Raw genomic sequence first — 115,343 nt, 5'->3', positions numbered from 1 at the left:
GGTTTCCCCAGTGAGGCGCAGAGGGTGTCAATGGTATTGAAGCCCATCCTGACGGCATGGAGGATTTCCTTTTCCTCCGCAGTGGGAGGCAGCGGAGGTGCAGCGGCGGAAAGGGAGGATGGGGAAAAAAGGGGCAGACCCTGTTCCGGGGCGGTCCATTTCATGTCATGCAGGATGTCGGAGGCTCCGGCGGCCAGCGTGGCTCCGTCCCGGATGAGGGCGTGGCAGCCGTCGGAGGAATGCCGGTCAACCGGGCCGGGAATGCAGAAGACCTCCCGTCCCTGTTCCCCTGCCGTCCGCGCCGTGATCAGGGCTCCGCTGCGTCCGGAGGCTTCCACCACCAGCGTCGCGCGGCTCCAGCCGCTCACGATGCGGTTGCGCATGGGAAAGGTGGTGCGGGAGGGGGGCAGCTCCATCGGGAATTCGGAGACTACCGCTCCATGGCCGTCCGCAATGCGCTGCGCCAGGTTTCTGTTTTCCCATGGATACAGCTTGCTGAGGCCCGCTCCGATGACGGCGACGGTGCGTCCTCCCGCATCCAGGGCTCCCGTATGGGCCTCCGTATCCACGCCGCGCGCCAGTCCGGAAATGACGGTTACCCCGGCCTCCGCCAGGTCATGAGAGACGGTTCTGGCGCATAGCCTGCCGTAGTGGGTGGCCATGCGTGAACCGACGACGGCGATGGAGCGTTCGGAATCCCCCGCGGTCCAGGATCCCCAGGAATAAAGGACGATGGGCGCGTCCGTCAGCTCGCGCAGGGCGGCGGGATAGGAGGCGTCAAAGACCGTGGTGACCGTGGCCCCCGCCTTATCCGCCAGTTCCAGCTCCCGGTACGGATTGACGATGCTCCGCCAGGATGAGATGTGGCGAGCCAGCTGTGCCCCGATGCCGGGAATATCCATCAGCATGGAGGCCGGAGCTTCCAGAACCAGTTCCGGAGAGGCGAATACCTGCATGAGGCGCATGACCCTGACAGGGCCCAGCCCCGGTATCAGGTTCAGGGTTATGGCGGCTTCCCGGGGCGTCATGAATAAGGGGTCAGTTCCTGGTAAACGTCCAAATGGGCCTGAATCATATCCTCCATCTTGTAAGGGGAGGGTATGTGACGGGGCAGGGGAGGGGGCTGGGCGTACCAGCGGGAAAGCAGGGCAGCCATGGATGAGGTGTCCCCCACGGCGATGTTTCCTTCCGGCAGGAAGGCGTCCAGTTGTTCCTTGACTCCGCCGTGGGCGTACCCGGCAACGGGTCTGCCCAGGGCGAGCGCCTCAAGGGTTGATTTGCCGAAGGCCTCCGGGCTTTTGGTCAGGGAAAGAGTGACGGAACAGGTGGAAATGATGTCCCGCAGGTCCTGGCGGTGGCCGGTCCAGGTGAAGGCGTGGGAGACGCCGGCCCGCTCAATTTCCCGGAGGACTTCGTTTTTATATTCTTCCTTTCCCTTTTTGGTCTCTCCCACGATGACGGCGTGGGCCGGAATTCCCCGTTCCAGAAGCTGTCTTACAATGGGAATCAGGTCCAGCTGCCCTTTCAGGCGCGTGATGCGGCCTGGCAGGCACAGGGTGAATTTTCCCTTGAGCTCGGGATAGGACATATGCCAGCCCGTGAGCCATTCCCGGGAAGGGGAGTAGTCCGGGTGGTGCTGGTCCGGGGAAATGGCATTGGGGATGATTCTGATATGGTCCTCGGGAGTGGACGGATAATGGGTGAGGATGTAGTCCCGGATGCAGTTGGAAACGGCAATCACCCGTTCCCCCCGGCTCATGATGGCGGAGTACCGGTTGACGGAGTAAAAGCCGTGCACGCTGGTGACGAGGCCGGGCCTGTCTTCCGGCGGCAGTTTTTTCCATGCCAGGTAGCCTACCCAGGCGGGAACGCGGGAATGAAGATGCAGGATGTCCGGCCTGACGGCCTGGAGCAGGGCGCGGAGGGCGCCGATGCGGAAGAAGGTGGCGAGGCTTTTTTTGCCGATCGGCATCAGGATGTGGCGGGAGCCTTCCTTTTCCAGCCGGGGAATCAGGCGTCCGCCGCCGGAGACGACGATGTTTTCCACGCCCCGGGCGGAAAGGCCGCTGCCCAGTTCCATGACGACTTGTTCCACGCCTCCGGATTCCATGGAGGGGACGAGATGCACTATTTTCATAAAGCGTGGAGTTGGGGAAAGAATCTGGTGAGGATGTAGTCTGCGGCGCGGTCCGCCTCCAGAAGGGGGGCTCCGGGCGCTGCCAGGCGGAAGCCCTGCTTTTTCCAGTCCCGGTATCCGGTGACCAAGCCTTCCTTTTCCAGCATTTCCAGGCCGGACAGGATGCGGGATTTACGGTTGCCGTGGCGGCGGGGGACAGCCAGGACGCCTACGGGCGCCCCCGCGCCCAGCGCTTCATATACCATGGAGACGCTGTCCTGGCTGACCCAGGTGGCGGAGGCGTGCGCCAGATGCCGCGCTACCCACCCCGGCTGCGTTTCCTCCACTGGAACGACGGTGATCTCCGGAACGGCCGTCTGGATTTTCTCTGCAAAGCCCGTCGGCGTCCGGCGCGAGGTGGTCAGCACGATGTTGCCGGGGGTGTTGATGCTGATGTCCGAGAGCTGGTTGAGCATGGCTTCGTCATCCCAGTCAAAATCCTTGCTGGGACCTCCGATGAGGATCAGGGTGATGTCCTTCGGGATGGAGGGATCAGGCCTCATGGGGTGAAGCGCTCCATGGGTGGGAAAGATGCCCGTATCCGTATAGTCGCGCCCGGGGCGCAAGTCATGGCGGGGAATGAGGCAGAGGTCAAAAAAGGTGCAGGGAAGCGTGGGCTTCATGCAGAGGACAGCCCGGGTCTTGAAATGATGGCGGGCGCAGATGAGCGGGATGTGCGTGGCGTGTCCGGCGGAGATGAACAGGTCCGGCTGCGGCGTGTCGCTGCCGGAGACGACCTTCCGGATTTTCCCCAGAAGGGAAAGTCCCTGCAGGTCCACCGTTTCCACGGCCCCCCCTGCTTTGGCAATCAGAGCCTGCGCCAGTCCCAGGGACTGGTTGAGATGGCCCTGTTTCCCATCGCTCAGAATCCGGATGTTCATATAGGTCTATTATGAAGCGGCGGCAGGGTGCAGGCAATCCAATTTCCACCGGATTGAAGAAAATTCTTGGTGGAAGGGGCGCTCTTGTCCATGATGCGGGCGTGCTGACGCCGGATCCCGCTGTTATTAAAGATTCCCTGTGCGCCGTGTCCCGGCAGCTTGGGTTTTCCGGCTGCCGGGTGGCCCGTGCGGGAAGGAGCCCGCATGCGGAAAAATTGTTCCAATGGCTGGAACGGGGCTGGCACGCCGGGATGGAATGGATGGCGCGTTCTCCGGAGCGGAGGGCGGACCCTGCGGAGGTGCTTTCCGGCTGCCGTTCCGTCATCTGCCTGTCCTATGACTATGACAGCCCCGCCATGCGTCCGGAGGGGGAGGGAAGCATCTGCCTTTACGCCCACGGAAGGGACTACCACGGAATTCTGGAAGAGAAGCTGGCGGATTTGCAGGAACTGCTTTCCATTTACGGCGGCGAGCAAAAGGGATATGTGGACGCCGGACCCGTCATGGAACGGGACCACGCGGAAGCGTGCGGCCTGGGATGGCGCGGAAGAAGCGGCCTGATCGTTCGCAGGAAGGGAGGCTCGCGCTTTTTCATCGCCACCCTGCTGACCACGCTGGAGCTGGAGCCGGACACTCCGGTCTCCCACGGGTGCGGAAGCTGCCGGCGCTGTGCGGACCTGTGCCCGACGGGCGCAATCATGGAAAACGGCCAGGTGGATGCCGGACGCTGCCTTTCCTACTGGACGATTGAACACCGGGGCTCCATTCCGGAGGAAATACGCCCCCTGGTAGGGACACGGCTGTACGGGTGCGACACCTGCGTGACGGTCTGCCCCTGGAACGGGAAGCCCCTGCCGGAGGCGGATGAACGGTTCCGCATGTCCCGCCTGCTGGCCTCCATTCCGCTGCGCGATCTGCTTGCCCTGGATGCCGGCGGCTTTGCGGACCTGTTCCGGAATTCCCCCCTGAAAAGAATCAAGAGGGAGGGGCTGCTGCGCAACGGCTGCATTGTGCTGGGGAATGCGGGAACTCCGGATGACATTGATTTTCTGAAGGCGCTTTCCGGAGAGTCCTCCCTCGTGGCGGAGCATGCTTCCTGGGCGGTGGAACGCATCCTGCGCCGCCACGGGCGGCATGCATGTTCAAGCGGCGCAAGAGATTAAAAATAGAAAAAATGACGTTTTGCTCTTGTCAAAACCTCAATTTATGGTATCCATCTTGCCCCAAGCAATAGCTCTGCGCGAGGCAGAGAAAAATAACAGCTAGCAAATCCAATCCATTATGGCACGCCTTTTCGGTACAGAAATACCCAACGAGAAGCGCATCGAGGCTTCCCTTCCGTATATTTACGGAATCGGGCACTCGACTTCTAAGAGAATCCTGGAACAAGCAGGCATCAATCCCGACATCCGTACGGGACAGCTTACCGACGAACAACTCACGAAGATTGTTCAAGTGATCACCACTGACGGAATCCTGATTGAAGGTGACCTTCGTCGTGAAAAGCAATCCATTCTCAAGCGTCTGACCTCCATCAACTGCTATCGCGGTCAGCGCCACCGCCGCGGCCTTCCGGTCCGTGGCCAGCGTACCCGCACGAATGCCCGCACCCGTAAAGGCAAGAAGAAGACCGTTGGCGCGCAGGCCAAGAAGAAGTAATCCGCCAACCTGAATTTTACTATATAGCTTTACTATGGCTAGCGAAGAAATCACCAACGAAACCGCCGAAAAGCCCGTGGAAGCGGCAGCTCCCGCTCCCGCTGCTGAAACTCCGGCCGCCGCTGTTTCCGCTCCTGAAGAAGTCAAGAAGCCCGAACCCCGCAAGGACATTTTTGCGGAACTCGGTCTGGGCGGCGATGATGACAAGCCCAAAATCCTGAAGGCCAAGGGCAGCAAGAACGTTTCCTCCGGCGTGGTTCATGTTTCCTCCACGTTCAACAACACCGTCGTGACCGTCACCGACCAGCGCGGCAACGTGATCGGCTGGTCCTCCGCCGGCAAGATGGGCTTCAAGGGCTCCCGCAAGAGCACGGCTTACGCCGGCCAGGTGGTTTGCCAGGACGCCTGCCGCCAGGCCATGGGCCACGGTCTGCGTGAAGTGGAAGTGCGTGTGAAGGGACCGGGTTCCGGTCGTGAATCCGCCGTGCGTGCCGTGCAGACGATCGGTATTGAAATCACCTCCATCAAGGACGTGACTCCCATTCCCCACAACGGCTGCCGTCCCCCGAAGGCCCGCCGCGTCTAATTGAATCCTTTTACCTATAGATCAAATATATCATGGCTCGTTATACCGGTCCCCGCGATAAAGTGTCCCGCCGTTTTGGCGTTGCTCTTTTCGGTTCCACCAAGGCTCTTGAAAAGCGCCCCTTCCCCCCCGGCCAGCATGGCATGCGCGCCGGCCGCAAGAAGAAGTCCGACTACGGCGTGATGCTTGCTGAAAAGCAGAAGCTGCGTTTCCAGTACGGTGTGCTTGAAGGCCAGTTCCGCAAGTATTATGCAGAAGCCGCCCGCCGCCGCGGCATTACCGGCGACATCCTGCTTCAGCTCCTTGAACTCCGTCTGGACAATGTTGTGTACCGTCTCGGTTTCAGCAACACCCGCGCCGGCGCCCGTCAGCTCGTTTCCCACGGCCATATCACCGTGAACGGCAAAAAGACGAACGTTGCGTCCTACTCCTGCCGCCCTGGCGATGTGATCGCCGTCGGTGGAAAGGCCTCCTCCCAGCAGCTGGCTACCCGTTTCCTTGACCTGACCCAGGCCACCGTGGTTCCGGATTGGCTGGAATGCGACCGTGACAAGCTCACGGGCAAGATTGCTCGCGTACCTTCCAAGGAAGAGATTGCTCCCATCGTCAACGAGCAGCTCATCGTGGAATTCTACTCCCGTTAATCTTATTTCCTTCTGGATTTGCTTCAAAACCCCGGTTGCCTTTTGGCGGCCGGGGTTTTGGGCGTTTAAGGGAAGAGGATGGAGAGTTGAGGGTTGAGAGTTGAGGGTTGAGAGTATAGGATGGGGGTATGACGGATGATTTGAGCGGAAGGGGAGTGGCCCTTTTTGATATGGATGGAACGCTGCTGCCCTGGGATACGCAATACGTTTTTTCCTGTTTTGTGCTGAGGCTCCATCCATGGCGGCGCCTGCTGGTGCTTCTTTTCCTGGCCTGCATTCCTCTTTATGTTCTGAGGATATGGGATGAAAACCGGATGAAGAGGGCCTATCTCATTTATTTGTGGGGACTCCCCGCAGAAACGGTGCGGGAGTATGGAAGGAAATTCGGCTCTCTGGCACAGGAATGGATTTATCCGGAACTGAAGGAACGGCTGGAGGAGCACCGGAAGAAGGGGGATCTGTGCCTCATGGTTTCCGCCTCCCCAACCTTTTACGCGGAACCTCTGGGTGAGCTGCTGGGATTTGACGGCGTTCTGGGAACGGACGTGCTTCTGGACGGCCGCATGCCGGCGATGCCGGAATTGCCGAACGGCAACAACAAGGGACAGATAAAGGTGGAGCACCTGCGCGAGCGGAAGGTGCTGCCGGAGCACGGCGTTCTGAATAATGCCGCCGCCTACAGCGACAGTGGCGCGGATATGCCCATGCTGCTTTCCTGCGGGCGAAGGGTCCTGGTGAATCCTTCTCCTTCCCTGAAGGAAGACGAACGCCTGGCCGGGGCGGAATGCCTGTATCCTGCCCGGCCATGGAGAGGAAAGCTTGGCAAGATCTGGAAGATTGCTCTTTTTGTCATGGGGATGGTAAATATAAATGTTAGAAAATCAACGATTAGCTAACTGTGGGGGAGAAAAGGCTTTACATTTGTGACGGAAATGTTTCACTTTCCTTAACAAGGGGGAAAAGATACTTTTCTTTCCTTGTTAGCAAATCAACAATTAATACCCTAACCAAGTAATAGTCATGCAAACCAAGAACATCATCAGTGTTGCGGCAGCTGTGGCATCCTTTGCCGGCGCTGCTCTTGCGGGCACTCCCGTCAAGATTGTTGCTCCGACTCCGGTTCCCACTCCCGTGGCGACTGTCAGCCCGCTGTCCGGCGATATCTACGCCGGTTATGCCTCCAATTACACCAGCCGCGGCATCGTGGCTTCCCACGCCTTGGTGGGAGGGGATAGCGTTATCCCTGCCGGTGTAAATCTGAATTACAAGCTGAGCGACGCCAACTCCATTGTGGGTGCCGCTTCCTACACCTCCCTGACCTCCGGTCACGAGCTGCTTGGCATGAAAGATATTGCTTTCCACAATGAAACCAATTTCAACCTTGGCTGGAAGAACCAGGACGGTTTGCTGAAGAACCTGTCCACCACCCTCGGCTGGAATCTGATTCATGGCGGTCTGCTCGGCAACTTTGCCAAGTATGATTACAGCAACCTCCTTGCAAACGGCGTCGTTGGCCAGCGTCATGCCCACTCCGTGGCTCAGGAATTCTATCTGAACCTGAACTATGACCTGTGCAGCAACTGGTTCGCCGGTGTGACCACTAGCTATGGCTTCCAGGGAATGACCGGATGGTGGTTCCAGCCGTATGTGGGCTGGAAGGCTTCCATCTGCCCCGCCACGGACATCGTGATCACGGGCGGCATGTCTGCCACTGCCGGCTACTTCGACAGCAAGTCCGCTTTCATGTCCAACGGCGCGCAAGCCTGGTGGGTGAAGGCTGAACTGCCTGTCAAGCTGGGCGTGAAGAATCTGGCCGTGGTTCCCTTCGTCAGCTTCAACTGGGCCGGCAACGGCGCCTTGAAGGCTAACAAGGGCGTGGACGCAGGTTCCAAGCCTTACAAGAACTTCGGCGTGGTGGCTGGCGCCAACCTCGTCTATTCCTTCTAAGCCGTCCGGCTTACGATTGAATCATGTTTCAAGAGCGGCGGAGCAATCCGCCGCTCTTTTTCTTTCATGTTCCGGATGGAGGAAGGAGAAATTGCCGATTAAGGCGGGGACTAAGATCCGGCCATTGTTCCTGTTCCGGCCGGTGATGGCTTAGGAAAAGCCGTCACGGATATGGCTGCTGCTGCACTGGCTGGAAAATTTGGGGCAGCGGCAGGGCCGGATTTTTTTATTCCTTGCAGGATGAGCGGCTTGCGGAGGAATTGACTTTCCGGGGTAAAGGAGAATTGCTCCGCTCCTTTTTTGCTTGTTGCCAGAGGCAGTATTTTTATTCAGAATGCCGCGGAACAGGAGTTCCAAGTTTATGAGTTTTTCCTTTTTTTCTGCTCTTGGGGCGGTTCTGGCCGTTTCCATTTCAATTTCCCTGGCGGAGTCACGCATTCCGGATGTTCCTTCCGATCCGCCTCTGAGACCCGTGAGCGGCAGCTTGAAGGCGGGCTATTCCACGAATTACGAATTCCGCGGCCTGATTCCCGGCGGCTGTAATCCCACGGCTCCCTTGCGTCTGGACTGGAGAAGCGACCTGAATGACCGGTATTCCCTGATTCTGGCGTTGAAGGAGGAGATTTTCCTGGGGCATCCGGCGGTTGACATGGAGAATGAGACAATGGCTGATCTTGGGCTTCAAAGGAAGTTCGGGAAGGCCACTTACGCCGCATTATCCTTCCGTGCGAATGACGGCGGTTTGGCGGGGTTTGCCTCCGAACATTTGTTCGGCAACGGTGGGACAACGTATGAAACGGCGCTGATTCTGCGCCATGATCTGGGCTTCCTGCCCGGTTTTTATGCGCAGGGAAGCGCCGCTTATTCCTTTTACGGCATTACGGGCTGGTGGTTTGACATGTGCACCGGGTCGGATTTCCGGATGACGGAGAACCTTTACATGGGTTTCAAGTTCGGCGCGGTGCTGAGTTCCTCCTACTGGCCTTCCGGCAGCAACGGCTGGCAGTCCCTGTACGTCAGGGTGACGGCGAATTACCGTTTGTTCGGGAATATTTTTGTGGAGCCGTTTGTGGGGCTGCACTGGCTCGGCAAGGGAGCCCACGGGGTGAACCGGGTGTATGGGAGAACGCTGGTGAAGGGCAATAGCTGGGTGACGGGCGTCAGCCTGGTTTATAGCTTCTGACCAGTTGGAGGTGTTTCCCCCTCCTGCGGGGAGAGGTCCGCACGCATGCGGACCATGTCAATGCACTGCACGCCGTTGTCCCAGACGGGTTCCGGGTAGTTGTCCGTAAAGTGGTTTTTGACGACGCCTGAAATCCGGAAGCCACAGCTTTCATACAGGGCCATTGGGCCCGGGGAGGCATCGCACGTTCCCAGTTCCGCATATCTTGCCCCCTTGTTCCTGATGATGTGCAGGGCGTGCAGCACCAGAGCGGTTCCGCAACCGTGCCTTCTGTATTCAGGGGCTACGGAACAGTTCATGATTTCCCATGTGTCTTCCCCCGTTTGCCGGATGACGATAGCTCCGGCGGCAGCTCCGCGGCTCCGTGCGACGTAAAGTTCGCCGTGGGCCAGATGGTCCGCTACCTGCCGTTCGTCCGGATCGGCATCCAGCAGAAGTTTCCTGAGAGGAGGGGGCGGAGGCCACACGGCTGTTTCCTGCGCCACATGGAAGGCAGGGGCCATCATTCCGCGCGCATGAAGATGATGGAGTCCGCCAGCAGTTCCCCTTGCAGGCTGTCCCCCTGGATGACGACGGGCTGGCCGGAGGTGATAAGCCCTTTTTCCTTCAGCAGGTTCAGAGCGGTGGAGATCATGCGGGCCGGGTCTTTCAGGAAGGGGGATTCAAAGGCGGTCACGTCGCGTGCCAGCGCGAGCTGCCGGACGACAACGGGGTCATTGCTGAAGGCGAAGATGGGGGCCCGTTCCGGCCTGAGGACGGCTGCCTGCGTGGCGGCCAGGCCGCGGCGGGTGAAGATGACCATGCAGGCGTTTTCCACGGAGTCCGCCAGGGAGATGGCTGCCTTGGTGGCTTTCTGCCTGTCTCCGTTCAGGATGGCGGAGGCGGCAAAGTTAAGGTTGCCGGAGCGCTCCATGCGGTGCGCGATGGAGTCCAGGACCTCCACGCAGCGCACGGGATAATGGCCTACGGAGGTTTCTCCGGAGAGCATGACGGCGTCCGCCTGTTCAAAGATGGCGTTGGAAACGTCCGTGACTTCCGCACGGGTGGGGGTGGGCTGCGTGATCATGGATTCCAGCATGTGCGTGGCGACGATGCAGCGGCGCCCCAGCCTGTGGCAGTGGCGAATAATGCGGCGCTGGATGATGGGAAGTTCCTCAATGCTGACTTCGATGCCCAGATCGCCGCGCGCGACCATGATGACGTCTGCGGCCAGGATGATGTCGTCAATGTGGCGGATGGCCTGCTGGTCCTCGATTTTGGCGACAATCTGGGCCCTTCCTCCAAGGTTGTCGATATGCTCCCGGAGCTGGGCGATGTGGGCGGCGTCCCGGACGAAGGACATGGCTACGTAGTCCGTCTCGCATTCCACGGCTACGGCCAGGTCCGCCAGGTCTTTTTCCGTCAGGGCGGGGAGCCGCAGCGCCACGCCGGGGAGGTTGATGTGGCGGCGGGAGCCGAATACTCCTTCCGTGAGCACCTTGCAGATGAGCCTGTCCGGGCGCACTTCCTCAATGCGCATGAGAATGCCTCCGTTGTCCACCACCATCGTATGGCCTACCTGGACGTCCTGCAGGAGCCCGTCATAGTTCACCGTGGTGGAGAAGGGGAGTTCCGGCTTGGCCGTGCTCAGGCGGATTTCCAGCGTGTCCCCTTTTTTCAGATGGTAGGGTTCGGGCAGGTCCCCGGTGCGGATGGACGGCCCCTGGAGGTCAAAGAGAATGGCTATGTTCGCCTGCAGCTCCGCGGCTTTCCGGCGGATGCGGAAGACGACTTCCCGGACCCAGTCGTGTTTGGAGTGGCTCATGTTGAGCCGGAAAACGTTGGCTCCGGCTTCAATAAGCTGGCCCAGCATGTCGGAAGTGTCTGTTGCTGGTCCAATGGTGCAGATGATTTTGGTGGCGCGGGGCCGGGAAGGTGTGCTCATGGTCTTTGTCAGTGCCCATACTGTATCCTACGGGACGTTCAAATGAAGTTTTTTGTGGTACATGGCAGGATTGTTGCATGTCACGGAGCGGATGCGGGAGCATACTGGCGGCATGAAGCAGATCAGGGTTGAATTGATCAACACCGGGACGGAAATTTTACTGGGGAGCATTGTGAATACGAATGCCGCGTGGCTGGGCAACAGGCTGTTTGAGGCCGGATTCCGTGTGGAGAGGGAGACCGTGGTTCCCGACGGCTATGCCATTAACGAGGCCATGAGGGAGAGCGCCCGGCGGGCGGATATCGTGATTGTGAGCGGAGGCCTGGGACCGACGAGCGACGATGTGACCAGAGAAGCCCTGTGCGACGTGTGCGGCGTGGACATGCACCGTGACGAGCAGGTGGCGGAGAGGTTGAAGAGCTATTTTGAACGCAGGGGAATTTCCATTGCGGAATGCAATTTCAAACAGGCCATGGTTCCGGACGGTGCCGCGGTGCTGGAGAATTCCAACGGCACGGCGCCCGGCCTGGTGATGCCTGCCAGCGGTTCCCTTCCCATGTTCATCCTGCTGCCCGGACCTCCGTCGGAGTTGAAGCCGATGGTGGAGCAGTCAGTGATGCCGCTTCTGGAAGATCTGGCGGATGAGGATATTCCGCATCTGCGCGTTTTCCGGCTGGTAGGAATCGGGGAGAGCGACCTTCAGGAGCTGGTGGATGATTCCCTGCACCAGGTGGAGGGACTGGAGGTGGCGTATTGCGCGCGCATCGGAGAGGTGGATGTGCGCCTGGTGGGCAGTGAAGTGGCGCTGAAACAGGGGGAGGCGCGCCTGCGCATCCTGGCAGGAGCGTATGTGCTGACTCCCGCGGGAGTATCCCTGGAGAAGGCGGTGGTGCTCCATCTGGCGGAACAGGGGTTGAAGGTGGCGACGGCGGAGAGCTGCACCGGCGGCCTGATTGCCAAGAGGATTACGGATGTGCCGGGTTCCTCCGGCGTTTTTGAGTTCGGCTGGGTGACTTACGCTGACCGGGCAAAGACGAAGATGCTGGGGGTGCCGGAGGATATCCTGAAGCTTCACGGAGCGGTAAGCGAACCCGTGGTGAAAGCGATGGCGGAGGGGGCCCTGGACCGTTCCGGTGCCGATGTGGCGGTTGCCGTCAGCGGCATTGCGGGGCCGGGAGGCGGCACGCCGGAAAAACCTGTGGGTACCGTATGGCTCGCCTGGGCTTTCCGGGGGGGAGAGACGCGGACGGAGATGATGCTTTATCCGAGGGACCGAGGGTCTTTCCGGCAGATGGTTTCCCAGAAGGCCCTGGCGGGGCTTCTGGACGCCAGAAGAAGGGAGCAGGTTACGGAATGAGGAACCATACGGGGAGCACTCTGGCTTCATGTAGCCCGCTGATGAATTCAAAGATGCCGATGAACCAGATGAACCACAGCGCGTCCACGATGTTGTGCGTGAAGGTGGCAGGATTGACGGAGTAGGTTGCGGGCGGCGGCTTCAGCCGCGATAGGGAGGGAATGAAGGAGGGGACGCTCCGGCAGTAGTTCCGGTAGGCGTCTCCGAAGAGGGAGATGAGCCGTTCCTGTTCCTTCCTGATGACGGACGGGTAGTAAATGCCGAAGGCCAATGCCGTCAGCAGGGGGATCGTGAAGGTTTCCGTGGCGCACGCTACGCCTATGCCGCCGATGAAGCTGAAGAAGTAAAGCGGGTTGCGGCACATGGAGTACGGCCCTTCAATGACAAGGACGTTGTTTTTATAACCAGCAATGTAGAGGGAGCACCAGATGCGCCCGAAGGCGCCTATGCCGGCCATGAAACAGGCCAGGAGCATGAGGCTTTCTTCTATGAGCGGGGACATTTCCCACCGGGATTCCCCAAAGAGCAGGGCGCAGCCGATAGCCAGGCCGAAGAGGAGTGAGATGAGTGTGCGGAAGCGCTCGTTGAGTGATTTTGCGTGGGCTTGCATAATGCTGAATAAAGGGTAATGGAAAGATGTTACGGCCTCCGGCAATGGCGTGAAGATGTTTTCCGTGACGTTTCCGTCACCCGCCCGGCGAATGCAAAAGAGGCTGTACGCATTAGCGTACAGCCTCTTGAAGAAAAAATGGGATTCCGGAAATCAGGCGCGCCTGCGGCGCAGCATCAGAGCTGCCAGCCCCAGCAGGCTGAGGGTAGCCGTGGCGGGTTCCGGCACGGCGCCCGCTACTACGTATTGCACCTTGACGTCTCCGTTTTCCGTGTAGAGGTAGTATTGGCCCTGATAGTCCGCTGCATTTCCTTCCATGAGGCCGGAGGCCTTGGTCAGCGCGCTGCCGTCTTCAGCGGTAAAGTCCCCCAGGGAGATGGAACCGCCGTCAAAACCGGCGGAGGTGACCAGCGTACGGGTAACGAACTGGAATTCTCCCACAGTCAGGTCCGTGGATGTGGTGGCCAGCAGTCCGGAGACGGAGAAGCTGGACGCGCCCCATATTTTCTGGTTGACGTTCATGATGCCTCCAATACCGAAGACAAGCCGTGCGCCATTGCCGCCGGGATCAATGCCGCAGACGGTGAGGTTGAGGGTTCCGTCAAGGGTGATGTCACTGCTTTTGAAGTCCACTTGCCCGAGGTTGAGAGTGGAACCGGAGCCGACCGTTACATTCCCCGTATAGCGGGTGCCGCCGACGGTAACGTTGCTGTTGCCCGTAACGGTGATGCCGCCGCCGTCGGAGGTGTCCACCATGGCGCCGTTGACGTTGACGGTTCCGGCATTGTTGAAGATGACATCCGGGCCCTGGCCGTTGCCGCGGCTGGGAATGCCGTTGCTCCAGTTGCCCGCGTTGCCCAGTTCATAGGTGTTGCCTTCCGTAGGTCCGGCCCCACCGGTCCATTCCGTGACCATGCTGGCGGCATGGGCGCAAACGCACAATCCGCAGAGCAGGGCGGCGATAGATAAGGTTTTTTTCATATTAAAACAGAAATGACTTGATAAATAAGCCCAGAAGAGACGCTGGCGCTACAATGAGGCTACCGGATTTACAATCCGTTACGGATTATAAACGGAAAAATGTCCATCTCCCCGCAAGAAGCACCGCATGCCTTGCGGCAATTGAAATACGTGTGCCCGTCAGGACGTACCGGCTTCCAGGAAAGAGAGTTCGCTAACGCTCCCTTTCAAATTCAGATGCCGCAGATGTCTGCGGCACTCCTCGCCGGAGTTCGGCAACTCCGGACGGTTCCCCATTTTATGTAAACAGCTCCCGATAGGCGAAGGAATGCCGTCGCAAGTTCTTTTCCCTTAGAATCACAGCTTGACTCCGGATTGTAAATCCGCAGAAAATTGAAGCGCGGAAGGGATTCATTAGTTTTCCTGGTCGTATTCATCCGCTTCACGGGTGGAGAAGCGCATGAGCTCCGCTTCAAAGTGGAGCGGCACGTCCCCGGTGGGGCCATTGCGGTTTTTGGCCACGTGGAGGTTGGCCCGTCCGGCCATCTGCTGGCGTTTTTCCTCATCTTCCGCATAGTAGGCGGAGCGGTAGAGCAGGCCGATCATATCGGCATCCTGTTCGATGGAGCCGGATTCACGCAGGTCGGAAATGCGAGGGACGCCCAGGCTGGCGCCCGTCCGGCTTTCCGGGCCGCGGTTGAGCTGGGCCAGGACGATGACGGGTACCTTGAGTTCCTTGGCCAAAGCCTTGAGTCCGGAGGAGATTTCCGCGACTTCTCGTTCACGGCTGTTAACTGCCTGCTTGGAGTGGGAACGCATAAGTTGCAGATAGTCCACGCCGATGGCGGCTAACCCTCCCTGATCCCTCATAACTCGGCGAGCCTTGGCCCGGAGTTCGTTGATGGAGATGGCAGCCGTATCGTCAATGACGAGTTGAGATGCACCTACTTCCTTGACCGCTTGCTTGAAATGTTTCATTTCCAACTGTGTCAAATTGCCGCGCTTGATAATTTCCGCACGCCGCACGCCGGAACGGGCAAAGAGAAGGCGTTCTACAATTTGGACCGCGGGCATTTCACAGGAGAAGAGCAGGGTGGGCTTTTTTTCATTGAGGGCAATGTGTTCTATGATATTGAGCAGGAATGAAGTTTTCCCCATGGAGGGGCGTGCTGCTATAATGAACATGTCTCCCGGTTTGAGTCCGTTACTTTTTTTATCCAGTTCTTCAAAGCCCGTGGTTAGCCCCTGGATCTGTCCCTTGCTGGCGATGAATTTTTCAAAGTTGGTGACAGCCTGCTTGAGGACATTAGCCAAGCTTTGTTCATCTTTGGCGCTAGTATAGCGCTCTCGTATCTGAAAGATGTTAGTTTCTACGGAATCCAGTAATTCTGGCACATCTTCTGGATTGTCAAAAGCTTGCGTAGTAGATTGTGTGGCGATCTTGATGATGGAGCGCAGAATAAATTTATCCTTCAGGATATTGAGATAATGCTCAAAGTAGGCCCCCGTGGTGGTAAAAGTGTAGATTTCCGCCAAGCCTGCACTTCCTCCCACAGCTTCCAACTGGTGCATGTCTTCCAGGGTTTGGGTAATGGAGACGATGTCAATGGGTTGGTTTTTGTTGTAGCGGGTTTGAAAGAGATTCCAGAGTAGTTGATGAGCCGGCAGATAGAAATAGTCTTCCGTTATGCCGATGGTGATGCACTGGCCTATGTAGGTAGCAGGATCCATGGTCATGAGGGCAAGTACGCCTTTTTCTGGCCCTGGTGCCTGGGGAATATCTCGGACGTCCAGTGCCATAGCTTTGCGTGGAGCCTTGGTCATTTCCAAAGGGGAGTTAGCGTTATTGGTATCCGTGGTGTCCATGACGATGCTAGTAGAAGGAGGTAACCGGCAGAAAAGAAATAGCACAATGGAGGGGGCCGGGCAAATACTAACCATGGGTTAGCAAATTCGGTTCAGAGAGGCGTGTTGCCTACTTATTGTTATTTTCCCGTTCCTTCCTCAGTCTCAACTGGCCGCAGGCGGCGTTGATGTCATGGCCTTTTTCATACCGCATGGTAACGGGGATGCGCGCCTTGTGGATGGCGTCCCGGAAGGCGCGGCAGCGGCTCTCCGCAGGGCGTTGCCACGGGAGCCCCTCCACAGTATTGTATGGAATGAGGTTGACCTTGGCGTGCAGGCGCTTGGCGATCCGGACGAGATGGGATGCGTCGTTCAGGGAGTCGTTCACGTCCCGGATGAGAATGTATTCCAGCGTGGGCATCTGGTTCTTGTCCTTCCCCCATTCCTCCAACGCGGGAATGAGCTGGGAGAGGGGCCATTTTTTGTTGACCGGCATGATCTGGTCGCGCACCTCGTCCGTGGCTCCGTGCAGGGAGACGGCCAGACGGATTTGCCTGGGATAGGCGGCCAGTTTTTTCAGGCCGGGAACGAAGCCTGACGTGGAGATGGTGATGTGGCGCGCGCCTATTTCCAGCCCGCGGTGGGAGGTGATGATTTCCAGGGCGTCCTCCAGGTTGTCGAAGTTGGAGAGCGGTTCCCCCATGCCCATGAAGACGAGGTTGTTGACCCGTTTTCCGGCGATGGCTTCCGCAGAGAGGATTTGCCCGATGATTTCCCCGGTCGTGAGGTTGCGTTTGAGGCCCAGCAGGCCGGAGGCGCAGAATTTGCAGCCGAAGGCGCAGCCCACCTGGGAGGAAACGCAGAGGGTGATGCGGTCCGCCTGTTCCCCGTTTTCCGCAGCGGCGGCGGGAATGATGACGGATTCCACCAGACTGCCGTCTTCCATTCTGGTCAGGAATTTCCGTGTGGTGTCCGCAGAGCCGTGGATTTCCACGATTTCCGGTGTGTGGAAACGGAAGTTTTCCGAAAGCAGGTTTCTGAGCGCCGGGGGAAGGTTGGTCATCGCGTCAAAGGAGGTGACGCGTTTGCGCCATATCCAGTCCAGGACCTGCTGGGCACGGAATTTGGTGTGGCCGCGTTCCGTCAGGAAGGCGAGCAGCTTTTCCTCCGTCTGGGCAGTAATGAGGGGAAGAGAGGGCATGGGGTTGAACGGACCCGTTACAGCAGGGAATCCACGTAGCGGTCCCGGTTGAAGGGTTCAAAGTCTTCAGCTCCTTCCCCGGTTCCCAGAAAGGCAGGGGAGATGTGCATTTCATCCATGATGGCTACGGCCACGCCGCCTTTTCCGGAGCCATCCATCTTGGTGATGATGACGGAGTCCAGGGGAGTGGCCTTGTGGAATTCCCTGGCCTGGGCCAGGGCGTTCGCGCCCGTGGTGGCGTCCACCACCAGCAGGGTGCGATGGGGGGCCGCTGCATCCTGCTTGGCGAGGGTGCGGCGGATTTTGGAGAGTTCCTCCATAAGGTTGTGGCGCGTGTGCAGACGCCCCGCGGTATCGCAGATAAGGTATTGGAAGCCTTCCCGGATGGCCTGAGTGTGAGCCTCATAGCAAACGGAGGCCGGGTCCTGGTTGGGCGCTCCCTTGTAGATGGGAATTCCCAGCTTGTCCGCCCAGCTCTGGAGCTGTTCCACGGCGGCGGCACGGAAGGTGTCCGCCGCGGCCAGGAGAACGCGGGAGCCCTGTTTTTGCAGCAGGTGGCCCAGTTTGGCGGCGGAGGTGGTTTTTCCCGTGCCGTTGACGCCTACGACCAGAATGACCAGCGGCTTTCCCTCCGGAGGAGCGGGCAGGGACGGAGCGGTAGCAGGAAAGGCCTGGCAGAGGACTTCACGGGTGGCTTCCACCAGGTTTTCCGCATCCAGTCCCTTGCTTTCCCTCAGTTGGTCCGCAATGTTCATGGCGCGCCGGATGCCGATGTCCGCAGTAACCAGGTCCGCTTCCAGTTCATCCCAGTCTATCCGGGAACCGCGGGAGAATTTGGTGAAGAGTTTTTTAAAGAATCCAGCCATGGTACAGGGTAGTGGTTACGCCGGGCGTTCCGTTTTTGAGATGCCGGCCAGCACGCCGTTGACGAAGCGGGGGGATTCCGCGGAGGAGAAGCGTTCCGCCAGGCGGATGGCTTCCGAGATGACGATGGGGGCGGCCAGGTCTTTGCGGTGAAGGAGTTCGTAGGCGCCCAGGCGCAGGATGGCGCGGTCAATGGCGCTGACGCGTTCCGGAGAGTAGTTTTCCAGGGTGCCGTTGATGGCGGCGTCCAGTTCGTCCCGGCGGCGCAGAATGTCTTCCCCCAGGGCTTTGGCTTCACGGTAGAGTTCATCCGCATCCTTTCCGGCTTCCACCACTTTTTTCATTTCCGCCAGGGAGGGGCGGCCGTCCGGGTGGATGAGGCAGTTGATGCGGTCGTTGATTTCCTGGAGCTTGTTGCAGGAGGAAACAAGGGGAGCCCAGATGCCGTTGTAGGCAGGAAAGTCCTTGAGGGCATCCAGCAGGCGGCGGCGCATCTGCATCAGGGTGGTGTTGAGTTCCTGCGCGGCGTCACAGGCGGCGGAAAGCGCGCCTTTGTCATTGGAGGGGTCTTCGTACAGGGTTTTTTTCAGTTGGAGCAGGGAGGCGTTGAATTCCCCTTCCTTGACCAGCAGGTCTTGGAGCAGGTCGCGGACGGGCAGGGTGAGGGGGTCGTGCTGAAGCTTGTCCGCCGTTTCCCGCGCACGGGTGACGAAGAGTCGCAGCTTGTCCGGATAGTCCCGGGTCAGGTGGCCGGAGACGGCCTTGGCCCTGAGCTTGCAGTAGTCCCCGCGGAAGGGTTCCATCAGGATGTCCCAGATGCCTTCGTCCTGTTCCTGCTCCGCTTCCGGAGTCTGGGAGGTGGCGTAGAGGTATTGGAGGGCTGCTTGTCTGATTTGGTTGCGTGAGAGCATGGCGGTAGAGAAGAGAGAGGGAGGATGTGCCTTATTGCCGGGAGAGGGAGTTGAGGAAGAGTTCCGCCATGCGGGCTGCGGTGCGGGCCGCTTCCCGGCCGCGGTTGAGCTGGGAGGCGATGCAGCGGGCAAAGGCCTGCTTTTCATCGTTCAGGAGAAGGACTTCATGAATGACGGGCGTGGTGAATTCCAGCGCGAGCCGCATCAGGGCCTGCGTGATGGTGGACCCGATGAGGTCCGCGTGGTCCGTGCTGCCGCGCAGGATGACTCCCAGGGCCACCACGGCGTCCGGGCGTTTTTCCGGAGAGCGGGAGAGGACGGATTTGATGGTGACCGGGATTTCAAAGGCTCCCGGTACGCGGATGATTTCCAGCCGGACTGCGGGGAGCACGGCTTCCAGTTCTTCCGAGCAGTTGTCTACCAGGGCCTGGGTGTATTGCTCATTGTATTCCGAGGCGACGATGCAGATTTTGGCGCGCGTGCCCGTGGCGCGCTGGCGGCGTGGAAGTTCCGTGGACATGGAGGGATGGGATGGAGTGGGAGTTTACAGGATGTGGCCCAGCTTGCATTTTTTGGTAGCCAGGTATTTGCTGTTTTGTTCGTTGGGGGGGATGACGAGGGGAACCTGTTCCGTGATTTTAATGCCGAAGCCTTCCAGCCCCACGATTTTCCGGGGGTTGTTGGTGAGCAGGCGCAATTGGTCCGCTCCCAGGTCATGCAGAATCTGGGCGCCGATGCCGTAGTCGCGAAGGTCGTCCGGGTAGCCGAGCTTGAGGTTGGCTTCCACAGTGTCCAGCCCCTGTTCCTGGAGCTTGTAGGCCTTGAGTTTTGCCGCCAGGCCGATGCCGCGGCCTTCCTGGCGCAGGTAGAGGAGCACGCCGCCTTCCTGCGCAATGCGGCGCATGGCGGTGTGGAGCTGGCTGCCGCAGTCGCACCGGCGGGAGCCGAAGACGTCCCCCGTAAGGCATTCGCTGTGCACGCGCACCAGCGTGGGCTTGTCCGGGGAGATTTCCCCGTGCACCAGGGCCAGGTGAAGGGCTCCGTCCAGATGGGATTCATAGAGGTGGCAAATGAAGTCGCCGTAGTCCGTGGGCATCTTGACGGTTTCCACCAGGCGTATCTGCTTTTCCTTGGCCCGGCGGTATTCGATAAGCTGGGCCACGGTGCAGGCTTTCAGGCCATGTTTTTTCTGGAAGCCGCCCAGGTCGCCGGTGCGGGCCATGGTGCCGTCTTCCTTCATGATTTCACAGCAGACGCCGGCAGGCTGGAGGCCCGCCATGCGCACGAGGTCGATGGTGGCTTCCGTATGGCCGGCGCGGCGCAGCACCCCGCCGGGAACGGCTCGGAGAGGGAAGGTATGGCCTGGCTGCACAAAGTCATTGACGGTGGCCTTGGGGTCCGCCAGCGTGCGGATGGTCAGGGCGCGTTCCGCGGCGCTGATGCCCGTGGTGATGTCATGGGCCGCATCCACGGAGACGGTGAAGGCGGTGGACATGTTTTCCCGGTTGACGGAGGTCATGAGCGGGAGCTGGAGGGCGTCCGCCCGTTCCGGGGAAAGCGGGGCGCAGACGAGGCCCCTGGCGTGGGTGACCATGAAGTTGATGGCTTCCGTCGTAGCGAATTCGGCGGCAATGATGAGGTCAGCCTCGTTTTCACGACCGGGGTCGTCCGTAACGATGATCATCCGTCCCTGCCGTATTTCTTCCACGGCTTCGTCAACGGTGCAGAATTGAAGTTGGTTGTCCATAAAGGGGATGAAAGGAGAGGAGGTTATTTTTGCTTTTTGGCCCAGGAGTCCTTAAGGGCCACGGTGCGGTTGAAGACGGCGCGTTTGCCTGGTAAATGGTCCCTGCGGTCCGCCACAAAGTAGCCGAGGCGTTCAAACTGGCAGCGGAATTCAGGTTCCGCTTCAGCCAGGGATGGTTCCAGCTTGGCGTTCGTGATGACGGTCAGGGAGCCGGGATTCATGACGGAGAGGAAGCCTTCTTCCGCGGCATCCGGGTTTTCTTCCGTGAAGAGGCGGTCGTAGATGCGGATTTCACCGTCCACGGCGTCCCTGGTGCTTACCCAGTGGATGGCCGCCCGGCACTGGATTCCTTCCGGAGGGTTGGAGCCGATGGTGCCGGGGATATGCTCGCAGAAGATTTCCGTGATGTTTCCGTCCGCATCCTGCCGGTAGTCCGTACAGGTGATGCAGTAGCCGCCGCGGAGGCGCACTGTGCGGCCGGGAGCCAGTCGGAAGTATTTCTTGGGCGGGTCCAGCATGAAGTCGTCCTGTTCAATCCAGACTTCCCGGGTGATGGGAAGACGGCGGGTTCCTTCCTCCGGTTTTTCCGGATTGTTCAGCACTTCCGCCATTTCCTCCGCGCCTTCCGGCAGAGTGGTGATGGTTACCTTGAGGGGATTGAGCACGGCCATGCGGCGCGGAGCGTTGGCGTTCAGGTCTTCCCTTACGCTGTATTCCAGCAGGGCCACGTCCGTGAAGCCGTTGAATTTGGTGATGCCTATGGTCTGGCAGAAGTTGCGGATGGCGGCGGGCGTGTAGCCGCGGCGGCGCATGCCGGAGACGGTGGGCATCCGGGGGTCGTCCCAGCCGCTGACGTGCCCTTCCTGCACCAGCTGGAGCAGCTTGCGCTTGCTCATGACGGTGTAGGTGAGGTTGAGGCGGGCGAATTCCGTCTGGCGCGGGCGTGCCGGCACGGGGCAGTTTTCAATCACCCAGTCGTACAGGGGACGGTGGTTTTCAAATTCCAGCGTGCAGAGGGAGTGGGTGATGTGCTCGTAGGCATCCTCCAGCGGGTGGGCGAAGTCGTACATGGGATAGATGCACCATGTGCCGCCCGTGTTGTGGTGTTCCGCGAACATGATGCGGTACAGCACGGGGTCCCTCATGTTCATGTTGCTGGAGGCCATGTCTATTTTGGCGCGCAGAATGGCTTTTCCTTCCGGGATTTCCCCGTTTTTCATGGCCTGAAAGCGTGCCAGGTTTTCTTCCACGGAACGGTTCCGGTATGGGGATTCCTGGCCGGGCACGTTCACGTTGCCGCGCTGGGCGCGTATTTCCTCCACCGTCTGTTCGTCCACGTAGGCCAGTCCCTTGTTGATGAGGGCGACGGCGCATTCGTAAAAGAAATCGAACATGTTGCTGGCAAAAAAGAGATTGTCCCCCCAGTCGAAGCCCAGCCAGCGGATGTCTTCCTGGATGCTGTCCACATATTCCTGGTCTTCCTTGCTGGGGTTGGTGTCGTCAAAGCGCAGGTGGCAGCGCGCGCCCGGAAATTCCTGGGCGATACCGAAATTGAGGCAGATGGATTTGGCATGTCCGATATGGAGGTAACCATTGGGTTCCGGGGGGAAGCGGGTTACCGGTGCCTGATGCTTGCCGGAGGCAAGGTCATCAGAAATCATATCGCGGATGAAATCTCGGCGTTCGGCAGGCTGCAATGACATGGCGAAAATTCTACTACCAAATTTCCTTCTCTGCAAGCGTGTTCACTCGGAATGACATGGGGAGGAATACGGCGGATAAAGAGAGTTTTTTATCTTTTCCCGGAAGGCCCCGGTTATAAAATTTAAATAATTTATATATAGGAATGTTTGGGAATGTGGATTTCTGATGAAGGTTGGCTAAAAAATCCCCAGTCTTTTACTAGGAAAAAATGTTGTCGGCCGCTTCGTCTTGTGTTCAAGGTTCTGAGGAATGGTTGTCAGTTATAGAATATTTTAAATGTAAGATACCTAGGTTAAATTTAAAGTTCAGGAAAAAAGAGGTGGAACGGGATGGTTCGGGAAAGCGGCTGAACTGGAGTTCAATGGGACATCCTTGAAAATTTATGCAGAATAACCGGCGAAAGGAAAGTTTGAAAGACAGGTATTGCAAAAGAATCAAAAACGTGCATATTGAACTCCGGTGAATCTGAATTGTCCACAGTGCAAACGACATATCAATGTTCCTTCCGCTGCGGAGGGTTCCATGGTGAATTGCAGCAAATGCGGCCATGAGTTTCTTTGCGACAGGGAAAAGCTGATCCCCAAGAAGCCTTTTGCCAGGGCGAAGAAGGCCGTTACCGTGCATACCCCCAAAGACCGCCGGGAGGCCATTCAGAGCGCCTTGATGGAAACGGGGCTGATTCAACTGATGTGCCTTTGCGCCTCCCTGGTCATCGCCGCCGGCTGCGTCTGGCTTTTTTACAATGCCTCTTCCGAGATGGACGGGACCTTTTTTCTTTCCATGCTGCAGCAGCCCCAGCAAAAGGCGTTCGCCCTGTTTTTCGCCTGTCTTGCGGGGGGCTTGATGGCCTGCGCCGGACGCAGGCACAAGATTGTTTTCATTTTGCTGGGCTTTCTGGTGGCGGGGGGCATTGCCTCCCTGCCTTTCGTGTATCCGGTCAAACTGAATCCCTCCCTGCTCGGCGGGAAGGAAGCGGTCGCCCAGGCTGAGGAGGAGGAAGGCGTCTCCGGCTTTACCAGCATGAGCCTGGAACAACTGGCCGAACAGAACGCTTCCGTTCAGAATTACGGGGAAGGGGATTTGAAGCCCCTGTTTGCCGCCATTGACCGGAAAGAGGCCCAGGGTGTTCTGGGCGTGTGGGTGGTCGGGGTGAATGCGGCCAACCGGGACATGGTGAAGGCGTATTTGAAGAGGATGGCCCAGTCTGAGGACGAGCCGATTTTTTATGACCGCAAAGGCACGGGCGGCGGCTTGTTCGTTATTACTCCTACTCCCATCACATTTAAGGAGTTTGTGGACGTGGCGGCCAAGATGGGGAACGTGACTTTGCAGGACAAGGAGCGTTTCTTTGTGGAAGTGGTTCTGAACCGGGACAAGTTTGAAGCGCGCCCGGCTTCCGCCGCGTTGCAGGATGAACGCCACCAGTATTTCGTACTGGCCAATTTGAAGGAATTGTCCTGTCTGGACATCCGGCGCGTGATTGCCGCGGCAAAGCGCCTGGCTTCCGTGAAGCCGGACAAGATGCGCCATGAAGTTTCCGCCAAGCTGGTGGAGCTTCTCCGGGAGCCGTGGGGGCGTGATGCGGAGTATGTGACCGCTTTGGCTTCCGCCCTCGTCGTGTGGGCGGAGCCGGATAACGCGGAGGCGCAGCGCGTGGTTTACTATGTGGCTACGGAGTTGAAGAAGGCGGACTGCGAGATTCCTGCCTCTCTGGTCAGGTTTTTGCTGCACGGTCCGGAGAAGAAGAGCTTTGCGCTGCTTCTGGATGAATGGAAAAAGGATCCCCAGAAGTGGGAGGACGAGTGCAAGGCCGTCGGTCCAACCGGGGAAGCCGACATTATCCGGCTGATGAACGAGTCGGACGATTTTGTGCTGAAACGTTCCGCCGCCCGTATTCTTGGGGAAATCGGTTCGGAGACTTCCCTGTCCGCGCTCAAGGCTTTCACCCATGACGCCGACAACGAATTGCGCCTGTGCGCGGAGCTGTCCGTAAACCTGATTGAAAAGCGGCTGGGGATAGATTCTTCCGCGAAGAACCCCCAGTAGGGACGGCATCCGTTTCCGGAAGAGGGCGGGAGGTTTTTTATGCCCGGTCTGATTGGGACGCGTCGCACCGCTCTTTTTTTCAGCTGAATGGTTCACGGGGCCGGAGGGAAGGCGCCCGCGTTTTTTTCTTTTGCGGCTGTTTTTTCATGAAGATGCGGGGAAAATGGCAGGAGGTGTTTTTGGAGTCATTTTAAACGATCTTCCTTTTCTGCACGGCTTCCTAGTTGTTTCTTTTGTGATATTTTTACCATTTGGGCGCATTTGAGGGGAGGAAAGTTGTTTTTGTCCCGGAAGCGTCTCTTTTTTGGTTGCGGAGAAAAGCCAATTTACTAGAATGCAACGACCATGACAGACCAAGAAAACATGAAGGCCGCCGTTCCGGATGCGGCCAGGCGATACATGCGCTACCTCCTCATCATGGCCGGTTTGGGCGGCCTGCTCTACGGTGTGGACGTCGGCGTGATTGCTGCGGCGCTCCCCTACATTGAGCAGACGGCTGGTTTCAATCCCTCCCAGCTTTCCCAGGTGGTGGCGGCCGTGCTGTTCGGCAGCGTGCTTTCTTCCTTGTTTGCCGGGTATCTGGCGGACAAGTTGGGACGCAAGGCGCTGATTACCGTAGCCGCCGCCCTGTTCACGGTGAGTATTCCCGTGATCTGCCTGTCCCAGGAAGTGTTCGGCATCATGCTGCTGGGCCGTATTCTCCAGGGCGCCAGCGCCGGTATTGTAGGCGTGGTGGTTCCCCTGTACCTGGCTGAGTGTTTGAGCGCGGAATCCCGTGGCAAAGGGACTGGGATGTTCCAGTTCCTGCTGACGGTGGGCCTCGTGTTCGCCGCCGTAGTCGGTCTGCTTGCCGCCAGTTATGTGGGCGGCGTGGAAAATTCCGGCGCGAGCGAGGAAACGCTGACTTCCGCCAAGATTTTTGCGTGGCAGGCCATTTTCTGGGTTTGCGCCGTTCCCGGCCTTTTCCTGTTTTTCGGTTCCTTCCGTTTGAGCGAATCCCCCCGCTACCTGTTCCGCCGCGGCCGCAAGGATGAAGCCATGGCCGTGCTGGTGCGCAGTTATGGAGATGTGCGCGCCAAGGAGGTGTTTGATGAAATGGTCCACATTGAAGAGGAAGAGAAGCAGAAGGCTGAAGAGCTTAAGAAGCAGAGTTCTTCCGGTGAATCCCTTCTTCAGCGCAAGTATGTGTATCCCTTTGTTCTGGCGGTCCTCGTCCTGGCGTTTACGCAGGCCACGGGTATCAACTCCGTGCTGAATTACTCTGTGAAAGTGTTCCAGCAGGCCGGCCTGGAAGGCACCACCGCCAACTGGGCGGACTTCACCATCAAGGTGGTGAACTGCTTGATGACCATCGTCGCCATGATCCTGGTGGACCGCAAGGGCCGCAAGTTCCTGCTCAAGATCGGCACTGCCGGCATTGTGGTGGGTCTGCTCGGCACCGGGTTCCTGTTCAATAATGTGGAAAAAGCCCGCAAGGACGTGACCACGGACGTGGCCGCCCTGCTGGCCGCCCAGAGCCCTTCCGTCCAGAAGGAGTTTGACCAGGGCAAGGACGTAGGCTCCATCCGCACGCTGCAGCTGGAACGCACGCCCGATTCCCCCTTCGTCAAGAACCTGCTTGCCAAGAACGGCATGGGCGACAAGGACATCAACAGGATGCAGCTCATCATCACCTATGACCAGCCGGAAGCCAATCCCGCCTGGTACCAGTTCCTGATGGGTTCTTCCACCCAGCTTTCCGTGGTGGAATTTTCCGAGCTGACCAAGGATGCCAAGGATATCAAGAAGGAAGAGGACAAGGCTTCCCTGGCCGTGATCAAGGCCGTTCCGGATTCCACCAACAAGATGGTGGTGAACGGCAAGGACGGCTATGCCATGAAGCCCGTTTCCATCCTGAAGGCGGAACTGGGCGAGAAGCCGGATACCTCCATGGGCTGGGGCGTGACCGCCTTCTTCATCATCTTCATCGCGTTTTATGCCACCGGCCCCGGCGTGTGCGTCTGGCTGGCCCTGTCCGAACTGATGCCCGCCCGCATCCGTTCCAACGGCATGGCGATTGCGCTGCTGATCAACCAGCTTGTTTCCACGATCATTGCCGGTTCCTTCCTTCCGTGGGTGGGAAGCTGCGGCTATTCCGGCGTGTTCTTTACGCTGGGCGGCATTACGGTGCTGTACTTCATTACGGTGACCTTCTTCCTGCCTGAAACCAAGGGCCGTTCCCTGGAGGAAATCGAAGGCTACTTCACAACAGGCAAGATGCCGGAAGATCTCAAGATGATCGGTGAAGGCATTGAAGCGGAAGAATAATCTTCCCTCCTGGGGTTTTCAAAGCCGCCTCCCCGTCCGGGGGGGCGGCTTTTTCATGTTCCGCCAGAGGAAAATGTTTGCTCCATGGCTCCGGAAACCTGGCTGTTCCGGGCTTCCGGCATTTCCGGAAGGAGCATGCCGGGCGTGTTTAAAGACCGGAAGAGGCGGCTTGCGTAAAGTCTCTTTTGTACGGGAGAGGTCCGGGGATGAATCCTGGAACGGGCAGGCCAAGGCTCTGCTGCGGCTCGCTTGAAAGACCCGTGGCGGACGGGAACGGCCAGACCCCTTTTTCCGCTTTCACTGGAAAGGAAGATGGCGTTACTCGGTACGCGGTGCTTTTTTCTGTTTGGCCTGCCAGTCTTTAATGGCTTCCGCAATGGGGGGATACCCGTTTTTCATGTGGAAGTCATAGGCGGTCTGGCCGTCATCGTTGCGAAGGGCGGGATTGGCGCCGTTGTCCATGAGGCAAACGGCTATCTCAGGAGAGTTGCAGGCCATCAGCGGCGTCAGGCCGTCCACGTCCGGCTGGTTGGGGTCCGCTCCCGCCTTGATGAGAAGTTCAATGAGGGGGATGAGGCGTTCCGCCGGTTTTTCCTTGGTGCAGACCAGATGCAGGGGGGACTGCTTGCTTTCAAAGAAGCGTTCGTTGACGTCGCAGCCTGCCTTGATGAGCCGTTCGTAAATGGCAGGGGAAAGGCTGAGGAAGCCGACTCCGCGCGCCTGGGCGTTTAACCTGCGCTTGAGGTCCGGAGAACCGGCGTCCAGCAGGGCCAGGGCTATTTTTTCCTGTCCCGGATCAGAGTCATTGAGGGCGGCGGAGTACATGAACGGGGTGACGCCCCACGGTCCCGGCTGGTCCGGGTCGGCCCCGTGCTTGAGCAGGGACTGCACCAGCGGCAGCCTGTCTTCCGCCGTGGAGTTCATGTAAAGGCCCGAGAGGCAGGCCCAGGTGAGGGGGGTGTCTCCCGGTTCCTTAGTGCCGTCATGCATGAAGATGGATTGGGCGTTGACGGGAGCGCCCGCTTCTATCATCCGGATGGCCAGTTGATTCAATCCCAGGGCAATGCAGAGGTGCAGGGGCGTGTTGCGGTCCGGAGCCTGAAGCATGAGGTTGCCAGTCTCCCGGAATTGCTCCAGCATCCGGTAGCACTGGAGGATGGAGTGGAATTCCTGTTGAGCCTCTCCGGCGAACATGATTTCCAGGGGCCAGGAGTCGTGCAGGAAGCGGAGGGTAAGTCCCAGCAGCTTTTCATTTGCCGCTTGGATTTCCTGTTTTTCCGCTTCCGTGAGCTGGATCGTCCTTTCCTCCGCATCCGCCAGGGGGGCGGCTGCGACGGCTGCTGCGGACAGAAGCAGCATGGACCCTGTCATTTGTCTCATGGCATCCTTATAGGGGAAGGAAAGTGGCCTGTCACTTCAAATAAGGGGCATTATCCCAGTTTGGAGAGGCTGACATGGACTGCTTCCACCGTACGGTCAATGTCTTCTTCCGTATGGGCCGTAGAGATGAAGCCCGTTTCATACGGGGAGGGGGCAAAGTAGACGCCCTGTTCCAGCATGTTCCAGAAGAAGGGTTTGAAGAGTTCCTTGGAGGCTTTTTGCGCGGAGTCCAGGTCATAGACTTCCTGCTCCGTGAAGAAGAGGCAGAACATGGAGCCTGCGCGGTGGAAGGTGTAGTTTTTTCCGTGTTTCCGGAGAGCTTCCCTGATGCCTTCCTCCAGGCGTGCGCCGAGCTGTTCCAGGCGGTCGTAGGCGTTTCCGTCCAGGAGCTCCCGGAGCTGGGCAAGGCCCGCCGCCATGGCGACGGGGTTGCCGGAGAGGGTGCCCGCCTGGTACACGGGGCCGATCGGGGAGAGGCAGTCCATGATTTCCGCACGGCCTCCAAAGGCCCCCACGGGGAGGCCGCCGCCGATGACCTTCCCCATGCAGGTGAGGTCCGGCGTGATGCCGTGAAGCTGCTGCACGCCGCCGGGCGCGACGCGGAAGCCCGTCATGACTTCGTCAAAGATGAGCAGGGAATCGTGCCGGAGCGTGATTTCCCGCAGAAAATGGAGAAAATCGTTCTGCGGGAAGTAAAGCCCTGCGTTGGCCGGGAAGGGCTCCAGGATGACGGCCGCAATGTCGTTCCCGTGGAGCTCAAAGGCTTTTTTCACCGCTTCCCGGTCGTTGTAGGGCACCGTAATGGTGAGCTGGGTCATTTCCCTGGGTACGCCTGCGCTGTCCGGTTCTCCGAAGGTGAGCGCCCCGGAGCCCGCCGCCACCAGCAGGGAGTCCACATGGCCGTGGTAGCAGCCGATGAATTTGATGATTTTGCGGCGTCCGGTGTAGCCGCGCGCCAGCCTGATGGCGGACATGGTCGCTTCCGTTCCGGAGTTGACCATGCGCACTTTTTCCACGGAGGGCACCATGCCCGTAATCATTTCCGCCATGTCCACCTCCGCCGGCGCGGGGATGCCATAGCCCAGCCCCCTGTCCACGGCGGCATGGACGGCGTTCAGAACGGTCTGCGGAGCGTGGCCCAGAATGGCCGGGCCCCAGGTGCCGATGTAGTCAATGAGCTGGCGTCCGTCCGCGTCAGTGATGTAGGCTCCCTTGGCGGATTGGACAAAGAAAGGGTCGCCGTCCACGTTGCGGAAGGCTCTGACGGGGGAGTTGACGCCGCCGGGGATGACGGCGCGCGCGCGGGAGAAGAGCTGGGCGGATTGATTCATGTGCTGAGGGAAGCAAAAAGGGCAAACCTTGAGAAAGGGTTGCCCTCATTGAAATGGGTTCTATTCCCGAACCAATACTGATTTAAGCTTCAGGAGCGGAAGCGGGAGCTTCAGCGGTTTCGGGAGCGGCTTCTTCGCTCTTGTTGCTGTAACGCCATTTTACCTTGTTGCGCTTGCTGGCGGAACGGGCCTTGCGGCGGCGTTCGTCCATCGGGGTTTCAAAGGCGCGGCGGCGGCGCATTTCATCCAGAATGCCTTCAACATCCAGTTTTGTTTTGAGGCGCTTAAGAGCGCGGTCGATAGGTTCACCTTTTCTTACGGTAACTTCACGCATGATTTGTTTTCCTTTTTCTATTCGTCCGGGAACGGGAGACAATACGTAGTGCTTTCCTGCTTACAGGTCAAGATTTTTATCATGGCTGACCCATTTTTTGCCTCTGAAAGAAGGGTTCCGGCGCCCGGGGCGGAGGGGACAGCCTGTCTTGCGCCGTTTTCCGGCTCCGGAACGGGCTTCAACTGTCCTTGCCTTACGGTATGGGGCATGGTAGAAAGGAACGTCTCCCATGAATCGGCTGCATACATTGATTGACGGATTTCCCCGCGTGCGGATTCTCTGCATCGGTGACGTAATGCTGGACAAGTTTCTGTACGGGAGCGTCAGCCGGATTTCCCCGGAGGCTCCGGTTCCCATCATGAAGATGGACCGGGAGACGCGCATGCTGGGCGGCGCGGGCAACGTGGTGACCAACCTGTGCGCACTGGGATGCCGCACCACCTTCGTCAGCGTGGTGGGGAATGACGGCCATGGACGGCAGGTAAGGCGTTTTCTGGAAGAGACGTGCTGCGTTCCGGAGCTGGTGGAGTGCGAAGGGTATGAGACGACCGTGAAGGTCCGTTTTGTGGCGGGGAAGCACCATTTGCTGAGGGCGGACCAGGAACAGCCGCTGCGGATGGTTCCGGAGCTGGCCTCCCGTTTTCTGGAACGGGTGGACGCCTGCCTGCCGGAGGCCGACCTTGTTCTTTTGTCCGATTACGGGAAAGGGCTGTTTGACGGGCAGACAACCCCTGACGTGATCGCCCGGTGCTGTGCGGCGGGCAAGTCCGTGATTGTGGATCCGAAGGGTTCGGATTACTCCCGTTACAAGGGGGCCACGCTGGTGAAGCCCAATATGAAGGAGTTCCAGGAGGCGACCGGGGTGACGCTGAATCCTTCCGCGACAGGCTGGGAAAGGGATGCCATCGCAGGGGCGCAACGGCTGTTTTCCGAGTTCGGCATTGAGAATTTGCTCGTCACCCTGAGCGAGCACGGCATGATTTTCATTCCTTCCTCCAATCCTTCCGATTTTGTCTGCATTCCCACGGAGGCCCGTGAGGTTTTTGACGTGTCCGGAGCGGGGGATACCTCCCTCGCCAGCCTGGGCGCGGCGCTGGCGGCCGGAGCTACGGTGCCGGAGGCCCTGGTGGTGTCCAACGTGGCCGCCGGAATCGTGGTGGGCAAGTTCGGAACGGCCAGCGTGACCGGAGCGGAGCTGAAGAAGGCGCTGGAGGAGAAGGCCCTCAAGGCATCCTCCTGGCATCACCGGAACAATATTCTGACGCCGGAAGCCGCGGCGGAGCTGGCGGAGCGTTTCCGACGGGAGAAGAAGGTGGTGGGGTTTACAAACGGTTGTTTTGACCTGCTGCACCTGGGGCACCTGCATTCCTTCATGAAGGCGCGGGAAGCGTGCGACGTGCTTTTCGTGGGGCTGAATACGGACGCCTCCATCAAGCGGTTGAAGGGAGAGGACAGGCCGATCAATAATGAGGAGATGCGTTCCCTGCTGCTGGCCTCCCTGGATTTTATCGATTACGTGGTGCCGTTTGACGAGGATACGGCGCTGCCGTTGATTGAGAAGTTGCGCCCGGACGTGATCGCCAAGGAGGGCTATCCTCTGGAACGCTGGCCGGAAGGGCAGTACGTCACATCTTACGGGGGACAGGCTCTTGAGCTTCCCCGCCTGGAGGGCTTTTCCTCCACCAATATCATCAACCGCATGAAGAACAGTCCGGAATGAGCGAGTACATCAGGAATCAGATTTTAGGAATAGCGGATAATTTCAAGGCTCTGGCCGCCATGGCCGGAGAGATTGAACAGGTCGCCCGCGTCTGCGCGGATACCCTCAAGGCCGGGAACAAGATCATGTTCTGCGGCAACGGAGGCTCCGCCGCGGATTCCCAGCACCTGGCCGCCGAGCTGGTGGGCCGCTACAAGCTGAACCGTCCCGCCATGAATGCGCTGGCCCTGACGGTGGATACCTCCATCCTGACCGCCGTAGGGAATGATTACGGGTATGAAACGGTCTTTTCCAGGCAATTGCAGGGATTAGGCCGTTCCGGTGACCTGTTGGTGGGGCTTTCCACGAGTGGCAATAGCCAGAACATCGTCCTGGCGATGGAGCTGGCGCGCCGCATGGGCGTCAGGACCGTGGCCCTGACGGGCCAGGGCGGCGGGGAGATGAAAACCGTGGCGGATTTCTGCATTGCCGTTCCTTCCGATGCCACGAACAATATCCAGGAGATGCACATTGCCGTGGGCCATCTGGTCTGCGAGCTGGTTGAGCAGGAAATGTATGGCAGCTAAGGCTCTGTTTCTGGACCGGGACGGCGTGGTCAATGTGGACGGCGGCTACGTGCACCGCATTGAGGATTTTCAGCTGGTTCCCGGTATTCTGGACCTTTGCCGCCGGGCGAAGGAGAAGGGGTATCTGGTGCTGGTGGTGACCAACCAGTCCGGCATAGGCCGCGGCATGTTTACGGAAGGGGATTTCACCCGGCTGACGGAGCATATGAAAGGCGCGTTCAGCGCCGCCGGAGCGGAGATAGCGGATGTGTTCCACTGTCCCAGCGTGGATGACGGCCATCCTGACCGGAAGCCGAATCCCGGCCTGTTTTTGAAAGCCGCCGCCGCCCATGGACTGGATATGGCGGCTTGCGTGTCCGTGGGTGACCGGGAGCGAGACATTCGCGCTGCGCTTGCCGCCGGAGTGGGGCGGAATTTCCTTTTTTCCGCGGAAGATGTCCCGACTCTCGCCACAGCCCGTGTGGAGGCGTTGGAAGAAGTAGCGGCGTGGCTGTAAGCTTGGGAGTGATTGCTCAGGACTGCCCTGTCAGCCCTCCCCGTGTTCCGGCCGCCGGGATGTAATGATGGATGTTCCTGCTTCAAAAAGAAAGCTTTACAAGGGAATGAATATTTCTTATCTATCCAATAGGATGAAACCCTTGCTACCCCTGTTATTGATTGCGTTGTTTCCTGGCCTGTGCGCCGCTGCCAAAACCGCAGAGCCGGCCATGCCCGAGCGGCTGGAAAAAAGAGAAGCGGCCACCCGCATTACCTATCAGGGCGGAGACGGCTCCAGCTTTGAGAAGGCCGTCGTGATTGCCGGAGCGAAAAGTTCGATGGATGGCGTTCCTGCCGAACGGAAATGGCTCAAGAAGAAGTACGGAAATTACGAAAAGCTCAAGCAGGCGCTCGTCAAGGAAGGAGGCAAGTATTATGACCTGGTCACGATCAGGACGAAAAAAGGCAAGGAGCTGGTCGTCTATTTCGATATTTCCGGATTCTTCAATCGTGAAGAATAGGGGAGGCCGTTCTTTTGCAACTCTTGATGGCGTGCCGTCCCCGGCTGTCTGCCCGGTCGTTCCCGTGTTTTAGCACATTCCCGCTTTTCCCGTCCCGGGAGCTGCTCCTCCAGCGGCGGCCGTCGCGATGTGGAACCGGGCATGAAGGAGGGAAACGGAGAGCCGGGTTGGGAATCCGGCGGTGTTTGCGGGAACAACCGGATTCCTGAATGACTTATCCCCGGAAGAGGCAACTTCCCGAATGGGGCGAAGTAATTTGACATACGGGGAGCGCCCTGTTAGAAGTGGGGCGATTGGTCCGTAGTTTCGTGGACTTGTCCTGTACAGGCTTTTTACTTTTGCACATATGAACTTGATTTCCTTCCGATCCATGATGGCGGTTACGGCGCTGGGAGCCGGCCTTGCCCTTCCGGTGTTCGCCCAGTCCTCTTCTCCGGCCTCTTCCTCCGCGCCTGCGGCCTCCCGCGCCAAAAAAACGGCCAAGATGCCGGTGTATCCCATCCCGCAGAAGATGACCAGGAGCGGCGGTTCCGTGACGGTTCCGGCCCTGAAGCTGTCGGGAGCGCGGGACGAACCTACCGTGAATGCGCTGAAGAGCATGTTTTCCATCGCTCCGAACGGGCTGCCCGTGCAGATGTCCATCATCAAGGGAAGCAAAAAGGCCGCCGGGAATGTTCCGCAGAAGGCCGGGGCTTATTCCCTGAGCGTCACGCAGCAGGGCATCCGGATGACGGGCTATGACGACGAAGGCCTGTTTTACGCGGCCCAGACGCTGCTTCAACTGGCGGAGAAGACTCCTTCCGGCGTAACGGTGCCTGTGGTGGAGGTTCTGGACTGGCCGGACGTTCCCTTCCGCGGCACCATTGAAGGCTTTTACGGCCTGCCCTGGGGGCAGGAAGGACGCATCAGCCAGTTCAAGTTTTACGGGAAGTACAAGATGAATACTTACATCTACGGCCCGAAGGACGACGTGTTCCACGGTTTTTCCAAGCGTTGGCGCGAGCCGTATCCCGCGGACATGGCGAAGGACCTGAAAGAGCTGGTGAAGGTCGCGAAGCAGAACAAGGTGAATTTTGTCTGGGCGGTGCACCCCGGAGCGGACATTCACTGGGGGGAGGCGGACCGGAAAGCCGCCGTGAAGAAGTTTGAGATGATGTATGACCTGGGGTTCCGCTCCTTTGCCGTGTTTTTTGACGATATCGGCGGGGAGGGCGCCAAACCGGAAGGCCAGGTGGAGTTCCTGAATTACCTGAACAAGGAGTTTATCCACAAGAAGCCAGACGTGACTCCGCTGATCGTGTGCCCCACGGCGTATTCCGGCGGAGGTGGCCGCTACCACGAGGTGATGGGGGAACATCTGGACAAGGACATCGGCATCATGTGGACCGGGTCCAGCATCGTGAGCGATATCCGGACCCCGGCCTTGAAGGGGATCAACAAGTATTTGCAGCGGCCGGCGTTCATCTGGTGGAATTTCCCGGTGACGGATTACGTGCGCCACGCCCTGTTCCTGGGGCGCACCTATGGCGTGGATGCGGACGCGATGCCGTTCATGCAGGGGTTTGCTTCCAATCCGATGGACAAGCCGGAGGCCTCCAAGATTTCCCTGTTCAGCGTGGCTAACATGACCTGGAATGCCAAGGCCTATGATTCCGACAAGACATGGAAGGACAGCATCCGGATTTTGTTCCCCGGCTGTGCCTCCGCCATGCAGACGTTTGCCGACCATAACAGCGACGGGGGGCCCAGCGGGCACAATTACCGCAAGGAGGAGTCCGTAGAGATTGCCCCCGTGGTGGAGCAGGTGCTGGAATTGTGCCGCCGCGGCGCCAAGGTGTCTGAAAGCAAGGCGTTTGACCGCCTGAAGGCCGAGTTTGCGAAGATGGCCCAGGCTCCGGACATGATCCGGGCGAAATCGAACAATCCCGCTTTCGTCGCAGAGGTAGAGCCGTGGCTCATCCAGTTCGAGTCCCTGGGCAAAGCTGGAATGAACAGCATGCAGATGATTGAGGCCACGGAGGCGGGAAATGCCTCCGGAGCGCTGAATTACGCCATGGAGGCCGCCTGCCTGCTTGCCGAGATGCAGCGTTACAGCAAGGAGATCAGCAAGGCCATCAACAAGCACGTGACGGAGGTGACCAAGAAAAATTCCCCGTGGCAGACCGCCGTCAAGCCGTCCGAACTGGTGATGGCCCCTGCCGTGCGGGAGCTGCTGGACATGGGGTCCACCCCCGTGCTTTCCCGTGTGAGCGGACAGGCCGTTGGCCGTGTGAAGCCTTATGTTTCCACCAAGTCCAAGGGAGGGATCGAGAAGATGCTGGATGACGATCCCGAGTCCTTCTATTATTGCAAGGAGGTCCAGAAGAAGGGCGACTTTTTCGGCGTGGACCTGGGCGCTCCGCGGGAGATACGCACCGTTTCCATCGTGATGGGCCGCAATGATTCCGATACGGATGCCGTGAACAAGGGCCAGCTTGAGGTATCCATGGACGGGCAGTCCTGGTCGCCCCTGATGCCGGAGTCCAGCGGGCTTCGCGTGGAGTACCAGGGAAATGGCAAGAAGGGCCGTTTTGTACGCTACCGTGCTACGGCGCAGGGTGTTCCGGGCGGGAAGTCCGACGTGTGGACGGCCATCCGGGATTTCAAGGTGAATGCCCCCGCCGCTCCTTCCGTGCTGACGGACGCTCCGGCGTTCAAGACTGCTGTGGTTGAAGCCGGGGACAAGGATATTTCCCTGAAGCGCATCATGGAGGTGCATCCCCTGCCGCCGAAGAAGTCCCTGGGGCTTCAAATTCCGGCGGGAGCATCCGTGGAGTCCGCCTCCGTCAATTTGAAGACGCCGGACATGAAGTGGGCCAAATTGTACATTTCCATGGACGGAAAGTCCTGGACGGAGGTTCCGTTGAAGGCGGACGGTTCTGCGGAGATTGGCGGCGTGATCAAAGGCATCAGGCTGTTGAACGCCGGATCCTCCCCACAGGAGGTGACCCTGGAAGAGTTCAAGCTGAATCTTGCCAACAAGGGAGGAAAGTCTGTCGACAACGGAGCCGCCGGGGATTTCAACCTGGCTACGTTCCTCCCGGTGGAGCTGTCTCCGGAGAAGGTGGAGATTCCCTGTGATTCCCCCCGTGCGAATTCCGCCATTGTCCTGTCCGACGGTAAGGAAGCTTCCGTGCTGGCCTGCGGGGCCGACGGACGGTGGGTTCCCGTGGGCAATTTGGCCAAGGGCAGGAAGGTGAATACGTTCAGCCTGAAGTCCGTCAAGAAGCCGGTGAAGGCCCTTGGCCTGACCGGGAAGAAGGGAAGCTCCGTGAATATTTTTGAAGTGATCTGGAAGTAACGGGTTCCGCCGGGGGCTGCCGCATGCGGCAGTCTTCCGCGGGGCGATGCCCGTTGACCCTGGGGCGGCTGTTTCCTCCATGGAATGGCCGCCCCGGCTTTTTTCAGTTCCTGGTTTGCCGGGAGGCGCGTTTTTCCGCCAGGTGCATGCAGCCGAGGACGAGGGCGATGATGACCAGCGGACCCAGGATGTCCGCATACCCCACCATGCCCGTGTTCACAGGGGCCACGCAGAGCAGAAACCACCAGCCCAGGGCCAGCAGGCGGAGCAGGGGCGGAGCTCCGTTGCCGGAGAGGAAGACGTAGATGACGAGGGCCCATAGCTGCGGGAAACGGGGCAGCGTGACCAGCCATTCCCGGTGGTCCCCGCCGGGCCAGACAAGCGTGCCGTAGGGGCCGGCTGCGGGGAGGTCGCCCCACATGGCTCCCGCGGGAAGCGCCAGGTTCATCAGCAGGTTCAGGAGCAGTCCCGCATAAACGGCGATCATCAGGGCCCTCCATTGGGCGCCCGTACGCACCGCCAGGAACAGGAAAGCGGGCACCAGCAGGAAAGGCGTCAGTTCCAGCGCTCCCATCCAGGCGGGGAGGACGGTGCCTATTTCAGCGTAGCGGTCCGCGCCCTGCGGAACGGCGGAAAGAAGAGCCCAGTACAGGAGCATCAGGAGAATGCAGCGGTACCTGGCGCCCCGGCCCACCGGGCGTTCCTCATCCGGAGGAAGGCCCAGCCATGCTCCGGAATGGGGCTGGTTGGAGGGGTACTGCATGGCGGGTTGGGAATGGAGCCTTTTGTAACGGGAATAGGCGGCTTTGTCAATAAAGCCCGGTTCAGGTCCGGAACCGGGATTGTTTTTCAACAAAATGGGCATTCCTGCTGTCCACATTGTGACAAAGTTGTTGCCATCGGATTCTTGCCGCGGGCGGCTTCTTCTGCTAGTCGGTGCCTGAAAGGGCGCGGAAAAATGGCTGTGCCCCAGTAACTCATTCCTTTTGATTATGTCCCATTCCAGATTCCTGACGATTTTACCGGCCCTGTTTTTCTGCCTGCTGGCTGTTTCCTGCGGAAAGAAGGAGAAGGATGATCCGAACGTCATTGAATTGAACTTCGGCCATTTTCCCAACGTGACGCATGTGCAGGGCCTGGTGGCACACCATTTTTCCCGGCAGGGGAAGGGGTGGTTTGAGGAACGGCTCAAGGAGGCCACCGGAAAGGACGTCAGGATCAACTGGTACGTGTACAATGCGGGGCCCAGCGCCATGGAGGCCGTGTTTGCCCGCTCCATTGAACTGGCTTACGTGGGACCAAGCCCGGCCATCAATGCGTTTGTGCGTTCCCGCGGGGATGATATCAGGATGATTGCCGGGGCCGTGGAAGGAGGCGCCGCCCTGGTGGTTCCGGAGGATTCCACCCTGAAGGAGCCTGCTGATTTCCGCGGCAAGGTGATCGCCACTCCCCAGCTGGGGAATACGCAGGATGTTTCCGCCCGCGCCTGGTTTTCCCGCGGCGGCCTGCACGTGACGCAGCGCGGCGGGGACGTGACGATTCTGCCCACCCCCAATCCGGAGCAGCTCAGCCTGTTCCGGCAGGGCAAGCTGGACGGCGTGTGGACGGTGGAGCCGTGGGTGAGCCGCCTGGTGATGACGGCGGGGGGAAAGGTGCTGGTGGACGAGAAGGAGTCCATCGCCACCGTGCTGGTATGCGGAGCGGATTTCCTCAAGGAGAAGCCGGAGGTGGCGAAGGCCCTGGTGCAGGCGCATGAAGAGCTGAATGAATGGATAAGGCAGCATCCGGAGGAGGCCCGGGCGATCGTGGTCAAGGAACTGGAGGAGCTGACCCATTCCAGGATAGACCCGGCGTTGATTGCGGAGGCCTGGAAGAGCATCGTCATGAAGGACAGGATTTCCATTCCCAAGCTCCAGCAGTTTGTGCGGGACGCCCATGAGGCCGGTTTCATGAAAGAGGTTCCGGACGTGGGCGGCCTGGTGGTGCCGGAGGCGGCGGAGGAACAGTTGACCATGGTGAAGGAGGCTGCCGGAAGATGATTGTGGGTGAAGAACATTGCGGCCCCGGAGGGTGCAAGCTCCGCATTGCCGGAGTGAGCAAGGTGTTTGACGGGCGGCGCGGAAAGGTGGTGGCGCTGGAGGGCATCAATTTGAATATCAGGGGCGGCGAGTTCGTCTGCCTGGTGGGGGCCAGCGGCTGCGGAAAGACTTCCCTGCTGAATATCATCGCCGGGCTGGAATTTCCCACTTCCGGGGTGGTTGAGCTGGACGGGGTTCCCGTGACGGGGCCCGGACGGGACCGCACCGTGATGTTCCAGGAGTCCGCCCTGTTTCCGTGGCTGGACGTGATGGGGAACGTAATGTTCGGCCTGAAGCTGACGCCCGGCCTGACGCGGGGGGACCGGCTCGCCATTGCGGAGAAGAATCTGGAGCTGGTAGGGCTGAAGGAATGCGCGCATTCCCATATTCATGAACTTTCCGGTGGGATGAAGCAGCGCGTGGCGCTTGCCCGCGCCCTGGCTACCAGCCCCCGCATCCTGCTGATGGACGAACCTTTTGCCGCCCTGGACGCCATGACCCGCGAACAGCTTTACCAGGATATTCAGGATATCCATTTCCGTTGCGGCATGACGATCATTTTCGTCACGCACAATATGCGCGAGGCCGTGTGCCTGGGGGACCGCGTGGTGCTGTTTACTCCGCATCCGGGCCGGGTCTGTGAGGAGTATTTCGTGGACCTCCCCCATCCCAGGGATATCAACAGCCGCGATCTGGCGCAGTTGTCATCCCGCATCACCCGTGATTTGAAAGGAGCCATGGCATGAACAGGAACAAATGGTCCAAGTGGGGAGCCCATGCCTGCTCGCTCGTGTTTTTCATTCTCGTGATCTGGTTGTGGCAGTATTTGAGCGACCAGAAGGTCTGGAAGCCCTATTTGTTTCCCTCTCCGCTGGAGGTGTGGGAGTATTTATGCTCCTCCTTCCTGGACGGATCTCTGGAGGAAGCTTCATGGATTACTGTGAAGAGGCTGGTGATGGGGTATGGAATAGGCCTGGTGATGGGGATTCCCCTGGGCATGCTGTGTTCCCGCTTCCAGCTCATGCAGAATACCCTGGGCCTCGTTTCCCTGGGGTTCCAGGCCCTCCCGAGCGTATGCTGGGTTCCGCTGGCTACCCTGTGGTTCGGCCAGACGGAGGGGGCCATGCTGTTCGTGGTGATCATGGGGACGCTGTGGTCCGTGATTCTGGCGACGGCCAACGGCATGAGGAACGTTCCGCCCATTTATGCCCGCGCAGCGCGCACCATGGGCGCTGGCCCCATTTATTGCCTGATTCACGTGACGTTGCCTGCCTCCGCCCCGTTTGTGGTGAGCGGGATGAAGCAGGGCTGGGCCTTTGCGTGGCGTTCCCTGATGGCGGCGGAAATTTTCGTTCCCATCCTGACCGGCTTCGGCCTGGGCCAGCTTCTGCACTTTGGCCGGGAGTTGAACGCGATGAACCAGGTGGTGGGCATCATGTTCGTGATCGTGGTGATCGGCCTGCTGTCTGACAAGATTCTGTTTTCCCCGCTGGAACGGTTCCTGCACCGCCGCTGGGGGACGGGGCAGGCCTGAGGGCTGCGCCTTGCAGACACAGATGAGCTGGTTGCGTCCGGCGAGGGGAAAGCCCGTTACTTGCCGGGGGATTCCAGGTTCCTTTTAAGAGCGTGGACTTCCTTGATGAGGGCCGGGAGCTTTTTGAGCGCGGCGTACTGGCGGCTGGCGTCCTTGAACGGAGATGCCGGGAAACCCCAGTAGGCGACGTTTTCCGGGATGTCCGAGATGACTCCCGTTTTGGCTCCCAGAACGGATTTCGAGCCGATTTTAAGGTGTCCGGAGATGCCGACCTGGGCGGCGATGGTTGCATAGTCGCCGACTTGGGTGCTGCCGGCGATTCCGGATTGGGCGACAATCACGCAATGCTTGCCGACGACGACGTTGTGGCCGAGCTGGATGAGGTTGTCTATCTTGGTGCCTTCCCCCACGATGGTGCGGCCGAACCTGGCACGGTCAATGGTGGTGTTGGCTCCTACGTCCACGTCGTCCCCCAGCTCCACGATGCCCACCTGGTCAATGCCCACGTAACGGCCGTTGTCTCCCATCAGGAAGCCGAAGCCGTCGGAACCGATGACGGCCCCCGGCTGGATGGTCACCCGGCTGCCGAGCTTGCAGCGTTCCCGGATGATGACATGGGCGTGCAGGCGGCAGTTTTCCCCTATCGTGACGCCGTCCCCGATGTCGCAGCCGTTGCCGATGTCCGTGCCGTCGCCAATTACGCAATGGGCGCCGATGCAGGTATAGGCGCCCACATGGATTTTGTCCGGATTGAAGGTGGCCGTGGGGTCGATAATGGCTGTGGGATGGATGCCGGGCGTGAACCGGTAGGCGGAAGCCATGAAGTATTTCACCAGGGCGTTGAATGCCATGGAAGGATTGTCCACTTCCACAAAGGCGACGTTTTCCGGGTACGCGGGCAGGGCCGGAGGCACCAGGACGATTCCGGCAGAGGTGTGAAGAAAGTCTTCGAAGTATTTCTCGTTGCCGAGGAAGGAGGCTTCCTCATGAGATGCGTCGAGAAGGGAAGCGACCCCGAACACAGTCAGTTCGGGGTCGCCAGAAAGGATTTTCCCTCCGGTGAGGGCGGCCACGGCTTCAAGTGTAAGCTTCATGGGAGTATGATTCCGCCTTCCCGGGGGTAATGTCAAGGGTTAGTTGGCCGGAGCCGCGGGAGCGGCAGGAACGGCCGGGGTCTTTTTCTTGGTGGGGTCAAAGCCCTTGGGAGCGTCCTTGTTGAGTTCCTTCATCACGGAGGGGGTGATGTCCATGCTGGGCTTCGTGTACACGAAGACCTGGTTGGAACGGAGAGCCTGGGCGCTCTTGTCCAGAATGAGGTCATAGTTGCCCTTGGTGGCGATGCCTTCCGTGATCTTGGTGATTTCACCCATGATCTTGGTGGAGCGCACCTTCATCTGTTCCTGAAGGGACTTGAGCTGGCGTTCCACGAAGCCGCGGCGTTCCTGTTCCAGCGCGATGACTTCCTGACGCTTGATCTGGGCTTTCTGTTCCAGCTCCTTCTTGTCCTTTTCATTCAGCATGGGATCCTGAAGCTGTTTGACCATGTCGTTGAAGTCGGCTTCCATCTTCTTGATGGTTTCCGCGCGGGTGTTGTTGGTTTCCTGCACGGTCTGGGCAGCCTTGTCTACTTCTGCCTGGGCTTCATGGGTCTTATAGTAGTCGGCGAAGAGTTTCTGCACGTCCACCGTTGCTACTTTAAGTTCGGCGTTGGCAGTGGCGCTTAATGCCATTGCAGCTGATACACATAATGCTGTTTTGAAGAATCTCATAATTTTTAGCGTCTTCTGACTTTGCCAGTTTACATGTGGAACGGCATGCGTCAACCTTCTAGCTATATTTCAGGATTGAACTTTTGTCATCATGGGGCCACTTTAGGCGCATGCAAACATTTTCCACCAAGGCCCAGTTGAAGGCGGCCCTTCTCAAGCATCACCGCAAGCATGACCACGTGGTTCTCGTTCCCACGATGGGAGCGCTTCACGACGGGCACCGCGCCCTGCTGGAACAGGCCCGCAAGCTGGCGGGAGAAGACGGCGTGGTGGTGGCCAGCATTTTCGTCAATCCCATCCAGTTCAACAATTCCTCCGACCTCCAGACCTATCCCCGCACCCCTGAAAAGGATTTGGAGGTGTGCGAGGGAGCGGGCGTGGATTACGTGTTTTCCCCCTCCCCGGAGGAGATGTATTCCGGGGAGCGCAGCATTACCGTGGAGGAGAGCTTTTTATCCGCTACGCTGTGCGGGGCGTCCCGCCCCGGACATTTTTCCGGCGTCTGCACGGTGCTTGCCAAGTTGTTCAACCTGGTGCAGCCCACGGACGCCATTTTCGGCAAGAAGGATTACCAGCAGCTGGCGATTATCCGCCGCATGGTGCGTGACCTGGATTTCCCGGTGCACATCCACGGGGCGGAGATTGTGAGGCATGGGAACGGCCTGGCCTATTCCTCCCGGAACGCCCGGCTGACGGCGGAACAGAAAGAGCAGGCCGTGGTGATACGGAAGGCCATGCTTCAGGCCAGGGACGAGTTCCGGGCCGGAACGGATGTCCGGACGGTGAAGGAACATGCCGCCGCCATGATTGGGGCCGTGCCCGGCACGCGCATCGATTATCTGGAGATTGTGGATGCGGAGACGATGCAGCCGCTGGAGGAGAACCGGAATCCGGCCCTGATGGCCGCCGCCGTCTATTTTGGCGACGTGCGTCTTATTGACAATATAGAACTTTAATCCGGCACGGATTCCCTTATACTGCGCCCGTGATTACCGCCGCCAACCTCCACCGCAGCTATTCCATCGGCAAGAAATCCATTGAGATCCTGCACGGGGTGGACCTGCACATTGCCGCCGGGGAGAAGGTGTTCCTGTGCGGTCCCAGCGGAGCCGGCAAGACCACGCTGATGTACACGCTGGCCGGGCTGGAGACGCCCCAGGAGGGAAAGGTGACGATTGACGGCACGGATATTTACGCCTTGTCCGCTACGGCGCGGTCCGTGTTCCGGAACCGGAACATGGGATTCATTTTCCAGAATTACCTGCTGATGCCGGAGCTGACGGCGCTGGAAAACGCGTGCCTGGCTTCCTCCATAGGAAGGAGGCCGCGCGTGGAGTACGTGACGGAGCTGATGGCGCGCGTGGGCCTGTCCCACCGCCTGAACCATCTGCCCAGCGAGCTGAGCGGCGGGGAGCAGCAGCGCGTGGCGATCGCCCGCGCCCTGGCGAATGACGCCCCGATTATTTTTGCAGATGAACCTACCGGGAACCTGGACCGGAAGAACGGCGCGGAGGTGCTGGACCTTTTGTTCGGCCTGGCGGACGAATCCCGCAAGACGCTGGTAATCGTGACGCATGACGAACACCTGGCCCGCCGGGGGGACCGCATCATCACGATCATGGACGGGCAGGCGGTCTGAGGCCGTCCGGTCCTGCGAGTTTTTTATCTCTCCTTTTATTTGCCGTCCGCCGCCAAATGCAGGACGGCCTGGTGCACGCCCCGGACCACTTGGGCCATGCGGCGGTAGTCCAGCGTTTCCGGCAGGTCTCCGGGCTGATGGTAGTTCGGGTTCCGGAAGAAGGAAGTGTCCGTAATCATGACGGCGGGCAGGTCTTTGGCCCAGAAGTTGCGGTGGTCGGAGAAGTCCATGCACATGCCCTTGATTTCCGGCAGGTTCAGGCGGACGGTAGGCAGGAAGGACTGCATGTTTTTCTGGACTGTCCGCGCCAGCCTGACGCTGTCCCAGTTGCCGACGATGGCGATGAAGTCCCCCTTGTCCGGGTACAGGGCGCCCATGCCCGCGGCGGGGTAGGACTGGCTGTTTTCCCTGTCCGAGAAGTAGCCGATCATTTCCAGGCAGATCATGGCTTTCACGCCTATCTGCTCCGTATAAAGTTTTTGGGCGTGCTGCGCGCTGCCCATCTGTTCCGTGCCGAAGTAGGGCGGTTCCTCGTTGGCATACGCGATGAGTTCAATGGTGTCATGGGGGGAGATGCCCTTGAGCATGCGTCCCAGGGCCAGCAGTCCGGCTACGCCGCTGGCGTTGTCGTCCGCTCCGGGGGTGCTTCCGCAGGTGTCGTAATGAGCGCCGACGATGACCCTTTTGGCGGATTTGCCGGGGAAAACGGCGCTGACGTTGACGAAGGTGCGCTTGTCCGCCGTGAAAGGCTGGTACGTGACCGCGGCTCCCGATTCCGACAGGGACCGGGCGATGTATTGGACCGCCCTGGCCTGGTTCTTTTCATAACCCGCCGGGCGCGGGTGGCAGGTTTTGGCCAGGTAGAGGACGTCCTTTTTCAGTTCCTGCTCCAGCCCCGGGCGGACGGCCGCGGCGGGAGCGCCGCCGGCCGCGGGGGTGGTGCAGTGGGAAATGATGCAGCCCGTGGAGACGGTGAGGATGGCCAGGGCGGAAAACAGAGAGAGATAAACCCGGAGCTTCATGCTCCCTTTATATCAATCTATGTCTGGCGTGACAATTTCAATGTGAGAGGTCTAATATGGAGTATTCCTGCATGTTTTTCTCAGCAAATCATAAATCGCCGTTTTTTACCGGTGAGGCGGCAAGAGAGATAACACCGGACCCCTGAATACAGCCTGTATTTTATATGGAAAAGGGAGCAATCTACTCTTTTTAGGATTAGGAAAGAGTTGCTGAATGTCCGGCGAAACTGAAGTTTACTGGAGCGGTGAGATTAACGGGCCTCACTAGGATGGTCATTTGAACGTTCCGGTTGAATTGACAATGTTGTTGTTCACTGAAGGAATAACCTTGGGAAAATCGATCGTCATCACTTCCATAAGCATCAATCTTATTTTCCGGATCAAAGATAAGATGTTTGCCTTGTTTATTCTTTGTCAGGAGAACGGCATGCCGTTCATCGCCACTTGCGTTGGAGGCGGTAACGATCACACTTGGGTAACCTAACTGAGCCCAAAGAATATGCAGTAAAATGCACCGTTCCCTGCAAAAGGCGATTCTGCGTTCAAACAAAGTCATCAAAGGGACAATAGGGTTTATTCGATAATATTCCGTTCGTTCCTGTTGCTTGGATTCTACCTCTTCTCCCTGGAGAGGTCGTCCGAAGGTGGTGACGAAATTCCAGATGTCCGCAAAGTCTTCGGAGAGTGCCTGAATACGTGGATAGTTTTCCAGTTTCGTATTTTGAAGAATTCCGTTAATGAGCGCTGTTTCACTTCCATTAGTGTATTCATTATTAAGGAACTGTACGTTTTGTAAATTCATTGTTTTGATTATGTAATGTTTACTGTTTTTATGATTTGGATTTTCTGCTGCATAGGTATCTTCCCAGAGCAGTTTTCCGGTGTTCCGGGTTCGCGCAGAATGGCACACCTGAATTTCCACTATAGGTTTTCGCGCTGATATTGCCTTCTTGCTTTTCCCGAGAGTGCATTACTTTTGCCGAAAACATCAGACTTCAATCGGAACTTCTCATCTAGAGGGAATCGTCCGATTTTCAGGTTTTCCGTTCGTGGTTGCTTCATCCGGCACAAAAACTGAAGGGAAAGGATCGGTATTGCAATCATGCGGGTTGTTGTGTAGCTTGTTGCGCATGTGGGACTGGATTATGATCAAGGATGCGCTCCGGGCGATCGTTGAAATTTTCATCCTGTGGGTATTCCTGTACCAGATTTACCGCGCTTTCCATGCAACGCGCGGCGCGCGCATCATGGTGGGGCTGTTCGCCTGTTTCCTGGCCTTGGTGGTGCTGGCCTTTTTCTTCCAGTTGAACGTGATTTCATGGATCCTGACGCGCATTTTCGCCCCCGGCCTGGCGCTGGCGCTGGTGGTGATTTTCCAGCCGGAGCTGCGTGTGGGGCTGGCGAAGCTGGGCAGCCATCCGTTCTTCTCCTCCTTCGCCAAGCTTCAGCGGGTTGACTTTCTGGACAATTTCTGCAAGGCGGTGAGCAAGCTTTCCAACCAGCGGTTCGGCGCCCTGTTCGCTTTTGAGCGTAGCATCAGCATGAAGCCCATTGAGGATTCCGGCGTGAAGCTGGACGCCATTTTTTCTCCGGAACTGGCTCTGACGATTTTCCATACCAAGACCGCCCTGCACGACGGAGGCGTGGTGATTTCCGGCGACCGCATTTCCGCGGCGGCCTGCGTGTTCCCGGTTTCCCAGAAGGAGATGAGCGACCGTACCCTGGGGCTGCGCCACCGGGCGGGCGTGGGCATGTCCGAGGAGAGCGACTGCGTGGTGGTGGTGGTGTCCGAGGAAACGGGGGCGATTGCCCTGGCCGTGGGGGGCAAGCTGGAACGCAACCTGACGCCGGAACAGTTGAAGGGCCGCCTTGAAGAGCTATTGAATATTTCTCCTTCCAATGAAAAAACTGCTATTGCTTAACTGGCCGGCCAAGCTGTTCTGCCTGGTGCTGGCTGTGATCATCTGGTCTTTTATCAATCACTGGGTGACCACGAACGACGGCGTGCCCTCCCGTGGGCAGCTTGAGGAGATTAGAAGATCCCATCCCTGAAGATTTACCGTTATGAGGAATTTCATTGTTACCGGAACCGATACGGAAGTCGGTAAGACTTATGTGAGCTGCCTGATCGTCAAGGCCCTGAGAGAAGCGGGCATCAATGCCGCCGGGTTCAAGCCCGTGGCCTGCGGAGACAGGCAGGATGCCCGTCTTCTGCGCGAGGCAGGACCGGCGGGGCTGACGCTGGACGAGCTGAATCCCGTTTTCCTGAAGAACGCCACCTGCCCTTATGTGGCGGCCCGGCTGGAGAATACGCAGGTGGATGAAGGAGCCATCCGCCGCGCCTATGACGCCCTGGCCGCCGCGCATGAATGCGTGCTGGTGGAAGGTGTGGGGGGATGGGAAGTCCCGATAGGCCCCGGCCGGAATTTCAGCGACGTGGCCGCGGATTTCAAGCTGCCCGTGCTGCTGGTGATCGGCAACAAGCTGGGGGCCATCAATCATGCCCTGCTGACGCTGAATGCGGTCAAGGCGCGCGGCCTGGAATGCCTGGGCATTGTGTTTAATAACGTGAAGGATGAATGGGATACAGCCTGCGTGACGAACAGGAGCATGGTGGAGGAGTTTTCCGACGCGCCCATTCTCGGCGAGCTGATCCATGGGCAGGATTCCATGGACATTGACGCCTTGATGGAACGCTTGCGCTGAGCACGGTAGCAGTTTGACGGATGGAAGAAGATGGGGGGAAGAAGCTTTTTCCTCCCCGTTCGTTTCAGGGTGTGAACTGGCGGCGTAGAGGAACCGGCATGTAGTGTTAAAAAGACCAGGGGAGAGGGACAGGTTTTCAGCTCCGGAAGTCCTGTTTTGACAGGAATTGAGACGGGAGGGCGTAAATAAGGAATGTTTTTGTCCAGAGTTTTCAGCATTCCTGTACGGTTTTTTATTGCCCTGCTGGTTTGTTTCCCGTGGGAGCTGCTGGCAGGGGAGGTGGTAACTGCGCCTGTGCCGGAGTTTTCCTCCCCTGCGCTGATTCCCTATCCTTCCAAAGTAGTCTGGGGTAAGGGCGGGGCGCGTTTTAAAAGCGTTCATGTACATTTGGGCCGGGATGTTCCCCGCAGAGATGACCTGGTGAGGGAAATGAAGGATGTATTCAGGATGTCCGGCATTCCGGCTGCCGTGAGCAAGGATGTTTTTGAGGAAGGTTCCCTGACATGGGAGTTAAGCCTGGACGCCGGAATTGAGGGAGAAGCGTATGTCCTGTCCGTCACGCCGGAAAAGACAACTGTCAGGGCAGGGGGCTTTGGCGGTTTTTTCAATGCCCTGCAAACGCTGCGGCAGCTGGTTTCCAAAGAGAAGGAAGGTTTTTTCATGCCGTCCGTGCAGATCAGTGACGAACCCGCCTTCGCCCTGCGGGGTATGATGCTGGACGTGGGGCGCTATTACATGTCTCCCGCGTTTATCAAGGAGCTGATGCGCCGGGTTTCCCGCTACAAGATCAATACGCTGCATCTGCATTTGACGGATGATCCCGCGTGGAGGCTGGAGGTGAAGAAGTATCCGGCTTTGACAGACCGCGCTTTTCACTGGAAGTCACGGTTGCCGGGCAAATTTTATACGCAGGAACAGTTGAAGGACCTGACGGATTATTGCGCCCGGCTGAATATCCAGGTGATTCCGGAGATCGACATGCCGGGGCACAGCCAGCCGTTCGCCAAGGCCATGAAGATCGGCATGCAGACGGAGAAGGGCGTTTCCATATTGAAGGATGTCGTGGACGAGACCGTTGCCCTGTTTCCAGGAAGGTTTTTTCACATGGGGTCCGACGAGGTGCACATTACGATGAAGGATTTTATTCCGCGCATGGCGGAGTATATCCGCGGGAAGGGCAAGGAGGTGATCGTGTGGTCGCCGGGCGGCCCGCACGATAAGGATTCCGTGCTGATGTGCTGGGGCGAGAGCGAGGCCGGAGCCCGGATGGACAAGGGAATGAAGCGCATTGACAGCAATGGCTTTTACATTGACTGGGCTGATTCCCAGTCCGGCGTATACCAGGTGTTTTTCCAGCAGCCCTGCGAGGTGCCGCAGGGGGATGAGAAGGCGTTGGGAGCCATCATGCCCGTGTGGTGCGACGGGAACCTGAGCAGTGAGAAGAGGGTGCTGGAACAGTATCCCCTTTACCCCTGCGTACTGACGTTTGCGGAGCGCGTCTGGCGCGGGAGCGCCACCAAGCGGAAGGATTACATGGCGCAGCTCCCTCCCAGGGGAACAGCCGGATGGGCGGAGTTCCGGGAGTTTGAACAACGGCTGGCTTCCCACCGTGACCGGTTTTTCCGGGACGTTCCCTTTGCGTACGTGAAGCAGGCGGATATAGCCTGGAGCCTGATAGGGCCATTCGACCACCGGGGTAAGAATGACACGTCCTTTGAACCGGAGCGGAAGATTGCGCCTTCCTACCGGGACGGGGACAGGACGCTGGAGTGGAAGAAGACGCCCGTTTACGGTGGAGCCGTGCATATCAGGCACCTTTTTGCGATGTTCAATATGCACCGGAACCAGTACCGGCTGGACCACTGGCCCACGCTGATGTCGGGGGACGTGGGAAAGGGCAGCGGAACCTGCTATGCGCTGACTTTCATCCGCAGCCCGAAGGATCAGGAAGTGTGGCTGATGGTTGGCCTGAACGGCATGTGGGGGCATTCAGGCGGGTACCGCAGTGCCCGTGCTCCGGAGCAGGGGAGCTGGGATTTTTCCGGCGGGGACGTGTGGCTGAACGGAAAGCGCGTGAATCCGCCCAGGTGGCCGTTCAAGAGCCTGCCCTGGACGGATTGGGGGAAAGGCCGCATTGAAGAAGCCCCCCTGACCTGGGAGGGGTATTTCTTCCGTCCCCCCGTGAAGGTGAAGCTCCGCAAGGGATTGAACCGCGTACTGATACGCAGCGTGTTCGGCCACTGGAAGGGGGACAACGGGCAGAGAAGCTGGTTTTTCTGCTGTATTCCCGTCCTGTGGGATGGTGTCCATTACCGGGAGGTTCCGGGCCTGGAATATGATCCCCGCCCGGACGCCCGCTGACAGGCAGGCTTCCTGCCGTCACTCTTTTTCAAAGGCGGAGAGGATGGCCTCATGCACGTCCTGCGCGGAACGGATTTCCGGCAGGGATGCCGGGCCGATGAATACGGGTTGCTGGTTTGCGGGTATCCGGTCCCTGCCATGGGAGCCTTTCACCTGGTCTCCGTTGAGGGGAATGACTTTCATCAGTGCGCGGAAGCCCAGCTTTTTTTTCAGCAGGAAGGCGGCGGCGTGGAACATGGGGAAGGAGAGGGCCGGGTCAAAGAACATTTCCGCCGGATCGTAGCCGGGCTTGCGATGGATGTCTACGCAGCGGGCGAAGTCTGGGGCCCTGGCGTCGTCCAGCCAGTAGTAGTAGGTGAACCACGCATCCGGGGCCGCGACGGCAGTGAAGTCCGGCAGGCGTTCCTGCGCCGCAGGATTCAGGCCGGAGAAGTCCGTTTCCCTAGTTTCCTCCACTCCGGGGGTGGCGGCGAGCAGCGTTTTCACCTCTTCCTTCACGGAAGGGTCGTTGATGTAAATATGGGCTGTCTGGTGGTCCGCCACAGCAAAGGCCCGGGAGGCGCCGCAGTCCAGCATTTCCGTACCCATTTCCGGTTTGACGGTGATCCAGCCCCGTTCACGGAAGAGGCGGTTGAGGGCAATGCTGCGGGAGACGTCGGAAATGCCGTATTCACTGAGGATAACGGGGGTGACGCCTTCCTGTTCCAGAAAGTCGACCAGGTCGCAGAGCAAACCGTCCATGGCTTCCGCCGCCCGGGCCGCCTGCATTGAGGAAGGGCCGAATTTCTGAAGGTCATAGTCCAGGTAGGGCAGGTAGATGAGGTTGAGGGCAGGGCGGTGTTTCCGTTCCACCCACCGGGCGGAGTCCGCTATCCATCGGGAGGACTGGATGCCGGCCATGGGGCCCCAGAAGGTGGGGAAGGGGAATTCCCCCAGGTCTTTTTTAATGGTCTCCCGGAGTTCCATGGGCTGGGTGTAGATGTCGAAGACCTTGCGGCCGTCCGCCGGGTACATGGGGCGCGGCGTGATGGTCCAGTCCGCCGTGGAGTACATGTTGTACCACCAGAAGAGCTTGGCACAGGTGAAGCCGGGTCCGTACCGTTCCCGCAGCTTTTCCCAGAGGCGCGGTCCCTGCACCAGTTTGTTGGATTGCTTCCAGAACTGGATTTCACTCATGTTCCGGTTGTACCATCCGTTGCCGGGGATGGCGTGCTCCCGCGAGGAAAGCCCCGTCACATAAGTACTCTGCGCGGAGCAGGTGAGGGCCGGAAAGGCAGGGGGGAAGGAGGAAACGCGCCTCCCCTCCGCCCAGGCGGAGAGTCGCGGCATGTGTTCCATCATCTGGCGGGAAAGGGCCACCACGTCAATGACGGCCACACGGGTGCGAGGGAGTTTCATGGAAGGGATATTAGCGGTTTGATGCGGGAATTCCATCTTTCCATTTGAAAAAAATGGCGGCATCCGTCATGATTCCCCGCATGGAACGTCAGGATAAACGACTTGTGGACCAGTTGCGCCCGATCAGCTTTGAAACGGGGATTGCCCCGAATGCCACGGCCTCCGTGCTGGTGGCCTTCGGCCGCACCAAGGTGATTTGCGCCGTTACGATTGAGGAGGATGTCCCCCGCTGGATGAAGGTTCAGCGTGTGGAGGGCGGCTGGCTGACGGCGGAGTATTCCATGCTCCCCTATTCCACGCTTGACCGCAAGCGGCGCGATATTACGGCAGGGAAGCTGGACGGACGTTCCAGCGAAATCCAGCGCCTGATAGGCCGCTCCCTGAGGGCTGCCGTGGACCTGGGCAAGATCGGGCAGCGCACGATCTGGGTGGACTGCGATGTTTTGCAGGCGGACGGGGGCACCCGGACCGCTTCCATCACCGGGGCTTCCGTGGCTCTGGCCATTGCCGTGAACAAGCTGGTGGCGCAAGGCAAGCTGGCGGAGTCTCCCATGAAGAGGCTGGTTTCCGCCGTTTCCGTGGGGATGCTGGGCGGGGAAGCCCTGCTGGACCTTTGCTATGTGGAGGACAAGGATGCGGAGGTGGATATGAACCTGGTGATGACGGACCGCGGTGAGTTTGTGGAAGTGCAGGGCTCCGGGGAGGAGGCCGTATTTACGGCGGACCAGATGAGCCGGATGCTGGAACTGGGCCGCAAGGGCCTGGAAGAGATTGCCGGGCTTCAGCGCCAGGTGATCGCCGATGCGGACAAGCCGGACGCCGACGCGCTGGAAGGGCTGAGCGCCTTTTTCGGCAGCGGCAGGCAGGCATGAATTTCCCATGGCGCGGGATTGTTCCGGCTCCCCGCAAACGGGGGGGCCGGAGGAATCCCGGCGCCCTTCCAGGCCCAACATTTTTATGAGAATATGCTTGTCCTGACTGGGAAATCACGTTAATAGTAGAGACGAACATAGATAACCACGTACGGTTTTCTTAAACTGTAAACATTCCATCATATCCAACAATGAAAGTATCTTTTGCAACACGCCAGTTACGCAGGGGGTTCACCCTGATCGAACTTTTGGTTGTTATTGCCATTATCGCCCTGCTGGCTTCCGTGGCGTACGGTCCGATTCTGAACCAGATCAACAAGGGCGACCAGATGCAGGCCCTGACCAACATGAAGAACGTGGGTGTGGCGATGAACGAGTTCAAGTCCAACAGCAAGCTGGGCAACTTCCCCGATGACATCACCGCGGACCGCGTGGTGGCGCAGCACAATTACATGAGCGGCCTGGGCGCGCTCCAGGGGGATACCTCCAATGACTACTTCCGCCAGCTTCTGGGCAATGAGTCCGTTTCCGAAAGCAACTTCTACGCCAAAGTGCAGACTCCTTCCGGCGGTTCCACCGTTACTCCCGACGGTGAAATCTATGACGGCAAGGCCCTGACCCCCGGTGAAGTGGGCTTCTCCTACGTCATGCGCAAGGGTGACAATAACAAGAAGGTAGGCATTGGCAGCTCCGTGGGTGAATATCCCCTGATGGTTACTTCCGTGCTCCCCGGTGAAGACGGCAGCACCGTCGTGGCTGGCAACGCCGTCCGCTTTGACCCGGAAAGCTTCCGCGGCAAGGTTCTGATTTTCACGACCGCCCAGAGCGCCAAGACTCTGGAACTGGATGACAACGACAACCTTCAGGACACCTTCATTCCCAAGAGAAGGGGCAAGGATGTCAGTGACCAGTTCCTGATTCTCACGCCTGATTTCAGCGGCCAGGAATAAGTTTTTTCCGTTAGCATGATTTGCACAGGGCGCATCCTTAGGGATGCGTCCTTTTTCATGCCCCTTCACTGGAATCTGGAGCATTCCGAACCGCCGGTCCACACCGTATGACAGAAATGGCCGGCCCGGTAAAAAGAGGCAGCGGCCACGGTTGGTCCGGGAACAAGGAGTAAAAAACGTTGTTGGATTTCCCCATGGTTGTTTGGATTGCATTTGATTAGCTATTTTTTATATCTGCCGCCGGATAGCCGCATGATGGGGCAGCGGAAAGGCGCGGCCCGTGAGCTATTGTCATTTATGGGTCATCCGTTGTGCGCTACGGAGTGGTCATGGTTTCAATACACTTATCATGACCAAGATTGTGATTGCCCTGTTATCCTTAGCGGCGCCACTGGCATGCGCCGCCCTGCCTTCCGGTTCACCCTCCGGAGCCGCCGCCCCTGGTGAGGAGAAGGTGGTTCAAATGAAGGGCGTCATGTCCTTGTCTCCCGCTATGGTCAAGGAGATCAATGAAGGCGGAGCCCTGACTATTTCCTCCCCCTCTTTTCCTTCCGGTTATTATACCGTGTACCGTTTTGTTTCCTCCCGCGGGAATGTAGTGCAGGCTTTTTCCGTGTTGGAGAGAAACCAGCTCCAGGCCCTTGGGATGGCTCTTCCCGTGCAGGTAAAGGCCCGGGAAGAGCTGGATGAAGACGTATCCTGGAAGCTGGAACGGGAAGTGGTAGCCATGTTTTCCTATGGAAGATCCTATATGCCCCATTGTGAGGAAGTCCTGGTGCGGGAGGCCGTGTACGGCCCCTTGTCCGGCGCGATGGTTTCCCATGGCGGCGGCGGAGGATTTTACGGAGGGCCTCCCGGCAGGGGAAACGGGTTTGCCGCCAACCAGCTTAAACCAAGTCTTCCGGATAATGAGGCCAGCTCCAAGCCGTCAGACGACAAGGAGACGCCTGTTTCTCCGGACAGGAAGCCCGACGGAGGGACAGAGGCGGCCGGAGATGAGGCTGTGGCTGATTCCGGGAAGGAAGAGCTTTCTCTGGATTCCCTGCTTACTGAAAATACGGTGCCGACGTCTTCTCCCGATCCCAAGACGCTGCGTTTGCCGGCGTCTCTGGAGGCGGAGGCCGTTCCGGAACCGTCTTCCGCCATGCTGGGCATGTTCGGCATCGCCTGCCTGCTGATGCGGCGCAAGCGGAGTTGAACTCCGGTCCCGTTCTCCATTCCGGTTTTCCAGCCGGGAAGGAATGGTTTTTCTTTTCCACGCCGGAACATGGTTTGCAAACAGGCCGTGTCATGAGAAAGGCGTTCCGGCCTGAAAAAGCCGGAACGCCTTCATGCAGCTAAGTGAATGGATTTTATTTGCCTGCGGGCGTGCCGAAGACGTTGATTTCCGCAGCAGAAGCGCTGTTGCCGTCCAGCGAGTTCGTGCCGGTGAAGCGGAAGTAGCGTACGGGTTCCTTGACGTTCTTGAGGTTGACGGATTGCTCGATGGGATTGGCGCGGAGGTTGGAGAATTCCCCTTCCGCCGCCTTCGTCCAGGTTTTTCCGTCCGGGCTCACTTCAAACTGGTATTTGTCCGTCATTCCGGAGGTTTTTCCATCCTGCCTGGGCAGGTAGGAGAAGCTGGAGACCTGGTAGGGTTTGCCCATATCCACCACAAAGGATTGGGGCGCCTCAGCCTTGGCGAACCAGGAGGTTTCCGGATTGTCGTCAATGGCCGCCGCAGCGTTTCCGGAAGTGGCGTTTTTCACCTTCCACCCGGTTTTGCTGATGCCGAATTTGGCCTGGCTGACGGGACCCAGCTTGCCGTTGGAGAATTGGCAGCGGGCCTTGACTGTGCCGCTTTCCGCAAATTTGGCACCCTGGCTATAGACGGGGGAGCCTTCCTTGGGTTCGCTGCCGTCCGTCGTGTATAGGATTTTGTTCTTGCCGTCCGCAAGGATAATGAGGTTGTCTCCGCGGCGGAAGATGGAGGGCCGCACGGCGCCTGCAGGCTGGCGGAAGAGGGAGAATTCAGAGATGCAGGGCGTGGCCTGGCTGCCCGTGATGCGCAGGCGCAGCTTCTGGGCGGTGATGGGGCGGTTCAAACGCCGCATGACCTGGTTGCCGATGGTCTTTCCTTCATTGTCGATGCAGACCCATTTGCCGTTGATGAAGGCGTCAATGTTGAAGGAGTCCACACGCTGGCCCAGGCGGATCTGTTCGCGCAGCCGGATGACGTCGAAGGTGGCGGGTTTGGGCAGCGTAATGAAGGCGGTGGGCGTCAGGTTGTCGTCCTCCACGGCCCAGTAGGTTTCCATGTTGCCGTCCGTCATGTTGGAGGGGGCGAATTTTTTGTCATTGCCGCGCGTCTGGCTGGCCGTGACGGTGGCGCCCAGAGCATAGTCCCTGGCATACAGCTTGTCGCGCAGTTCCTTGAATTCCATCAGGGATTTAACGTCCGCAGGGTCCAGTTTGCCGGTTTTGTCCGCCGCCACGTTGAGGATGAGGTTGGCTCCGCGTCCCACGGAGTCAAACCATACCTGCATGAGTTCTTCCGGGGATTTGACGCGGGAAGCCTGCCCCTGGTGCCAGAACCAGCCGGAATGGTTGATGGTGGTGTCCCCTTCCGCCGGCACCCAGCGTTCTCCGCCGCGCTTGCCGGTTCCTCCGCCTCCGCCGTTCAGCCCCACGGTGCTCCAATGGGGGTAGTTGACGTGGCCCTTTTCAGAGCCGCCCCAGCGGGCGTCTCCGTAGTGGCCCGCGCCCCAGATGATGCAGTTGGGCTGGATTTTGCGGATCATCTCCACGATTTTTTCAAAGTTGTAGTACTTTTCCGCGTCGCCGATGTTGCGCTTTTCCTTGGCCCCTCCGTAGTAGCCGTCCCCCCCGTTGGCGCCGTCAAACCAGATTTCAAAGACGGGGCCGTAGTTGGTCAGCAGTTCGCGGATTTGCTTGTAGTAAACGTCCAGATAGCCTTCCTTGCCGTAGTCCGCATTGTTGCGGTCCCAGGGACTGAGGTAGGTGCCGAATTTAATGCCGTGCTTTTTGCAGGCCAGGGCGAATTCCTTGACCACGTCTCCCTTGCCGTTTTTCCACGGGCTTTTGGTGATGTTGTGGTCCGTGGACTTGGTGGGCCACGCGCAGAAGCCGTCGTGGTGCTTGGCCGTATAGATCATTCCTTTCATGCCGCCCTTCTTGAAGGTGGAAACGATGTCGGAGGCATTGAAGTCCGTAGGGTTGAAGATTTTCGGATTTTCGTCGCCATAGCCCCATTCCCTGCCCGTGAAGGTATTCAGGCCAAAGTGGATGAAGCCGTAGAATTCCATGCGCTGCCAGTTGACCTGGGAGGGGGTTGGCACCGCCCCGTAGGGCTTGGGAGGGTCTGCGGCCCAGCCGGGCAGCATTGAAGAAGAGAGAACCGTTCCGAGGAAGAGGGAGGCAAGCTTGTTCATGCAGAAAAAACGTGTGTTAAAAAATACGGGGAATGTTCCACCCTTCTTTCATACGGGGGCTTGGCTGTCAAGTTGAAAGGGAGGGTGGAAGGGGAACGAAGAGGGTTAGCAGGCTCTAACTTCGACATGCGGGGAATTCCGCTTGATACGGGACCGGGGTCCGTTTAGCATACAGAGGACTTTTGTTCCCATGTCCTATTTCCGTTTTTTACTGCTGGCGCTGGTTCTTCTGACCGGTTCCGCGTTTATCAGCGAGAGCGCTCCCGTTTACATGGCCCGGCGGGACAGCAAGTTCGCGCTCGTCCCTCTTTGCGACGGTTTTGATTTTCCGGTAGGCAAGCCTGACGGCAACGGCTATTACCGGTCCCGCGGCCTGCGCGTGAAAAGCCCCCGCCACATGGGCGAGGACTGGAACGGCAACAGCGGGGGCAATTCCGATCTGGGCGATCCCGTTTATTCCGTGGGCCACGGCGTGGTGACTTACGCGGCGGACGCCCGCGGCGCGTGGGGAAAGGTGGTGATTGTCCGCCATGCCTTCCGCGAGCCCAAGTCCGGAAAGGTTCTTTGCTGCCAGACGCTTTACGCCCATTTGAATGATATTAACGTCGTGCTGGGCCAGCTGGTGCTGCGCGGCACGCAGGTAGGCACCATCGGCACGAACCGCGGCATGTATCCGGCCCACCTTCATATTGAACTGCATTACAATCCGGACGTGAATTGCGGCCAGCAGGGTATTCCCAAGACGGAGCGCAATTACGGCCGCCTGACGGATTTCATCACCCGCTTCCGCCGCCTGCCTCTGGAAAAGAGGATGGTGCGCGTGCCCATCGGCGGGTTCCTGCCTTACAAGGGCACGGAAGGACTTTGATTTTTTGACGGATGACGGACGGTGAAGCTGTGCATTTTCGGCGGTTCGTTTGATCCCGTGCATGAAGGGCACGTTCGCGTGGCCGCCCATGCCCGTGACTATTGCGGTCTGAACCGCGTTCTGTTCATGCCGTGCTCCCTGTCTCCGCTGAAGGAGCAGGCCCCCGCCGTGACGGATGACCAGCGTTGCCGGATGATTGATCTGGCGCTTCGGGGACTGGATTGGGCCGTGCTTGACCGGACGGATTTGAATCTTCCGCCGCCTTCGTGGTCTTGGAGAGTGGCGGAGTGCGCAGCGGACCGTTATCCCGGCGCGGAGCTGTTCTGGCTGATGGGCAAGGACCAGTGGGATTCCCTGGAACAGTGGGGCCGCTGGGAGCACCTGGCCGGGCTGGTGACGTTCATCGTGTACCACCGCGGCGGTGAACCGGCGCCCAGGGAAGGGGTGCGCGCCGTTTTCATTGAGGGGGATGAGCCCGCTTCTTCCACCCGTGTGCGGCATGATCTGCGTACGGGCGTATGCCCCGTGCCTCATTTGAATCCGGAGGTGGAGAGCCTGATCAGGCGGGAAGGCCTGTACGGCGCGGCGCGCAGCTAGGGGGGAGCAGCCTGTTTTGCCTCATTCCTGCTTGTTTCCGGGGGCTTCCTCCGCGTAGTGGACCTGCATCAGCGTGAGCCCGTCCGGCGGGGCGCAGAACGGGCTTTTATCATCCGGGCGTGGGTAGTTAATGAGGCGCGCCAGTTCGTCCAGCGTGATTTTTCCCCGCGCGGCTTCATGAGCGGCTCCTGCCATGAGGCGCACCATTTTATAGAGAAAGCCCGTTCCGGTGAGGGTGATGAAGACATGTTCCCCCTCCTGCACCACCTGCGCCTGCGTGATGGTGCGGAGGAAGTAGTCCGCCGGGATGGGGCGCGGTTCATTGCCGCGCAGGGCCGCAAAGGCCGTAAAGTCATGCGTTCCCAGAAAGAGCCGGACGGCTTGCTCCAGAATGTCCGTGCTCCAGGCCAGTGGACGGTGCCAGGCCAGCCCGGCGTCAAAAGGGCTGAGGACAGGCGCACGGGAGATGCAGTAGCGGTAGGTTTTTCCCGCCGCGCTGAACCGGGCGTGAAAGCCTGGGGGAACGTATTCCGCCTGGGTGATCCGTATGGTCCGGGGCAGGCGGGTATTGAGGGCGGTGGGCCATTTGTCCGCAGGAATGCGGTGGGTGTCCGGCGCATCCACATGGAAGACCTGGCCCAGCGCATGCACGCCGGCATCCGTCCTGCCGGAGCCGTGGATGCGGACGGCGGAGCCGAAGAGGGCGGAAAAGGCGCGTTCCAGGGCGTCCTGTACGGTGCGGCCCCCCGGCTGGCTTTGCCAGCCCAGGTAGGGGCGTCCATCGTACGCGGTGGTGAAACGGATGCGGGGCATGGGGCCGATTGTGTTGGAACGGTCCGGTTTTGGCAAGCGGCAAGTACCGTGCGGTGACGGTTTGGAATGGATGCCGTGCGTTCCGTCCGCTCCCTAGCTTGGAGGCCATAAAAAGATGGCTATACGAATACAGGATTTTGGAATGCTGCATGTGGCTCCGGATTTGTCCGGCGTGATTCCGTTGAACGCGTTTGAAGCGCAGGCCGCCGGAGTGCGGAACTTGGCTGCGGGCGCGATGGATTTGGCAGGAACGGCGGGTGCCGCGCTGAAGGAGATGCAGGAGGTGAGGGATGCCGGGCAGTGGGCGCAGGCCCGCGACGGCCTGTACCGCTTTGAACAGGACGTGATGCGGGAGCTGGAGGCCGGCGGGGAGCCGGACCGCCTTCAGGAGAAGTGGAAGAAGGCTTTGGCGGAACGGCTTCCCGCCTACCTGCCGGGCCGGATGTCCGCCCCGGTGAGGGAGCGCGTGGAGCTGGCGAGGGAGAACCTGGAGACTGCCGGAAGCATTTATTTGCAGAAGATGTCCCGGCTGGGCCAGTTGGAGGAGGCTCGGCGGTCCTGGGCCGGAGGGGTGGAGTCCGCCGTAGAGCAGGGGGAGGATTCCCTGGCCGAACGCAGGATTGAAGAAGGCCGCGGCGTGTTTGTGACCGGAGATGAAGCCTCCCGCATGGCGGAGGAAGCTCGTGCCCGTGTGGCGCTGAACCGGGCGGTGGAGGAGGTTCGCCGTGATCCGGCCGCGGCAGTGCGCCTCGTTTCCCGGGAGCGGGAAATGCCTCAGACCCCAGAGGAAAGAAGAGTGGCGCAAGAGGCTTCTGCGGCATATGGAGAGCTGAAGCGGCGTTATGCGGATGCTGTGGCGGCTACCGTATCCGGCGGCGGCCTGCTGCGGGATGACGGGCTGGCGAATGCGGAGAAGCACGGCTTGATCAGTTCTGAGCAGTTGAGGCGTTATACGGCTTCCAGGGACCGGAGGCAGGCGGCGGAGTTTTCCGGCGTCAGCATTCCGGGAGACGACATGCTGCTGTGCCGCATGGCCTCCCTGATTGATGAGGATTGCGGAGGAGAGGGGGATGCGGACGCCATGATTGAAGTGGCTACTTCCGGCCTGCCTGCGGCGCAGGTGGAAAGACTCCTCCGGCGGCGGGAGGTGATGATGAATGTTCCCCTGGAGCTGCGCCGCGCGGCTTCCCGCCGCCTGTCCTCCATGTTCCGGAACGGAGCCTGGGGACCGCCGGAGGACGCCCGTGCGGTGGAGGAATGGAAACGCGTCCAGATGGAGTTGGCGGAGGCCGTGCAGAGGTCTCCGGAACAGCCGGCGGAGGAGATGGAGAAAGTTTTTGAGAAGGAAAACCGCCTCCAGGATGCAGGCTGGGTAGGTTTTATGGATATGAATATGAATAACGGAAAGGAAGGCAAGTGATGATGGAAGATGAGAGGAACCAGGAACAGGACGGGACATTTTTAGTAGAAGAAGGCGTGCCGGAAAAGGCCTCCGCAACGATGGAGGAAAACCGGTTGCAGGAGGAGAACGCGGTATCCGCAGTCCCTTCCGGCGCGGGAGAATTCCCGGAACAGGTGGCGGCGGCGAAGGAAGAGTACTGGAACAGCGTGCTGACGGGAGATGTGATGACCATTCCCCGGGAGGTCAGGCAGAAGGCGGAAGCGATGTATCCGGCGGGAACGGCTGACCGGGAAAGGATTGCCGCGTGCGTGATGCAGTCATGGGTGGCGGATTTGGGGGAAATCCCCCGCGAACGCATCCGGAGGGACTGGAAGAGTATCCGGGAAGAGGTGGCGCGGCAGTATGGAGCGTCCGGCAAATCTGATGACGAATTGTTTGTGGCCGTCTCCATGCACAACCAGGTGCGCCTTTCCCAGCGGGAGACCTTGTTTGAATTGTACCAGGAGGAGTATGACCGCACGCTGGCCGGGAGTGGAACGGCTCCGGACGAACGGAGGAAAGAGGCTGTTTCCGCGTGGCCGGAGGAGATGCAGGCCGTGGCGGACCAGTTGAAGAGCAGGGCCGTGTCCGACGCCCTGGATGACAGGAACCGTCTGGCGGACGCCGCCGGAATTATCCGCAGGGGGCTGGAAGGGCTGGTAGCCAGTGAGGCCCCGGCGCCGGAAAGTTTTTCCGCTGTGCAGGTGAACCGGAAGGCGGTTGCCGGAGTTCCGGACGTCATTCGCGCCGTGGATTGCCTGGCGTCCCTGGAGGACGGGGACCGGCGGAAGGTGTTCCGCATGATGGCCCCCTACCTGCGTTCCCGGCCCGCTTTCCGGGATGCCCTGGGGGGCGCGCTGAAACGCGGAGCAGCGGAAGCAGCGGAAAATGTGGCTCATCTGGCCGTGAACGGTGCGGCCTGGGCCCTCCCGGAAGGCCGGGAGAAGGAGGCGTTGGACAGGTATTCCCGGAGTTTTGAGGAACTGCGGAATTTTGCCAGGATGGAGTTTGCTCCCCTGCGCGGAGGAAAGGATGCCCCCTGGTTCCGGGAGATGCTGGTGGACATGGCCCAGCAGGGCGCATCCACGGCGCTGGCGTTCAGCGGCCCGGCCGGGCTGGGACTGCTGATGGCCGGGGAGACGGGCCGCCACATGGCGGATGCCCGGCGCATGAATCCGGACGGCGTGTTTGATGCCCAGATGGGTGGCGCGGTCGTGTCCGGGGGGATGAACACCCTGCTTTCCTTCGGGATGACGAAGCTGGGCCAGCGGATGCTGGGGCAGGGGATGCGCGCGTTCCGGGCCATGAGGTCCGCTTCCGGGAATGTGGGAGCGGTTCTTTCCGGAACGGGAGCCATGGCGGCGGATGCCGTGAAGATGGCGGCGGAGAACAAGCTGATGGAGCTGACGCCCATGGTGGCCCAGGAAGGCGTGGGCGCGCTGACGGACAGGGTGTCCGGCGTGGACTGGGAGGGATGGAAGGAGCGGCAGATGTCCGTGGACGACCAGTTGAGGGAGGCGGCTATGATGATGCCGTTCCTGCTGATCGGCGCGGGAAAGGCTTCCCTGCACCATTTCCGCCATGCCGGAACCTTGCTGGGGGACGGAGAACCTCTGAAGGTGTTTGGCATTCCGGATGAAGCGGTAACCCGCATCCTGCGGGAGAAGGACATGCGCCGTGCCGGGGAGCTGCTGCAGAAGTCCCTGCGTGATTCTCCCCTGTGGGGATCCCTGTACATTTCCAGAAAGGCGCTGGAATGGTCCCGCGCGCTGGATGAAGCCGGGGAGCCTTTTTTAAGGACGGAACAGGACGTGAGGGATTTTCTGGAACTGCCTTCTCCCGTGCGCACGAAGCCCTGGAAGATGAGGGATTTTCCGGAGTCGGAAGCGGTGTTGAAAAAGCTTTTTCCCCATCCGGACCATGCGGCGGCCAGGACTAAGTGGCTGTTGCGGGCCGGGCTGCCCCGCGTGGGAGAGTCCGCCGCGGCGGACGGCCGCCGCGTTTATGAGGCGGAGCCGGCCCCCGGCATGGAGATGAAGAGAACCCGGGGCCGGAGTTCGGTAGAAGAGGCCCTTTCCTCCTGGTATGAAGCCCTGTGCCGTATGGAAGAGGAAGACCTAGGGCTGGCCAGGAACAGGAACGGGAGGGAAATTCCGTGGCGTTTGAGGAATGCGGCGGATTACGACGTGCAGGCGGACGCCCTGCGCCGCGCGTTTGTGGAAGACAGGCTGAAGAAGCGCGCCTACCGCCCGTACAGGATGTTGTTGCTGGCTTATCCGGAGGAAGCGGGGCGTAGCGGTTTTTCCGGCAGGGACTGGGACGCCGTCACCGTGGAAATGGAGTGCCGGACGCGCGCCAATGTTTACGAGGGAGTGATGGAACGGGTGCACGGCGCTTCCCATGAGGAGGTGTCCGGGCATGTGGCCCTTCGCCTGTGGGAGTCGTTTTGCCGTGATGAGGGTTCCTGTGCCAGGGCGCGCCGCTGGCTGGAGGAAGGGAGCTCCCTGATGAACGCTCCGGATTTGCTGGCCGGGGCTTCCGGCCCGGACGGCCTGGCCGCCGCCCTGTCCAGGATGAGCGGCATGATGGCTTCCCTGGGGGACCGGGAACGCCACCGGGTAAGCCCGGAGCTGCGGGAGATGAACCGCATGGTATGGGGAACCCAGGCGGATGTGAACAGCTTGTACCAGGTGCTTCCCAATATGAAGGAGTTTGACGTGCATGTAGGGCGCGGCTACACGCCGGTGGAGAGTTACGGGCGGCTGCTGTCCCGTTTTCTGGAAGTGGAACCGGAACACGTGGCCCGTTATGCCACCGTGCTGGATGCGCCGCGGCTGCATGCCGGTCCGGAGCGGGCGGTTCCGCGCGTTTATCCGGGTACGCAGAAGGCGGTGGAAAATCTTTCCCGCCTGACTCCGCGCCTGTTCCAGTCCTCGCGTGGGAGCGGAGGCGGGGAAAGGCTGTGGCGGGTAAAATATCCCAATGGCAGGTGGTCGGCCTGGCATCCTTCGCAGGAGGCGGCGGGAGCGGACCTGATGGCCAATGTCTCCATGATGTTTTCCCCCGCCTGCACGGCCAAGAGGGATTTGATCCGGAGCTGGGAATGGCACGCCCGCAGCGGGCATCCGGAATGGGATACCAATTATCTGCGGCTGACCGCAGGACTGGAAAACGTGCAGGGGGAAAGGCTTTCCTGCCTGTATGACAGCCTGACGGCCATGGCGGTGGCGGATATGCTGAAGGCCGGTTACGGCGTGCGGGGCGCCGTGGGTTCAGGGGACCGTCTGGAGGTGACGGGCAGGGGCCGCGTGGCCGCTGAAACGCTGATGAGCCATGACGCCCTGCGGGAACGCATGGATATCCACGGCAAGTACGTGGGGGACGTGCAGCGGCTGGGAGTGGATGCGGACAATCAGCCCGTTCCCTCGGCCAAGGGACTGGTGATGCACCGGCTGCGGCTCCATAATACGGAGAATCCCCTGGCCTTGATTGAGGACAAGGCGGAGGTCGTATGGGACCGGCTGATGCGCACGGACCAGCTTTCCCCGGAGGACGCGTGGGAGATGCTGAAACGTCTGGGCCGCGTGCCGCGCCGCAGGGCGCTTCCCGGAGAAACGGAATTGATTGAAGAGCTTTCCCAGCTCTCCAAGGAGTATTTTTTTGCCCATCTGGACCATGACGCCGTGCCGGAGACGGTAGCTTCCTGGGCGCGCTACGGGGCCGCAAGCCCGGACAAGGCCCTGGAACCTCTGGAGGAATTGGTGCGCCGCGCCGGGCTGCTGAAGAAAACGCTGAAGGAGGGGCCGGAAACCGCCGAATTCATGGGCATGCTCCGTGAAACGGTGGGAATGAATGACCGGATACGGGCTGAACGCGCCTGGGACGCAGGCGGTGAGGAGGTGCGCCTTCCCATGATGGAAAGGTACGCCCATAGCCTGATGACCGGCAGGCTGCTGTCCACCGCGCCGGACCACGTGAGGGAGGACCTGCTGCGTTCTCTGGCCGCGCTGGACGGATACGGGGGCGGGTCCGTCCGCAGGATGGAACGGCTGGCGGAACACCGCATGACGGAACTGGCACGGGCGCTTCAGGAGTTTCCCCAGTTGAATGCATGGCGTCCGGACCCGGAGCATCCCGGCCTGTACCTGCATTTGGTGAAGCGTCCGTTCAAGGCCGGGAAGGGAACCCTGCGCGCGAAGGATGTTTCTCTGGAAGCCATGGGAGAACTCCTGCCGGAACCTGTTCTGGAGGCCCCCCTGTATATGGAGGAGGATTTTTCCGTCAGGAGCGGCGTTCCTGCCCCTGCCGCATGGCGCAGCCGTCCGGAGGTAATCCGTGCGGTGGAAACGCTGGACGTGGTGAGGCGGGATTTTGCAGCCCGGCCGGAAGCCGCGGAGTCCGGCGTCATCTGGCAAGGAAGAACCTACCGGATTGATTCCGGGACGGCCCCCGAAGGGGTGGCAACGGCCTGGAGCCGGGAACTTCCCCTGGATGAAGCCGCCTCCCTGATTGATGTTCTGGACCGCAGGCAGGAGGAAATGAGAGGGGGCATGCTCCCCTTCCTGCCTGATCCGGAGGAGGCGCGCGCGATGTACGCCAACTGCGTGATTTACCGTGACCCGGACGACCCGGGGCATACCGTTCGCCTGATGCCGGGCATTCCGGAAAGCCCCGTACGGCAGGCGCGCGCTCCGTATGTGGTGCATGCGTGGAACGGCGTTTACCTGGACAGCTGGGGTCTGCCTGCGGCGTCCGAGCGGGATTCCTATATTCCGCTGGAGCGCTTCACAGGCGCGGGAGAGGAGCCTTCTCCGGAAACCGCTCGGGAGAGCCGCGCCCGGTCCCTGGGCCGGATTCTGGAAACGCTGGGGGATGCGGATGCGCAGGAACGCTGGTGGTGGAACAGGGAGCAGGCCGTTGGGTGCTTCATGGAAGACGTCGTCAGGCTGTATGAAGAGCTGGGGGTACGCTCAGGCTATCTAAGGGGGGAGCTTGACCTGCTTGATCCCGTGATGGTTCAGGCTCTGCGCTTCGTCTCCCACGTGCTGAACGATCCCCTGGCCTACCGCCTGCCCCTGGACAAGGGGACGGAGGCCCTGAAGGGAATGACCAGGGAGGGAGTCCTGCTGAAAGAACTGGTGGAGGAACATGGAAACTTCTAATCATCTGACGGAATCCTGGAGCCAGCCTTGGCAGTCTGTCCTGTCCAGCCAGCTCTGGAGGCTGGAGCACCTGTACTGGATAGAAAACAAGGCCGGGCAGCTCCAGCGCTTCTCCCTGAACAGGGCGCAGCGGCGGCTGCATGAGCGGCTGTGGTACAGGAACGACATCCTGAAGGCGCGCCAACTGGGCATTTCCACGTATGTGGCCATGCTGATGCTGGACATGAGCCTGTTCCGGTCCAATTTCCATTGCGGCATTATTGACAAGAGCCTGCCGGACGCCCAGCAGAAGCTTGCCAAGCTGCGTTTCGCCTGGGACCATCTGGATTACGTGCCGCCCGACCCTTCCGCGATGGATGTGGCCCTGGCCCGGCTGGGAGAGAGAATCAAGAGCCTGTCCGGCGTGGAGAAGAAGGGGGAATGGCGGCCCTGCACGTCTGCGCGCAACCGCCTGGCTTTCGCCAACGGGAGCGACGTGCGCGTGGGGACGAACCTGCGCGGGGGCACCATGCAGTTCCTGCACGTTTCCGAGCTGGCGCATGTTTCCGTGCACGCCCCGTGGCGTGCCAGGGAAATCCGCACGGGGGCGATCAATACGGTGCCCCCCGGCGGCTTTATCCTGAAGGAGAGCACCCATGAGGGCGGCCGGTACGGCGTGAATTACGAACTGACGCGCCAGGCCATGGAGAACATGGGCAAGAGCGAGCTTTCTCCCCTGGATTTCCGGTTCTTCTTCTTTAGCTGGTTTGACCAGGAGGAGTACACGTTGCCGGGGCGCGGCAGATGGAGCCGGGAACTGGACGAGTACTTCCTTTCCCTGGAACGGGAAACCGGGGTGGCGCTGGATGCGGGCCAGAAAAGGTGGTACGCCAGGATGGCCCGCGTGATGGGAGCGGCCATGAAGCAGGAGTACCCGGGAACGCCGCAGGAAGCTTTCTCCACCGGGGAGGAGGGGAGCATTTACGGCAGCCGCATCATGGCCCTGCGGGAACGCGGGCGCGTGGGGACGGAGTTTGCGGCGGACCCGGACGCCCCCACCTTCACGGCGTGGGACCTGGGGTTGAGCGATCATACGGCCATCTGGCTTGTGCAGGTGATGGGGGACAGCTTCCACTGGCTGGACCATTACGCCGCCAACCAGCAGCCCCTGGCCCATTATGTGGAAAAAATGAAGGAATGGGAGAAGGCGCACGGCGTGGCGGTAACGGCCCATCTGCTGCCCCACGACGCCGCGCGGAGGGATGCCCACGGCATTTCCTACGTGGAGAACATGTCACGTCTGGGATTGGCGAACGTGCGCGTCGTTCCCAGGACCACGGACGTCTGGCGCGGCATCAATACGCTGCGGGAACTGCTGGAGCGCAGCTTCTTCCATGCCCGCACCCAGGAAAGGGTGCGCGGCGTGCGCGGAGAGGAGGAGCCCGGCGGCGTGGAACATCTGGAATTGTACAGGTCCAGGCCGCCGGGTGCGGGCGGTTCCGTGGTGGAGAGCCCCGTGCATGACGGACATTCCCATACGGCGGATGCCGCGCGCACATTTGCGGAGGCGTGGTCCCATGGACTGCTCCACGGGCCCGGGAATGACCGGGGCCGCGGCAGGCGCGCACGGATGTGGTGACGAAAGGAAAACGGGGCCGGGAAGAGATTTTTTTGATTGATGGTTGACAGTTTTGTCAAAAAGCGGTTCCTTTTTCCGGCTTTCCGTTGTCTAACGCAGTGATGCGACTCCCCGAGATGAAGTTACCCCTTTTCCATCTGCTGGTTCCCTGCCTGTGCGTTCCGTTCCTGTTTTCCTCCTGCGGCACCACGGGTGGGGGCTCTTCCCCTTCTTCCTCTTCCAATGTTCCGGTGGAGGAAATGACCGGGTATTTTGAGGAAAGCGGAACCATTCCGGGACACCTGCTCAAGTGGGAGGACAATCCGTCCGTGCCCGGAAAGCTCCTGGTCGTGGTGGACAAGAAGAAGCAGATGATGTACGTGTACCGCGGGACGCACCGCATCGCGTATGCGCCCATCAGTTCCGGAAGGAGTTCCGGCATGACGCCCTCCGGCTATTTCCGCATCGCCTCCAAGGATGCGGACCACCATTCCTATTACGGCGCGTTCATCAATGCCGCCGGGGAGCTGCGGGACGGGGATATACGGAAGGATGCCGCACGGCCCGGAGAAAGGTTTGAACCGGCCAAGATGCCCTATTTCATGAGGGTGAACGGGGCTGTAGGCATTCATGAGGGGTACCTGCCCGGCCGCCCGTCCTCCCACGGGTGCATCCGCATCCCCCATCTGGTGGCGAAGAACCTGTTTGAAGTGGCTCCCGTGGGAACCCGCGTGATTGTCAGGGACGGGGATTGGAATATTCACGAGCTTCAGAAAAAGCCGTCCGGTATTTTCAGAACGGTGCATAAGCCGTCCGCCCCGCGGGCTGGCGCAAATTCAGCTTCCTCCGGGAAGAAGGAGCTTGTAAAGTCAGAGGCGTCCGTAGAGAAGGATGCCGCTGCCATGCCGCCTGTTGGAGAACAGGAAAACGCGCCGCTGCCTTCTTCCGGCGCGGACGCCGTGACCCCCTCTTCATCCCATGGACTCGAAGGACTGGAATAACATGCTGGCCGGGCGTTTGTACCATGCCCAGGATTCCGAATTGACAGCCAGGCGCCTTCGGGCGCGCAAGCTCGTCTTCCGCTACAACCAGTCCGCCCCGGAGGAGGAAGAACTGCGCCGGGAATTGGCGCGGGAGCTCTTCGGCGGCATGGGGGAAAACTGCTATCTGGAACCTCCGCTGCGGTGTGACTATGGAACGAATATCCGGCTGGGGGATCGCGTATATGCCAACTTCAACCTGGTGGTGCTGGACTGTGCCGCCGTCACGATCGGCAGTGACGTGCTGATAGGCCCCAATGTGGGGATTTACACCGCCACGCACCCCGTGGACCCGGGGCTGAGGCGGGACGGTTTGGAATTTGCGCTTCCCGTCACCATTGAGGACGGGGTGTGGATAGGCGGCCATACGGCCATTGGCCCGGGCGTGCGCATCGGGCGCAATTCCGTGATAGGCGCGGGAAGCGTGGTGACGAAGGACATTCCCGCCAACGTGGTGGCTGTGGGAAACCCCTGCCGCGTGATGCGGCCCATTACGGAAAAGGACCGCGAGGCCTGGGGTGCGGTGGAAAATGGTGGGGAGGCCGCTACCGCAGGAACGGAGGCAAATTCTCCTGCATGATGAAATTTGAATTGCTTTTGGGGACGGATGGTGCATAGTTGGCGCCCTCACAGTGTCGATTAGCCGCTGCCACGAGCTAAATACATTCAAAGAAAACACTTATGAGTAACGAAATCAATTTGCAGGAATTCAAGATGCATGAAAAGGATTCCGGTAGCTCCAGCTACCAGATCGCCCACCTGACCCAGCGCATCGCCCACCTGACCGACCACCTGAGCACGAACAAGCACGATGTTTCTTCCCGCCGCGGGTTGTTGAAGATGGTGGCTCTGCGCCGCAAGCTTCTTGATTACGTCAAGCGTGAAGATCTGGCCCAGTATCAGAGCCTGATTCAGCGTCTTGGCCTTCGCCGCTAAACGGCGGAGCATATTCCCGTTTGATTCGGCCGTTGCGGTTTTCCGCAGCGGTCGTTTTTTTTGCCGCGGGGGAAGGGCGGTTCCCCGTATTTTTGTTCCGGAAGAGGCCTTGACCTTTAAAAAATGTCTGTTAGCCTGACAGACATCTATGGAACAAATGACACGGGTCCAGCAGAACACGCTGAGAAAAATCGTGGAGGCGGCCATTGAACTGATGAGTGAAAAAGGGTTCCACCGCGTCAGCGTTCAGGAAGTAGGGAAAAAGGCCGGTATTTGTGAAAAGACCGTCTTCCGCTACTTTGCCACCAAAAAGTCCCTGCTGGATGAAATCATCCGGTACCGGGAATATGCCAGCGAACTGAAAAGGGAATTCGAGAACAGGAAAACGTGGGACCTGGCGCATGACCTGAAACTGGCTGCGCGCCTGTACTTCCAGGCGACGAAGGCCAAAAGGAACGCCTTCCGGGCCTACTTGAGCGCGCTGGACTCCGTGGATACGAACGGAGACGATTTTTTGCGCGACCCGCGGGAGCTTCATTCCTTCCTGTGCGACTACATGGGCGCCATGCAGGAAAAAGGAAAGGTCAGGGAGGGGGATGTGGGGCTCATGGTGCGCGCCTTTGTCAATACCCTGCACGGCTACATGCTGATGTACTGCCTGAATGACGACAGCAAGGCGTGGCAGGACAAGGTGGCCTCCATGAAGCTGACCATTGGCCTGTTCATTCAGGGATTTTCCCGGCAATGCACATCCTGCGGCGCATGAGCAAGCATTTGAAGGCCATTTCACTGGGCAGCATGGCCCTGGCGGCTGTGGGAGCCATCGGCTGGGGAGTCTGGCATTTCCGGGAGAGCCGCACCATGAAAACGGACGACTGCCGCGTGGAGGCGAGCATCGTTTCCGTGGGATCAAAGCTGGCGGAGCGCGTCACCAGCGTGGATGTGGAGGAAGGGGAAACCGTCCGCCGCGGACAGACGCTTGCCCACCTGGACGGCCGCACCATGCAGGCGCGCCTGATGGCTGCGCGTTCCCGCGTCAAGCTGATGCAGGCCAGGCATGACGAAATGCTGGCCGGCTTCCGTCCGCAGGAAATCGAATCCCAGCGGGCCAGGACGGCCCAGGCCTCCGCCAGCCTGGAACATGCACGGCGTGATTACGAGCGCATTGAAAAGCTGGTGAGGGAGCAGGCAGGCATCAGCTCCGCGGACCGGGACGCCGTACGGGCCACCTACCTGGCGGCGCAGGCGCTGGAGAAGGCGGAGCAGGAGAATCTGGCCCTCAAGCTGGAAGGTTACCGCGAGGAGGAAAAAAGATCCGCCCAGGCCCAGCTGGAAGCCGCACGGGCGGAACTGGAGGAGTTGGAAGTGCTGTGCGGGGAATGCGTGGTTAAATCCCCCGTGGACGGCGTGGTGGCCCGCAAGCTGGTGAACGGCGGGGAGATGGTCAGTTCCGGCCAGAAGTTGTTTTCCATTGTGGACGGCGGGGACGTCTGGCTCAACGTCCGCGTGGAGGAAACCAAGATAGGGCGCATCCGGCAGGGTCAGGACGTGCAGTTCACGCTGGACGGTTATGACGGCAGGGTTTTCCACGGCACGGTTTATGAAATAGGGGCGGCCACCTATGCGACATTCTCCCTGATTTCCACGGAGAACGTCAGCGGTTACTTCACCAAGGTCATGCAGCGCTTTCCCGTCAAGGTGAGCCTGCCGAAGCCGGAGGACGGCGTAGTATTCCGCCCGGGAATGCAGGGAAAGGTTTCCATTGATTTTTAAGGAAAAAGTATGAGCGGTCCGGTTCTGCAAACAATGGTTCCGGCGTGGAAGCGCCGCCTGCTGACGGGGATGGCCTGCGCGTGCACGATGCTGACGTTTCTGAATATGGGCTGCATCACGGCGGCCACACCGGATTTGTCAGGCACATTTGTGGTGGGCACCCTGGATGTTTCCTGGTCGGGTGCAGCGTGCCCGCTGGGAACTGCCCTCTCCTTTACCGTGGCGGCGTATCTGTGGGCGCGCATCGGGCTGAGAAGGTCCCTGCGCACGGCCCTGCTGATCATGCTGGCCGGAACCTTGCTGGGACTGGCGGCGGACCATTTCTTCCTCATGATTGCAGCCCGCTTCCTTCAAGGGGCAGGAGGCGGCCTGGCGCTGGTGTACGGAACGGGGCTGGTGAATGCCGCCCTGCCGCCGGAGCGCCGCGGCGTGGCGATGGGCGTGAAACTTTGTTCCATTGGCCTGGCTTCCTGCGCCAGCCCGGTAGTGGGGTGCCTGCTGGTGCAGTACTGGCACTGGCGGGGGCTGTTCGTCATCGTGGGTGCGGCCGCGGCCGTCCTGGCCGTGCTGACGACGCTGTACGTTCCCAACCAGAAGATTCCCAAGGGAGGGAAATTCGATTGGTTTTCCTTCCTGGCGGTGGGGATGGGATGCGTGTGCATGCTGATGGTGCTTATTTACGGGGAGACGGACGGCTGGACGGCGCCCGGCGTGCTGGCCTGGATGTACGGCGGATTTTGTTCCTTTGCCCTGGCCTTCATTTCCTGCATGACCCACCGCACCCCCCTGCTGGATGTCCGCGTGCTGGGCAACTGGCGGTTCCTGTGCGGCCTGCTGGCGTCCCTGTGCAACATCTTCTGCATTTGCTGGGTGCGGGTGGGGACGGTGCAGTTCATGCGCAATGTCATGAACTATGAACCGGTGGGCATTGCCTATGTGTTCATGGTTCTGGTGGCCGGATTTTGCGGCGGCGCGGCGCTGGTGCTCCCCCTGATGCAGAAGGGCAGGCTGGCCCTGCGGGTGGGCATGATGGCGGGGCTGCTGGCGCTGGGCGCCTCCGCCTTCTTCCTGTCCCGGCTGGACGCGGGCTGCTCCTGGCTGGACGTGGCGTGGCCCCTGGGGCTGTTCGGAATCGGTTATGCTTTCTGTTTGAATACGGCTACGCCGCTTGCCCTGAGAGGGGTGGAGGGGCGTTCCGCCGCCGCTTCCTCCCGGACGCTGAACACCGTGCGCTACATCTTCATTTCCCTGTACGTCAGCAGTGTGAGCACGGTATTGGCCCATATGAAAACGGGGTTCCGCTTCAGCATGGCGGAACAGGTAAGGGACGATTCCCCGGGAACGGCGCATACGCTTGACATGTGGCAGAGGCACTTTGCGGAAACCGGCGGCACGGCGCGGGAAATCCATGCATCCGTGGATGCGGTGCTGCAAAAGGCCGTGGCGCTCCAGAGCCAGGTGTTCTCCGTGGATACCTTTTATCTTTGCACCGTGATCGTGGGGGCGGCAGGTGTGCTGTTTGCCCTGTTCTGCCTGAAATCCGGCCAGGAAAGGAAGGCCGCTTCATGAAACGTCTGATGCTTCTTCTCATGGCCGCACTGCTGGCTTCCTGCGGCAGTCCCGCCGTATTTGAAAGGCCCGTCATGGAAATGCCGGAGGGAACGGCCCGGACTTCTCCCGTGGGGACCGGGTGGTGGCGCATCTTCAATGACCGTGCGCTGGACCGCCTGGAAGAAAAGGCCGTGGCTCATAACCGCGATCTTGTCCGCGCGGCCGCCCTGGTGGACCAGGCCTCCGCCCTGGCGGCGCAGGCGGGATCCGCCATGCTGCCCCGGGCGGAACTGGAAGCTGGAGCCAGCAGCGAGGAACTGTCCGAAGGTGAACGCTATATGAACAACCTGCCGGACCGGGCGAGGGATTTGTGGTCCATGTCCGGCGTGCTCTCCTATGAAGTGGACCTGTGGGGGAAGTTGCGGGCGCGCACGGAGGTCGCCCGGGCGGAACTGCTGGCTTCCGCCGCCGCTCGGGATGCGGTTTATCTGCGGCTGACGGCGGAAGTGGCCTCCGCCTACATCAATGTGCGCACGTGGGAGGAAAAATGCCTTATCATCCGCCGCGTCCATGCCTCTTATGAACAGACCTGCGCCATGTATGAAAAAAGGTTTGTGCAGGGGCAGTACCCGGAGCTTGCCCTGCGCCGCGTCCAGGCGGAGCGCTCCAAAACGCTGGCCCAGCTCAGGCTGTCGGAAAACGAATTGTCCCGTGCTGAAAGCGTGCTGTCCGTGCTGGTGGGGGACAGTCCCAGGCAGGTGATGAAGGGCGGAAGGCCCGGCGGGGGTAATGCCGCCCTGCTGGCTTCTCCTCCGGTCATTCCGGCGCGGCTCCCTGGTGACATGATCGAACGCCGTCCGGATATCTGGGAGCTGGAATCCCGGCTGAAAGCCGCCTTTTACGGAAGGGAGGCGGCGCGGAAGGACAGGTTCCCGTCCCTGGTGCTGACGGGGCAGCTGGGGCAGGTCAGCACCCAGTTGAACGAACTGCTGAACCAGTCTTCCAGAAATTATGAATTGGGAGCGGGCATTCTCCAGACCCTGTTTGACGGGGGGAGGAAGCGAGCCGTCGTGCGCGCCGCGGACGCCAAATGCGCCGCCGTCCAGGCCGCGTATGAGCAGGCTGTCCTGAACGCTTTCCGGGAAATCAGGGATGCCCTGGTGGAACGCCGCAAAAGCGCGGAGGTTTACGAGGCCACGCTTGATGAAGTGAACTGCCTGCGCCGCAGCTGGGACATTGCGTCCAGGCAGTATGAGGCCGGGTATGTGGGGCTGATGGATGCCCTGGATACGCACAGGAGCCTGCTGAGCGGGGAGCTGGACATGGCGGATGCCGCGCAGATGCGGCTGAATGCCGTCGTCAAATTCTGCAAGGCTCTCGGCGGCGGATGGCAGCGGCGCCCCGGTTCCTCATGAGGAACGGTTCTTGCCGCCGGGGATGCCCCCATCTGCTCCGGAGGAAGTTTTCCGGCAGGGAAGGGAGGGGATGTCCATTCCCGGCAGGTGGCGGGGAAAAGCACGGAACAGCGGGGCTATCAAACTATTTGCTTGCATTCTCCTTGACAGGGCTTATGCTGGCATCCGACGTTCGGGGACTCGTTTCCCGGTGCGTTTCTGTCGGGCATGCCTTGAGAAATTTTCGGATTTTCACAGGCTGTCAAGCCGGTAAGACTGGGCCGGAGCGTTTGATCCCTCTGGGATGTGCGCCCTGCCGCGCGGACAGTGTTCCCCTTTATTTTTGGGAAAAGGCTGCTGCGGATAACACTCTTCCTGAGGCACTGCCCGTACCTGACGCCATTCAGGCTTCCCGCCCGGAGCCGGTCTGAATGGGCTGATGAGGCTGCGGGTGACTGAAAGACAAGAAATATAATGAGCATACATTCAGTTGAATGCAACGTTGGTACGAATCCCATCACGATTGAAACCGGAAAAATGGCCCGTCTGGCAGACGGCGCGGTTGTCGTCCGCAGCGGCGATACCGTCGTTCTCGTGACCGTGGTGAGCGCCACCAAAGTCAAGGAAGGCCAGACCTTCTTCCCCCTGTCCGTGGAATACAAGGAAAAGGCCGCTGCCGCGGGCATGTTCCCCGGCGGTTACTTCAAGCGTGAAGGCCGCCCCACGGAAAAGGAAATCCTGACGTGCCGCATGACGGACCGCCCCCTGCGCCCGATGTTCCCCAAGGGCTACTTCTATGATACGCAGGTGATCACCCTTCTGCTCTCCGCCGACGGTGAAAATGAACCGGACATTCTGAGCATCAACGGCGCTTCCGCCGCCTGCGTCGTTTCCGACCTCCCCTTTGCCGAACCCGTGGGCGCCGTCCGCGTGGGCCGCGTTGACGGCCAGTTCATCATCAACCCGACCAATTCCCAGCGTGAAAACAGCCAGCTTGACCTGGTGTTTGCCGGGACGAAGGACCAGGTGATCATGATTGAAGGTTCCGCCAACGAACTGCCGGAAGAAGACTTCATCGCCGCCCTGCGCCTGGCTCAGGAAAACGTGAAGGTTCTTTGCGAAAAGCAGGAAGAGCTCCGCGCCGTCTGCGGCAAGGAAAAGCGTTCCTACGAACTCTGCCTTGCCAAGCCGGAACTGCTGGAAATCGGCTATGAAATTGCCGGTGACCGCATTGAAGACGCCATCTATGCCGCCTCCAAGGTGGAACGCCAGAAGAAGGTGGGAGCCCTGCGCGACGAAGTGGAAGCCGCCATCAAGGAACGCCATCCGGAAGCTACCGATTTTGACGTGGAACAGGTCTTTGAATACATTCAGAAGAAGGCCTTCCGCATCTCCATCATGGACAAGGACAAGCGCGCCGACGGCCGCGCCCTCAAGGAACTGCGCCCCCTGACCGCGGAAATCAACGTGCTGCCCTCCGTGGTGCACGGCTCCGCGATGTTTGCCCGCGGTGAAACCATGTCCCTCTGCCTGGCGACGCTCGCTCCGATGGAAGAACGCCAGTACATGGACAACTACACGGGCAGCGTGAATGAAAAGCGCTTCATCCTGCACTACAACTTCCCGCCCTTCTCCGTAGGTGACACAGGCCGTTTCGGCGGTCAGAACCGTCGTGAAATCGGCCATGGCGCCCTGGCGGAACGTTCCATCGCTCCCGTAGTGCCGGACGAACAGGAATTCCCGTACGCCATCCGCATTTCTTCTGAAATCATGGAATCCAACGGTTCCACCTCCATGGCCTCCGTCTGCGCGGGCACGATGTCCCTGCTGGCGGCCGGCGTGCCCCTCAAGCGCCCCGTGGCGGGCATTTCCGTGGGCCTGGTGACGGAACAGAATGACCAGCATGAAATCACCACGTACAAGACCCTTCTGGACATCATCGGTTCCGAAGACTTCTACGGTGACATGGACTTCAAGCTTTGCGGCACGTCTGAAGGCGTGACGGGCTACCAGCTGGACCTCAAGCTGCCCGGCATCCCCCTCTCCATTCTGGAAGAAGCCATCCACGTGGCGAAGGCCGGACGCACGGACGTGCTGAAAGTCATGAATGACGCCATTGCGGCTCCGGCCCAGATGAGCCCGAATGCTCCCCGCATTGAGACCACCAAGATTCCCGCCGACCGCATTGGCGAGCTGATTGGCCCCGGCGGCAAGAACATCAAGGCCATCCAGGCTGAATCCGGCGCCGACATCAACATTGAGGAAGACGGCACCGTGCACATCTACGCCTCCAAGCAGGAAGGCCTGGACCGTGCGCTGGAACTGGTTACCCGCATGTTCAAGACCATTGAAATCGGTGAACTGTACACCGGCAAGATCGTTTCCACGACCACCTTTGGCGCGTTCATGGAAGTGCTTCCCGGCAAGGACGGCCTGATTCACATCTCCGAGCTGGCCGAAGGCCGCACCGCCAAGACGGAAGACGTCGTCAGCGTGGGAGACGTGGTGACTGCCAAGTGCATCGGCATCGACGACAAGGGCCGTGTGAAGATGTCCGTGCGCGCCGCTCTGCGCGACGCCAAGGCAGCCGAAGCGGAAGCCGCCGGCATCACGGAATAACGGTTTTTCCGTTGAACCTTTAAACTTCCAGCCCCGTTTCCGGTTTGTTCCGGGAGCGGGGCTGTTTGATTGTTTAAGGGGGGGATTGACTGCAAGAAGGGAAGGGCTGTTCGCGTGATCTTCCGGATGTTTTTTTGCTGTTTCAGGGAGGAGCCGGGAAAAATCAGGCAGCCAAGGAGAACAGGCTGCGGAAGAAACCGGGAAGCGGTTTTGTTTTTGCAGCGGTATGTTTCTGGACCGCGGGCTGGATTCGTGCCTGCGTTATTGCCGTTCCTTCCGTAAGAAGATTTTTTTGGCGTACGGCATTCCTGCGGGACGTCAGGGATGTTCCTTTTTCTGCACGGACGCCGCTTTCACTTCAGCAGAAGGAGGCGTGCACAGAAAGCGGCCCAGCAGATCCAGCGTGGCTTTCACGTCCTTCAGGTCCGCCAGCTCCCGGGGAGAATGCATGTAGCGGATGGGGGGCCCCAGAAAAGCGGCGTGGCCGCCGTAAAGCTTGACGGGGACGAAATTGGCCATGCCGGGAGGGAAAGCGGTGTTCTTCTGGAACGAAATCCCGTGTTCTTCCGCCAGTTGGAGCAGTTGGGCAGTGATAGGCTGGTAAAAAATTTTGTCATGAGTGAAAATGACGGGGCCTTCCCCCATGGCCTGGCGGCTCAATCGCTCGTTTTCTTCACGGGGCGGCAGGTCGTCCAGCTGGACGGTATCCAGCGTGCAGTCAATAACAATAGCCAGTTTGGGACGGTTCCTGCCGCAATACGCCGTGGCTCCTGCCAGCCCTGTTTCTTCCTGGGAGGAGGAAAGGAGCGTGACGTGGTATTTCAGGTCTTTTTTGTGCCGGGACAGGAAGGAGGCCAGCTCCATCAGCATGAAGGAATTGAGGCGGCAGTCCAGGCCGTGGGCCATCAGGCGCGTGCCGTGCAGCAATTCCGGCTTGGTGGAGGGAACGCCGCGCCGGCCGACGCTCAAGCCCATTTCCCGTGCTTCCTCCGCGCTGGATGCCCCTGCGTCAAACAGGATGTATTCCTCTCCTGACGGAAGGGGCTCGCGGTTCAGCCACCAGCCGGGAACCGCCCCGGCAAAGGCGGTGACGGGGCCGTGTTCTCCGTCAAAACGGTAAGGGCAGGAAAGCATGGACTGGAAGTCCGGAAAGCCGACGGGCCTTACTTTCAGAAAGCCGGCCGGAGTGATGCCTGCAATGACAACGCCCACTTCGTCGGCATGGGCGTCTATCAGCAATTCCGGGGCGTCCGGGTCCGGGCTGCGGAACGTAGCCCAGGCATTTTGATGCGCGTCCGTGCCGGAACTGTCCGCCAGGGGCGCCACGTGCTTGAGCCAGAATTGCTGGAGGGGGGCTTCCGCTCCGGAAGTGGAGGGAATGTCCAGCAGGGAAACCAGCCGTTCCATGGACTGGCCGCTGAAAGGCGGCTGCGTTTCCGGCATGGAGGCCACGCAAAGGTTGAAAAGAAGCAGTGGAAGCAGCAAAAAGCGGATAGAGGGCATTCCCCAGCCTATCATGGAAGAAGGGCGGGAAGCAATGCTGGAGGAATGAAGTGCGCGGTCCGCATGGCAGATTTTTTTGTTTCCCGTTCTTGACAGGATTTTTTTGGTTCCTATGATGCGAATGCCCGTTGCGTTTTACGGACACCCCCGCCATACATGATTCTTTTTATCATCTTCGTTATTCTTTTCCTGATTCTGGTCAACGCCTTTTACGTTGCCGCAGAATTCGCAGCGGTGAGCGTGCGCCGCAACATGATCCGGGAGATGGCGGAAGGCGGCAGCAAGGTGGCTGCCCATTTGCTGAGGATTTTGGAAAACACGAAGGAACTGGACCGCTACATTGCGGCCTGCCAGTTCGGCATTACCATTTCCAGCCTGATTCTGGGTGCGTACGGACAGGTGGAACTGTCCGCCTATCTCCTCCCCCTGTTTGAACGGTTTGGCGGCATGGATTCCGTGATGGCCAATTCCGTAGCCGCCATTGTAGTGCTGGTCGTCCTGACGGTCCTGCAGGTGATTCTGGGGGAACTGATGCCCAAGTCCCTGGCGCTGCAGTTTCCCAAGCAGGCGGCCCTGTACACGTATTACCCCATGCGCTGGACGCTGACCTTCTTCGCATGGTTCATTGACTTCCTGAACGGAAGCGGTCTTCTGCTGCTTAAACTGTTCCGTCTGCCCCCCGGAGGCCACCAGCACATCCACTCCCAGCAGGAGATCAACATGCTGCTGGATGAAAGCCACCAGGGCGGCATGCTGGAGGAGGATGAGCATGAACGGCTGCACAGCGCGCTTTCCCTGGCGGAACGTACGGTGGAGCAGATCATGATTCCCCGTTTCCAGCTCGTCTGCCTGGATGTGGACGCTACCCAGGAGGATATTCTGAACATGATTGCGGACAGGCCCCATACCCATATTCCGGTGTATGAAGGAAACCGGGAGGCCGTCATCGGCATGCTGCACATCAAGGACATGGTGGCCGCGTATGCGGAAAAGGGTGTTCTGCCCCCCCTGCGCTCCATGCTGCGGCAGGTGCCGTGCGTGATGGAGATGCAGACGGTGGAGATGCTGATGTCCCGTCTGCGGGAGGACAAGGCCAAGGAAGCCTTTGTGCTGGATGAGTACGGCAAGTTCGTGGGGCTGGTGACGCTGGAACGGCTGCTGGGTGAAATGGTGGGGGATATTGATGAGGAATTCATCCGCTCCGGGGAAAAGGTGGAATACCTGCCGGACGGTTCCGTGCGCATTCCCGGCATGATGCGCGCCCATAAGGCGGAATGCCTGGTGCCCTTCCTGATGAACGGCGCCACCACAGTGGGCGGCTGCGTGATCAAGCACATGTCCTGCATTCCGAAGGAGGGGGACCGCCTGATTATTGCGGGGCGCGTGCTGGTGGTGGAAAAGATGGACCACAACCGCGTTTCCTCCATCCTTCTGTTGCCTCCAGAGAAAAAGGAGGATGAACCTGCCATGGAAAGCGGGGTGGAATCATGATGACGATTTTTATTATTCTGCTGCTGATTGTACTGAACGGCCTGTTTGTGGCCGCGGAATTTGCGCTGCTTGGCGCGCCCCGCGCGGCTCTTGAGCAAATGGGGGCGTCCGGCAACATGGTGGCGCGCCGTGTTTCCCAGATATTGAAAACGCCCCGTTTGCAGGACCGCTACATTGCCACGGCCCAGCTCGGCATCACATTCGCCAGCCTGGGGCTGGGCATGTACGGGGAGCATGCCGTGGCCGGATGGCTCCACGAATGGCTGGCCCAGTACGGCTGGGCCTCCTGGCTGGTGGCGCATGGCGCAGCCAGCGTTCTGTCCGTAGCGGTGCTGACGTACCTGCACATCGTGCTCGGGGAAATGGTGCCCAAGGCTCTTTCCCTCCAGTACGCCACGAAGCTCTGCCTCATCATTACGATGCCCATGTACGTGATTCAGCTCTGCCTGTATCCGCTGGTGGTGGGCATGAACACCCTGGGCAACTTCTTCCTGAGGCTGCTGGGCGTGGACAGGAATGAATCCAAATCCCATTACCATTCTGCGGAAGAACTTCAGTACATCATTGAGGAAAGCCATGAAAACGGCGCCCTGCCGCAGGAATCCGGCCGCATCATGGACGGCCTGTTTGACCTGGAAGACCTGTATGTTCACCAGGTCATGACTCCGCGCGTCAGGATAGACGCCATTCCGGAAAGAGCTGGGCATGAGCAGATAAGGGAAATCGTGCGCCGCACCCGCCGTACCCGCTACCCTGTCTACCGCGGGGACCTGGACCACGTGGTGGGCATGGTGCATGCCCGTGACCTGTTCCGCATCATGCTGCGCGGGAAGGCCCTGACGTCCGAATACATCCACGCCATTCCCAAGGTGCCCAAGACGGTGAAGTTTGACAACGTGGTGGAAATCATGAGGAAGGACAATGTGCGCCTTGCCATCATTCTGGACGAGCATGGGGGAACCTCCGGCCTGCTGACCCTGACGGACGTGTTTTCCGAGGTGATGGGCTGGGACCGCGGCCGCATCAGAGTATTGACAGACCTGCCGCGGGACGCGGTGGGCTTCTCCTGCGACGTGTCCGGACTCGCCCGTATTGAGGAGCTGGGGGAAGCCATGGACATGGACTTGCAGAGTGAAGAAATCGATACTGTGGGCGGCCTGATTCTCAATCTGCTGGAAGCTCCGGCGGAGGAAGGGGACACCGTGGGCTACCGCGGCCTGGAATTCAAGGTGACCCGGACGGAGAACGGCGGTGTGGAACGCTGCACCGTAACCCGGATTACTCCACTGATGCGGGAGGAAGCTCTGGAAGAAGAGGAATAATCGGCGGGGCTCAGGCGGGAATGCGCCGGAACCGCGTTGCTTTGTGCAAAAGTTCCTTGGTGGAGCGCGTATGATATGGCAGAATATTTTCCGTCATGTCCCAACCTGAGTCCGCCGATGCTTCCATGAAACGCCCCTCCATGAAAAAGTGGGTTGTTCTCCTTGTTGTTCTTGGGGCGCTGATCGGGGTAGGCACGATGATGAAGGCATGGATGGACCGGCGTTCCGGCGCGGAGGCCCAGCCGGCCGTTTTCTCAGGCGGCAGCGAGCACTGGGACCAGAATGAAGTTCCCATCTCCATGCAGTGCGGGGCTTGCCATGAAAAGGAATTCCGGCAGTGGGCCGGATCGGATCACGCCTGGGCGTTCCGCAAGCTGGGGGACCAGTGGGAATCTGAGGCGTTCCATAACATGAAGCTGAACGCCCACGGCAGCATTCTTCAATTCTCCACAAATGCAGAGGGGCGCATGGTGCATGACGGCCAGTCCTCAACCTCCTGGCGCGCGGACTGGGCCACGGGGAGAATCCCCCTGGTGCAGTACCTGGTTCCCGCCAAGGACGGCGGTTATCATACCCTGAGCGCCGCGTGGGACGTGAACCGCAAGGAATGGTTTGATATCTTTGGCAAGGATGCCCGGCAACCAGGGGACTGGGGGCACTGGACGGGCCGCGGCATGAACTGGAACACGCAGTGCGCGTGGTGCCACATGTCCCTGTTCCATAAAAATTATGATCCGGTCAAGGACCGCTATGCCTCCACCTGGACAGAACCCGGCGTGACCTGCATCCAGTGCCACGGCCCCTTGCTGGATAAGCCGGAGGCGGGAACGGGATGCATGATTTCCACCAAAAACAAGCTGACGCCGGAGCAAATTCACGACAACTGCGCGTCCTGCCATGCCCGGCGGGATGAATTCGATCACGATTTTGCCGTTGGCGACCGTTTTGACAACCATTTCCAGCTCGTGCTTCCCGTACAGCCCGGCGTTTTCTGGCCCAACGGCATGCAGAGGGATGAGGATTATTGCGAAACCGGGCTGCGCCTGAGCCGCATGGGCAAGGCGGGCGTCACCTGCCTGGACTGCCATGACCCGCATACGGGAACGCTGAAGCTTCCGCAGGAGGATAACACGCTCTGCCTGCGGTGCCACGGCACCGGGGAGGCGGTAAACGGCGTAAAAGCCCCCGTCATTGACATGGCCAGGCATACGCCGTGTCCGCAGTCCAGCATGGGCGCCCGCTGTGTGGAATGCCACATGCCGGAAAGCCTGTACATGGCCCGCGATCCGCGCAGGGACCATTCCTTCAATTCTCCCGATCCCCTCCTGAGCGTGGAGCTGGGCATTCCGAATGCCTGTACCATGTGCCACCGGGAAAAGAGTAATGAATGGGCCGCGCAAGCGGTGGAAAAATATTACGGGGCCAAGCCCAAGATGGCGCAGTACAGGGACCGCACCCGGGCCGTGCAGCGTGCCTATGAAGGGCGGGAGGATGTGCTACCCCTCCTGATGGAATGCTTCAAGCGGGAGGAAGTGGGCGCATGGCGCGCGACGCTGCTGGATCTGATGGATGCCTGGGCGCATGAACCTGCCGTTCAGGAGCTGGCTGCAGCGACGGTCAAGGATCCGGACTCCCTGACGCGCGCCGCCGCCGCCAAGGTGATGGGCCGTGCGGGCAATCCCGCCGCGGGCAAACTGCTCAATGATCCCTTCAAGGTAGTGCGCCTGCAGGCGGAGTGGGCCCTCCGGGATTCCCTGCCGCCGGACAGCCCCGGCATGAAGGAGCTGACCGCCGCCGCCCTGCACCAGGCGGACCAGCCGTCCGGGGCGATGAAGCTGGCCCAGATAGCCATCAGCCGCAAGGATGCGAAGGCGGCAGAACAGTGGTTTGCCAAGGCTTTGAAATGGGATGCCACCTCTTCCGTGGTGCACCGGGATTATGCCGTTTTCCTGGCCTCCCAGGGCCGCAGCGGGGAGGCGGTGGACCAGATGAGGGAGGCCGTGCGGCTGGCTCCGAAGGATGCCAATCTGTGGTATCTGCTGGGCCTGGGCCAGATTGAAAACAACGATGAGCCGGGCGCGCTGGAATCCTTTAATGAAGCTCTGAAAATAGAACCCTCCTTCATCCGTGCCCTGTTCAACCGCGCCCTGCTGAATGAAAAGGTGGGACGGCTGGAACAGGCTCTTCAGGACCTGGAAAACTGTTCCTCCCTGGACAAGGAGAATGCGGATATTCCGTTCACGCTGGCGGTGATGCTTTACCGCAACGGACGGTACCGTGACGCCGCCGCCGCCGCCGCGGAAGCCCTGCGCCGCGATCCTGGGCACGCGCAGGCAAGGCAGATTTTGGAATCAGCTTCTCGACATGGAAGGTAAGAAGTAGTATATCAGCGTTATGCGCATGAAATTTTCCCCCTGGCGTATTCTGCTGGTGTCCGCATTCGTAGCGGGTTCCTCCTTCTGTTTTGCGGACGCTCCCGGAGCGTCGGAGGATCCGTCCCTCCGCATTTGGACGAATAAAAGCACGGGCAGTACGGTGGAGGCACGTCCTATTGCCTTGAACATGAAGACCGTCAAGCTGGTAACTACGGCCAAAAAGCCCATCACCATGCCGTTGGAAAAGCTTTCCGAGGAAGACCGCGCGTGGCTGGAGGAACACAAGGAAGTGATAGGCAAGCCTGTTGCGGAATGGTCCTCCGTGCCGTCCGGCCCCGTGGCGGAGGAAATGAAGGGGAAAACCTACATGCTGGAAAACGGCAAGCTTGAAAAGAAGGACGGGAAGCTGAATCCCGGGCATTTCATCCTGTATTTCAGCGCAAGCTGGTGCGGCCCGTGCTGCCGGAATGCGCCCCACAGCGTGGAGGCCTACAACAAGGCGGTGAAGGACAACCCGGATGTGGAAGTGATCATGTGCAATCTGGACCAGAACCTGGAAGCCGCCCAGAAATGGGCCGCCGCCAACAACATGCCCTGGCCCATCCTGCTGAGGCAGGATTTGACGGAGCTTGCCAAGAAGGTGGCCCCGCGCGGCATCCCTACGATGATTCTGGTGGATAAGGACGGCAAGCCCATCCAGTCTTCCCAGGACATGGAACAGTTGGTGAAAGCCGCTGGTTCAAGCCGTTCCTCCCGCTAGGCGGCAGCACCGTTTGATCTTTTGAAACGATGGCTTCCATCCGCAAATCCCAGTCGGACCGCTCTGCGGAAACCAGCGGTAAAATTCTCCGTGCCGCGCAGAAACTTTTTGCCCTCAGGGGATTTGACGGAGTGACCATGAGGGCGATTGCCTCTGAAGCAGGGGTGAACCTGGCCTCCATTGTTTACTACTTTGAAAACAAGGAAGGACTGTACCTGGCCGTTTTCAGGCAATATGCGGAACCCCTGATGGAGGAGCGCATGAAAATGCTGAAAGAAGCGGACCTTCATCCGTCCCTCAGGGCGTATGCCCGTGCCTTCATTGAGCCCGCTTTCCGTTTGCTGCTGGATAAAAACCTGGGCGGTCCGGATCACGCGCGCCTGCTGTGGCGGCTGCCCCAGGAACCGGAATACTTGGGAAGGAAGATTTACGATGAATTCTATGCTCCGCTCATCCGGGAGATGACGTTGAGGGTTCGCCGATTCTGCCCATGGGACGATGAGCTTTCCATATCCTGGCACATACATATCATGAGTTCCATTTTCCATGCCACGCTGGGGAAATACGTCACACGGCTGGAACTTCATGACAAGGAGCCGTGGATGAAGGATCAGGACCGCATCCTGCAAATGATTGTAGATACGGCGGTCCTGCTGATTTCCCGTCCGGCTCTTTCTCCGGAGGGAGAGGAAAGACAGGGGTAACCGCAGGAGTGGAATGCAATACCCGGGAAGGCGCGTCTTTCCTCACGCTTCTCCCAGTCTTTTTCTAAGCGCCGCGACCGTTTCCGTTATATCCGGGTGTGTAAGCAGCCAGGAAACGATGACGACCCTGCTTGCTCCCGCCTCCAGAACGGAGGGCAGCGTGTTTCCATTAATGCCTCCGATGCAGAAGACGGGAAACTCTTCCGGTAATTGCCGCCGCACGCCTGCAATGTCTTCCAGGCCGATCGCCGGCCTTCCCGGCTTGGTGCCCGTGGGAAACAAGGGGCCGAATCCGATGTAGTCCGCCTGCTCCCGGAACGCGCCCAGAGCCTGTTCCGGGCTGTGCGTGGAACGCCCGATGATGGCGTTCGCCCCCAGCATGGCCCGCACGGGAGCCAGTTCCCCGTCGTCCTGGCCTAGATGGACGCCGTCCGCCCCTGTGCTCAGGGCAATTTCAGGATAGTCGTTGATGATGAAAAGACAGCCGTATTCGCGGCACAGCGGGGCAAGCCGGCTACCCATGCGCGCGATATGTTCCGGATCATGGTTTTTCGCCCTGAGCTGGAGGATGCCCAGACCGCCCGCCAGCAATTTTTCCGTAACGGAGATTAATTGATGTTCAGCGGTATATCCCATATCCGCGATGCCGTATAGCCGGCAGGATGAGAGGCGTTCCTTCCTGTTCATGGCAGGGAATTGTACCGGATAAAATCATCCCGGCAAGACGCTTCCCATTCTTGACCCTAAAGGAGGGTGTGATACACTCCCCGCATCGTGTCACCCGCCTTATATTCCGCCGCTAAAAGTGTACTGTTCCAGATGAATCCGGAAACCGCCCACAAAGTGACCTTGTGGGGGCTGCGCCTGGCAGAAAAGATGCGCGTACTGCCCCTTCTGATGGGGGAGGTTCCTTCCGACCCCGTGGAAATCCTGGGGATGAAATTCCCCAACCGTGTGGGTCTCGCCGCCGGAATGGACAAGGAGGCGGATACGGTGAACGCCTTCGGCCAGGCCGGGTTTGGCTTTGTGGAAGTAGGCACGCTGACGCCGCGGCCGCAGCCGGGCAATGACAAACCCCGCCTGTTCCGCCTGATTCCCCAGCAGGCCATTATCAACCGGATGGGATTCAACAATGAAGGCATTGCCGCCGGAGTGGAGAACATCCGCTCCGCCACCCGTTTTCATGGCGTCCTGGGAGTTAACATCGGAAAAAACAAGGTGACGCCCAATGAAGATGCGGCCCAGGACTACCTGACCTGCCTGCGTGCGGCATGGCCCGTGGCGGATTACATTGCCATCAACTTCTCTTCTCCCAACACGCCCGGACTGCGCGACCTTCAGGCGGCCGAACCCGCCGCGCGCCTGCTGGCATCCCTGAAATCGGAGCAGTCCAACCTGGCTGTGGAAACCGGACGCAATGTGCCCATTTTCATGAAGGTGGCGCCGGATGTGACGGATGAGCAAATTGCGGAACTCAGCCGCGTTTTCCTGGATGAAGGCCTGGACGGCCTCATTGCCACGAACACCACGCTTTCCCGGGCCGGGGTGGAAGCCAGCCCGCGCCGTGAAGAAGCCGGCGGCCTGTCCGGCGCGCCGTTGACGGCGCGGTCTACGGAAGTCATTGGAGCGTTCGCCTCCGAATTGAAGGGGCGCATCCCGATCATTGGCGTAGGCGGCATCATGAGCGGCGCGGACGCCGTCGCGAAAATCAAGGCCGGGGCCAGCCTGGTGCAACTCTACACAGGGTTCATTTACCGCGGGCCGGACCTCATCCGGGAATGCGTGGAAGCCATGAAGGCTGAATGCCCCGTTAACTCCTGATTCTCCTTATTCACTGCCTACAGGTTTCATTCATGCCCGGTTCCTTCGTACATCTTCACAATCACACGGAATACTCTCTGCTGGACGGCGCAGTCCATATCAAGGACCTCATTGCCGAATGTTCCCGCATGGGAATGCCGGCCGTAGCCATCACGGACCACGGCAACCTCTTCGGGGCCATTGAGCTGGTCATGGAGGCGAACAGCCTTAACAAATCCGTGGCCGCCTGGAACAAGGAACATCCGGAAGGACCGCAGAAGCAGGAGGTGAAGCCCATCTTCGGCTGCGAGGTATACCTTTCCCCCACGCCCATCGGCGTGAAAAAACAGCTTCCCGGGCGCCGCAAATATACGCACCTGCTTTTGCTGGCGGAAAATGAAACCGGCTGGCAGAACCTGGTCAAGCTGGTATCCCGGTCCCATCTGGAAGGTTTTTATTACAAGCCCCGCGTGGACATGGAAACCCTGCGGGAATTCCATGAAGGTCTTATTTGCTGTACGGCGTGCCTTGCCGGGCCGCTGAACGAATGGCTGCTCAATGACCAGCCTGAAAAGGCGGAGGAAGCCCTCCTGGCGCTGAAGGATATCTTCGGGGACGACAACATTTTTGTGGAGCTTCAGGACCATGGCATGGAGGAGCAGAAAAAATGCCTGCCGGAGCTGGTGCGCATCGCCCGCAAGACCAATACCCCCATTCTAGCTACTAACGACGTGCACTTCCTCCGGAAGGAGGACCACGATATGCACGACGTGCTGATCTGCATCGGCACCAACGAAAAGCTGGCTTCTCCCAAGCGCATGCGCTACTCCACGGAAGTCTACCTGAAATCCCCCGAGGAAATGAGGGAGGTGTTCAGGGACTATCCGGACGCCGTGGAAAACACGCTGAAAATCGCGGAACGGTGCAACGTCACCATCAAGCTGGACTCCGCCAGTACGGAAAAATACCCGGAATTCGGCACTCCGGACGGCTCCACGCGTGAGGATTACCTGCGCAAGGTATGCTATGAAGGACTGGAGGAGCGGTACGGCAAGGAACGCGTGGCTAAGGACAAGGAACTCCGCGACCGCCTGGATTATGAGCTGGGGATTATCAACCAGTTGAAATTCCCCTCCTACTTCCTGATTACGGCGGATTTCATCAACTGGGCGAAGGACCATGACATTCCCGTGGGGCCCGGCCGCGGTTCCGCCGCCGGTTCTCTGGTGGCGTATGCCATGAAGATCACGAACATCGACCCCCTGCGGTTCGGGCTGATCTTTGAACGTTTCCTGAACCCGGAGCGCGTCAGCCCTCCGGATATCGACATTGACTTCTGCCAGACGCGCCGTCCGGAGGTGATTGACTATGTGCGGCAGAAATACGGGGAGCGCGCCGTGTCCCACATCATCACGTACGGCACCATGGGCGCCAAGTCCGTGCTCAGGGACGTGGCCCGCGTGATGGACATGTCCTACGCGGATGGAGACCGCATTTCCAAGCTGATTGAACCCGGTCCCAAGGTAACCCTCCAGTCCAGCTACAAGAGCAGTGAGGAACTGCGGGAGCTGATCGCCTCCGATGAAGGATACGCGGAGCTCTGGGGTTATGCGACGCGCCTGGAAGGGCTGATCCGCAACGTGGGCGTGCACGCGGCGGGCGTCGTGATTGGTGACCGTCCGCTGGACGAGCATGTGGCGCTCACCCGTGACGACCTGTCTGATCCTCATGCAGCCGTCGTCGCCCAGTGCGACATGAGCGCGATTTATGAAGTGGGTCTCTTGAAAATGGACTTCCTGGGTCTGAAAACCCTGACCGTCATGCATGATGCGGAGGAATACGCCCGCTGGCGCGTGCCGGACTTCAAGCTGGATTCCGTGCCCCTGGATGACCGGGAAACGCTGGACCTGCTGAACAGGGGGGACACGATGGGCGTGTTCCAGCTGGAATCCGGCGGCATGGTGGATACCTGTCGGCGCTACGGCATCCAGAAGATTGAAGACATCATTGACTTGCTGGCCCTTTACCGTCCGGGAGCCATGCAGTTCATGGATGAAATGATCGAGGTCAAGAAGGGGCTGCGCCAGGTGGTGTATGAACACCCGCTGCTGGAACAGGTCAGCGGAGAGACCTACGGCGTGATGATTTACCAGGAACAGGTTCAGGCGGCGGCCAAGCTGCTGGCGGGCTACACGCTCGGCGGGGCCGACCTGCTGAGGCGCGCCATGGGCAAGAAGGACCCTGCAAAAATGGCCAAGGAAAAGGCCCACTTCGTGGAAGGGTGCTGGAAAACCAACCAGATTGATGAAAAGACGGCTACGGCCATCTTTGACAAGATTGAAAAATTCGCCGGGTACGGCTTTAACAAATCCCACTCCGCCTGTTACGGCCATATTTCCTACTGGACGGCCTACCTCAAGGCACACTTCCCGGTGGAATTCCTCTGTGGCCTGATGTCCAATGAAGCGAACAACGACAAGATCGGCGTGTTCATTCAGGAAGCCAACCGCATGGGCATTGAAATCCTGCCCCCCAACGTGAACAAATCCATGCTCAAATTCACTCCGGAGGAAACGCCTTCCGGCAAGCTGGCCGTGCGCTACGGACTGGCGGCCATCAAGAATGTGGGGGAAGGAGCCATGCAGATTCTTCTGGAGGAAAGGGAAAGAAACGGGGAATTCACCAGCATGGAGGACATCTGCAACAGGCTGGATTCCAAATCCGTCAACAAGAAGATTCTGGAATCCCTGATTCGCGCGGGAGCGCTGGACTGGACGCTGGAACCGCGCTGCGCTCTGTTTGAGCGGGTGGACCTGGCCCTCAGCGGCGCATCCCAGGTGCACAAGGACAAGGCCCTGGGGCAGGGCGCCCTGTTTGACATGACTTTTGAAGCTCCCAGGGTGAAGGATGAGCCTGCTGTTCTGGAATGGTCCAAGGAGCAGCGCATGGGGGATGAAAAGGATCTGTTGGGCGCCTACTTCTGCGGCCATCCGCTGGACTCCATGCGCGGCGTCATTGATGCGGAAAAATACACCCGCATCGGTCTCATTGACGCGCTGGAGTCGCACGAACTCAAGCAGAAGCACCAGATCGCCGGCATGGTGCGCTCCGTCATCCCCAAGATCAGCAAGGCAGGCAGGAAATTCGCCATCCTCACACTGGAAGACTTTACCGGCAGCATTGAAGTGCTGCTGTGGTCGGATGTCTATGAAAAGGCCCTGGAAATGGAAGGCGGCCTGGAACCGGGCGTCTTCGTCTCCGTGCGCGCCAACATCCGGGAGGATGACCGCACTTCCGCCAAGAGCGTGGCCGCGCAGAGCGTGGACCCGCTGGGAGGCAGGAGGCGCAAGTCCAAGGCCGGGGACCAGGGCCCTCTGAATATCATTGTCAGCCCCCTGCGCCACACGAGGAAAAATCTGGAGCAGATACGGGACATCCTGAAAAGGTACCCCGGTCGTTCCAAGGTCAATCTCACGATCAAGGACAGCCTGGGCCATAGTCAAATCTTGGAGCTGGACGAACGGTTCCGCGTGAACCGCTGTCCGGAGCTGGAAACGGAACTTTCCATGTACAACTAGCGCCATGCCGGGAGGAAAACTGCTCTTGCCGGAATCGGAACGGCTGGCATTCCGGGCATGGGGGGAAAAGGACTGGCCCTTTTTTGCGGCCATGAACGCCAATCCCCGGGTGATGCGTTTCTTCCCCGCCGTCATGACGGAGGAGGAATCCCGCGCCATGTGGGACCGCCTGCGGGCGGAACTGGATGAAAAGGGTTACGGGGGGTACGCCGTAGAGTTGAAATCTTCCGGCTCCCTCATCGGCCTCCTTGGTTTTCATTGGGCGGATTTTAAAGCGGACTTCACGCCCTGTGTGGAAATAGGCTGGCGGCTTGTGCCGGAAGCCTGGGGGCATGGCTACGCCACGGAAGGGGCCACGGCTTGTTTGGAGCACGGTTTTGCTAGGTTGGGCCTTGACCGGGTGTATTCCTTCACCGCCTGTGTGAATCTTCCTTCCCAGGCCGTGATGCAGCGTGCCGGAATGAGGAAGACGGCGGAATTCAACCATCCCAAAGTAGCTCCGGATTCCGTCCTGTATCCGCATGTGCTGTATGTAAGGGAAGCTTCCCACGCATGATTCCATGACGGGGTTTCCGGTGTAGCCTGCCGGAGGCCGGCCGGTCCATTTTTTTAATTGTTCTGCCTCCTGGAAAGCAACGGACGCGTGCATTTCCGGTGAAATGGCCAGTGCGTTCTTTACGCTTGTTGCTGCCGGTTTCCGGAAAAAATCGAACGGGCTGCAATCCCGGAGGAATGCAGCCCGTTGACTGGGCAGGGGGCGCAGGGCAGCGGAACGTGCCCGCTGCCGTCATGCGCGACTTAGAAGGCGTAGCTTACCCCGGCGTTGACCCGGTGGTAGGTTGACTTGCTCCTGCCTTCGAATTCATAGCCGGCGTAGGCCGTCCATTTGGGGTTGATGACGACGGTGCTGTTGTAATTGACGCGTACGGCGTTCCGGTCCGGGCGGGAACCCCTCGCGGTCCAGCTGAAATCGTTCAGCAGGCGCGTAGCCCTGGTTTCCGGGTTGTCACGCACCACGTCGGGCACGTAGCTTACGGACAGGCTGTTCACCCACAGCACGCCGTTGCTGAATTGCAGGGCCTTGCTGACGCCTACGCCCACGGGCAGGCTCAGGTTCTTCAGATTCCCGCGGTCGAAGTGCCGGGCGTCATATCCCGTTTCCGTGAAGGAATTCTGGTTGACCTGGGTGTACTCGATTCCCAGGAAGGGGGAGAGCGTCCAGCCCTTGTTCAGGCTGTGGTCCCACGTGGCCTGAAGGGTGGCGAAGCCCATTCTGTTCTGCCATTTGCCGTGGGAAGCCCCTCCGTCATAATAGGAGTCCAGCTTGTTGGTTGTCCATCCGAAGCCGGCTGTTCCGCTGATGGTCAGCATGTCCTTGGGGGCAAGCTGCTTTCTCCATGCTCCGTAAAGCAGGGCAACGTAGGAGGTCTGGTCCACTTCGCTGGGCCAGCTGCGGCTCTTGTTGGTGCCGTACAGGTTGCCGAAGGCGGCGCCCAGAATGGTGTTCGGGGTGAACCTGCGGTCCGCACCCACGGCATAGCCGCCACCGTTGTAGTCGTAGCCGTCAATGCCGTCGCGGGTGGCATGGTAGGTGAAGTCTCCCATTCCCTTGATCCAGAAGTTATTCTTCGGACCCATCAGGAACCGGGTGATGCCCACCTGGCCCAGAGCGGCATTGGAAACGGACTTCATGTTGGAAGCGGAGCTCCACATGGAGTTGCCGATGTCCGCCCCGTCCAGTTCCGGGAGAATCTCTTCAATGCCGGCGGTGGGGTTCCAGACGGCGTACAGATGGTCGTTGATTCCGTCTCCGTCCAGGTCTTCCCATTCCTTGGTCCAGTACCCTTCGTAGGTATAGGGGGAGTTGACCGTATTGGTTCCGGTGGCTGTGGAATAGATGTCGTCAAAATCCCCGGAAGTTCCGGGAATGGCCGCTTCCCCGATGGCTATGGCCAGGAAGCGCTGCTTCTCGGCCCATCTCTTGTGGGCGTAATCCTCCAGGGAATCCGCTACTCCCATGGAGCCGCCCATGGTGTGGCTGTTGGCTTGCTCAATGCTGAGTCCGGAGCTGTAATCGTCCATGAAGGGGCGGAAGTCAAAGATGACGCCCTTGCTGATGTCGATCGTGTCCGCATGGAAGGCGGCGCCCCTTCCGGTTCTCAGGGTCACGCCGGATTCAATGGTGATGTTCCTGCTGTTCACGGAACTGTTTCCCGTGATTTCCAGAACGCCCTTGTTCACAGTGAAGGATGAGTCTTTGGTGAGGTCCTTGTTGCCGTATGTCACACCGTCTTCCAGAATCAGGGTACCATCGTACAAGGTGGTTTTTCCGCTGACATTGAAGTACTTGGACTCCGCCAGCCGGTTTTGCCAGTCGGCTTCCGTTTCTCCGGCGGCCTGGGTGATCAGCTTGTCCGCCTCCGCTCCGGAAAAGCGGATGGTTCCGGTGAATTCCGGAGCCGTTCCGTTGTAAGGAGTGGTATCCACTCCTTCGGACTTGTTGAAGTCATAGACAATGTTGTCATACTCCGCTCCGTCGCCTTCATTCCGGAAGGGATCGTAGAAGGTGACCGTCCTTCCTTCCTGCGCGCGGAGCACCACGCTGTCCATGGAAGCGCTTCCGTTGGTTCCAAACACCAGGGAGTTCAGAATAGGGTTGGCCCCGCCGCGTTTTTCCGTGTTGCCTTTCACGATGATGTCCCCCTGGTCAGCGGAAAAGACGGCATCCTTGTAATAGAGGAGCATGGCTCCCGCAACACCGTCCACAGAGTTGTTCTCAATGAGCACGCCGCCGCGGTTGTTGATGAACTCCAGGCCGTTGGCCCCCTGAAGTGCTCCAACGTCCCATTTGGCCGAGTTGCCGGAGATGGTGACCTTCCCCGTATTGACGAAGGATGTTTTCCCATCCACCAGGAGGGCGCCATAACCGTAGTCCGTGGATTTGTTGCCGGAAATGGAGATGTCTCCCGTGTTGGCAAAGGACAGGTTCCCGTGGAACTGCCCCACGCCGTAGTGCCAGCCCGCCGTATTATTGTCCATGGAGATGTTTCCGGTCCGGGTGAACGAGGTATTACCGGTCACCTCAATGGCGCCGTTGTACTGGTCCGCGCTGTTTCCGGAAAGGGAAATGTTCCCTGCATCCGTCACGCTGAACGTTCCGTAAAAGCGCAGGGCTCCGTTGGAACCCTTGGTGGAGTTTCCTTCCACGGTGATGTCCCCATTGTTGCTGAACGTGGTATTGCCGAAGACGGCTACACCTCCCATTTGATTGTCCGAGCTGTTTCCTGAAATGGTGATGTTTCCCGTATTGGTGACGTTCCAGTCCTTGCTGATCCAGCCTACGGCATACGTCTTGTCCGCGTGGTTGCCGATGAAGGTGATGGAGCCGATGTTATTGAGGTTGAAGTTTCCGCTGACGCCGAATGCCCCGGCGCTGTTGCTGGCCTGGTTGCCTTCAAAGCGCAGGTCTCCGCCGATGTTGGAGATGTCCAGGTCCTGGCCGCTGTATACTGCGCCGAAGTTGCCGTTCCAGTCGGAGGCCAGTTCCCCGGCGTCCGCCCGGTTGTTCCTGAAAATCACGTCTCCGGTGACGCCGGCTATCTTCATGCCGCCTCCGGTATTATCGTAGCCGTCTACGGCGCCTGCATAAGCGTAAATGGCGCCGGCTATCCATGCGGAATTGTTTTCAAAGGTCATGTTTCCGGTAACATTCTGGAACGTCAGCGCATATTCCCCGGCGGGAATGTAGGCCTTGGTTGCCGTAGAAGTGGAATCATGCGCGCCTGCATAAATGGCGCCCCCGATGTTGGAGTGGGCGCTCGTGGGCGAGTGTCCGGTGGAGTTTCCGCTGAACAGGATGGACTTGGTATTTTCAAAGTCGATCTTTCCCCACGTGAACAGGGCCCCTCCGAGGGCTTGCCCCTGCTGGCTGTCGTCACCCAGCATGTTGTTGGTGAAGGAAATATTGCCCATGTGGGAGAAGGTGATGTCACCCCTTGCGTTCACGGCGCCCCCGGCATTCGTATCCGCATTCACGATGGATTTGCAGTTGTTGAAGGAAAGGTCGCCCATGTCCGTGAAGGTGAGCGTTTCTCCGCGGATGGCGCCTCCCCCTTCGTTGTCATTGACCCAGCGGTCGCTGTGGATGGAGGAACAATCGTCAAAGCTCATGGACATTCCCGTGCCGGTAAATGTCATGACGGACTCGCTGGCGGGCCGGGTGTGGTCTGCCAGCTGATTGAAGAAGACGCTGCCTGCGAAGACGGTGTCTTCCGTCCGGAATCCGGAAAAGCTCAGGTCCTCCTTCAAGGTGTAAGTGATGCTGTCCTGCGTCTCCTGGCGCGTGACAACGGTGCCCTGATAGAGGTCTTCAGCCTGTTGGGCTGTTCCCGTCTGCGCCAGGGAGGCTGTCATCAGGAGAAGGATGGCGGATACTGCAAATTTTGGTTTCATTAGTATGCGGTAAGGTTCTTTGTTAGGTACCAGACCTGAGCCGTCTTTTGCCCGGGCGCCCGGGTGGGGGCTTTTGCGCGCGCTGGCACCGGTGTCTGGAAACTATAAGAGTCTTTTGAGCGCGTTTTTTCTCAACGGATGTCATGCTGTGCGCAAGGCTCTTCTAACATATTATTCCGCTTGGCCGTTGAAGCTGAAAATGTCCGGACCCCTCATCTGTGAAAATATGGCCTGTGTCATACATAGGGTGTTTTATGAGTGTAGGTCAGGAAATATAACAAATTTTGTAATTTAATGATTTTTAGTAACGCATGGATAATAAAATAAAGCTTGTTCCTGTATTTTTGTAGAAAAGTTATGCGGGGGTGAATGACAATAGAAATATGAACACTTTTGTTCGTAGAAGCTTCTATCCTTCATGCGGGCGGTCTTTCACGGCTGGCCCGGAAATGATGAAACAATAGATACCGTCATGTTTGATCCAAATCAAAAACCCGATACAGCCCGGGCAGAAAATTCCATTTTCGGCTCTCCGGAAGCAGACAACCTACTGCCCAAGGATCAGTTCCCGGATTACGCCATGCGTGCGGAGGACGCCTTCCAGTTGGTGTCCGATGAATTGATGCTGGACGGCAATGCCCGCCAGAACCTTGCCACCTTCTGCCAGACGTGGGATGAAAAGCAGGTCAGGATGCTGATGAATATCAGCATTAACAAGAATATGATCGACAAGGATGAATATCCCCAGACAGCCGCTATTGAAATGCGCTGTGCTGCCATCATTGCCAACCTTTGGAACGCCAGCCAGGATGAAAAACCCATCGGCTGTTCCACCATCGGTTCCAGTGAAGCGTGCATGCTCGGGGGTATGGCCGCCCTGTGGCGCTGGAGAGCCCGCCAGAAAGCTGCCGGCAAACCCACTGACAAGCCCAACCTGGTATGCGGGCCCGTCCAGATCTGCTGGCACAAGTTCTGCCGCTACTGGGATATTGAAATGCGTGAAATCCCCATGTCACCCGGAAAATGGAAGATGGATGTGGACAGCATGCTGGAACAGATTGACGAAAACACCATCGTGGTGGTTCCCACGTTTGGCGTGACCTACACGGGCGCTTATGAACTGCCTGCGGAAATTGCCAAGGCCCTGGACGATTACGAAGACAGGACCGGCATCAGTGTAGACATCCACGTGGACGGCGCCAGCGGCGGTTTCCTGGCCCCGTTCTGCGCTCCGGACATTGTCTTTGACTTCCGCATTCCCCGCGTCAAGTCCATCAGCGCTTCCGGCCACAAATACGGCCTGGCTCCGCTCGGAGTGGGCTGGGTGGTATGGAGAGACATCGCCGACCTGCCTGAAGGGTTGATCTTCAACGTCAACTATCTTGGCGGTGAAATCCCCAACTTCGCCATTAACTTCTCACGGCCGGCCGGACAGATCATCTGCCAGTATTATGACTTCATCCGTCTGGGCAAGGAAGGGTATACCAACATCCATACCCAGGCCTATGAAGTGGCCAAGTACATTTCAGATGAGGTTTCCAAGCTCGGGCCGTACGAATTCATTTGCACGGGCGATCCGGAAAAGGGCATTCCCGCCGTCTGTTTCTTCATCAAGGACGGAGCCAAGACGAACTATACCCTCTTCGACCTCTCGGACAAGCTGAGAACCCGCGGCTGGCAGGTGCCCGCTTTCACCCTCCCTGCCAATTGCCAGGATACGGTGGTAATGCGCGTGATGGTCCGCCAGGGCTTCACCAAGGACTTGGCAGACCTGTTCCTGGAAGACTTCAAGCGCATGGTTGATTTCTTCGAGAAACACCCGGTCACTTCTCCGATGACTGCGGAAGAAGGCACGGCCTTCCACCACTCCTGATGGAAGCTCCGCAGAATAATTTTTGTTGGATGAATAAGTGTGTGTAAGCGCAGCTCCGCAGTTGTCAAGGTTTGTGCGTGGACCTGGCGGCTGCGGAGTTTTTTTATGCTCCGGCGGCTGCGCCGCGGATGGCGGAAGCGTGATGGAGGCTTCTGTTGCGGATGAACGCGGACTGCTCCGGAACTGTTTCCGAAAGGGGCTTTGTGAGACCTGGCGGACTTTTCCGTTCCCCCTCCGGAATTCGAGGAATGCCGTTTTTCCAAGTTTCTTCATGAAATCCTGCGCGTTCCCCGTCTTCTTATAAAAAGACCGGGGATTTTGTTATTCCTGCGTTTTCCGTTTCGTTTGGGAAAAGGCATGCTTCCGCAAGGTTCCTTGCATCATTCTTTCGGAAGGGTGGGGGGGTGATTGTAGCGCGGGCTCCGGATAAATGCGGGGTCCACCTGGTTGAGGCGCCATCTTTACTTGGTGAAAGATTGCTGCGTTTCAAAGCCTGGCGCGTTGCCGCCATGTCCGGACAGGCGGGATTGATAAAAACCGTCCTGTTTTTTCATGCCGCCGGGTTGCAGACCCTGCGGAGATTACCGGAAGGGGACGGCGCGGAGGCTGTTGATTCCCTGATCCGCTTACATGATGCCGCGTCGCGGACGCGTTGCCGGCTGGCAGCAAATGATAGATTCAAAAAATTGTGCCCGCCGCTTTAACACGATCGGCAAAAAGCAAGGGAACACCCCCGGTCAGGAGTCTTCCATCCATCCTCAAATCCGGAATGCAGCGGGAGGCGTGGAATGGCGCTTAGCTGATGCAGCGGTAATAATAATCCACGCGGGAAATGAACCAGGACCATTTGAAACCGGGCTTGCCGTTGTCCAGCAACAGGTGGGGGCAGCGTTTTCCGGTCCAGTAGTAATGCGGCACGACGTTCCGCAGGGGGATATCGTGGGCGTACATGTTGTAGGCGGCCAGCTTGGCGGCGCGGTCAAAGGTCTTGACGATGCTCTGTCCCCGCTTTTCGCACATTTCAATGCCGATGGAATACATGTCCCCGGGGCCGCCCCGGTCCGCATGGCGTCCCGTTTCATTCAGGGGGATATGCTGCATGGCTACATACGGATCCACCGTGTAGTGCCAGTTGCAGCGCAGGGCTCCGTTATTCAGCGCGCGCGCGTGCTGCATGGCGTCTGCGGAAGGGTTTTCCGTGTTGTGCATGGTGATGAAGCGCGGCTTCATCCGGGAAGAGCGCTGCCGGAGAGGGGAAGAGCGGGGCATGAACATCGGCCGGACGTTGCATTCCGCCAGCAGCTGCCGCGGAGAGCGCTTCACCACGGGGACACCGGAGGGCTTGAAGGAAATCATGGGCGCCATTCCGGCTTTGCCGGAGGGTTCCGAACAACTGGTCAGGGCCAGCAGGGCGGCGGCTTCCAGCAGGAAGGTTCTGCGGTCCATGCCCTGGACTTTCTCCAGCATGGGCTGGAGCTGTCCGGAAACACGGGCAAGATAAGTGGCGATGGTGGAAATATTGCTCATACGGCGGCCGGGAGGTGGGGGATTTACAGCACGGATGCGGGAAAAGTTTAGTTCACGCTAAGATTCACCTTTCTTCTTTGCAACGAAAAAGTGTGAAAGCTTTAGCTTTGTGCCGAATTCTTCACGCTTTTTGTCATATTGGGCCGTTCAAACCGTTGTTGAGAGCAAAACGGTATCCGGTTCCACGGCGGTGACGGCGTCCGCATTTGCCGGAGACAGGATGAATTCTCCCTGCCGCGCCGTTTTCCCGTCCCAGGACACGGAGCCGCGGAGAATCGTGAAGATGGCGAAGCGGGAGGCGTCCGGCTGGGTGAATCGTTCTCCCTGGTCCAGCCGATATTCCTCCGTGGTGAAATGCGGCATTTCCGTCAGGTAGCCGGGCTGCCGGCAGAGCTCCCGGAATTCCGCGATGGAATCCAGCGCCTGTTCCATGTGCAGTTCCCGTCCCTGTCCGGAAGCGTCTGTCCGGTTCCAGTCGTAAAGGCGGTAGGTGGTGTCGCTGTTCTGCTGGATCTCCGCAATGAGGTGCCCGGCGCCGATGGCGTGAACCAGGCCGGCGGGAATGTAAAGATGTTCCCCCTTTTCCAGATGGGTGGAGCGTATCAGTTGCTCCATTTGGCCCGTTTCCGCCGCCCGGCGGATGTCCGAGAGCGTAGCGGTTTCTTCCATTCCTCCGTAAATCAGGGCATCCGGGTCCGCATGCAGCACGTACCATACCTCGTTTTTAACCTCTCCCCGCCGTGCTGCCGCCGTGCGTTCCGGGGGATGCACCTGGACGGAAAGATTCTCACGGGCGTCCAGAATTTTGCAGAGCAGGGGAAAACGCGTAAAACGTTCGTAGCCGGGCCCGAAGAGTTCTTCCCGCCGTTCTTCCCACAGCCGGTGCAGGGGAATTCCTTCCCATTCGCCTTCCCTCACCGTGCTCATGGCTTCCGGACGGTCGCTGATTTCCCAGGCTTCCCCGTAGGCCGTTTCCCGGTCGGGCAGTTCCCGGCCCAGCATGGTTCTCATGTGCTGGCCGCCCCAGATGCGCGGCTGATAGATGGAATGGAATCGAAAAGGCTGCATCGTAATAACGGGAGCGTAGGCCATCTTTTACGGCCGGGCAAGTAAAATGCCCGCAGGAGGCCTGCGGGCATGAAGAGAGGGAAATCGGGAAGTTTCCGGTTATTTGATGGATTCCCATACGATGCCGATCTCATCAAACGGCACATATTCCTTGTTCTTGTCCGGTTTCGGCACACCGTAGTTGGTCCGGAACAGGGGCAGGATGGGCGCTCCCGTCTTGGGGTCCTTGCTCATGGGTGCCATTCCCACTTCCTCCAGCAGCAGGGTCATGCCGAATTCGCCGCCGGGACCTTCGCTGACCAGGATTTCAATGGGGTACACCTTGCCTTGCTCCACCGTGAACTGCTTGCCGGCGGCTACGCCGCGCATGGTGTTGTTCCAGTGGCCGGAGGGGCCGTATTTGTAGAACGTGACGGGGGGGACGTTGATGCCCGCGTCCTTGAGTTCCTTCTTCAGGTCGTCGTTGCCGGGCTTGCCTTCCATGGCATCAAGCCATTTGGCGTTGTTCGCCGTCATTTTCCCCAGGGAGGCGGATTCCCAGCCGTAGTCGAATACGTTCTGGTTGTTGAACCGCACTACCAGATAGTCGTCTCCCAGCCCCACGAAGCGGAACGTGCCGGATTTGGGAGCGCGCACTTTGCCCCGGTAAATGGCAAGCCACTGGCTGGGTTTCACCTTGTCGTCGCATCCGTAGGCCTTGGGCGCGTCTTTGGCGGGAGTTCTGGGAATGTAGAACTGGGCGGCGTACAATTGCTGCGGCGCCTTGTAAAAACGATTCAGCTCCGACTCATTCCAGCCTTTGTTGACAAAGCGGGAAAGAAAGGCGCGGTACTGGTCCATCGTCATGTTGGTGGGCCGTCCGCCGGGCGTCTGCTTGGTATCGTAAAAGGTGCCTACCAGCGTACTTCCTGAGGGCTGGGACGTGCCGAAGGCGGAGGTGGCGTCACCCAGGTCGGGGCCGAAGCCGTCTCCCATGCCCAGGGCGGTTCCTTCTTCCAGCATGACGGGTTCGTCCGGCGGGTCAATGTCGATCTTGGGGAGGCTGACCGGGGCTGCCGCCGCGGCTACCACGACTTTGACGGGAGTTTCCGCATGGGAGGAAGAGGAGGTTTCCCTCTGCACTTCCGGCGGCGGAGGCGTATCCGACGGAGGAGCTTCGTCCGGCGTGATGTAGCCGACGACCTTGGGTTCTTCCGGGGGGGCGATGATGATGGTCAGGGAGTAGAGAATGGCTCCCGCCAGGACGACGGAGAGAATGGATGTCGCCAATGCGGCAATGTAATTTTTCCGCCTTTCCTTGCGCAGGGTTTCCACTGCGTCTTCTGTGGGTTCTATATGAAGGCTCATGCATGTATGATAACATAGGAGCCCCATATGTTGAGTAACATGAAAATAACAAGGATAACATGTCGGTAACAAAAAGGGCGTCTTTGACGCCCCTTCTTCCTTATGGCTTCTCAGCTTTTCCTGCGCTTTCCCGTTTTTCCGGGAGCCAGTGCGATGGCAAGAATGGAACAGACGCCCAGAATCAGGGGGTAATACAGGTATTCCATGATCAGCAGGGGGGAAACCTGGGCGATTCCGGCGGCCATGAGCATCTGGGCCCCGTAGGGAATGACGCCCTGGACCAGGCAGGAAAAGGTGTCCAGAATACTGGCGCTGCGCCTGGGCGGGATATGGAATTTATCGCTGATCTCCTTCGCGATGGGACCCACCGTAATGATGGCGATCGTGTTGTTGGCGGTGCAGAGATTGGCCAGGGAGACCAGGCCGGCGATGCTGAATTCCGCGCCGCGCCTGCTCCGGATGTGGGCCGTGATTTTTCCGATGATGTACGCAATGCCGCCGTTGAAGCGGATCAACGCCAGCACGCCGCCGGCCAGCAGGGTGACGATGATCAGCTCCCCCATGCCGGTCATGCCGCTGCCCATGGCGCGGAACCAGGCCATGAAGGAAAAATACCCCATGCCTACTCCGACAAGTCCCGTGGCGAGCAGCCCCAGCGTCAGAACGGCCATCACGTGGACTCCGGCCAGCGCCGTCACCAGAACCAGCAGGTAGGGGAACACCTTCATCCATTCAATGGGAGCGTCCGCCATGGAGGGGGACTGCACGTTCCATCCGAGCAGGGTGTAGCAGGCCAGGGCCAGCAGCGCGGCGGGAAGCACCACCTTCACGTTAGCCCGGAATTTGTCCCGCATGGCGCAGCCCTGCGTGCGGGTGGCGGCGATCGTGGTGTCTGAAATGAAGGAAAGGTTGTCTCCAAAAAACGCTCCGCCCACCACAATGGCCGTCATCATGCCGGTGCTGACCTGCGTGGCGTGCGCCAGCCCCGTGGCTACGGGAGCAAGCGCCACAATGGTGCCCACGGAAGTGCCCACGGAAAGGGAGATGAAGCAGGATGCGATGAAGACGCTGGCAAGCAGCAGATTGTCCGGCAGGAGGCGCAGCGTGAGCTGCACGGTGGCGTCAATTGCCCCCATATCCCTGGCGGACTGGGCGAATGCGCCCGCCAGCACAAAAATCCAGATCATCATCAGGATATTCCGGTTGGCTACGCCGGAGGAAAACAGGTCCACCCGTTCCGCCATGCTTTTCCCGCGGGTGATGAGCACGGCCCAGACTGCCGCCGCCGTAAAGGCCACCGTCACCGGAACGGCGTAAAAATCCTGTACGGCTACGGAGATGACCAGGTAAAGCAGGAAGAAAACCAGCAGGGGGCTCAGCGCCCACAGGCTGGGTTTGACGGGCGCCGTATCCTGGCTGTCTGGAAAATGGGTCATGGGGAGTGCGTGCTGCCGGAGATGCTGGGCGGCTTAGTTTCCGGCGGCTTCCGCCTGGTCCAGATACCACCGGTAGATGCGCTCCACGCCTTCTTCCAGCTCCACCCGGTGGGTCCAGCCCAGGGAATGCAGCTTGGAAACGTCCGTCAGCTTGCGCATGGTGCCGTCCGGCTTGTCCGCGTTGAATACCAGTTCTCCCCGGTAGCCTTCCGTGGCGGCTATCAGGCGCGCCAGATCGCCGATGGAGATTTCCTTTCCGGTGCCGATGTTGATATGGCAGTTCCGCACCTCCCGGTCTTCCCCTTTCAGCTGGCTGAAATCCACCTGTTCCATCACGTGGACGCAGGCGTCCGCCATGTCTTCGCTCCACAGGAATTCGCGCAGGGGCGTGCCCGTTCCCCACAATTCCACGGAACCGGGGGTGATGCCGTATTTGGCCAGCGCGTCCAGGATGGCTTCTTCCGGCGCCGTCCCGTCCACCTGTTCCACAGGCCGCGCGTCCAGGTCTTTCCGCACGGCGTCCCAGTCCCCTTCCATCAGGCGTTTGGCCAGGTGAATCTTGCGCACCATGGCGGGCAGCACGTGGCTGTTCTCCAGGTGGAAGTTGTCATTGGGGCCGTATAGGTTCGTAGGCATCACGGCGATGTAGTTGGTGCCGTACTGGAGGTTGAAGCTCTCGCACATTTTCAGGCCTGCGATTTTGGCGATGGCGTAGGGCTCGTTGGTGTATTCCAGCGGGGAGGTGAGCAGGGCGCTCTCCTTCATGGGCTGGGGTGCCTCTCGCGGATAGATGCAGGTGCTCCCCAGGAAGAGGAGCTTGGAGACGCCGTGCCGGAAACTTTCCCCGATGACGTTCTGCTGGATCTGGAGGTTGCGGAAGATAAAGTCCGCCCGGTACCGTGAGTTGGCGATGATGCCGCCCACGAACGCCGCCGCCAGAAAGACGTATTCCGGCTTTTCCCGGTCAAAGAATTCCCGCACGGCCGCCGGGTCCTCCAGGTCCAGTTCCCGGTGCGTCCGTCCGATCAGGTTGGAATAACCCCTGTCTTCCAGGGATTTCCAGATGGCGGAGCCCACGAGGCCGCGGTGTCCGGCCACGAATATTCTGCTGTTTTTTTCCATCTCAGGAATTGACGGGATTTTTGACGTATTCCATGTCGTGGCGGACCATGATGCGCACGAGTTCCTCAAACGGGGTGGAGGTGGGGTTCCAGCCGAGGAGGGTTCTGGCCTTGGTGGGGTCTCCCAGCAGTTGTTCCACCTCGGAGGGGCGGAAGTACTTGGGATCCACTTCCACCAGGATATGGCCCGTTTTCTTGTCGCGCCCGCGTTCTTCCACGCCTTCGCCTTCCCATTCCAGCTCAATTCCGGCTTCACGGAAGGCCAGCGTGCAGAACTCCCGGACCGTATGCATCTCCCCGGTGGCGATGACGAAGTCTTCCGGCTTGTCGTGCTGGAGAATCAGCCACATGCATTCCACGTAATCCTTCGCGTAGCCCCAGTCGCGCAGGGCGTTCAGGTTGCCCAGATAAAGCTTGTCCTGCATGCCCTGGGCGATGCGGGCCGCCGCCAGCGTGATCTTGCGGGTGACGAAGTTTTCCCCGCGGCGTTCGCTCTCGTGGTTGAACAGGATGCCGTTGACGGCGAACATGCCGTAGGATTCGCGGTAATTCTTGGTGATCCAGAAGCCGTATTGCTTGGCTACGCCGTAGGGGGAGCGGGGATAGAACGGCGTGGTTTCCTTCTGGGGAACTTCCTGCACCAGCCCGAAGAGTTCGGACGTGGAAGCCTGGTAAATGCGGCATTTCTTTTCCATGCCCAGGATGCGGACGGCCTCCAGCATGCGGAGGGTGCCCACGGCGTCCGTTTCCGCCGTGTATTCCGGCACGTCAAAGCTGACCTTCACATGGCTCTGGGCCGCCAGGTTGTAGATTTCATCCGGCTGCACGGTCTGGATGATGCGGATCAGAGAGCTGGAATCCGTCATGTCGCCATAGTGGAGGTTGATCAGCCGGTTTTTCTTCATGTCCCGCACCCACTCGTCCAGGTAAAGATGCTCGATGCGGCCCGTGTTGAAGGAAGAGGAGCGGCGCAGGATGCCGTGTACTTCATAGCCCTTGTCAATCAGGAACTCTGCGAGAAAAGAACCGTCCTGTCCCGTGATGCCGGAGATTAATGCGATTTTGCTCATGTGGTGTGTAGATGGTTTGTTGGTTGGGGAGGTTGATGAATGAAAGGAAAAACCTCCGCCGGAGCCGCAATTCATGTGCCCGGGCATAAATAGCGCATTTTTCCCATGGTGACGAGGAAAATGCTCTGGTCATGGAAGAGGAATGCCACTGTCAGCGGGCGGCTTGTCCTTTGCCGGACGCAATCATTTCCTTGAAATCCCGGAACAGGTACTGGGGGTCTCTGGGGCCGGGGGCGGCTTCCGGGTGGTACTGCACGCTGAAAACGGGGAGCGTTTTGTGGGCGATGCCCTCCACGGTATTGTCATTCAGGTTCATCAGCGTGATTTCCACGTCGTCCGGCACGGTGTCCGGATCCACGGCAAAACCGTGGTTCTGGGACGTGATGCTGATTTTACCCGTGCGGAGGTCCTTCACCGGATGGTTGGCGCCGCGGTGGCCGAACTTCAGCTTGAAGGTCTTCGCCCCCAGCGCGTGGGAAATGATCTGGTGCCCAAGGCAGATGCCGAACATGGGAACCTTCCCGATCAGGGCGGCTACTTCACGGTGGATGTCCGTCAGCGTGGCGGGGTCCCCCGGACCGTTGGAAAGAAAAACGCCGTCCGGCTTCATGCCAAGCACTTCCTCCGCCGTCGTGTGGGCGGGAACCACGGTCACACGGAAGCCGTTTTCCCTCAGTTGGCGCAGGATGTTGTACTTGATGCCGAAGTCGAAGGCCACGATGTCGTACTCCGTGGGGGGCAGTACCCCTTCCGTCACCAGCGCGTCCACTTCCTCCGGGGTCATGGGATGGGAGCCGATCTTGTCTACGATGTTGCAGCCTTCCATGGAGGGGGCCTTTCTGGCGGCTTCCACGGCTTCCTCCGGCGTCAGCTCCGTGGTGAGGCAGGCGCGCATGGCGCCCGCGGAGCGCAGGTGCTTGGCGATCTTGCGGGTGTCCACCCCCTCAATGCCGATCACGCCCTGCTTTTCCAGCCACGGGCCCAGGGCTTCCGTGGCGCGCCAGTTGGAAGGAACCTTCGCCAGCTCCGCCACCACGAAGCCGCTGACCTGCGCCTTGCCGGACTCGTAATCTTCCGGGTTGACGCCGTAATTGCCGATCAGGGGATAGGTCATCGTGACAATCTGGCCGCTGTAGGACGGGTCCGTCAGGACTTCCTGGTAGCCGGTCATGGACGTGTTGAAGCAGGCTTCCCCCACTTCCGTGCCCGTAGCTCCGAAGTGCGAACCGATGAAGACGCTTCCGTCTTCCAGTGCGAGAATGGCTCTCATGATGATATAAAAATGCTGTTTGGTATGGGGTTAAACGGTCTGGGCATGGTATTCCTGGATGGTGCACACCTGGAGGTTCCTGTTCTTCAGCGCCTCAATGGCGTTCACGCAGGCCTGTGCGGAGGCCAGGTTCGTGCAGTAGGAGGTTTTGGCGGCGATGGCGGAGGAACGGATGATGATGTCGTCCGCCCGCGCGTCGTGGGAGCCGGGCGTGTTGATGATGAAATCGATGTCCCCGTTCTTGATGTGGTCCACGATGTTCGGGCGGCGCGCCTCGTTCACCTTGTACGCGCGTTCGCATTCGATGTCGTGCTGGAGCAGGTGGATCATCGTGCCGCGCGTGGCGCACAGCGTGAAGCCCATGTCCGCCAGCTGGCGGGCCATGTGGAGCACGCGCTCCTTGTCCCGGTCATTCACGGAGATGAAAACCTTGCCTTCCGTCGGCAGGGGATTGAATGCGCTGATCTGGGATTTGGCGAAGGCGATGTCCGGGTCCGGGTCGATGCCCATCACCTCCCCGGTGGATTTCATCTCCGGCCCCAGCACCACGTCGATGCCCGGGAAGCGGCCCCAGGGGAAGACGGCCTCCTTCACGCAGTGGTATTCCGGCGTGATTTCCCGGGTAAAGCCCAGCTCCTCCAGCGTCTTGCCGGCCATGACCTGCGCGGCCAGCTTGGCGAGGGGCCTGCCGATGGCCTTGGAGACGAACGGAACGGTGCGGGAGGCGCGCGGATTCACTTCAATGACGTAAAGCTGTTCGTCCTTCACGGCGAACTGGATGTTCATCAGCCCGCAGACGTTCAGCCGCCGTGCCAGCTCCTTGGAGGCGCGCGTGATTTCCTTGTGCATTTTCATGGAAATGCCCATGGCGGGAATCATGCTGGCGGAATCCCCGGAGTGGATGCCCGCGGGCTCCACGTGCTGCATGATGGCGCCGATGACGGCCCGCTCCCGGTCCGCGATGACGTCCACGTCAATCTCCACGGCGTTTTCCAGAAAGCGGTCGATCAGCACGGGGCGTTCCTCGGAGGCCTCCACGGCTTCGTTCATGTACCGGCGCAGCTCCTGCTCCTCGTACACGATGATCATGCCGCGGCCGCCCAGCACGAAGGACGGGCGCAGCAACACCGGATAGCCGATGCGGGCGGCAATGGCGGCGGCGTCCTCCACGTTGGTGGCCGTCCCCGCGTCCGCCTGCTTCAGCCCCAGCTCCCTCAGCAGGGCGGAGAAATGTTCGCGGTCCTCTGCCAGGTCAATGGCCTTCGGGCTGGTGCCGATGACGGGCACGCCGTGGGCTTCCAGGGCGTTGGCCAGGTTCAGCGGCGTCTGGCCGCCGAACTGGACGATGACGCCGTCCGGTTTCTCCTGCTCGCAGATGTGGAGCACGTCTTCCAGCGTCAGGGGTTCAAAGAAAAGCTTGTCGGAGGAATCGTAGTCCGTGGAGACGGTCTCAGGGTTGGAATTCACGATGATGGTTTCATACCCCATTTCCCGCAGGGCCATGGAGGCGTGCACGCAGCAGTAGTCGAACTCGATGCCCTGGCCGATGCGGTTCGGGCCGCCTCCCAGGATGAGGATCTTCTTCCGGCCCGTGTCGCGCGCCTCGTTTTCATCCCCGTACGTGGAATAAAAGTAAGGCGTGTATGCCTCAAACTCCGCGGCGCAGGTGTCCACCAAGCGGTAGCCGGGCACGATGCCCTGTTCGCGGCGTTCCTTGCGGATGCTTTCCTCCGTAGTTCCGCGGGCCAGGGCGATCTGCCTGTCGGAAAAGCCCAGCTTCTTGGCTTCCCGCAGGTCCAGCGCGTCCAGGCGGTCGCCCGCCTTCGCCAGGTCCCGCATCTGGGCCAGGAACCAGGGGTCAATCTGGGTGAGCTGGTGCACCTCGTCCAGGGAAAAGCCGCTGCTGAACGCCGTCTGAATCCAGAAAATGCGTTCCGCCGTGGGGACGGCAAGCTTCCGCGTGATTTCCTCCGCGGTGGGCTTCTGCGGCGCCTTCGCGTCGAAACCCCAGCCCCAGCGGCCCGTTTCCAGGGAGCGCAGGGCCTTTTGCAGGGATTCCTTGAACGTGCGGCCTATGGCCATGGCTTCCCCCACGGATTTCATGGAGGTGGTCAGGTGCTCGTCCGCCTGCTTGAACTTTTCAAACGTGAAGCGGGGGACCTTGGTCACCACGTAGTCAATGGTGGGCTCAAAGCAGGCGGGCGTTTCCCTCGTGATGTCGTTGCGCAGTTCGTCCAGCGTGTAGCCCACGGCCAGCTTGGCGGCCAGCTTGGCGATGGGGAACCCCGTGGCCTTGGAAGCCAGAGCGGAGGAACGTGAAACGCGGGGGTTCATCTCAATGACGATCATGCGGCCGTTGGCCGGGTTGATGGCGAACTGGATGTTGGAACCGCCCGTTTCCACGCCGATTTCCCGGATGACGGCGAAGGATGCGTCCCTCATGACCTGGTATTCCCTGTCCGTCAGGGTCTGGATGGGAGCCACGGTGATGGAATCCCCGGTATGCACGCCCATCGCGTCAATGTTCTCAATGGAGCAGATCACCACGCAATTGTCCGCGCGGTCTCTCATCACTTCCATTTCAAACTCCTTCCAGCCGATGAGGGATTCCTCAATCAGGATTTCGGAAACGGGGGAGAGGTCCAGCCCGCGGGCGCAGATTTCCTCAAACTCCGTCTTGTTGTACGCCACGCCGCCGCCCATGCCGCCCAGCGTGAAGGCGGGGCGGATAATCAGGGGAAAGGTGCCTATGTCCCCGGCTACCCGGCGCGCCTCCTCCATCGTGTGGGCGATGCCGGAGCGCGGCACGTCCAGGCCGATGCGGATCATGGCCTCCTTGAACAGGTTGCGGTCCTCCCCGCGGTCAATGGCGTCCGCATGGGCGCCGATCATGCGCACGTTCTCCCTCTCCAGCACGCCGCTGCGGTGGAGCTCCATGGCGCAGTTCAGGGCCGTCTGGCCGCCCAGGGTGGGGAGCAGGGCGTCCGGCTTTTCCCGGACGATGATTTTCTCCACGAACTCCGGGGTGATCGGTTCAATGTAGGTGCGCGGGGCGGTCTCCGGGTCCGTCATGATGGTGGCGGGATTGGAGTTTACCAGCACTACTTCATAACCTTCTTCCCGGAGGGCCTTGCAGGCCTGGGTGCCGGAGTAGTCGAATTCGCAGCCCTGGCCGATGACGATCGGGCCGGAGCCGATCACGAGAATCTTTTTGATGGAGGTATCTTTAGGCATAATGGCGATGGAAGAATCCTGTGGTTCTGGACCGTGGATTTCCGCCGGGGGAATTAAGTGCCCGCAGGGCTCCGGAGGAAAGTTTTTTTACGGCCAATGACGCGGATTTTTCTGGGGTTGGTGGTCGGTGGAAAACAGTGGGAAAAAGGGCGGCCGGGACAGGGCGCGCCAAGGCCCCGGAGCCGTGCCTTTCCCTCTGCGGGCAGAGGCTTGCCCCGCAAGGGGGCCGGCAAAGCTCCGGAGCTCGTCGGTGCACCCTAATAGATGAACAGCATTTCCCGGTACTTGGGGAGAGGCCAGGACCGGTCGTTCACCAGGGTTTCTGCGGCATCGACGCTGGTTCTCAATCGGGACATCGCGGCAAGGATGTCCTCATGGCAGCTCGTGAGCGCGGTTTCCAGGGTATCCAGGTCGGACACGACGGAATCCAGGGCGTCGCCCAGCTTGTCCGCCAGCTTTTGCAGGGCGGCGGTCCCGTTGGTCCGCTTGGCGTCCAGCGCCCTGGAGAGCGCGGAAACGGTTTGCTTGTATTCGTTGCGCAGGGCAGGGAGGATGATGGTGGCCGCCATTTCCCAGGACAGGCGCCCTTCAATGCGGATGCGCCTGTGGTATTCCTCCAGGAAAATCTCAAACCGGGATTCCAGTTCCCTGCGGGAGAACACCCCGTACTTCTCGAACAGGGCCACATTCTTCTCATTCACCAGGGTGTGGAGGGCGGTCATCGTGTTTTTCAGGTTGGGAAGGCCGCGGCGTTCCGCTTCCTTCACCCATTCCTCCGAATAATTGTCTCCGTTGAAGATGATTCTCTTGTGTTCGGAAATCCTGCGCTTGAGCGTCTCCTGGAGCTGGGCCAGGAAGGTCTCCGGAGCGAAGGAGGAAAGCTCCTCCGCCAGGGAATCGAAGGCCTCCGCCACAATGGTGTTCAGGGTCATCATGGGGCCCGCGCAGGACTGGGCGGAGCCGGGGGCGCGGAACTCGAACTTGTTGCCGGTGAAGGCGAACGGGCTGGTGCGGTTGCGGTCCGTCGCGTCCCGGGGAAGGACGGGCAGCGTATCCACGCCGATCTGGAGCGTGTCGTTGCGCCTGCCGCGGCCGGATTCCCCGTTGATGATATTCTCGATCACTTCATTGAGCTGGTCGCCCAGGAAAATGGAGATAATGGCGGGAGGGGCCTCGTTCGCGCCCAGGCGGTGGTCGTTCCCGGCGCTGGCTACGGAATTGCGCAGCAGGTCGCTGTGCTTGTCCACAGCCTCGATGATGGCGGCCAGCACGGTCAGGAAAATGGCGTTCTGCTGCGGGTCCGTGCCGGGATCCAGCAGATTCTTGTCCCCGTAGGAAATGGACCAGTTGTTGTGCTTGCCGGAGCCGTTGACGCCCACGAAGGGCTTCTCGTGGAGCAGGCACACCAGCCCGTGCCTGCTGGCCTGCTGGCGCAGGATTTCCATCACCAGCATATTGTGGTCGATCGCCAGGTTCACGTCCTCAAACAGGGGGGCCAGTTCAAACTGGGCCGGGGCCACCTCATTGTGGCGCGTCTTGGCCGGAATGCCCAGCCGCCAGAGTTCTTTTTCCACATCATTCATGAAATTGAGGATGCGCGGCTTGATGGAGCCGAAATAATGGTCTTCCAGCTGCTGGTGCTTGGCGGGCGGCGCGCCGAAAAGGGTGCGGCCCGTCTGGACCAGGTCCGGGCGGTTCAGATAGAAATTCTTGTCGATCAGGAAATACTCCTGTTCCGGCCCCAGCGTGATGGTCACGCGTTCATCCGGCAGCCCGAAGCACTTCATCAGCCTCTTGACGGCGTTGCCCAATGCCTGCCGGGAGCGGAGCAGAGGGGTTTTCTTGTCCAGCGCGTCTCCCGTATAGGAACAATAGGCGGTGGGAATGCAGAGGGTGGCTCCGTTCCCGTGCCTCTTGATGAAGGCGGGGCTGGTGGGGTCCCACGCGGTGTATCCGCGGGCCTCAAACGTGCAGCGCAGGCCGCCGGAGGGGAAGCTGGAAGCATCCGGCTCGCTCACGATCAGGTTCTTGCCGGAAAAGCTCATGATCGGCTCCATGCCCTTGGGGTCCAGGAAGGAATCATGCTTCTCCGCCGTGGAACCCGTCATGGGCTGGAACCAGTGCGTGTAGTGAGTGGCTCCCCGTTCCAGAGCCCACTGCTTCATGGCGTGGGCTACGTCCGCGGCAATGTCCGCGTTCAGCGGCAGGCCGTCCTGGATGGTGGACAGGAGGGTTTTCGCCGTGTCCTTGGGCAGGTACTTCTTCATCACCTCCGTACTGAAAACGTCGGCGCCGTAATAATCAATGCGGACAGGAGCGCTCTCGCTCACCCCGCTCACGGGAAGGGAGGCGATGGCGCTGATGGCTTGTGTTCTTGTCGAGTCACTCATCATGGTTAACTGTTGTATCTTTTTCTTAGCAAGAACCGTGCCAGCTTTTTGAATCAACTTGTGCCGGAGTAGGTATGGTGTTTTAAGAAGTTGCCTATAAATATATTGCAGAAATTGTAAAAGGAAGCCGTGGAAAGAAGAGGGATGAAAAAGGTGAAAGCATTAATTACAAAAATGTAAAATCACGGTAAAAGGGTAATTACGAAAATGTAAAAATATCTGCTTGGGAGAGGGAATTGTCCTTTGCCGCCGTGGGTCCTCTGTCATGCCGGAAGGCCTGTCAAATCATGTAAAACCGGGGCGGCGGCGTTCGGAAAACGGGGAGAGTGGAAGGAGTGCATAATGTTGGCACGGTTTTTGCTATAAGAAAATCAGCTTAACTCAAATAAAACAGCAAACTGATGAATAGTGATCAATTCGAGACAGGCATTCCTGCGCCGCAGGGATTGTATGACTTTGAACAGGAGAGGGACGCCTGCGGCGTGGGGCTGGTGGCGGACCTGAAGAATGAACCGAGCCACAAAATCATTGAAATGGGTGTCACCGTTCTCAAGAGGCTGATGCACCGCGGCGCCGTGGGAAGCGATCCCGATACCGGGGACGGAGCGGGCATCCTGCTGGCCCTGCCGGATGAATTCTTCCGCCTGCTCCTTCCCAACAAACTCCCCGCCAGAGGAAAATACGGAGTCGCCATGATGTTCGGCGGCTGCGGCCATGAAGAGGAACTGGAGGCCGCCGTCACGGAAAACGGCGGCAGGGTGATTGCCTGGAGAGAGGTTCCCGTGGACCGCGACAGCATCGGCGAGAACGCCCGGCGCACCTGCCCCCTGATTCGCCAGCTCTTCATCGACGGCAGCGGCTTTGCGGACCAGGCGGCACTGGAACGCAAGCTCTTCGTAATGCGCCGGGAAATGGAGCGGCGCGTGGAAGGATGCTACGTGTGCAGTTGTTCCAGCCGCAGCATCGTGTATAAGGGATTGTTCCTCGGCACGCAAATTGACGGATTTTACGAAGACCTGCGCCATGAGCGTTTCAAATCTCCGCTGGCCCTCGTCCACCAGCGCTACAGCACGAACACCTTCCCCACGTGGAGCCTGGCCCATCCCTTCCGCTACCTGGCCCACAACGGGGAAATCAACACCCTGCGCGGAAACCTGAACCATCTGAGCGTGCGGGAGCCGCACCTGTCCTCCGCCCTGCTGGGGGATGACTTGCAGAAGCTCCTGCCCCTCATTCCTCCCGGCCAGAGCGATTCCGCCTGCCTGGACAACATGGTGGAACTGCTCGCCGCCGCCGGGCGCGACCTGCGCCACGCCATGCTCATGCTCATGCCGCAGGCCTGGGGCGTCAACTACCATCTGGGGCCGGACGTGCGCGGCTTCTTTGAATACCATTCCGCCCTGATGGAGCCGTGGGACGGCCCGACCGCCGTCGTCTTCTCCGACGGCGTCAACGCGGGCGCCATGCTGGACCGCAACGGCTTGCGCCCCGCCCGCTACACGCTGACCACGGACGATATTTTCATCCTGGCCTCGGAAACGGGCGTAGCGGACATTCCCGCGGAAAAAGTGGCCCGCAAGGGCCGCCTGCGCCCCGGAGAGATGATCTACTGCGACCTGGTGAACCACCGCCTGGTGTCCGATGCGGAAACCAAGAATGAAATGGCCCGGCGCATGCCCTACCGCCGCTGGGTGGAACAAAACAAGATTTCCGTCCGCTCCCTGTTCGACTCTGTCTCCGCCTCCGCGGAAATGCCGGACCTGGCGGTTCATCAGCGCCAGTTCGGCTTCACGCAGGAGGATGTGGAACTCATCCTCCGCCCGATGATGATGAAGGGCGCGGAACCCCTCGGCTCCATGGGGAACGACGCGCCGCTGGCCGTCCTCTCCGGAAAGGCGCCGCTCCTGTTCAACTACTTCAAGCAATTGTTCGCGCAGGTGACCAACCCGCCCATCGACCCCATCCGGGAGGAACTCGTTATGAGCCTGACCACGTACATCGGCAACCATCCCAACATTCTGGAGGAAACGCCGGAGCACGCCCGGCTCATCAAGATGGCGCGCCCCGTCATTACGGACGAGGAGCTCAACCGCCTCTGCAACATCCGGGAAGCCGGCTTCCCTTCCGCCAGGCTCCCCCTCCAGTTCCCGGAAGGCGGGGACGGAAACGCTCTGCGGGAGACGCTGGACAGCCTGGCGGAATCCGCCGTGGGGCTGGTCAGGTCCGGCGTGCGCATCCTGGTGCTGACGGACCGCAACATAGGCCGCGGCTACCTTCCCGTTCCCAGCCTGCTGGCCTGCTCCGTGGTGCACCGCGCCCTGGCGGCCGCCGGACTGCGTTCCGACGTGGGCCTGATCCTGGAAACGGGGGAGGCGCGGGAAACGATGCACTTCGCCCTGTTGCTGGGTTTCGGGGCCACAGCGGTCAATCCGTACCTGGCTCTGGCGACGGTCACCTCCCTGGCCGCGCCGCAGGACTGCCCGCTGGACGTGGTGAAGGCCTCCGGCAACTATATCAACGCCATTGACAAGGGGCTGCTTAAAATCATGTCCAAGATGGGCATTTCCACCCTGCGCAGCTACCGCTCCTCCCAATTGTTCGAGGCCGTGGGGCTGAACCGGGAACTGATTGACGAATTCTTCCCCGGCACCGTCAGCCGCGTGGGCGGCATCGGGCTGGAGGAAATAGCTGCGGAATGCAACCAGCGCGCCGCGCAAAACGCCGGGAAGGAAGGCGGCCTGGATGCGGGCGGCCAGTACAAGTACAGGAAGGGCGGAGAAAACCACCTCTGGAACCCGCAGACGCTCCAGGCCTTCCGCGCCGCCGTTCGCGACAATGACGAACGGAAATACCGGGAATTTGCGGACTACAGCAACCATCAGGCGCAGCACCTCTGCACCCTGCGCGGCCTGTTTGAATTCGCTCCCGCGGACACCGTCCCGCTGGAGGAAGTGGAAAGCGCGGATTCCATCCTGCGCCGCTTCGTCTCCGGGGCCATGTCCCTGGGTTCCCTCAGCCCGGAGGCCCATGAAACCATCGCCATCGCGATGAATAAAATAGGAGCCAAAAGCAACTCCGGTGAAGGGGGCGAGGATGAAGCCCGCTACGAACCCAACGCCAGGGGCGAGGTGCGCTACAGCGCGATCAAGCAGGTGGCGAGCGGACGCTTCGGCGTGACCATCAACTATCTGCGCCACGCCTCCGAGCTCCAGATCAAGATGGCCCAGGGCGCCAAGCCCGGAGAGGGCGGCCAGCTCCCGGCGCACAAGGTGGACCCGTACATCGCCCGGCTGCGCCATTCCATGCCGAACGTCAGCCTCATCTCTCCCCCGCCGCACCATGACATCTACTCTATTGAAGACCTGGCCCAATTGATCTACGACCTGCGGAACTCCAACCCGGCCGCACGCGTCTCCGTCAAGCTCGTCTCCGAGGTGGGCATCGGCGCGGTGGCCGCCGGAGTGGTGAAGGCCCACGCGGACGTGGTTGTGGTCAGCGGCCACGACGGCGGTACGGGCGCCTCCCCGCTCACCAGCGTCAAGCACGCCGGACTGCCGTGGGAACTGGGTCTGGCGGAAACGCAGCAGACGCTTGTGCTCAACAAGCTCCGCTCCCGCGTCCGGCTCCAGGTGGACGGCCAGCTGCGCACCGGGAGGGACGTCGTCATGGCGGCCCTGCTGGGAGCGGAGGAATTCGGCTTCGGCACTGCCGTTCTGGTCGCCATCGGCTGCGCCATGCTCCGCAGGTGCCATGAAAACACGTGCCCGGTGGGCGTCGCCACGCAGGACCCGGCCCTGAGAGCCAAGTTCAGCGGCAAGCCGGAATACGTCATCAACTACCTTCGCTTCGTGGCGCAGGAAACGCGGGAAATCCTGGCTTCCCTGGGCCTCCGCTCCCTGGACGAAGCCGTCGGCAGGGCGGACCTGCTCTCCGTGAACCGCGCCATTGACTTCTACAAGGCTCAGCATCTGGACTTCTCCTCCATCCTGCATGCGGCGGAGGGGGACGGACGCAGGTTTGACCCCTCCTTTGAAAAGGAACCTCTGGACAACTACGACCGGCGCCGCCTGCTCCCGGACTTGAAGGGCCTGCTGGAAAAAGGGGAAAAGACCGAACTCTTCCGCGACGTCCGCAATGTGGACCGGACGGTGGGCACGGAGCTATCCGGAGAGCTGGTGATGAAATTCGGCCCGCGCGGCCTGGCGGAGGATACGCTCACGGTGCACTTCACCGGATGCGCGGGGCAGAGCTTCGGGGCCTTTCTGGCGCCTGGCATCACCTTTGAACTCGCCGGGGAGGCGAACGACTTCGTAGGGAAGGGGCTTTCCGGGGGCAAAATCATCGTGAGGCCTCCGGAAAACATCTCCTACGCTCCGTCGGACAACGTCATTGCCGGCAACGTCATCGGCTACGGGGCCACGTCCGGCAGCATCTTCCTGCACGGGCAGGCCGGGGAGCGTTTCGCCATCCGCAACAGCGGAGCCAAGATGGTGGTGGAAGGCATCGGCGATCACGGCTGCGAATACATGACCGGGGGCCGTGTGGCGGTGCTCGGCAAGGTGGGCGTCAACTTCGCCGCGGGAATGACCGGCGGACTGGCCTACGTGTACGATGCGGACAACGACTTCGATCAGAAATGCAACCTGGGCAGCGTGGACCTGGAAACGGTCATGCCGCACTCCGCCGACGAGGCGGAACTGCTCCAGCTCATTTACGAGCACTACATGGCTACGAAAAGCCGCCGGGCCTGCGACCTGTTAAACAACTGGCCGGAGGAACGCGGCAAATTCATCAAGGTCTTCCCGGTGGAATACCGGCATGCCCTGGCCATGCATTCCTGAAAGAAGCATGCAGCAGTTTTCTGTTGTTTGGGTAAGCTGGGGGCCTCCGCGGGTGCGGAGGCCCTTTTTTTGTTCTTTGAAGTCTTATTGGTCTCATTGCCGGAGCGTCCGCTGACCTTTTCAAGGTAGCAGATTGGCCCTGAAAGCAGGAATGAAGTAAGTTTCTGAAATCCGATATTAAAAAATAACTTTCCATTTGGTTGACTTTGAATGATGCATCAATTATACAGAAAATATCATAAAAGGATAATGAGTGTCATATTCGGAAATTTATGCAGTGCTGCCGCTATACTGCTGATTGTTATGGGGATGTGGACTGAGGGGGGAATTGCCTTTGTCCAAGTGCCGGAACGGCTGCCGGAATGCCCGGTGCGCTTCATCCGCGGCACCCTGGTGGCGCAGGATGGAG

At 59.7% G+C, this 115,343-nt stretch carries 87 protein-coding genes (1 of these 87 running past the window's edge); 50 read left to right on the top strand and 37 right to left on the bottom strand.

The genetic code is table 11. The annotated features are described in order from the left end of the window. The 3 genes in view from dprA to HJW02_RS06220 are tightly spaced (each overlapping or abutting the next) and all read right to left on the bottom strand, a layout consistent with a single transcriptional unit that may run on beyond the window. Nucleotides 1-1,028, bottom strand: partial view of a DNA-processing protein DprA gene (dprA, locus tag HJW02_RS06230; RefSeq protein ID WP_022396503.1) — the 5' portion only. The gene continues 100 nt to the left of window position 1, outside the view; only the first 1,028 of its 1,128 coding nucleotides appear in the window; the start codon lies at nucleotides 1,026-1,028; its stop codon lies beyond the left edge, outside the window. After that, nucleotides 1,025-2,137 carry a glycosyltransferase gene (locus HJW02_RS06225; RefSeq protein ID WP_102722664.1) on the bottom strand — a complete coding sequence of 371 codons (1,113 nt, stop codon included), beginning with the start codon at nucleotides 2,135-2,137 and terminating at the stop codon, nucleotides 1,025-1,027. The genes dprA and HJW02_RS06225 overlap by 4 nt, the downstream gene beginning before the upstream one ends. After that, a complete protein-coding gene (locus tag HJW02_RS06220; protein ID WP_022396506.1) occupies nucleotides 2,134-3,057 on the bottom strand; it encodes an ELM1/GtrOC1 family putative glycosyltransferase in 924 nt (307 codons plus the stop codon). The genes HJW02_RS06225 and HJW02_RS06220 overlap by 4 nt, the downstream gene beginning before the upstream one ends. A 53-nt stretch (nucleotides 3,058-3,110) precedes the next feature. Here HJW02_RS06220 and queG point away from each other — a divergent pair, with 53 nt between their 5' ends. The 7 genes from queG (at nucleotide 3,111) to HJW02_RS06185 (ending at nucleotide 9,076) form a co-directional block, all read left to right on the top strand. Beyond that, nucleotides 3,111-4,220: a tRNA epoxyqueuosine(34) reductase QueG gene (gene queG / locus HJW02_RS06215; RefSeq protein WP_180971042.1), complete on the top strand. Its 1,110-nt coding sequence runs from the start codon at nucleotides 3,111-3,113 to the stop codon at nucleotides 4,218-4,220. A 118-nt stretch (nucleotides 4,221-4,338) separates the two neighbouring features. After that, nucleotides 4,339-4,716 (top strand): 30S ribosomal protein S13, encoded by a 378-nt coding sequence (rpsM, locus tag HJW02_RS06210; protein WP_022396508.1) that lies wholly within the window; start codon nucleotides 4,339-4,341, stop codon nucleotides 4,714-4,716. Between the two features lie 34 nt (nucleotides 4,717-4,750). Then, entirely contained in the window at nucleotides 4,751-5,302 is a 552-nt protein-coding gene (gene rpsK, locus HJW02_RS06205; RefSeq protein WP_022396509.1) for a 30S ribosomal protein S11, read from the top strand. 32 nt (nucleotides 5,303-5,334) lie between these two features. After that, nucleotides 5,335-5,946 (top strand): 30S ribosomal protein S4, encoded by a 612-nt coding sequence (gene rpsD, locus HJW02_RS06200; protein ID WP_022396510.1) that lies wholly within the window; start codon nucleotides 5,335-5,337, stop codon nucleotides 5,944-5,946. Nucleotides 5,947-6,074: 128 nt separating this feature from the next. Then, nucleotides 6,075-6,842 carry an HAD family hydrolase gene (locus HJW02_RS06195; protein WP_102722666.1) on the top strand — a complete coding sequence of 256 codons (768 nt, stop codon included), beginning with the start codon at nucleotides 6,075-6,077 and terminating at the stop codon, nucleotides 6,840-6,842. A gap of 124 nt (nucleotides 6,843-6,966) precedes the next feature. Continuing rightward, entirely contained in the window at nucleotides 6,967-7,893 is a 927-nt protein-coding gene (locus tag HJW02_RS06190) for a hypothetical protein (RefSeq protein ID WP_022396512.1), read from the top strand. 361 nt (nucleotides 7,894-8,254) lie between these two features. After that, nucleotides 8,255-9,076 (top strand): hypothetical protein, encoded by an 822-nt coding sequence (locus HJW02_RS06185; RefSeq protein WP_102722668.1) that lies wholly within the window; start codon nucleotides 8,255-8,257, stop codon nucleotides 9,074-9,076. On the opposite strand, the gene HJW02_RS06180 is transcribed toward HJW02_RS06185, so the two are convergent. Then, nucleotides 9,064-9,582: a GNAT family N-acetyltransferase gene (locus HJW02_RS06180; RefSeq protein WP_102722669.1), complete on the bottom strand. Its 519-nt coding sequence runs from the start codon at nucleotides 9,580-9,582 to the stop codon at nucleotides 9,064-9,066. The genes HJW02_RS06185 and HJW02_RS06180 overlap by 13 nt on opposite strands. After that, nucleotides 9,579-11,000: a pyruvate kinase gene (gene pyk / locus HJW02_RS06175; protein WP_022396515.1), complete on the bottom strand. Its 1,422-nt coding sequence runs from the start codon at nucleotides 10,998-11,000 to the stop codon at nucleotides 9,579-9,581. Before pyk ends, HJW02_RS06180 begins: the two co-directional genes overlap by 4 nt. 112 nt (nucleotides 11,001-11,112) lie before the next feature. On the opposite strand from pyk, the gene HJW02_RS06170 reads away from it, so the two are divergent. Continuing rightward, nucleotides 11,113-12,357 carry a competence/damage-inducible protein A gene (locus HJW02_RS06170; RefSeq protein ID WP_180971838.1) on the top strand — a complete coding sequence of 415 codons (1,245 nt, stop codon included), beginning with the start codon at nucleotides 11,113-11,115 and terminating at the stop codon, nucleotides 12,355-12,357. On the opposite strand, the gene HJW02_RS06165 is transcribed toward HJW02_RS06170, so the two are convergent. From HJW02_RS06165 to HJW02_RS06125, 9 genes are all read right to left on the bottom strand, one after another. After that, complete coding sequence (locus HJW02_RS06165; RefSeq protein ID WP_205597352.1) at nucleotides 12,347-12,967, bottom strand: isoprenylcysteine carboxylmethyltransferase family protein; 621 nt, start codon at nucleotides 12,965-12,967, stop codon at nucleotides 12,347-12,349. The two genes, HJW02_RS06170 and HJW02_RS06165, sit on opposite strands and share 11 nt — an antisense overlap. A gap of 153 nt (nucleotides 12,968-13,120) precedes the next feature. Next, nucleotides 13,121-13,948 carry a PEP-CTERM sorting domain-containing protein gene (locus HJW02_RS06160; RefSeq protein ID WP_102733168.1) on the bottom strand — a complete coding sequence of 276 codons (828 nt, stop codon included), beginning with the start codon at nucleotides 13,946-13,948 and terminating at the stop codon, nucleotides 13,121-13,123. A 393-nt stretch (nucleotides 13,949-14,341) separates the two neighbouring features. Then, the gene (gene dnaB, locus HJW02_RS06155; RefSeq protein WP_102721951.1) at nucleotides 14,342-15,793 is read right to left on the bottom strand and encodes a replicative DNA helicase; all 1,452 of its coding nucleotides are present in this window, start codon (nucleotides 15,791-15,793) and stop codon (nucleotides 14,342-14,344) included. Between the two features lie 109 nt (nucleotides 15,794-15,902). After that, a complete protein-coding gene (gene rlmN / locus HJW02_RS06150) occupies nucleotides 15,903-16,973 on the bottom strand; it encodes a 23S rRNA (adenine(2503)-C(2))-methyltransferase RlmN (protein ID WP_102721950.1) in 1,071 nt (356 codons plus the stop codon). A gap of 17 nt (nucleotides 16,974-16,990) precedes the next feature. Then, nucleotides 16,991-17,839: a signal recognition particle-docking protein FtsY gene (ftsY, locus tag HJW02_RS06145; protein WP_102721949.1), complete on the bottom strand. Its 849-nt coding sequence runs from the start codon at nucleotides 17,837-17,839 to the stop codon at nucleotides 16,991-16,993. A gap of 15 nt (nucleotides 17,840-17,854) precedes the next feature. Continuing rightward, nucleotides 17,855-18,748, bottom strand: coding sequence for a transcription antitermination factor NusB (gene nusB, locus HJW02_RS06140; protein ID WP_102721948.1), 894 nt, complete (start codon nucleotides 18,746-18,748; stop codon nucleotides 17,855-17,857). Nucleotides 18,749-18,779: 31 nt separating this feature from the next. Continuing rightward, complete coding sequence (gene ribH, locus HJW02_RS06135) at nucleotides 18,780-19,268, bottom strand: 6,7-dimethyl-8-ribityllumazine synthase (RefSeq protein WP_022396524.1); 489 nt, start codon at nucleotides 19,266-19,268, stop codon at nucleotides 18,780-18,782. Between the two features lie 24 nt (nucleotides 19,269-19,292). Beyond that, entirely contained in the window at nucleotides 19,293-20,495 is a 1,203-nt protein-coding gene (locus tag HJW02_RS06130) for a bifunctional 3,4-dihydroxy-2-butanone-4-phosphate synthase/GTP cyclohydrolase II (protein ID WP_102721947.1), read from the bottom strand. Nucleotides 20,496-20,518: 23 nt separating this feature from the next. Next, nucleotides 20,519-22,198: a glutamine--tRNA ligase/YqeY domain fusion protein gene (locus HJW02_RS06125; protein ID WP_102721946.1), complete on the bottom strand. Its 1,680-nt coding sequence runs from the start codon at nucleotides 22,196-22,198 to the stop codon at nucleotides 20,519-20,521. 523 nt (nucleotides 22,199-22,721) lie between these two features. Between HJW02_RS06125 and HJW02_RS06120 the strand changes: the two genes are divergently transcribed. Together HJW02_RS06120 and HJW02_RS06115 are read left to right on the top strand one after the other, a co-directional pair. Further along, nucleotides 22,722-24,245, top strand: a complete 1,524-nt coding sequence (locus HJW02_RS06120; RefSeq protein WP_102721945.1) for a hypothetical protein — start codon at nucleotides 22,722-22,724, stop codon at nucleotides 24,243-24,245. Nucleotides 24,246-24,590: 345 nt separating this feature from the next. Further along, nucleotides 24,591-26,552, top strand: coding sequence for an MFS transporter (locus tag HJW02_RS06115; RefSeq protein ID WP_022396528.1), 1,962 nt, complete (start codon nucleotides 24,591-24,593; stop codon nucleotides 26,550-26,552). Nucleotides 26,553-26,870: 318 nt separating this feature from the next. Here the strand turns inward: HJW02_RS06115 and HJW02_RS06110 are convergent, their stop codons facing one another. The 3 genes from HJW02_RS06110 to rpsU all read right to left on the bottom strand — a co-directional run bounded on the left by HJW02_RS06110 (nucleotide 26,871) and on the right by rpsU (nucleotide 29,597). Then, on the bottom strand, nucleotides 26,871-27,932 hold the full coding sequence (locus HJW02_RS06110; RefSeq protein ID WP_146017867.1) for a hypothetical protein: 1,062 nt from the start codon (nucleotides 27,930-27,932) through the stop codon (nucleotides 26,871-26,873). Nucleotides 27,933-27,982: 50 nt separating this feature from the next. After that, complete coding sequence (hemL, locus tag HJW02_RS06105; RefSeq protein ID WP_102721943.1) at nucleotides 27,983-29,263, bottom strand: glutamate-1-semialdehyde 2,1-aminomutase; 1,281 nt, start codon at nucleotides 29,261-29,263, stop codon at nucleotides 27,983-27,985. Between the two features lie 82 nt (nucleotides 29,264-29,345). Continuing rightward, nucleotides 29,346-29,597, bottom strand: a complete 252-nt coding sequence (gene rpsU, locus HJW02_RS06100) for a 30S ribosomal protein S21 (RefSeq protein WP_022396531.1) — start codon at nucleotides 29,595-29,597, stop codon at nucleotides 29,346-29,348. Nucleotides 29,598-29,826: 229 nt separating this feature from the next. Here rpsU and HJW02_RS06095 point away from each other — a divergent pair, with 229 nt between their 5' ends. From HJW02_RS06095 to HJW02_RS06075, 5 genes are all read left to right on the top strand, one after another. Then, entirely contained in the window at nucleotides 29,827-31,317 is a 1,491-nt protein-coding gene (locus HJW02_RS06095) for a bifunctional heptose 7-phosphate kinase/heptose 1-phosphate adenyltransferase (protein ID WP_102721942.1), read from the top strand. Then, the gene (gmhA, locus tag HJW02_RS06090) at nucleotides 31,314-31,883 is read left to right on the top strand and encodes a D-sedoheptulose 7-phosphate isomerase (protein ID WP_102721941.1); all 570 of its coding nucleotides are present in this window, start codon (nucleotides 31,314-31,316) and stop codon (nucleotides 31,881-31,883) included. Before HJW02_RS06095 ends, gmhA begins: the two co-directional genes overlap by 4 nt. After that, a complete protein-coding gene (locus HJW02_RS06085; protein ID WP_022396534.1) occupies nucleotides 31,873-32,379 on the top strand; it encodes an HAD family hydrolase in 507 nt (168 codons plus the stop codon). The genes gmhA and HJW02_RS06085 overlap by 11 nt, the downstream gene beginning before the upstream one ends. 133 nt (nucleotides 32,380-32,512) lie before the next feature. After that, entirely contained in the window at nucleotides 32,513-32,881 is a 369-nt protein-coding gene (locus HJW02_RS06080) for a hypothetical protein (protein WP_022396535.1), read from the top strand. Nucleotides 32,882-33,251: 370 nt separating this feature from the next. Further along, on the top strand, nucleotides 33,252-36,221 hold the full coding sequence (locus HJW02_RS06075; RefSeq protein ID WP_180971812.1) for a beta-N-acetylglucosaminidase domain-containing protein: 2,970 nt from the start codon (nucleotides 33,252-33,254) through the stop codon (nucleotides 36,219-36,221). 103 nt (nucleotides 36,222-36,324) lie between these two features. Here HJW02_RS06075 and HJW02_RS06070 read toward each other — a convergent pair whose 3' ends face one another. Further along, nucleotides 36,325-36,984, bottom strand: a complete 660-nt coding sequence (locus HJW02_RS06070; protein ID WP_146019193.1) for a hypothetical protein — start codon at nucleotides 36,982-36,984, stop codon at nucleotides 36,325-36,327. Nucleotides 36,985-37,213: 229 nt separating this feature from the next. Between HJW02_RS06070 and HJW02_RS06065 the strand changes: the two genes are divergently transcribed. Genes HJW02_RS06065 through HJW02_RS06055 form a run of 3 tightly spaced genes read left to right on the top strand, consistent with a single transcriptional unit; the run spans nucleotide 37,214 to nucleotide 39,833 of the window. Beyond that, nucleotides 37,214-38,260 (top strand): ABC transporter substrate-binding protein, encoded by a 1,047-nt coding sequence (locus HJW02_RS06065; protein ID WP_102721937.1) that lies wholly within the window; start codon nucleotides 37,214-37,216, stop codon nucleotides 38,258-38,260. Then, nucleotides 38,257-39,045, top strand: a complete 789-nt coding sequence (locus HJW02_RS06060; protein WP_102721936.1) for an ABC transporter ATP-binding protein — start codon at nucleotides 38,257-38,259, stop codon at nucleotides 39,043-39,045. Before HJW02_RS06065 ends, HJW02_RS06060 begins: the two co-directional genes overlap by 4 nt. Further along, entirely contained in the window at nucleotides 39,042-39,833 is a 792-nt protein-coding gene (locus HJW02_RS06055; RefSeq protein WP_022396540.1) for an ABC transporter permease, read from the top strand. Before HJW02_RS06060 ends, HJW02_RS06055 begins: the two co-directional genes overlap by 4 nt. A 56-nt stretch (nucleotides 39,834-39,889) precedes the next feature. Here HJW02_RS06055 and lpxD read toward each other — a convergent pair whose 3' ends face one another. Together lpxD and HJW02_RS06045 are read right to left on the bottom strand one after the other, a co-directional pair. Continuing rightward, a complete protein-coding gene (lpxD, locus tag HJW02_RS06050; RefSeq protein ID WP_102721935.1) occupies nucleotides 39,890-40,927 on the bottom strand; it encodes a UDP-3-O-(3-hydroxymyristoyl)glucosamine N-acyltransferase in 1,038 nt (345 codons plus the stop codon). A gap of 39 nt (nucleotides 40,928-40,966) precedes the next feature. After that, entirely contained in the window at nucleotides 40,967-41,563 is a 597-nt protein-coding gene (locus tag HJW02_RS06045) for an OmpH family outer membrane protein (protein WP_022396542.1), read from the bottom strand. Between the two features lie 149 nt (nucleotides 41,564-41,712). Between HJW02_RS06045 and panC the strand changes: the two genes are divergently transcribed. Continuing rightward, nucleotides 41,713-42,558, top strand: coding sequence for a pantoate--beta-alanine ligase (gene panC / locus HJW02_RS06040; protein ID WP_102721933.1), 846 nt, complete (start codon nucleotides 41,713-41,715; stop codon nucleotides 42,556-42,558). A gap of 29 nt (nucleotides 42,559-42,587) precedes the next feature. Continuing rightward, a complete protein-coding gene (locus HJW02_RS06035; protein WP_022396544.1) occupies nucleotides 42,588-43,241 on the top strand; it encodes an ABC transporter ATP-binding protein in 654 nt (217 codons plus the stop codon). A 35-nt stretch (nucleotides 43,242-43,276) separates the two neighbouring features. Here HJW02_RS06035 and HJW02_RS06030 read toward each other — a convergent pair whose 3' ends face one another. Beyond that, nucleotides 43,277-44,263: a M28 family peptidase gene (locus HJW02_RS06030; protein WP_102721932.1), complete on the bottom strand. Its 987-nt coding sequence runs from the start codon at nucleotides 44,261-44,263 to the stop codon at nucleotides 43,277-43,279. A 196-nt stretch (nucleotides 44,264-44,459) separates the two neighbouring features. Next, complete coding sequence (locus tag HJW02_RS06025; protein ID WP_146018206.1) at nucleotides 44,460-45,065, bottom strand: hypothetical protein; 606 nt, start codon at nucleotides 45,063-45,065, stop codon at nucleotides 44,460-44,462. A 328-nt stretch (nucleotides 45,066-45,393) separates the two neighbouring features. Between HJW02_RS06025 and cdaA the strand changes: the two genes are divergently transcribed. From cdaA to HJW02_RS06005, 4 genes are all read left to right on the top strand, one after another. After that, nucleotides 45,394-46,185 (top strand): diadenylate cyclase CdaA, encoded by a 792-nt coding sequence (gene cdaA, locus HJW02_RS06020; RefSeq protein WP_022396547.1) that lies wholly within the window; start codon nucleotides 45,394-45,396, stop codon nucleotides 46,183-46,185. Further along, a complete protein-coding gene (locus HJW02_RS06015) occupies nucleotides 46,163-46,315 on the top strand; it encodes a hypothetical protein (RefSeq protein ID WP_012419453.1) in 153 nt (50 codons plus the stop codon). Before cdaA ends, HJW02_RS06015 begins: the two co-directional genes overlap by 23 nt. A 12-nt stretch (nucleotides 46,316-46,327) precedes the next feature. Continuing rightward, nucleotides 46,328-46,969: a dethiobiotin synthase gene (gene bioD, locus HJW02_RS06010; protein WP_102721928.1), complete on the top strand. Its 642-nt coding sequence runs from the start codon at nucleotides 46,328-46,330 to the stop codon at nucleotides 46,967-46,969. A gap of 192 nt (nucleotides 46,970-47,161) precedes the next feature. Beyond that, nucleotides 47,162-49,330, top strand: a complete 2,169-nt coding sequence (locus HJW02_RS06005; RefSeq protein ID WP_102721927.1) for a family 20 glycosylhydrolase — start codon at nucleotides 47,162-47,164, stop codon at nucleotides 49,328-49,330. Between the two features lie 18 nt (nucleotides 49,331-49,348). Here the strand turns inward: HJW02_RS06005 and HJW02_RS06000 are convergent, their stop codons facing one another. After that, nucleotides 49,349-50,728 carry a nucleotide pyrophosphatase/phosphodiesterase family protein gene (locus HJW02_RS06000; RefSeq protein ID WP_240454349.1) on the bottom strand — a complete coding sequence of 460 codons (1,380 nt, stop codon included), beginning with the start codon at nucleotides 50,726-50,728 and terminating at the stop codon, nucleotides 49,349-49,351. A 68-nt stretch (nucleotides 50,729-50,796) separates the two neighbouring features. Here HJW02_RS06000 and rph point away from each other — a divergent pair, with 68 nt between their 5' ends. The 3 genes from rph to HJW02_RS05985 all read left to right on the top strand — a co-directional run bounded on the left by rph (nucleotide 50,797) and on the right by HJW02_RS05985 (nucleotide 53,748). Further along, a complete protein-coding gene (rph, locus tag HJW02_RS05995) occupies nucleotides 50,797-51,600 on the top strand; it encodes a ribonuclease PH (protein ID WP_022396551.1) in 804 nt (267 codons plus the stop codon). Between the two features lie 191 nt (nucleotides 51,601-51,791). Further along, nucleotides 51,792-52,550: a type II secretion system protein gene (locus HJW02_RS05990; protein WP_022396552.1), complete on the top strand. Its 759-nt coding sequence runs from the start codon at nucleotides 51,792-51,794 to the stop codon at nucleotides 52,548-52,550. 349 nt (nucleotides 52,551-52,899) lie between these two features. Next, on the top strand, nucleotides 52,900-53,748 hold the full coding sequence (locus HJW02_RS05985; protein ID WP_102721924.1) for a PEP-CTERM sorting domain-containing protein: 849 nt from the start codon (nucleotides 52,900-52,902) through the stop codon (nucleotides 53,746-53,748). Between the two features lie 154 nt (nucleotides 53,749-53,902). Here the strand turns inward: HJW02_RS05985 and HJW02_RS05980 are convergent, their stop codons facing one another. Then, nucleotides 53,903-55,981: an alpha-L-fucosidase gene (locus HJW02_RS05980; protein WP_022396554.1), complete on the bottom strand. Its 2,079-nt coding sequence runs from the start codon at nucleotides 55,979-55,981 to the stop codon at nucleotides 53,903-53,905. A 190-nt stretch (nucleotides 55,982-56,171) separates the two neighbouring features. On the opposite strand from HJW02_RS05980, the gene HJW02_RS05975 reads away from it, so the two are divergent. Both HJW02_RS05975 and nadD read left to right on the top strand, forming a co-directional pair. Further along, on the top strand, nucleotides 56,172-56,849 hold the full coding sequence (locus HJW02_RS05975) for a M23 family metallopeptidase (protein WP_022396555.1): 678 nt from the start codon (nucleotides 56,172-56,174) through the stop codon (nucleotides 56,847-56,849). Nucleotides 56,850-56,870: 21 nt separating this feature from the next. Then, nucleotides 56,871-57,446, top strand: a complete 576-nt coding sequence (gene nadD / locus HJW02_RS05970) for a nicotinate (nicotinamide) nucleotide adenylyltransferase (RefSeq protein WP_102721923.1) — start codon at nucleotides 56,871-56,873, stop codon at nucleotides 57,444-57,446. Nucleotides 57,447-57,467: 21 nt separating this feature from the next. Here the strand turns inward: nadD and truA are convergent, their stop codons facing one another. Next, complete coding sequence (gene truA / locus HJW02_RS05965) at nucleotides 57,468-58,259, bottom strand: tRNA pseudouridine(38-40) synthase TruA (RefSeq protein ID WP_102721922.1); 792 nt, start codon at nucleotides 58,257-58,259, stop codon at nucleotides 57,468-57,470. Between the two features lie 115 nt (nucleotides 58,260-58,374). On the opposite strand from truA, the gene HJW02_RS05960 reads away from it, so the two are divergent. The 11 genes from HJW02_RS05960 (at nucleotide 58,375) to HJW02_RS05910 (ending at nucleotide 75,772) form a co-directional block, all read left to right on the top strand. Next, nucleotides 58,375-59,679, top strand: coding sequence for a hypothetical protein (locus HJW02_RS05960; RefSeq protein WP_146018205.1), 1,305 nt, complete (start codon nucleotides 58,375-58,377; stop codon nucleotides 59,677-59,679). Continuing rightward, nucleotides 59,676-64,862 (top strand): hypothetical protein, encoded by a 5,187-nt coding sequence (locus HJW02_RS05955; RefSeq protein ID WP_102733165.1) that lies wholly within the window; start codon nucleotides 59,676-59,678, stop codon nucleotides 64,860-64,862. The genes HJW02_RS05960 and HJW02_RS05955 overlap by 4 nt, the downstream gene beginning before the upstream one ends. Further along, complete coding sequence (locus HJW02_RS05950) at nucleotides 64,849-66,480, top strand: hypothetical protein (RefSeq protein WP_102721919.1); 1,632 nt, start codon at nucleotides 64,849-64,851, stop codon at nucleotides 66,478-66,480. The genes HJW02_RS05955 and HJW02_RS05950 overlap by 14 nt, the downstream gene beginning before the upstream one ends. A 116-nt stretch (nucleotides 66,481-66,596) precedes the next feature. Then, a complete protein-coding gene (locus tag HJW02_RS05945; protein ID WP_180971041.1) occupies nucleotides 66,597-67,460 on the top strand; it encodes a L,D-transpeptidase family protein in 864 nt (287 codons plus the stop codon). Continuing rightward, the gene (locus HJW02_RS05940) at nucleotides 67,438-68,079 is read left to right on the top strand and encodes a sugar O-acetyltransferase (protein WP_102721917.1); all 642 of its coding nucleotides are present in this window, start codon (nucleotides 67,438-67,440) and stop codon (nucleotides 68,077-68,079) included. The genes HJW02_RS05945 and HJW02_RS05940 overlap by 23 nt, the downstream gene beginning before the upstream one ends. A 101-nt stretch (nucleotides 68,080-68,180) precedes the next feature. Continuing rightward, the gene (gene rpsO / locus HJW02_RS05935) at nucleotides 68,181-68,435 is read left to right on the top strand and encodes a 30S ribosomal protein S15 (RefSeq protein WP_022396563.1); all 255 of its coding nucleotides are present in this window, start codon (nucleotides 68,181-68,183) and stop codon (nucleotides 68,433-68,435) included. A 148-nt stretch (nucleotides 68,436-68,583) separates the two neighbouring features. Continuing rightward, nucleotides 68,584-69,201 (top strand): TetR/AcrR family transcriptional regulator, encoded by a 618-nt coding sequence (locus HJW02_RS05930; RefSeq protein WP_022396564.1) that lies wholly within the window; start codon nucleotides 68,584-68,586, stop codon nucleotides 69,199-69,201. Continuing rightward, nucleotides 69,198-70,208, top strand: a complete 1,011-nt coding sequence (locus HJW02_RS05925) for an HlyD family secretion protein (protein WP_180971040.1) — start codon at nucleotides 69,198-69,200, stop codon at nucleotides 70,206-70,208. Before HJW02_RS05930 ends, HJW02_RS05925 begins: the two co-directional genes overlap by 4 nt. A 9-nt stretch (nucleotides 70,209-70,217) precedes the next feature. Further along, nucleotides 70,218-71,777: an MFS transporter gene (locus HJW02_RS05920; protein ID WP_102721915.1), complete on the top strand. Its 1,560-nt coding sequence runs from the start codon at nucleotides 70,218-70,220 to the stop codon at nucleotides 71,775-71,777. Then, nucleotides 71,774-73,174 (top strand): efflux transporter outer membrane subunit, encoded by a 1,401-nt coding sequence (locus HJW02_RS05915; RefSeq protein ID WP_102721914.1) that lies wholly within the window; start codon nucleotides 71,774-71,776, stop codon nucleotides 73,172-73,174. The genes HJW02_RS05920 and HJW02_RS05915 overlap by 4 nt, the downstream gene beginning before the upstream one ends. A 453-nt stretch (nucleotides 73,175-73,627) precedes the next feature. Then, on the top strand, nucleotides 73,628-75,772 hold the full coding sequence (locus HJW02_RS05910; protein WP_102721913.1) for a polyribonucleotide nucleotidyltransferase: 2,145 nt from the start codon (nucleotides 73,628-73,630) through the stop codon (nucleotides 75,770-75,772). A gap of 318 nt (nucleotides 75,773-76,090) precedes the next feature. On the opposite strand, the gene HJW02_RS05905 is transcribed toward HJW02_RS05910, so the two are convergent. Continuing rightward, nucleotides 76,091-77,290 (bottom strand): hypothetical protein, encoded by a 1,200-nt coding sequence (locus tag HJW02_RS05905; RefSeq protein ID WP_102721912.1) that lies wholly within the window; start codon nucleotides 77,288-77,290, stop codon nucleotides 76,091-76,093. Between the two features lie 141 nt (nucleotides 77,291-77,431). On the opposite strand from HJW02_RS05905, the gene HJW02_RS05900 reads away from it, so the two are divergent. From HJW02_RS05900 to HJW02_RS05880, 5 genes are all read left to right on the top strand, one after another. After that, nucleotides 77,432-78,766, top strand: coding sequence for a hemolysin family protein (locus HJW02_RS05900; protein WP_022396570.1), 1,335 nt, complete (start codon nucleotides 77,432-77,434; stop codon nucleotides 78,764-78,766). Further along, complete coding sequence (locus tag HJW02_RS05895) at nucleotides 78,763-80,088, top strand: hemolysin family protein (protein WP_102721911.1); 1,326 nt, start codon at nucleotides 78,763-78,765, stop codon at nucleotides 80,086-80,088. Before HJW02_RS05900 ends, HJW02_RS05895 begins: the two co-directional genes overlap by 4 nt. Nucleotides 80,089-80,183: 95 nt before the next feature. Beyond that, nucleotides 80,184-82,463: a tetratricopeptide repeat protein gene (locus HJW02_RS05890; protein ID WP_102721910.1), complete on the top strand. Its 2,280-nt coding sequence runs from the start codon at nucleotides 80,184-80,186 to the stop codon at nucleotides 82,461-82,463. Between the two features lie 25 nt (nucleotides 82,464-82,488). Next, nucleotides 82,489-83,223 (top strand): thioredoxin-like domain-containing protein, encoded by a 735-nt coding sequence (locus HJW02_RS05885; RefSeq protein WP_180971037.1) that lies wholly within the window; start codon nucleotides 82,489-82,491, stop codon nucleotides 83,221-83,223. A 29-nt stretch (nucleotides 83,224-83,252) separates the two neighbouring features. After that, complete coding sequence (locus tag HJW02_RS05880; RefSeq protein WP_102721909.1) at nucleotides 83,253-83,927, top strand: TetR/AcrR family transcriptional regulator; 675 nt, start codon at nucleotides 83,253-83,255, stop codon at nucleotides 83,925-83,927. Nucleotides 83,928-83,969: 42 nt separating this feature from the next. Here the strand turns inward: HJW02_RS05880 and thiE are convergent, their stop codons facing one another. Further along, a complete protein-coding gene (thiE, locus tag HJW02_RS05875) occupies nucleotides 83,970-84,614 on the bottom strand; it encodes a thiamine phosphate synthase (RefSeq protein WP_102721908.1) in 645 nt (214 codons plus the stop codon). Nucleotides 84,615-84,701: 87 nt separating this feature from the next. Here thiE and HJW02_RS05870 point away from each other — a divergent pair, with 87 nt between their 5' ends. Genes HJW02_RS05870 through HJW02_RS05860 form a run of 3 tightly spaced genes read left to right on the top strand, consistent with a single transcriptional unit; the run spans nucleotide 84,702 to nucleotide 89,861 of the window. Then, nucleotides 84,702-85,748 carry a quinone-dependent dihydroorotate dehydrogenase gene (locus tag HJW02_RS05870; RefSeq protein WP_102721907.1) on the top strand — a complete coding sequence of 349 codons (1,047 nt, stop codon included), beginning with the start codon at nucleotides 84,702-84,704 and terminating at the stop codon, nucleotides 85,746-85,748. A 32-nt stretch (nucleotides 85,749-85,780) separates the two neighbouring features. Then, nucleotides 85,781-89,305, top strand: a complete 3,525-nt coding sequence (gene dnaE / locus HJW02_RS05865; RefSeq protein WP_022396577.1) for a DNA polymerase III subunit alpha — start codon at nucleotides 85,781-85,783, stop codon at nucleotides 89,303-89,305. 4 nt (nucleotides 89,306-89,309) lie between these two features. Further along, entirely contained in the window at nucleotides 89,310-89,861 is a 552-nt protein-coding gene (locus HJW02_RS05860) for a GNAT family N-acetyltransferase (RefSeq protein ID WP_102721906.1), read from the top strand. A gap of 242 nt (nucleotides 89,862-90,103) precedes the next feature. Here the strand turns inward: HJW02_RS05860 and HJW02_RS05855 are convergent, their stop codons facing one another. Next, complete coding sequence (locus HJW02_RS05855) at nucleotides 90,104-93,757, bottom strand: autotransporter outer membrane beta-barrel domain-containing protein (RefSeq protein ID WP_102721905.1); 3,654 nt, start codon at nucleotides 93,755-93,757, stop codon at nucleotides 90,104-90,106. A 472-nt stretch (nucleotides 93,758-94,229) separates the two neighbouring features. Between HJW02_RS05855 and HJW02_RS05850 the strand changes: the two genes are divergently transcribed. Continuing rightward, nucleotides 94,230-95,630, top strand: a complete 1,401-nt coding sequence (locus tag HJW02_RS05850; RefSeq protein WP_102721963.1) for a glutamate decarboxylase — start codon at nucleotides 94,230-94,232, stop codon at nucleotides 95,628-95,630. 795 nt (nucleotides 95,631-96,425) lie between these two features. Here HJW02_RS05850 and HJW02_RS05845 read toward each other — a convergent pair. The 9 genes from HJW02_RS05845 to HJW02_RS05805 form a co-directional block, all read right to left on the bottom strand. Then, nucleotides 96,426-97,157: an N-acetylmuramoyl-L-alanine amidase gene (locus HJW02_RS05845; RefSeq protein WP_022396581.1), complete on the bottom strand. Its 732-nt coding sequence runs from the start codon at nucleotides 97,155-97,157 to the stop codon at nucleotides 96,426-96,428. Nucleotides 97,158-97,304: 147 nt separating this feature from the next. Further along, a complete protein-coding gene (locus HJW02_RS05840) occupies nucleotides 97,305-98,249 on the bottom strand; it encodes a type I phosphomannose isomerase catalytic subunit (RefSeq protein WP_102721904.1) in 945 nt (314 codons plus the stop codon). 75 nt (nucleotides 98,250-98,324) lie between these two features. Beyond that, nucleotides 98,325-99,572: a hypothetical protein gene (locus HJW02_RS05835; protein WP_022396583.1), complete on the bottom strand. Its 1,248-nt coding sequence runs from the start codon at nucleotides 99,570-99,572 to the stop codon at nucleotides 98,325-98,327. Between the two features lie 110 nt (nucleotides 99,573-99,682). Beyond that, the gene (locus HJW02_RS05830; RefSeq protein WP_102721903.1) at nucleotides 99,683-101,008 is read right to left on the bottom strand and encodes a Na+/H+ antiporter NhaC family protein; all 1,326 of its coding nucleotides are present in this window, start codon (nucleotides 101,006-101,008) and stop codon (nucleotides 99,683-99,685) included. Between the two features lie 33 nt (nucleotides 101,009-101,041). Continuing rightward, nucleotides 101,042-102,130, bottom strand: coding sequence for a GDP-L-fucose synthase (locus HJW02_RS05825; RefSeq protein ID WP_102721902.1), 1,089 nt, complete (start codon nucleotides 102,128-102,130; stop codon nucleotides 101,042-101,044). A 1-nt stretch (nucleotide 102,131) separates the two neighbouring features. Beyond that, the gene (gene gmd / locus HJW02_RS05820; RefSeq protein WP_102721901.1) at nucleotides 102,132-103,199 is read right to left on the bottom strand and encodes a GDP-mannose 4,6-dehydratase; all 1,068 of its coding nucleotides are present in this window, start codon (nucleotides 103,197-103,199) and stop codon (nucleotides 102,132-102,134) included. Nucleotides 103,200-103,350: 151 nt separating this feature from the next. Beyond that, on the bottom strand, nucleotides 103,351-104,469 hold the full coding sequence (gene carA, locus HJW02_RS05815; RefSeq protein WP_102721900.1) for a glutamine-hydrolyzing carbamoyl-phosphate synthase small subunit: 1,119 nt from the start codon (nucleotides 104,467-104,469) through the stop codon (nucleotides 103,351-103,353). A gap of 30 nt (nucleotides 104,470-104,499) precedes the next feature. Then, nucleotides 104,500-107,703, bottom strand: coding sequence for a carbamoyl-phosphate synthase large subunit (gene carB, locus HJW02_RS05810; RefSeq protein ID WP_022396588.1), 3,204 nt, complete (start codon nucleotides 107,701-107,703; stop codon nucleotides 104,500-104,502). A gap of 257 nt (nucleotides 107,704-107,960) precedes the next feature. Beyond that, nucleotides 107,961-110,096, bottom strand: a complete 2,136-nt coding sequence (locus HJW02_RS05805; RefSeq protein WP_180971036.1) for a glutamine synthetase III — start codon at nucleotides 110,094-110,096, stop codon at nucleotides 107,961-107,963. A 398-nt stretch (nucleotides 110,097-110,494) separates the two neighbouring features. On the opposite strand from HJW02_RS05805, the gene gltB reads away from it, so the two are divergent. Then, a complete protein-coding gene (gltB, locus tag HJW02_RS05800; protein ID WP_102721899.1) occupies nucleotides 110,495-114,934 on the top strand; it encodes a glutamate synthase large subunit in 4,440 nt (1,479 codons plus the stop codon). Nucleotides 114,935-115,343 lie beyond the last annotated feature (409 nt).

Source organism: Akkermansia sp. GGCC_0220, assembly GCF_017566105.1.
Lineage (GTDB): Bacteria > Verrucomicrobiota > Verrucomicrobiia > Verrucomicrobiales > Akkermansiaceae > Akkermansia > Akkermansia massiliensis.
This window is presented reverse-complemented; position numbering and strand designations above follow the sequence as displayed.

Excerpts from the sequence above, each read along its gene's own strand:
- HJW02_RS06225 (WP_102722664.1), bottom strand. The coding sequence starts at position 2,137 with ATGAAAATAGTGCATCTCGTCCCCTCCATGGAATCCGGAGGCGTGGAA.
- HJW02_RS06220 (WP_022396506.1), bottom strand. The coding sequence starts at position 3,057 with ATGAACATCCGGATTCTGAGCGATGGGAAACAGGGCCATCTCAACCAG.
- rpsM (WP_022396508.1), top strand. The coding sequence starts at position 4,339 with ATGGCACGCCTTTTCGGTACAGAAATACCCAACGAGAAGCGCATCGAG.
- rpsK (WP_022396509.1), top strand. The coding sequence starts at position 4,751 with ATGGCTAGCGAAGAAATCACCAACGAAACCGCCGAAAAGCCCGTGGAA.
- rpsD (WP_022396510.1), top strand. The coding sequence starts at position 5,335 with ATGGCTCGTTATACCGGTCCCCGCGATAAAGTGTCCCGCCGTTTTGGC.
- HJW02_RS06195 (WP_102722666.1), top strand. The coding sequence starts at position 6,075 with ATGACGGATGATTTGAGCGGAAGGGGAGTGGCCCTTTTTGATATGGAT.
- HJW02_RS06190 (WP_022396512.1), top strand. The coding sequence starts at position 6,967 with ATGCAAACCAAGAACATCATCAGTGTTGCGGCAGCTGTGGCATCCTTT.
- HJW02_RS06185 (WP_102722668.1), top strand. The coding sequence starts at position 8,255 with ATGAGTTTTTCCTTTTTTTCTGCTCTTGGGGCGGTTCTGGCCGTTTCC.
- HJW02_RS06180 (WP_102722669.1), bottom strand. The coding sequence starts at position 9,582 with ATGATGGCCCCTGCCTTCCATGTGGCGCAGGAAACAGCCGTGTGGCCT.
- pyk (WP_022396515.1), bottom strand. The coding sequence starts at position 11,000 with ATGAGCACACCTTCCCGGCCCCGCGCCACCAAAATCATCTGCACCATT.
- HJW02_RS06170 (WP_180971838.1), top strand. The coding sequence starts at position 11,113 with ATGAAGCAGATCAGGGTTGAATTGATCAACACCGGGACGGAAATTTTA.
- HJW02_RS06165 (WP_205597352.1), bottom strand. The coding sequence starts at position 12,967 with ATGCAAGCCCACGCAAAATCACTCAACGAGCGCTTCCGCACACTCATC.
- HJW02_RS06160 (WP_102733168.1), bottom strand. The coding sequence starts at position 13,948 with ATGAAAAAAACCTTATCTATCGCCGCCCTGCTCTGCGGATTGTGCGTT.
- dnaB (WP_102721951.1), bottom strand. The coding sequence starts at position 15,793 with ATGGACACCACGGATACCAATAACGCTAACTCCCCTTTGGAAATGACC.
- rlmN (WP_102721950.1), bottom strand. The coding sequence starts at position 16,973 with ATGCCCTCTCTTCCCCTCATTACTGCCCAGACGGAGGAAAAGCTGCTC.
- ftsY (WP_102721949.1), bottom strand. The coding sequence starts at position 17,839 with ATGGCTGGATTCTTTAAAAAACTCTTCACCAAATTCTCCCGCGGTTCC.
- nusB (WP_102721948.1), bottom strand. The coding sequence starts at position 18,748 with ATGCTCTCACGCAACCAAATCAGACAAGCAGCCCTCCAATACCTCTAC.
- ribH (WP_022396524.1), bottom strand. The coding sequence starts at position 19,268 with ATGTCCACGGAACTTCCACGCCGCCAGCGCGCCACGGGCACGCGCGCC.
- HJW02_RS06130 (WP_102721947.1), bottom strand. The coding sequence starts at position 20,495 with ATGGACAACCAACTTCAATTCTGCACCGTTGACGAAGCCGTGGAAGAA.
- HJW02_RS06125 (WP_102721946.1), bottom strand. The coding sequence starts at position 22,198 with ATGTCATTGCAGCCTGCCGAACGCCGAGATTTCATCCGCGATATGATT.
- HJW02_RS06120 (WP_102721945.1), top strand. The coding sequence starts at position 22,722 with ATGGTGAATTGCAGCAAATGCGGCCATGAGTTTCTTTGCGACAGGGAA.
- HJW02_RS06115 (WP_022396528.1), top strand. The coding sequence starts at position 24,591 with ATGACAGACCAAGAAAACATGAAGGCCGCCGTTCCGGATGCGGCCAGG.
- HJW02_RS06110 (WP_146017867.1), bottom strand. The coding sequence starts at position 27,932 with ATGAGACAAATGACAGGGTCCATGCTGCTTCTGTCCGCAGCAGCCGTC.
- hemL (WP_102721943.1), bottom strand. The coding sequence starts at position 29,263 with ATGAATCAATCCGCCCAGCTCTTCTCCCGCGCGCGCGCCGTCATCCCC.
- rpsU (WP_022396531.1), bottom strand. The coding sequence starts at position 29,597 with ATGCGTGAAGTTACCGTAAGAAAAGGTGAACCTATCGACCGCGCTCTT.
- HJW02_RS06095 (WP_102721942.1), top strand. The coding sequence starts at position 29,827 with ATGAATCGGCTGCATACATTGATTGACGGATTTCCCCGCGTGCGGATT.
- gmhA (WP_102721941.1), top strand. The coding sequence starts at position 31,314 with ATGAGCGAGTACATCAGGAATCAGATTTTAGGAATAGCGGATAATTTC.
- HJW02_RS06085 (WP_022396534.1), top strand. The coding sequence starts at position 31,873 with ATGGCAGCTAAGGCTCTGTTTCTGGACCGGGACGGCGTGGTCAATGTG.
- HJW02_RS06080 (WP_022396535.1), top strand. The coding sequence starts at position 32,513 with ATGAAACCCTTGCTACCCCTGTTATTGATTGCGTTGTTTCCTGGCCTG.
- HJW02_RS06075 (WP_180971812.1), top strand. The coding sequence starts at position 33,252 with ATGATGGCGGTTACGGCGCTGGGAGCCGGCCTTGCCCTTCCGGTGTTC.
- HJW02_RS06070 (WP_146019193.1), bottom strand. The coding sequence starts at position 36,984 with ATGCAGTACCCCTCCAACCAGCCCCATTCCGGAGCATGGCTGGGCCTT.
- HJW02_RS06065 (WP_102721937.1), top strand. The coding sequence starts at position 37,214 with ATGTCCCATTCCAGATTCCTGACGATTTTACCGGCCCTGTTTTTCTGC.
- HJW02_RS06060 (WP_102721936.1), top strand. The coding sequence starts at position 38,257 with ATGATTGTGGGTGAAGAACATTGCGGCCCCGGAGGGTGCAAGCTCCGC.
- HJW02_RS06055 (WP_022396540.1), top strand. The coding sequence starts at position 39,042 with ATGAACAGGAACAAATGGTCCAAGTGGGGAGCCCATGCCTGCTCGCTC.
- lpxD (WP_102721935.1), bottom strand. The coding sequence starts at position 40,927 with ATGAAGCTTACACTTGAAGCCGTGGCCGCCCTCACCGGAGGGAAAATC.
- HJW02_RS06045 (WP_022396542.1), bottom strand. The coding sequence starts at position 41,563 with ATGGCATTAAGCGCCACTGCCAACGCCGAACTTAAAGTAGCAACGGTG.
- panC (WP_102721933.1), top strand. The coding sequence starts at position 41,713 with ATGCAAACATTTTCCACCAAGGCCCAGTTGAAGGCGGCCCTTCTCAAG.
- HJW02_RS06030 (WP_102721932.1), bottom strand. The coding sequence starts at position 44,263 with ATGAAGCTCCGGGTTTATCTCTCTCTGTTTTCCGCCCTGGCCATCCTC.
- HJW02_RS06025 (WP_146018206.1), bottom strand. The coding sequence starts at position 45,065 with ATGAATTTACAAAACGTACAGTTCCTTAATAATGAATACACTAATGGA.
- cdaA (WP_022396547.1), top strand. The coding sequence starts at position 45,394 with ATGTGGGACTGGATTATGATCAAGGATGCGCTCCGGGCGATCGTTGAA.
- HJW02_RS06015 (WP_012419453.1), top strand. The coding sequence starts at position 46,163 with ATGAAAAAACTGCTATTGCTTAACTGGCCGGCCAAGCTGTTCTGCCTG.
- bioD (WP_102721928.1), top strand. The coding sequence starts at position 46,328 with ATGAGGAATTTCATTGTTACCGGAACCGATACGGAAGTCGGTAAGACT.
- HJW02_RS06005 (WP_102721927.1), top strand. The coding sequence starts at position 47,162 with ATGTTTTTGTCCAGAGTTTTCAGCATTCCTGTACGGTTTTTTATTGCC.
- HJW02_RS06000 (WP_240454349.1), bottom strand. The coding sequence starts at position 50,728 with ATGAAACTCCCTCGCACCCGTGTGGCCGTCATTGACGTGGTGGCCCTT.
- rph (WP_022396551.1), top strand. The coding sequence starts at position 50,797 with ATGATTCCCCGCATGGAACGTCAGGATAAACGACTTGTGGACCAGTTG.
- HJW02_RS05990 (WP_022396552.1), top strand. The coding sequence starts at position 51,792 with ATGAAAGTATCTTTTGCAACACGCCAGTTACGCAGGGGGTTCACCCTG.
- HJW02_RS05985 (WP_102721924.1), top strand. The coding sequence starts at position 52,900 with ATGACCAAGATTGTGATTGCCCTGTTATCCTTAGCGGCGCCACTGGCA.
- HJW02_RS05980 (WP_022396554.1), bottom strand. The coding sequence starts at position 55,981 with ATGAACAAGCTTGCCTCCCTCTTCCTCGGAACGGTTCTCTCTTCTTCA.
- HJW02_RS05975 (WP_022396555.1), top strand. The coding sequence starts at position 56,172 with ATGTCCTATTTCCGTTTTTTACTGCTGGCGCTGGTTCTTCTGACCGGT.
- truA (WP_102721922.1), bottom strand. The coding sequence starts at position 58,259 with ATGCCCCGCATCCGTTTCACCACCGCGTACGATGGACGCCCCTACCTG.
- HJW02_RS05960 (WP_146018205.1), top strand. The coding sequence starts at position 58,375 with ATGGCTATACGAATACAGGATTTTGGAATGCTGCATGTGGCTCCGGAT.
- HJW02_RS05950 (WP_102721919.1), top strand. The coding sequence starts at position 64,849 with ATGGAAACTTCTAATCATCTGACGGAATCCTGGAGCCAGCCTTGGCAG.
- HJW02_RS05945 (WP_180971041.1), top strand. The coding sequence starts at position 66,597 with ATGAAGTTACCCCTTTTCCATCTGCTGGTTCCCTGCCTGTGCGTTCCG.
- HJW02_RS05940 (WP_102721917.1), top strand. The coding sequence starts at position 67,438 with ATGGACTCGAAGGACTGGAATAACATGCTGGCCGGGCGTTTGTACCAT.
- rpsO (WP_022396563.1), top strand. The coding sequence starts at position 68,181 with ATGAGTAACGAAATCAATTTGCAGGAATTCAAGATGCATGAAAAGGAT.
- HJW02_RS05930 (WP_022396564.1), top strand. The coding sequence starts at position 68,584 with ATGGAACAAATGACACGGGTCCAGCAGAACACGCTGAGAAAAATCGTG.
- HJW02_RS05925 (WP_180971040.1), top strand. The coding sequence starts at position 69,198 with ATGAGCAAGCATTTGAAGGCCATTTCACTGGGCAGCATGGCCCTGGCG.
- HJW02_RS05920 (WP_102721915.1), top strand. The coding sequence starts at position 70,218 with ATGAGCGGTCCGGTTCTGCAAACAATGGTTCCGGCGTGGAAGCGCCGC.
- HJW02_RS05915 (WP_102721914.1), top strand. The coding sequence starts at position 71,774 with ATGAAACGTCTGATGCTTCTTCTCATGGCCGCACTGCTGGCTTCCTGC.
- HJW02_RS05910 (WP_102721913.1), top strand. The coding sequence starts at position 73,628 with ATGAGCATACATTCAGTTGAATGCAACGTTGGTACGAATCCCATCACG.
- HJW02_RS05905 (WP_102721912.1), bottom strand. The coding sequence starts at position 77,290 with ATGATAGGCTGGGGAATGCCCTCTATCCGCTTTTTGCTGCTTCCACTG.
- HJW02_RS05900 (WP_022396570.1), top strand. The coding sequence starts at position 77,432 with ATGATTCTTTTTATCATCTTCGTTATTCTTTTCCTGATTCTGGTCAAC.
- HJW02_RS05895 (WP_102721911.1), top strand. The coding sequence starts at position 78,763 with ATGATGACGATTTTTATTATTCTGCTGCTGATTGTACTGAACGGCCTG.
- HJW02_RS05890 (WP_102721910.1), top strand. The coding sequence starts at position 80,184 with ATGTCCCAACCTGAGTCCGCCGATGCTTCCATGAAACGCCCCTCCATG.
- HJW02_RS05885 (WP_180971037.1), top strand. The coding sequence starts at position 82,489 with ATGAAATTTTCCCCCTGGCGTATTCTGCTGGTGTCCGCATTCGTAGCG.
- HJW02_RS05880 (WP_102721909.1), top strand. The coding sequence starts at position 83,253 with ATGGCTTCCATCCGCAAATCCCAGTCGGACCGCTCTGCGGAAACCAGC.
- thiE (WP_102721908.1), bottom strand. The coding sequence starts at position 84,614 with ATGAACAGGAAGGAACGCCTCTCATCCTGCCGGCTATACGGCATCGCG.
- dnaE (WP_022396577.1), top strand. The coding sequence starts at position 85,781 with ATGCCCGGTTCCTTCGTACATCTTCACAATCACACGGAATACTCTCTG.
- HJW02_RS05860 (WP_102721906.1), top strand. The coding sequence starts at position 89,310 with ATGCCGGGAGGAAAACTGCTCTTGCCGGAATCGGAACGGCTGGCATTC.
- HJW02_RS05855 (WP_102721905.1), bottom strand. The coding sequence starts at position 93,757 with ATGAAACCAAAATTTGCAGTATCCGCCATCCTTCTCCTGATGACAGCC.
- HJW02_RS05850 (WP_102721963.1), top strand. The coding sequence starts at position 94,230 with ATGTTTGATCCAAATCAAAAACCCGATACAGCCCGGGCAGAAAATTCC.
- HJW02_RS05845 (WP_022396581.1), bottom strand. The coding sequence starts at position 97,157 with ATGAGCAATATTTCCACCATCGCCACTTATCTTGCCCGTGTTTCCGGA.
- HJW02_RS05840 (WP_102721904.1), bottom strand. The coding sequence starts at position 98,249 with ATGGCCTACGCTCCCGTTATTACGATGCAGCCTTTTCGATTCCATTCC.
- HJW02_RS05835 (WP_022396583.1), bottom strand. The coding sequence starts at position 99,572 with ATGAGCCTTCATATAGAACCCACAGAAGACGCAGTGGAAACCCTGCGC.
- HJW02_RS05830 (WP_102721903.1), bottom strand. The coding sequence starts at position 101,008 with ATGACCCATTTTCCAGACAGCCAGGATACGGCGCCCGTCAAACCCAGC.
- HJW02_RS05825 (WP_102721902.1), bottom strand. The coding sequence starts at position 102,130 with ATGGAAAAAAACAGCAGAATATTCGTGGCCGGACACCGCGGCCTCGTG.
- gmd (WP_102721901.1), bottom strand. The coding sequence starts at position 103,199 with ATGAGCAAAATCGCATTAATCTCCGGCATCACGGGACAGGACGGTTCT.
- carA (WP_102721900.1), bottom strand. The coding sequence starts at position 104,469 with ATGAGAGCCATTCTCGCACTGGAAGACGGAAGCGTCTTCATCGGTTCG.
- carB (WP_022396588.1), bottom strand. The coding sequence starts at position 107,703 with ATGCCTAAAGATACCTCCATCAAAAAGATTCTCGTGATCGGCTCCGGC.
- HJW02_RS05805 (WP_180971036.1), bottom strand. The coding sequence starts at position 110,096 with ATGATGAGTGACTCGACAAGAACACAAGCCATCAGCGCCATCGCCTCC.
- gltB (WP_102721899.1), top strand. The coding sequence starts at position 110,495 with ATGAATAGTGATCAATTCGAGACAGGCATTCCTGCGCCGCAGGGATTG.